A 109,508-nucleotide genomic window follows, 5' to 3' on the forward strand; every position below is an offset into this window, starting at 1 on the left:
AGCATCGCCGCCGTCTCGGAGCTGACCCTGCTCAGTCGTCCCATCGAGAGCGAGGAGCGCGGCCGAGAGGAGCCTGCGGCCTGGATTACGCTGCGCGGCGGCGAACTCATCCAGCGTGGCCATCGGGCCCGTCCGCACGGCACAACCGTCACCGTGCGCGAACTCTTCTACAATGTTCCCGCTCGTCTCAAATTCATGAGAAGCGCCCGCAGTGAGGCTGGACAGATCCTGCAGCTTCTCTACTGCTACGCCGCCGGCTATCCTGCCGTCCGCTTCAGCCTCAGCGTCGAAGAGCAAGCCCTGCTCCAGACCAGCGGCAGCGGTGACCTGGCCACAGCCCTGGCCGAACTCTACCGCCTGCCGATTACCGGGCTACTGACTCCCATCGAAGTAGAGGACGAGGAGGGCCTGCGGGTCTTCGGCTATGTAGGTAACCGTGTGCTGGCCCAGCCTAATCGCCAACATATGATGCTCTTCGTCAATGGGCGACCCGTGCAGGTGCGTGCCCTGCAAGAAGCCCTCGAAGCTGGCTATCGCCCGTTGCTTGCCAGGGGACGTCATCCCCTGCTGGTGCTGCACCTGCAGCTACCGGCCCAGGAGATCGATGTCAATGTTCACCCGGCCAAAACAGAGGTGCGGCTGAGGCGCGAGCGCGAGCTAGCGGCTCTGCTCAGCCGCAGCGTGCGGGCCGTTCTCGAACGCAGTCCAGTCCTGCCAGCCGAAAGCGCCTGGCCGGGTCCGGCCAGTGTCTATCAGCCGCGCCTACCAGGGCCACGCCGGCGGGGTCTGCGTCTGCTAGAAGCGGGCGAGCCTTACCACAGCGAAGGCAGCCGTCCGACGCCAGCCGAAGCGCTAGCGGCCCTGCGTCCCCTGGCCCAACTGCAGCAGGCCGTCATCCTTGCCGAGGCCCCCGATGGGAGCCTCTATCTCATCGATCAGCACCGTGCCCACGAGCGCGTCCTCTATGAGCACCTGCGCAGCCGTAGTGCTGGTGCCGGCAACGAAGGAACGGAGGCCCTGGCCGCACGCCTCCTGCTTGAACCGCTGGTTCTGGAGCTGAAAGGCTGGCAGGCGGAGCTGTTGGAGCAGCGCTTGCCGATCCTGGCGAGTCTGGGCCTGGACTGTGAGCACTTCGGAGGACGCAGTTTTCTAGTGCGCTCCGTCCCCGAAGGGATAGGTGACAGCGAGCAGCTTGCAGCCCATCTGCATGAGCTAGTGGAGATCGCGCTGGAAGAGGGCGAGGACTGGAAAGATCGCTTGCTCATCGGGCTGGCCTGCCGCTCAGCCCTGCGCCGGGGGCGTCTCTTAAGCCAGGGCGAACAGCAGGACCTCCTGCAGCGACTGGCTCAGACCGCGGCGCCGGCGGTCTGCCCGCACGGCAGCCCGGTACTGCTACACTACAGTCGAGCCTTCCTCTCCGACAAATTCGAGTGGTAGCCACTGACGATCGCCCCTCTGAGCGGCCTGTGAACGGCCTGCCCGTGCCGATCGACGAACGGCCATTGCAATGAAACGAGCGAGCAGGCACGACGGGCAACAATCGCCTCCACCAGAGGCCCGGGGACGATCTCTTGGGGGGCCGGGTCCTCACAGGAGCCGATTGAGAAGATCGGCCACGATAAAGATGACCAGATCGAGGGCGAGCAGGGCCAGCAAAGCGAAATCGATGTGAAGGGCCACAGAGGCAATGCCCTGCAGGAGCGCCTCGTTGAAGACGAGCACGTGGGTGTACCAGAGCGCGGCCAGCAGCAGCCCGGTCAGGACCACCAGGCCCGTCAGGAGCCAGCGGGCGCCGCGCCAGTCCTGGGAGCTTGGCCAAAGCTCTGCCGTGATAGTCAGGATCAAATAGGGAGCGAAGAGAAGCGTCCACCAGGGCCAGCCTGGCCGGATCAGCTGCAGGCGCACCTCCCAGATGTTGTAGCCCGTGGCCACCCAATAGAGGAAGATGATCGCCCCAATTCCCCCGATCAACGGGGCGATAGCGCTCAGACCATCGCCGATATGGCTGACCAGCCGTCCGGGAGGGCGCACATACTGTACCTCGCCGAGCTGGAGGGCCTGGGGCATGCCGCGCTGCAGCATGCCGTATGGCCTTTCCTGTATCAGAGGTCTGATGCGAAACAGGGTGATTTTGGTGATTCGGAATCCAAAAGGGCTGAAGAGCAGTACTACGAACGCGTGGCAAAGCTCATGTAAGATGACTCCGGGGGCGTTCATCCAGAACCAGATCAGCAGGCCCCGCTCGCCGAACAGCCGATAGCCGATACGGTCCACGCGGTGGCGCAGGGCGCGGCAGATCTGGCGAAGCAAGAAGAAGAGCACAAACACGCCGGCGATCAGCAGCCAGGGTGCGTACGGCTTGATCTGAGCAGTCAGAGCAGGATCCATCAGCCTAGCCTCAGCGACGATCAAGAGCGCGACGGCCTCTCATCTAATCACTATTGTAGAGAAGGATCTGTGCGAGCGTCAATAGGGCCACGTTTTTCGGAGATCAGCGGCTTATCTCATCGGCTTCGCTCTCAAGCTCCTCGTGCCCGTATTCCTCAACGCGTTCTTCCTGTAAGCAAGGGGCGGGGGGATAGCGGCGCTCGTAGAAGAAGCCCCAGAGGGCGAAGAGCAAGACGGCCAGTGACAACAGGTAGATCACGCGATCGATGCCGAGCAGGTCAGCCGCCGCGCCTGTCAGCAAGATCACCGGGATAGTTCCGGCGTTATAGAGCATCAGCTGCAGTGCCAGCACCCGGCCCTTAATCCACTCGGGTGTTTCCTCCTGGACGCGCGTCTGAGCGGGAATATTAATGCAATCCAGAGCGATGCCGCCCAGGAACATAATCAGGGCGGCGCAGCTCAGGAACAGCGGGTGTGTATTCCAACCCACCGGTTGCAGGCTGCGGGCAATTAAAGTCAGCAGTGGCAAAAGAAGAATGATCAAAGCGAAGCCCAGGCAACCCAGAAAAATGGAGCGCGAGATACCCAGGCGGCGCGTGATGCGTGGCATAAAGAGCGAACCCAGGACCAGGCCGATCCCGGCGGGAGCGAACACAAAAGCCAGGGTATCGGCTGGCAGCAGGAAGAGCCGTGTCACCAGGGCTGTAGCCAGCTCGGCCACCAGCGCCAGCAAGATGCCGGCGAACGAGAGCTGCACCACGGCCAGCAGCAGCGGCTTATTCTGGCGGATAAAGAGCCAGCCCTGGCGCATTTCCGTGCCGATATTGCCGAACAGGCTCAAAGACTGCGTTGCCAGGTCCTCGCCTGTCACGGCAGGGCGACGCGGGGCATGCTGCTCGAAAGCCTGGGCGGGGATCAGCAAGATCAGGCCCGCGCAGACCAGGTAGAGTAGTCCGATCAGGAAATAGAGCGTCTCCACCGGCTGCACCGTCAGCGAAAAGAGCTGGATGGTAGGAAGCAGGCTCAGCACCAGCGGGGCAAAAATAATCATTCCCAGCGCCATCGAGGTCATAAACGTAATATTGAAGAGAGCCAGCGCGGGCATCAGCTCATCTTCATCGACCAGCAAGGGGATCGTTGAACTCTCTGCCGGTGTAAAGAACTGGCCGATACTCGAGATCAGAAAGGTCAGCAAGTAGGCGGGAATCAGTTGTCTGGCATCGATCAGCAGCGAGATCACGAAGCCGAAGCTTGCGATAGCGCGCAAGCAATTGCTGCCCCACAGGATCAGCCGCTTGTCGAAGCGATCGACAAAGACGCCAGCGGGAGCACTGAAGAGCAAAGCGGGCAAGCTGAAACTGATAATAGCCACGCCCACCAGCGTCGTTGAGCCCGTGACCTCCTCGACAAGGACCATGATGGCATAGTTTGAGGCGTTGAGGATAGTCATCGAGATCAACTGAGCAAGCCAGAGGTAGACAAAGTTCTTCTTCCTGAGAAGTGTCTTGAAGCCTCCCCCTTGCTTGGACCTGGCAACAGCCATAGCATCTCTCCCAAATGTGCTAGCTTCGAAGTGAACGTGGAGCGGCGCAGAGTAGCGCGGAGCCGTGAGTGGGCGCCTGTCAGCGTTGGGCAGGGGCGCGAGCTGGCGCCCTGCACTGGCTTCTTTGCCTTCTGCCAGAGCCTCTCTTTCCGTCCCCTTGCCAGTCTGCCAGTCTGAGAGCCTGGCCCTGACAGGGCTAGAAGGCCGTGGGCCCATCTGGCTCCTCGCCTGGCGGAGCCAGAGGCGGCAGGCGCTCCTTAGTACGCCGCTCCACCTCAGAGCGGGGCAACAAAATGCGCCTTCCGCAGGTCTCACAGCGCAGGCCAATATCGGCCCCCAGCCGCACCACCTGCCAGGTCGACCCCCCGCACGGATGGGGCTTGCGCAGGCGCAAGCGATCCCCAAGCTCAAGATGCATGGGCATCCTGGACATAGCTGGGTCCCCCCTCTGCTGCTTCAGGTGGCACCGGCTCGCGATAGAGCTGGTGCTGCGCAATATACGCCTCGACACTCTCTGGGGTTTGATACTTGATTGGGCGCCCCTCTGCCACGCGCCGACGCAGGTCGCTGGCCGAGATCGAGAGATAGGGCGCGCTGACCACGCGCAGGCGATCACGGATACCTGGCAGGCGATTTTCCAGAGCTGCGATCAGCCCCTCGGGTGGTTGGTAGCCGGGCCGGCCCACCGCCACCAGGCAATCAAGCTGAGCCAGAACGCCGGCGGCATCGTACCAGCTTGTGAACTCGGCCAGGCTATCGGCTCCCAGGATGAAAGCCAGATAGGTGGCGGGTCCCCAGCGCTCACGCAGCAGGCGCAATGTCTCCACCGTATAGGAAGGACCTGGCCGCTCGATCTCGATCTCGCAGAGGGAGAAAGCGGGGTTCGAGGCGATGGCCAGCCGCAGCATGGCGAGGCGATGCTCCGCCGGAGTCACCAGGCGGCCCGGCTTATGGGGCGGCTGACCGGTAGGAATAAAGACCACCTCGGCAAGGGCCAGCGCCGCTCGCACCTCCTCGGCAATCACCAGGTGCCCGTAGTGGATCGGATCAAAGGTTCCCCCTAACAGGCCAACGCGCCTCACTGCCTGCCTCTCTTCCATAGATGCAAGAAACTCCTCTCAGCAACAATTGTAGGCGCTCCCTCCACCCCCTGAGCTGCTAAATGGCGCCGGCGGACTCCTTGACCGTGAGTTCCGCCTCTTCAAAGGCGTTACGTAGGGCGTGAAGAGCGTCGGCGATCACGCCGGCCTGACCGTGGACAATCCAGAAGCGCACCGTCAAGGTCACCGCTTCCCGCGTATAGCCACTGATGGTGGCCACCGGCTCCGGTTTAGGGATAATCTCATCGATCTCGCGCAGGATGCTCAGTATGCGGGCCGGCGTCTGCTCGCGATCGTACTGTGCCTGGGGCAGCGTCATCGTCAAGGTGACGCGACGTTCGCCATAAAAGGTATTGTTAATGACGGTCGTGCTAAAAATACGCGCATTTGGAATGGTCACTTCCTCGCCGCTAACCAGACGCACCTTGGTCGCGCGCAACTGCACGTCCTCGACGCGTCCGGTCAGAGTTCCGGCGGTCCCGCCCTCGATGCTGATCTCATCTCCAATGTGGAAAGGGCGCTCGATCAAGATATAGAAGCCCGCTACCAGATCCTTAAGGATATCCTGAATGGCAAAAGTAAAGGCCACCGTCAGGGTGCCCAGGATGGCCAGGGGCGTCTCGATCGAGAGATGCCAGAGGGCCAGAATCCAGAAGATGGCGATGCCCAGCACTACAAAGCTGAGCATGCGTCCGATCAGCGTCCGCGTGTTGATGTCAATGCGGTTCTCCGCCAGGTTGCGGATAGTGATCTTGCTGACCGTGCGTCCGACGCCAATGCCGAGCACCAAAATAAAGGCACTCAGAACGACGGTCCAGACATCGCCCATGTAGTTGGTCAGCTTCTCTATTGCCAGATTACCCGCCAGGCTCTTCCACAGCAGCTGCAAATTGCTGATGCTCCAGATGCTAATGACGATCACCACACCGAGTGCCAGCAGCAGCAAGATGACCATGACGCCCAGCGTCTCGACCAGCCAGTCGTCCAGGACGGTCCGGCGCAAACGCCTGACAAGTAAGCGGCGTAAAAAAAAGCCCGCTGCTCCCGTAATGAGGAGAGACAGGATCGAGTAGATAATCTGTGGCAGCTGGATTCCCATTGCAAACCCGCGTCCGGCTGTTGACCTTCCCTGAAAAGAGCGTGTGATGTGTATTACTTCGTCGCAAATTATATCATACTCTTCTCTGGTTGCAGCAGGCAGCGCTCTGACCAGGGACAGGGACTACCTGGCTGGACCAGCGCTGGCAGACGAAAGCCGCCGGTCTGCAGGAGCGCGCTCAGGGTACAGAGCGGGAAGCCGACCACATTGAGATAGCAGCCGGCGATCTGTTCGGGCAACTGGAAGTTCGGGTTCTGGATACCGTAGGCGCCGGCCTTGTCGAGAGGGTCGCCGCTGGCAATATAGGCTTCGATTTCCTCATCGCTGTAGGAGCGCATCAAGACTGGAGTCACACACTGGCTGCTCCTGATCAGCGCCTGATGTGAGCCATCGCTGCTGCCAGGGCCGCTGGCGGGGAAGGCGATGGCCACCCCTGTAATGACCTGGTGCCAGCGCCCACGCAGCCGGCGCAGGATGGTCCGAGCGTGGGCGGCATCGCGGGGCTTCCCCTGAGAGATCCCATCAAGAATGACCGTCGTATCGGCGGCGACGATGAGGCTGCCGGCTGCCTCGGGCAGGGTCAGAGCGGCCTCGGCCTTACGCTCGGCCAGCCAGCGTCCCAGCTCCTCGGCGGGACCTGTGTAGTGCTCCTCAAGCTGCTCCTCGTCCAGAGGAGAAACGACTGCCTTGAAGGGCAGACCAAGGGTGGCCATCAGCTGGCGCCGGCGTGGCGAAGCCGAAGCCAGCAGCAAGCCGGGCAGCGGCTGGCTCTCCTCACCAATGCTTCTATTGTTCATATCCGCCTCTCCAGGATCGCAATACATTCGATATGGCTAGTCTGAGGGAACATATCCAGCGGCTGCACCGAGAGCAGCCGATAAGTGGCCTGACGCCGGCAGAGCACCTGCAAATCGCGGGCCAGGGTTGAGGGGTCGCAGGAGACGTAGACGATCCTGGTCACGGGATGCTGCAGCAGTGCCTCCAGCACCTCTTCCTGGCAGCCGGCCCGCGGAGGATCAAGGACGAGGCCATCGAGCTGTGCGGCCAGCGTAGGCAGCAGGTGCTCCACTTTGCCTTTGAGAATCTCGACATTGCTGACGTGGCGCAGGTTCCACTGAGCGTCTTGGATAGCGCTCGGCGACTCCTCGATGGCGTAGACCCGGGCGGCATGGCGGGCCAAAAGCAGGGCGAAGGTGCCCACGCCGCAGTAGGCATCGGCCAGCACCGGTCGGCGCTCGGATCCGCTGGCTGCAGGCCACACCTGATCTGACTCGCTTGAGGAAGTCCTGATCCCGACGGGCTTTTCCTGAAGGAGGCCCGCGATGACCAGACGCGCCATCTTTTCGGCCTGGGCTGTGTTTGTTTGAAAGAACGAGCTGGGACGAATGCGGAAGGTCTCGCCGGCCAGGCGCTCCTCGATGGCCTCGCTATGGACCTCAATGCCAGCCTGGCGCAGCTCCTCGGCGACCTGCGGAGCGGGAGCCGGCTGAATAAGGACCTGGCCGGTAGCGGCCCCGCAGCGTACCAGCACCTGGGGGCGCGCGTTGACATGGCGCGCCAGGATGGCTAGCACGGTGTTGATGCGCTCGTGGGCGATGGGGCAGGAGCGAAGCGGTAGCACGCGATGGCTGCCGCGCGCCGTCAGTCCGGGCTGACCCTCACGGTTGACCGAGAAGCGCATATGATTGCGGTAGTACCAGGGAACCTCGCACGGCTCTGTGGCCTGCACGACCTCGCCTAGCTCCGGCTCCTCGAAGCCCCCAATCTCGTGCAACAAGGAAACGACAACTTCGCGCTTCCAGGCGAGCTGTGCCTCGTAGCGCATATGCTGTAGCTGGCAGCCGCCGCAGGTGCCAAAAACCGGACAGGGAGCTGTTACCCGCAAAGGAGAAGCCTCATGGATAGCGCTGATCCAGACACGCGGCGGCAGGTGCCGACGGGCGCGCCGCCGGCGAGCAGAGGGGGCCAGCTCCTCGATGGCGATGGTCACGCGCTCCCCGGGAAGCCCGGCGGGCACCTCCACCAGCCGTGGCTGACCAGCGGCCGGCCCATCTCCCTGAGCGGGAATCTCCGCCTGGGCCAGGCCGCTGCGCGTCAGCGGTCCCAAAGTCACCGTATGGTAGCTCAGCGAACGCTCTGCCTCCATCATCGCTGTTTCCTGCGCTCGTTCAAGATCTCGCGTGCGGCCTGCACACTGGGCAGACGCTGGTCGAGCCGTTCCGCTTCTTCCAGAAAGCGCTGTGCCTGGCGCAGCTCGCCCTGCTCGGCCAGTACCATAGCCAGGAGGGCGCGCAAGTGAGCCGACTGAGGGAGCTGCTTGAGGCCATCCTCCAGAATCGCGCGCGCCTCCCCAAACTGCTTCTCCTCGACGGCCAGATCTACCAGCTCGCTGTAGGCTTGCAGGTCGCTGGGGTTGTGACGCAGGGCGCGCCTCAAGCTCTCGCGCGCCTCAGCGCGCCGACCGAGGGAGCGCTGAGTATGGCTGAGGGCCAGCCAGATTCCGGGATAGTCAGGACTCAGCGAAGCGGCTCGCTCGTAATGCTGCAGCGCCTGCTGCTGGTCGCCTCGGGCGCTGGCAATCGTTCCCAGAGCTGCTTCGATGATGGTTTCCTCGGCGCGATTGGGATTGAGGGCCTGTGCCTGAGCCAGGAGCTGCTCGGCCTCCTGCAAGACCTCCGGAGGCGGCAGCGGCGTCGCCATGTGCTGCAGCTTCATCTGCGCCAGCAAGGCGTAACCGAGGGCCGTCGGACGCAACGTTAGCGATTCCTGCATGTGCTGCTCGGCCAGCTCGTCGAAGCGCCGGCTGCGCTCTCTCAAGCCCTGCTGCTCGAAAAGGGTCGCCAGACTATCCTCGGTCATGGCCAGCTCACGCAAGGCGTCGGCGCGTCGGCCTGGGAAGCGCTGAGCCAGGCGCTCCAGATAGACCATCGCCCGCTCGCCGTTGCGCAGGGTGGCGGCGTGGCTGTAGGCGTTCTCGACCACCTGCTGATCGAGCGAGAGGCGCACCATCAGGGCATCGTCATAGTGCATAGCCTGTGTCAGGCGGCGTGTAACCTCTTCCAGTAGCGCCTGAGGGTCGGGACGGTCCAATAGCGAGATACTCTTGAGCAAGGCCTCGCGCTGCTGGGCCGAAATCTCGCGGACTCGCTCCTCGTGCTCTTTAATACGTTGCTGAAGTTCGGGAATCGGCAGGCCCTGAGCGCGGGCGCCCTCATCGCTCAGCGTATGGATACGCCAGGCCTCTTCCTGGCGTTGGAGCGTATAGCTTGTCCAGAACCAATGGCGGCCCGTTTCCTTATTGACCGCCGTGCCCATCGCCATCTCTGGCAGGGTACCGCTCAGGGGCGTCTCGCTCAGTTCCAGTGACCAGCCGATCTCAACCAGCTTCCGCGGGCCGCGGCTGGAGAGCGTGCTACCTGGTAGCCAGAGGCCGCTTTGCGGCTGATCGCTTTCCGCCACAAAGCTGACCGTCAGACGGGCAGGTTGGGCCTCATCGGCCCAGGCGCGGCGGCGTGCGATCCACTCCTCACGGCTCAACCCCTCGCGCAGAGGACTCTGCGGCGTCAGCAAATCGTACGCCAGCCCAAAATCGCCAAGCGACCAGGCGCCAATAAAGGTCAGGACCAGCTCTTCGGGGTCCAGAGTCGGCTGAATAAAAGATTGAGCGTTTTCCCGGCCACTCTCGGCCTCGGGAGCCTCGAGGATCAACTGGCGGATCAGTGGCAAATGATAGCGATAACCTTCGGGCAGCTCCTGCCTGCGCCAGTGGCTCACCGCCAGGGCCTCCTCCAACAGGCGGCGTCCCTCTGCCAGGCTACACTCGCAGAAGCGGGCCTCCTCCAGGCGGCTAGTCAGCTCGCTGAGGCGTGCCTCAATGCGGCGCTTGCTGCCCCGTTCGACCAGGCAATCGTGGACCCCTTGCTGCCAGAAATCGAGCAGCAGAGCGATCAGGCGAGCCTCATCATAAGCGAAGCCCTCCTCCCAGCACAGCAAGAGCTGGACCTCGCCCCGCTCGCGGGTCTGCGAGACCAGGCCCTTCCAGAAGCGTGGAGGATGGGTCTGAAAAGCCTGTGGCTCTTCGCGCGGTGGCTGCCACTGAGGATAAACGCGAGAGCCTTCCAGGCGGATCAGAGAGCGCCTGGCCTCCTTGCGACACTCCTTCTCTGGGCTGTAATGATAAAGAGCCTGCAAGAGGTCGGCGGCGTCCTGTCCGCGCCAGCGAGGCTCTCCTGTTGATGAAGGCTGTTGGGTCTCCTGGGGCGGTGCCTCGTCCCCAGGTACCGGTGCATCCCTACCCTGCGCCAGCTCTCTCAAGAGAGCGAGCTGGACACTCAGGGGAGCGGAAGTAATCGGAGCCAGGGCAGCCTCTACCTCCTGCTGGCTCTGGCTGCTGCGGAGCTGCTCGGCCAGGCCGGAGATCTGCGTCAGCAGGCTCTGGAGGCGGCTTTGATCCTCCGCAGACACGGAGCTGGCAAGTTCTTTTTTGCGTGCCATATGAGTGGTGTTCTGCTCCTCCCCTCGCGGCGACATACCTCTGTCTCTGTTGGGAGGATTGTACCACGTCCGGGAGGGAGGCGTCGAGACCTGAGCGGCTGACGGCCAGCCAGGCCAGCCCGGCGCAGGGCCAATCTGGTCCGGGAGTGTCTTTAGCCAGGCAGCCGTGACTGGCGCTGCAAAGGCAGACCGGAGAAGGAATCGACGGGCGGCAGGCTTGACAGCAGCCCCGCCCCCACCGGCTGCAAAGCGGCCCGTCCACTCAGGGCAGGCAGCGGTCGCTGCTCGCCCAGGGCGGGAAGAGGCTCGCCGGCACCGGGACGCTCAGAGGGATGGTGCTGGCCTCCAGGCACGGCCACCTTTTGCCGCAGACGAGCCACCTGCAGCACGAAAAGCGGGAAGGCCGCGCAGTAGAAGTAAGACGAGAGGCTGCGCCAGGCAAAGAAGAGCGGTACCACAGCCAGGAAGAAAGCGGCCTCTGGCCGCGAGCGGCAGATCTGCCAGTACCAGGCCAGAGAGGCCACCATGGCCAGCAGCTCAAGAGCCAGATAGACCTTTTCTGGAAGGTAGGGGATCAGATGCGTAGCGCTCAGATTAATGATGCCCACCCCGAGAGGGAACATCGGATCATTCAGGGGAGCCAGCACGCCGGCCACAAAGGCTCCTGGGTTCCAGATGATAAAAGGGAGATTCACGGCCAGGGCCGTCGCGGCGGCGATTCCCAGACGGAGCAGCGCCTCTCGCGGCTGATAAAGGCGCCAGGCCATGATCAGATAGAAAGGCGCTGAGAACCAGGCCGGTTGCTTTGTAGCGATGGCCAGGCCCAGCAGCAGGGCCGAGAGCCAGCCGCGCTCGCGCAGCAGCCAGGCGAGCAGCAGCAGCAAGCAGCAAAAAATATCGAGGTTGGCGCCCGTCGTCGAGGCCCACATCGGGACGTTCGCCAGGCCCAGCAGCAGAACCCAGGGGCGCAGCTCCGGACGCGCCACACGCCAGCCGATGGCCACGATCAGCAAATAGCTCAGCAGATAGAGGGGCAGCACGTTCACATCGCGCAAAGGCGTATGGAGCCATACGAAGGGAACAAGTGTCAGGAAAGAGAGGGCCGGGTAGCTGACCTTCCCCTCGAACTCGGGGGCCTGACCGGTTCTGAGGGCTGCCGCGAAAGCGGCCTCCAGCTCAGCATCCGATGGATAGTCCAGACGGTTGGCGAAGCGGCCCTGGCGCAGCGGAGTGGTCCACTCGGGCTGAATCGCAAAGGTGCGTGCGATGCTCACAAAATTTGAATCGCTGTAGGGATTATGGCCCGCGAGCAGGAGCGCAGCGGCGTTGGTGTCCAGAGTAGTGCCGTCGTTGGAAAATTCGGGGGGGAGAAAGCACATCACGACGCCGCGGCCCAACTCGATCACCCCTACCAGGCTCGTCAACAGGATGAGCACGAGAGCGATGCGCTGCCAGCGGCTCGGAAAAGGGCGACTCAGCATCTGTGTCTGGGGCCGGCGCGGCAGAGGACGCAGAGCCATCGCCATAGCGGCGAAGCTTCCCAGGATCAGTCCCAGCGGAATGAACGAGCTATAGGGGAGCAGATAGGGTGTGTAGAGACGGTGATCGATCTCGTTGAGCGCCTGCAGGATCAGGGCCACACCAACCCAGACAGCACGCTCCTGCAGGGCGCGAACCAGGTAGTTGTCGGGACTTCGATCCTCGCTGAAGAAGAGCCGTAGCCAGCTGCCTTTGGCTGTGGTGGTGGCCTGCGTGGCCTGCTGCTCGCACGCCTCCAGGGACGGGGGCAGTAGGGATGGCTGCACCATAGCGTTCCACTTCCCTCCTGATACTGATGTATGGCAAGCCTGTTGTATACTCGTGCGTATGACAGGACCACTACCCAACTGGCACCGGGAACCTGTGGGAGACGGCCTGGTCTTCTCTTAACTCTCGGGCCAGGCGCGCGGCCATACAACCGGGCTGGAGCGGGCCACTGGAGCCGGGGCGGCCAGAGAGCGGGCGGGGTAGGGCTTCCTCTGATGTTTCCCCAGCCTGAGTCTTACAACGAAGAGGAAGAGCCAGGCGTCACAAATTGGCGTGAGGCTGCGGAAGCCGGACCGGCCTGCGGAGCCAGGAGTCCCTGGGAGTGGCAAAGGCGCAGGCGGGCAGGCCGCTGAGGGGTGAGGGAGGAGCTAGAGGGGGAGGCGATAATACAGCTCGCGGTGCTGCAGTTGAAAGCCCAGCGCCTCGTAGAGGCGGATCGCTGGTCTGTTCTCCTCCCAGACGTGCAGATCGAGGGCCTCCAGGTGCTCCTGCTGGCGAGCAAAATCGATAATGTATTGGAGCAGGCGACGCGCCAGGCCACGCTGCCGATATTGGGGAAGCACCACCACCCGGCGAATGTAGCCGGTACGGCTCCCTTCGCTGCCATCGGCAGGCGGCAGCATCAGTTCGGCTTTGGCTACCGCTTGCCCTTCTAGCTCGCCGAGAAAAATCAGGCCCCGCTCATGGGTAGAGGGATCAACCGAGCCAAAATACTTTTCCAGCTCACGGTGAATGTTGCGCGTGGGCGAGGTGCCGAAGCGATCCAGGTACTCGATGCTCTCAATATCCTCCGCGCAGGCCAGGCGAATCACTAGCGGGGTGGCGTGCTCCTCTCCCATAGGCTTCTGTCGATCGATCACCGGCGTCGCTCTGGCGGCCCTGCTAGCGCTGGGCCTGCCTGGCTTTTCTGCTCTGCCGCTCTCGCTCCTCATCTGTCTTTTTGCGTGGCAGCAGCAGAATAGAAACCAGAGCGTAGCCTGCGCACCCCAAGAGCATCAGGGCGTAGATGACATCTTCCGTACTTGTGCGATTCGCCAGTTGCCAGAGGCCCCACCAGAGGAAGGCTGCAAATACAAGAAACAGCAACACCGTGCTGAGAAGCGTCTTACTCATGGCCTTGAAATCCTTATGTACTGACCGGCTGAGCTGCCTGTTTGTGCCTGGGGATCTTCCTTTTCCCTGGGCTACAGCAGGAGCAGGCTAGAGCATAGAGAATGGACAGGCTGAACCAGGCCAGGGTGGGCGCTCGCGGGGTCCTCCGTCTGACACGGACTGTTTGGGAGCGAGGGCGTCCGCCGCCAGCCTGCGGTAAATGCTCGCTAGTATTGTAGCATATCCGTCTAGAGCGCCGCCAGCCGAGCGCAGAGGTCCTGAGCCTGAGCCGACGGAGGACTGGCGAGCTGGAGGGCTAGCGCCAGTGAGCCAGGAGTTGAAAAGCGCTCTCCTGTCCCACTGCCAGGGCCAGGTGCGCTCGTCCACCCCTGAAGGCATCACCGCTGAAAAAAAGGCCATAGGGGGCGCTAACAGCGTGCAGGGCTTGCAGGTCGAGCAGCGTTTCTCCCTCGGGGAGAGCCAGCGGCCAGCGTTGGACGTCGCAGAAGTCTGGGGCTGGCAGAGGCCGTCCCAGCAAGCGCGAAACGAGAGCGGTTGTCGCCTCTGCCAGGGCCTGATCATCCCACGACCAGTGTGCACGGCTGTAGTCGGGGGCGAGCTGAACGATCAGCAGAGACCAGCCGGGAGGGACGCGGGCGGGACCCTTTTCTTCCTCGCGTGCCAGCCAGGAGATGGGATGAGCCTTATCGCTGTTGACCAGTGCATAGTAGGGGGTGGGCGGCAGTACCCGCTCGGGCCAGGCCAGCGCCAGCGAGAGAAGGGGGCGGTAGCGAGAGCGGCCCAGCTCGGCCTGCAGGCGCTGCTGGAGGGTGGGCGGCAGCTCGCTCGCGGAGAGCAGAGCCGCGGCCTGGGGGGCGGGCAGGGTCAGGAGCACAGCAGGAACCTCGGCCACGACCTGACCGGCGGTGGAGAAGAGGCGCCAGCCCGGCTGTAAATAGGAGAGGCGGGCGATCTCACAGCCAGTTGCAACCGGCAGCTCGCGGGCCATCAGCTCGGCCAGCGTCTGCAGACCGTGCCGGTAGGTCCAGCGCGGAATAGCGTTCTGGCGCGGGTCGCCCTCCTGGAGGCGATCCTGACTATCGAAGGTCCAGACCGGCTTCGCAATAGCCAGCAGCTCGGGAGAGGCGAAGCGCCGCAGCAGCAGGGCATCGCTGGCGGGCGCGTTGCCATGGATATACTGCGCTCCGGGATCGAAGCAGAAACCCGCGCGCCGGCGCGTTGTGGCCCGGCCTCCCACGTTCTCCTCTCGCTCGTACAGCCTCACCTGCAGGCCATGGTCGTGCAGCACGTGGGCCGCCGCCAGGGCGGAAAGGCCCGCGCCGATCACAGCTACCTCTGCCATTGTATCCCTCTCTCCCTCCTGGACCCTCGGGCTGGTTGACTGTCCGCTTAGCGGGCCTGGGCCTGAGAAGCGTCCCGGGCCGTGCTTTGGTCTGTGAGCGAGCTAGTGGTCTGGCTCTCGACCTGGCGCAGCCAATTCTCTTTCCAGAGCTGAGAGCGGGCCAGCAACTCCTCGGCGCTTTTAAGCGAGAACTCGCTCACGTTGCCTCCCATAATATGGGCGATCTCGCGCACTCGCTGCTCGGGGCGCAGCTCATTGACGATAGTGATCGTCCGTTCGCCGAGAACCTGCTTATTGACATTGAAGTGCAAATCGGCGAAGGCGGCGATCTGGGGAAGGTGCGTCACGCAGATCACCTGGTGATTGCGGGTCAGCATCCACAGCTTCTCGGCGACCACCTGCCCGCTGCGTCCGCTAATGCCTGAGTCGATCTCATCGAAAATCAGCGTTGGGGTAGCGTCAGCTCTGGCCAGAATTGTCTTCAAGGCCAGCATCAGGCGGGAGGTCTCGCCGCCCGAAGCGATCTTGGTCAGAGGCTTAAAAGGTTCGCCTGGATTAGGGGCGATCAAAAACTGCACGCGATCGATGCCGGTAGCGTCGCAGGCGTAGAGCATCTCGGACTGTCCCTCGATCCTGGCCGGCACCCCCTCGGGGTCAGGCTCCTGAAGGATCTCCACCGAGAAGCGCGCCCGCTTCATATTCAGGTCCTCGAGCTGCTCCTCCATTGCGCTGGCCAGGCGAGCGGCGGCGGCGCGGCGGCGCTCCGACAGCTCCTGAGCAATACGTCCGATCTCGCGGCGCAGCTGTTGATCCTGTTGCTCCAGCCGACGAATGTGCTCCTCGCGATTGACGATACGATCGAGTTCCTGGCGATCCTCCTCGGCGCGCCTGAGAATCTCCTCGATCGTGGAGCCGTACTTACGTTTCAGGCGGGCGATCAGGTCGAGGCGCTCCTCGATTTCGGCCAGGCGAGCCGGGTCATCCTCGATATCGGCCGCATAGCTGCTAATGGCGGCAGCCACGTCCTCCAGGCGATAGATGGCCTCTTCCAGGTTGGCTTCCTGCTCGGCGAGGCTCTGATCGAGGCGGGCCAGCTCGTTGAGGGCACGGGAGGCGCCCCTGAGGAGGTCGAGAGCCGACTGTGTCAGGTCGCTGGCCAGCTCGGAGCCTTTAATCGCCCCATAGGCCAGTGCACACAGCTCGCGCATACGTTCCGCGTTGCTCAGGACCTTCCGCTCGCGCTCCAGCTCCTCGATCTCGCCTGGCTGCAGCTCGGCCTTCTCAATTTCCTCGATCTCGAAGCGCAGGAACTCGGCCCGTCGGCTCTCGTCGCGCTCGGTCTGCAAGAGCTGCTGTAGACTCTTGCGCACCGTGCGCCACTCGCTGACGCGGGCCGCCAACTGTTCGCGCAGCGGCAGCAGTTCAGCGTAGCGGTCGAGAAAATTGACGTGTTGTTCTGGCCGGAGCAGGCTGAGATGCTCGCTCTGCCCGTGGATATCGATCAACCAGCTAGCGACCTGTTGCAGGACGTGCTGAGAGACGGCCCGTCCATTGATGCGGGCGACCGTGCGTCCCGAACGAAAGATATCGCGAGAGAGGATCAGGGTCCCCTCCTCGGGCTGGAGGCCGTACTCCTGGAGCAGGCTGGCAAGGGCCAGGCGGGCGTCGGCGCTGGCGAGATCGGCGCGGAGGCGTTCCAGGCGCCGGCCCACCTGGCTTTCGGCCTGTTCCAGAGCCTCGTAGAGGGTATCGCCGACAGAAGCTGCTTCCTCTTCTTCGGGCCTGCGGGCCAGAGACTGGAAGCCATCGCCGCCGGGCGGCAGCAGCGTCTCCAGCGAGAAGACGCCTTCGACGCTGGCGCGCTCGCAGCCGGCGCGCACGTACTCTGCACCGATCTTTCCTCCCAGCAGGGCGCTGACGGCGTCGATGATAATCGACTTGCCAGCCCCTGTCTCGCCGGTAAAGACATTGAAGAGCCGATGGAAAGAGAGATGCAGATTATCAATGATAGCGAAATCCTTAATGTTCAGTTCGAGCAACATGGCACTGCACAGGCAACTTTCTCAACGGATGAGCAAAGCGGGAGGCAGCAGCGGGCCGGAGGATCGCACCGGCAGCCGGGCTGCCACCTGGCACCCGTTGCTGAAGGGAGCGCGGGCGAACGAGCGAGCGCGCGCCTGGCATCAGGGGATGAGCGAGCGAGTGAGCCTACGAGCGATCCTCTTACTCGTCATCTCTCAGCTTCGCATTAATGATCTGGTAAAAGTAAGTTGGTGGTCGGCGTCGCAGGAAGCGGGTCTCGTATTGGCTTTTCTGGACGGTGACCATTGCGCCGTTGCGCACCTCGCGATTCAACTGGCCGTCGGCAGAGAAGACTCCGCTTTGCGAGCCGGTCACGATTTGCAGGCGCACGCAGGCATCGGGGTGAAGAATCAGCGAACGGTCGGAAGCCAGGTGAGGGGCGATCGGCGTCAGGACCATGCTCTGGACCTGTGGGTGGAGCAAGGGGCCGCCGACGGCCAGATTATAGGCTGTTGAGCCGGTAGCCGTCGAGACGATCACCCCGTCGGCATAGGTTGTACTGTAAAAATGGTCGTCGATCCAGATCCCTACCTGCACCACGCGGGGCCAGGTGCCGCGTGCGATCACAATATCGTTTAGGGCTAGAAACGTCTCGCTTTGTCCTTCCTGATCCAGGGTGGCGGTGAGCATCGTGCGCGTATCCACCCAGACCGAATCGTCTTTCTCTAGATAGTGTACAAGCTCGTAGGGAAGATCGCGGGGTTCTAACTCTGTCAGGAAGCCGACGCGCCCGTACTTTACTCCTACGATAGGGATGCCGTCGGCGGCGCAGAGGCGCGCGGCGTGCAAAATTGTCCCGTCACCGCCCAGCACGATAACCAGCTCGCAGCCCTGCAGCAAGCCCTGGGGGGTCTCCTCCCCCTCCTCGCGGATATCGACACTACGGACCTCGTAGCCGCGGCGGCGCAGGAACGGTTCGATCTGGGCTGCAGCCTCAGCGGTGTGCTGTTTGCGGCCCTGATAGAATATGGCAATGAGCTTCACAGAAGGCTCCAGTCAGTCTGGTCGGTCGCGGTCGCTGGCGCTCAGGCGAGGCGGGCAAGTCTGACGAAAGCGCGCTACCTTCTCTGCCGTCTCCGCAGCCTTTCGACAGAAGGAACCCGCTGCAAGCCGCGAGCGCGAGGCCGCCGGCCTCTGGGAGGTTGCGTTTCCGCCCAGGGGAAGGCAGCGTTCCCGTCTCCCTCGTCCCGCTCTGCCGCCGGCTCATAGGCTGGAATACTGATTGCCTGCCGGCCGGGGGGTGGGCTGGACGAGGCTCCCCAGGATCCGTGCCGCGATTGGGGCCTCCACACCTGGCTTGCTTGTCGGCCAAGGACTTCCCTGGCCAGCAACTGACTCATAGCGCAGCTGCACGGCTTTCAGCAGAAGCCGCGCGGCTTTTGCCACAGCGGAATATCCCACGGTAATGGTACGTCATCTAGATAGGCTTGTCAACCGTCGTGCAGCCAGGCAGGAAGGGGCAGAAGCCCCTTCCCGAGCCGCTTAATGGCGAACAGACAGATTTTCTAGTCTGCCCGGCTGCTGCGCGGACGGCTGTCACCGTTGGGGAGCGCGCCCTCACTGAGAGCGGTCAGTTGGAGGGCCACGGGGCCGATCTGGGCCAGGGCCACGCGCGGAAGCTGCTTCTCTATCTCCTGAATGAAGGAAGCCTTGCAGACGCTGGCTGGCTGATCGTTGGTCGCCACGCAGATTCCGGCGGTCAGATAGTTGGCCACGCCGACGATGCTCTTGGAGATGGACGTGCTCGAATTGGTGATCTGGATGGCAATGTCCTTCTGCGAAAGGCCGCTGAGTAGCCCGGGATCAACGGTCTGGCCCTCTGACATATAGATATTGGCGATGTCTAGGAAGGGGAAACCGCCGCTGGGATTGAGGGCGTTGACCAGTTGCTGCTGTTCCTGGCTTGGCGTCTGCAGTGGTTGCTGGTCGCGATCTTCGACCTCCAGCGGCACAAAATCGATATAGGAGCTGGTGTAGCTGCTGCCGTAGAAGGTGAAAGTGGCCGTATCGGGATAGACATCGGTGCTGGAAGAGGTCGTCTCTGGTAAGGCGCTGAAGTGGCCGAAGCGGCTGAGGGCGATCACCAGCGACCAGCGTTCAGCGGCGCAGTAGGGGCAGAACTCTGCGCCCCAGTAGAAGACCTCGGGCTTTCCGTTCGGACCCACCAGACGATCGCGGTTGCTGACGGCCTTGAGGGGATTTTTCTGGCCGCCGGTTCCGATTTGGGCCAGCAGAGCGGTGTCGACGCTGGTAACCGTCTTAAGGACCTCGGGGTCGGTGGTGCCGCGCCGCGCGCCAGAACTGCTGTGCTGCTGTGAAAGGAGGATGAAGCCTCCAACGATCGCTAAGACAACAATCAAGGCCCCGGCGACGACGAGCCAGCGTGTTCGGCCACTGACGCGCCGACGTGTGTAGCGGCGTTGGGGTTGATGGACGCTGGCTGGGCCGCTCGGGCGGCTAGCCGAGTCCGAGCGAGTCGTGCTGCGCACGCTGGTCGTGCTCACGCTCTTGGAAGAAGCGCCTGGCGAACTCTGGGAAGCGCTGCCGCTCTTGGCTCCTCCCGCCGTTGTTCCACCGGCGCCTGACGGGCTGCGGCTCTGGAGCTGGGCCTGTGCCTGAATCTGGGCCCGTCGCTGGACCGCTGAGGAGCCGCCGCCGCTGTTTTTCTTGCGCTTTTTTGCCATGCTCTTCGTTTCCTGGTTTATTTAGGCATTGTTGTTTGAACGAGCGCCTTGAGGAAATGCTTGGCTGCCGGGTATCGCCAGTTATTATAACACGGGGCCCTTGAACGGAACAGGGCACGAATGCCGGGCTAGTGGGCGAGAGCGGGCGGCTGGCCAGTGGGTGGCAAGCCCGCCCGGCGGGCTGACTAGCTTCCCGGGCCCGGGGCGTGAGTTTCTTGACTGTCGGCTGTGCGGGCCTGCAGATACTCACGGGCCAGCCAGAGGGCTTCCTCTTTCGAGTGGATACGCTCCTCGGCCCGCGCCTCCGCGATCACTTCGAGCAGCTCGCCGATCAGCGGGCCAGGCTGCAGGCCCAGACGGCGTATCAGCTCATGGCCTGTCAACAGACGGGCTGGCAGAAAGCGTTCGCGCTCGTAAAGATAGCTCCGCAAGAGCAGGGCCACACAGGCGAGGTGGGCCTCCCAGGCGCCGGCGGGGCGCGAAGGGTAGCCTGGCCCATAGGTGGCCAGGTGATCGGCCAGCGAGAAGAGGGCAAGGTGCAGTCCCTGAGCGCCCAGGTCGGCAAAGTAGCGACGGAGGGCGCGCGGCGTTACCACCTCCTGTCGCGCGAGCTGGCCCGGACGCATGTGATGGAGAGCAACCAGGCGCGCCAGATGGCGATCCTGACTGCTCGCGCCCAGGCGTTTCAAGACGCTCTCGGCCAGCGGGGCGCCGGTCTGCTGGTGGCCATAAAAATGGCTCACGCCCTGCTCGTCATAGCTCAGGGTCACCGGCTTGCCGATATCGTGCAGCAGTGCGGCCAGCTTCCAGGCCGGGTTTGTCAGTTCGACGGGCAGTGGCAGGTTCTGATTTCTGGCCTCGGCTACCAGAGCGCGTAGCTGCGCCAGCGGCTCGGCCAGCTCAGGCCCCAACAGCAGCGGCTGGGACCAGGAGGAGCAGGAGAGCGTATCCAGCGGCAAGGGTTCTGCCTGCAACAGGCGGGCCACGGCTTCCAGGGCGCCGACGGTCTCTAGGGAGTGCTCGAGAACGTCCCAGTAATGGGGAGGTGGCTGCGGCATTCCCTTGGCAGGCTCCAGCTCAGGCACCAGGACGGTCAGCAGGCCATAGCGATCGAGCAGGCGCAGGCTGGTCGTCGCATCTTCCAGTTCGAGCAACCTGTAAAGCTCGCCGTGGAGGCGCTCGGGCACCTCGCTGGCCAACAGCTCAGCGTCGCGGCGGAGAAGGGCTTCTGTCGCCGGCTCGATGCGCAGAGAGTAGCGGCGGGCGAAGCGGAGCGCGCGCAGCAGGCGCACTGGTCGGCGGCGAAAGATCTCGGGATCGACCGCACGGAGCAGGCGGGCCTGGGCATCGGCCAGACCGCCGCAGGGGTCGATCCAGGGCAGAGAGGCCAGGTCAGATGGAGAAGAGAGGCTCAGGAGGGAGGCCAGGGGGAGGGCCAGAGCGTTGACCGTGAAATCGCGCTGGCGCAGATCCTCCTCGATGCTCGACCCGGTCAGTGGTCCGACATCGATCAGCCACTCGCCCCCTGGCGTGCGCACCACGACCCGGCTGGCCTTCTCGTGCATATAGGCATAGTAGCCGCCGAGGTGATTGGCCAGTTGGCGAGCCAGCCTTGGGGCCTCGCCAGCGACAACCAGGTCCCAGTCGTCCGAAGGCAGGCCGAGAAGCAGGTTGCGCAAGGCTCCCCCCACCAGGTAGACCTGGGTCGGGTGCCGCTCTGTAAAGAAGCGCGCTACCTGCTGCAGTAACTCGTAGGTTCCTTGCTCCAGGAAAGGCACTGACATCTCTCTCTGCTCACTGATTCGAGGTGGCAATGTCTGGGCGCAAAAAAAGGAGCTTCTCCCCGTCTCATCTGCAGCCACCTTTCCTACTCCTGCTAGACAAGAGGTTATACATATTTTATGCTAACATACAGTTGTGGCAGTTGCAACCATTAGCCTGCGGTACATCTACATATGAGAGTTTTCGGAAGGGGCGAGCATGGAAACCACAGCTTTAGCATCAGCAGGCAGCTTTAAAGCCGATCTTTATGCCCTGCATCTGCGTTTGCGGCCATTGCAGCCGGGAAGCCTCATGCCATTTTCGGGCGAACTGGTGCATGGGGCCTGGCTGGAATGGCTGCGGAGTGCGGCCCCCGATGTCTCGGCGCGCCTCCACGAAGGGAACAAGCGTCGCCTCTTCACCTGTTCGAGTTTACAATTTCCCCTGCCGCCGGCCCAGGTGCGAGAGGCGGAGCGTCACAACCGCCATCTTCCGCTCAGCCCAGAGAAGACCTATACGATCCGCATCACCCTGTTACTTGGTGAGCTGTTCCCTCACTTCTACCGAGCGCTTGTGCAATTCAATCATTTCACTGGAAATATGCGACACTCGCCCTTCATGCAGATCGGACGCCAGGTATTTCTCCTGGAGGAGGTGATTGCCAGCCCAGACGATCCTTCGCGCTGGACGGGCTTCACCACCTTTCGTGAGCTGGCTCAGCAGGCGGCCTCGTTGCCTCCTGGCCGTTGTGAGCGCCTGACGCTCGAATTTGACTCGCTGACAACCTTCAATTGGATCAACACGCGCAACAAGGTCTATGGCAACTATTATGCTCTCCTTCCTTTACCGCGCTATCTCTTCCCGGGGTTGGCCAAGCGCTGGCAAGAGTTAGTGGTCCAGGAGCCGGAGACGCGCGAGCTAGCGGCGCTGGTCCAGCCCGAACTGATTGAGGAGTATATTCTTGACGATGGCATTGTCATTGACGACTATGACCTGCGCCCGCATCAGGTCCATTTCTCCACCCATGTTCAGCCGGGCTTCATCGGGCGCTGCGTCTACCGCCTGCGCGGGCCTGATCCCTCCTCGGCGGCGGGGCTGAACCTGACGGTTCGCCAGCAGCTCTGGCTTCTCGCCTATCTCGCCTTCTACTGCGGCGTAGGGTACAAAACGCCTATGGGCATGGGGCGAGTGCGTCCTCTCTAGGCGGCGGAGCGCTCTACAGACTGAGACCACTGCGCCGCGTGTGGCCTGGTCCCCTGGCGGTGCCGGGCGAGAGAGTGAGCCGGCCGATTGTTCAGGTGGCTTACTCTCTCCAGGTTTTCTATGCTACCATTATATAGCAGCAAGGCGGCCTGGGCCGAGCGCGCGGCGCGTATCGTCCAGAGAGGAAAGCGCGCTCTGATCATCAAGAGAGCTAGCGCTGCAGGAACGTATGGACAATGAGCCAGAGCTATGGTGTGCTACGGGTGGTGCGTATGCCCCATCTTCAACCCCCAACGGCGCGGGGCTGGACCATACGCGCGCGCTCTCCTGTTGCCTGGTTGCCGGATGAGCAGCTCGTGCACGTGCTGACGCGTCGAGAGACCAGCATTGGGCGGGCCCTCAGCAACGACATTGTTCTGATGGATCTCTCGGTCTCGCGCGAGCATGCGCGTCTCATCTTTGATAGCGACGGCTGCTGGTATATCGTCAATCTCACGCCACACAACGTGCTCCGGGTCAACGGGCAAGCCGTTCCCGCTCACGTCCGTTTCCCCTTACGTTCGCAGGACATCATTGTTCTGGGCAGCACCATGCTCCAATTCCTGGCTCCCCATGTCGCTCTGGCCGGGCATGGCCAGGGAGGAGCGGAGCAGAGACCAGACTCCGAGAGCGAGCACGTTACCCAGCTACTACCAGGAGCCCCAGCTCGCGCGTCCTTAGCGGAGCCGGAGCCGGAGCCGGCCATTTTCCTTCCTGCCGCTCTGCCGTCCGGTGAGGCACAGGCGACGGCCTATTCCGCGTGCGAGGAGGTAGAGGGAGAAGAGGAGGAGGAAGAGAGTCTGCTCGGAGCGGGAGTGACCATGCAATTCGCCCTCTCGCCGCGGCTGGGGAGGCGCATGCGTTGGCTGATGGCCGGGGTTGGGCTTGGCATTCTGGCCGTTTGTGCCCTTGTGACCCTCATCCTCAATAGCTTCATCGGGATCAATGCCCTTACCCAAAATGGCGCCTCCAGCTTGCTGGCAGCGCTCACTATCCCACTGATCCCCGCGCTCGGCACGCTGCTGCTTGTCAACTTCATCGACCGTTTCGAGCGTGAGCCGTGGTATCTGCGTCTGGCTACCTTCCTCTGGGGCATGGTGATTGCCATTCCCACGGCCTTCTTTATTGAGCGTCTGATCGATAGCGTTCTCCTCAATCTGTTGGAGCCGGGCACGAGTACCGCTCTGCGCTCGGCCCTGCAGGGACTGAATGCTGGCTTCACCGAAGAGACCATCAAGGGGCTGGGCCTGCTGCTGCTCTTTTTGGTACTGCGCGACCAGTTCGACAACATTACCGACGGCATCGTCTACTCGGCTATGATCGGGGCAGGGTTTGCCCTGGTAGAAAACTTCAGCTATTTCGCCAGCGGTTATCGCAACTCGCTGGTCTTTCTGATTATCTATCGTGTTGTTCTGGGCTGGCTGGGGCACCCAACCTTTACCGCCTGTTTTGGGGCCATGCTGGGCTACACGCGCCATACACGCTCTCGCTGGCAGCGGGTAGTCATGCCTCTGCTGGGCTACGGCATGGCTGTCATGCTGCACAGCTTTTTTGATTTTGTCGACATTCAGGCGGGGATGGCGGTCCAGGCCAACCCTGGCAATACGCACGTCGCGCTTCTGGCCCTGGTTGCCATCATCTGTGACTATATCCCGCCCTTCCTGGTCCAGATGCTGCTCCTCTACCTCCTGATTCGCTCGCTAGCCCACGAGGCGGCCATCATTCGCGAATTTCTGGCCTCCGAGGTCAGCAGCGGGGTGGTCACGGTCGATGAATACGTGCTGCTGCAGCACTCCTTTCAGCGCACGCGTCGCGAGCGGGCGGCACTCTGGCAGTATGGGGTCAAGCACTGGTTGCGTGTCAAGGCGCTCTATCAGGCGGAGATTGGTCTGGCCTTTCGCAAGTGGCATGTGAGCATGGGCGATGGCCAAAAGAATGGCTATCTGCGGCAGCCGGAGGATGCTTATCGGGAGCGCATTCGTCGCCTGCGTCAGGAAATTCGGGCCGTTGAAGAACAGGCTCAGGCCAGGCGCTAAGGAGCCTGTGCCGTCTATTCGCGCGGTGGAGAGCTTTGTGATACACTTATGAGGGCAGACGCGTCCATCGCCACGGCCAGACACCCAGGCCAGCCTTCGCGGGTCAGTAGCCTGCCGAACGAGCGCTGTCGTCCCGGAAGAGCTGCCCTGTGTCAGGGCGGAGAGGAACAGCGTTGCTGTGGCTCTCCTCTTGGGCAGAGCTGGATGCTGGTCGCTGGAGATGCCCGTTGTCGGCCATCCAGACAGACGCTCACTCCCTCGTCAGGCAGGGATCAGGCGATCACAATGCGGAGGAGTATCCCAGAGGATCATGAACGAAGCGGAGCGGGCTGACCTGCTGTTGCAGACCTATTATTATATGCGCCTCACCCGCGCTATGGAGGATCGCACGCGCACACTCTTTCTGCAGGGGCGGATTGTTGGCGGGGTCTATACGGCGCAGGGCCACGAGGCGACGACCGTCGGGGCGGCGATGACGCTGCGCGATGGGGACTGCATTGTACCGCAGCATCGAGATCTGGGCATGCATCTGGTACGGGGAGTCTCGCCGCGCGCTGTGATGTGCCAGTGGTTGGCACGTGGCAATGCTCCGACGCTGGGACGTGACGGCCAATTGCACATTGGCGACATGCATCATGGGGTTGTCCCGATGATCAGTATGCTGGGCGAGTCGCTGCCGGTAGCCTGCGGCGTTGCCCTGGTCATGAAGATGCGCCGTCGTTCGACGGTGGTGCTGGCCTCCTGTGGCGATGGGGCAACCAGTACCGGTGCCTTTCACGAGGCTCTCAATTTTGCCGCGGTGCAAAAGCTGCCCGTGGTCTTTCTCATTGAGAACAACGGCTACGCCTATTCGACGCCGACAGCCAGGCAGTTTGCTATCGAGCAGCTTGCGCAGCGAGCCTTAGGCTACGGTATGCCTGGCGAGAGCGTTGACGGCAACGACGTGTTGGCGGTGATGGAGGTAGTTGGGCGGGCGGTGGCCCAGGCGCGCGAGGGCCGAGGGCCGGCGCTGGTCGAGTGTCGGACGTTCCGCGTCCGTGGCCACTCTGAGGCTGATAAGGCCGACTACGTGCCGCCAGCCCTCCGCGAGGAGTGGCTCGCCAGGGACCCGATCAAGCGCTTTGAGGAGTATTTGACCGCTCAGGGGCTGCTGACTACGGAGCGCCGCCGGGAGATCGAGAGCCGCGTCCGAGCTGTGGTGGATGATGCCGTGGCCTTTGCCGAGGCCAGTCCTCCGCCCGATCCGGCGACAGTAGCCGACTATGTCTTTGCTCCCGAGGGGCCGATCGCTATCGTGGGCGAGCCGGATGCGACCGATCCACGCTACGTGAATGCCCTGGATACGCGCACCGGCAGGCCCTTCTGTACGATGAGTCAGGTAGAGGAGGCTGTTACTCGGCTATGACTGCAGTAACCTATCTGGAAGCGATCAGCCAGGCGATCCGCGAGGAGATGCGGCGCGACGAGTCGGTCTTTCTCCTTGGCGAGGATGTCGGCACCTACGGCGGAGCTTTTAAGGTCAGCGCCGGCTTTCTCGAAGAGTTTGGCCCGGAGCGCGTGATCGATACCCCGATGTCTGAAACGGCTATTATTGGTTCGGCGGTGGGGGCGGCTCTGATGGGGATGCGTCCGATTGCCGAGATGCAGTACATCGATTTTATCACCTGCGGCTTCGACCAGATTGTGAATATGGCCTGCAAGATGTACTGGCGCTCCGGTATTCCCCTGCCCCTGGTGATCCGAGGGCCCGCCGGCGGGGGCACCCATGGCGGCCCATTCCATTCGGCCAGCCCAGAAGCCTGGTTCTTCCATACGCCAGGCATCAAGGTCGTGATGCCGGCCACCACCTACGACGCCAAGGGCCTGCTGAAGGCGGCTATCCGCGACAACAATCCTGTTCTCTATCTGGAGCATAAGCTGCTCTATCGCCTGCCCGAGCTGCGCGAGGAGCTGCCGAACGAGGACTACATTGTCCCGCTGGGGAAGGCCATTATCCGCCGTCGCGGCCAGCATATGACGATGCTGACCTACGGAGCGATGGTCCATCAGTGCCTGAAGGCCGCCGAGCAGCTCGCGGCTGAGGATGGGCTGGCGGTCGAAGTTGTGGATCTGCGCAGCCTGACGCCTCTCGATCGCGAGACGATTAAGGAGTCGGTCAAGCGGACCAACAAGGTCCTGATTGTCCATGAGGATACGCTGACCGGCGGCGTGGGGGCCGAGTTAGCAGCTCTGCTGGCCGAAGAGCTATTTGACTATCTCGATGGTCCAATTATGCGTGTAGCGGCGCCCGACGCGCCCTATCCCTATGCCCCAGCCCTAGAGATGGCCTACTTGCCTGGCGTCGAGCGCATCGTGGCTGTGGCGCGCCAGCTCGCCGCCTATTAGCGCCAGCGGAGGCTTGAGAGGGAGGGCGGCCTGAGATGCGTAAGATAAGAGGATGCAAAGGCAACGGGTGATCCGCTCGCCACTGATCTGAAAGGAAACCTATGGAGTAATTGTTTGCGAGGAGTGGACTATGCCAACGCCGGTGAAATTCCCCCGTCTCGGCGAGTCAGTTGCAGAAGGAACCGTCGCTGCCTGGCTCAAGCGTGAGGGCGATTATGTGGAAAAGGATGAGGCTCTGGCTGAGGTAGTGACCGACAAGGTCAATGCTGAGCTTCCTTCACCAGTAGCTGGTCGGCTGGTCAAGATCCTGGTACCTGCTGACCAAACGGTGCCAGTGGGAACGGCGATCGCCCTCATCGAGGAGGAGGGAGCCGCTGCTGGAGTAGCCGAGGAAGCGAGCGCAGGCGCGGACAAAGCTGCCGCCACGCGGGAAGCTGCGGCGGCGACGGTTGAGCCGGTAACTTCTGCTGCTGCAGTGCAGCGTGGCACCTCAGCCCTCTCCCTGGAGGCTGGGGCCGTGACGGCGGAGCCACACGATGGTCAGCAGCCGGGTGAGCGTCAGCGTATTTCGCCTTTGGCGCGTCGCCTGGCTCGTGAGCACGGCATCGATCTGAACGATATCAAAGGCACCGGCATCGGGGGACGGGTGCGCAAAGAAGATATCCTGGCTTATCTGGAGCAGCGTCAGGCTCAGACCCAGACGGTACGGGCGCCTGCTGCGACCGTTCAAGCCAGGCCCGCCGTGGCCGCTGTCGATAGCCTGGGGGCGGTCGCCGCTCAGGCCGCCAAAGGGCCGGAGCCGCTGGCCGTTGGCCCAGACGAGGAGGTCATCGTCCCCGACCGCATGCGCCTGGCCATCGCCGAGCACATGGTGCGCAGCAAGCGGACAGCGCCCCACGCTACCACCGTGGTTGAGGTCGACATGACCGCCATTGCTCGCTGGCTGGAGCGCAATAAGGAGGAGTTCAAGCGGCGCGAGGGCTACAGCATCAGTTACGTTCCCTTCGTCATGAAGGCCGTCTGCGAGGGTATTCGCAAGGTACCGCTGATCAACTCCACCTGGACCGAGGACAATCGCATTATTGTTAAAAAGCGCATCCATCTTGGGGTAGCGGTGGCCACCGACAGCGGCCTGGTCGTGCCTACCATTCACGATGCCGATCAGTATACCATTGCCGGTCTGGCGCGGCGCCTCAGCGAAGTTGCCCAGCGAGCGCGCAGCAATCGGCTGACGGTGCAGGATTTGCAGGGGAGCACCTTTGTGGTCAATAACCCGGGCACCTTTGGTACAATACTATCGGTACCGATTATCAACCAGCCCCATGCGGCTATTCTCAGCATGGATGCCGTGGTCAAGCGCCCGGTAGTGACGGAGGATGATGCCATCGCGATCCGTTACATGATGTACCTCTGTCTCTCCTTTGACCATCGCATCCTCGATGGGGCAGGGGCTGCCACCTTCCTGCAGGCCGTGCGGGCCAAGCTGCAGAGCTACGGACCCGAGATCGATGTCTACTAGCTAGTAGGAGGGAGGCTGTCGCCAGGGAAGGCTGAGGAGGGCTGGCGCTGGCGCTGGCCTCGGCCAGCCGGGTGGCCGGCGAGCCTCTTTATCAGCCGACCTGCAGCCAAGCCAAGCTAAGCTAAGCTAAGAAGCCAAGCCAAGAGAGGAAGGAAGTAGAGGAACGATCATGGCGACCATTATCCCTGAGCGCCGCCCCTCGTGGTTGCGCGTGCGCCCGCCCGAGGGGGAGAGCTACCAGGAGATCAAGCGGCTCATGCGCAGCAAGGCGCTGCATACAGTCTGTGAAGAGGCGCGCTGCCCCAACATGCGCGAGTGTTGGGGGCACGGCACAGCCACCTTCATGATTCTGGGGCGTATCTGCACGCGCAGCTGTGGCTTCTGCGCCGTCGAGACGGGGCGGCCCCTGGGAGTAGACTGGGAGGAGCCGAAGCGCGTGGCTGAGGCCGTACGGCAGATGGGGCTACGCTATGCCGTAGTGACCTCGGTCAATCGCGACGAGCTGAAGGATGGAGGGGCGTCCATCTTTGCGGCCACCATTCGCTGGATCCGGCGCCTCAATCCTGGCTGCAAGGTGGAGGTGCTCACGCCCGACTTCAAAGGGGACTATGAGGCGCTCAAGGTGGTGATGGACGCCAGGCCCGATGTCTTCAACCACAACGTTGAGACGGTGCCCCGCCTCTATCGTCGTGTGCGACCCCAGGCAGTCTACCAACGCTCGCTGCAAGTGCTCAAGTGGGCCAAGGAGCTTCATCCCGAGGCTCCAACCAAGTCCGGTTTCATGCTCGGCCTCGGCGAAACCTGGGACGAGGTGCTGGAGGTCATGCGCGATTTGCGGGCCCACGACGTTGATATCCTCACCATTGGCCAGTATCTGCGCCCCTCGTTCCAGCATTTGCCGATCCAGCGCTATGTACCTCTGGAGGAGTTCGCTGCCCTCAAAGAGGAAGGGAAGAAGATGGGCTTCCGTCACGTGGAGTCCGGTCCCTTCGTGCGCAGCTCCTATCACGCTCACGAGCAGGCGGAGGAGGCCCTGCAGTGAGCGGGCCAGCGCCCAAGGGGGTCTGGCTCGGAGAGGAAAAGGGCGCTGGCGCTGGCTCTGGCCACAGGTGCCGCCTGGTCCTGGCCTGGCGCTCACAAGACTTCAATTGGGGAGGGAAAGCCATCCATGAAAGCACGGCTCAACGGTGTCCAGATCGCCTATGACGATCATGGGGCGGGGTTGCCTGTGCTCTTCCTGCACGCTTTCCCGCTGAATCGTCGCATGTGGCAGGGCGAGATGGAGGGGCTGCTGCGGGAAGGCCGCTATCGCCTGGTGGCCCTCGATTGGCGCGGCTTTGGCGAGAGCGAAATTGACCGCGAGGTTCTGACGATGGAGACGCTGGCCGACGATGTCGCAGCGCTGATGGACTGGTTGGGGATGGATGGCGCTGTCCTCTGCGGCCTGTCGATGGGTGGCTATGTGGCCTTTGCCTTTCTGCGCAAGTATGCGCAGCGCGTCCGCGGCCTGATCCTGGCCGATACCCGGCCCGAAGCTGATAGTGAGGAAGGGAAGGCCAACCGCGAGCAGTTGGCGCGTCTGGCCGAAACCCAGGGAGTTGAAGCCGTGGCCGATCTGCAGATCCCGCGCCTGCTCGCTGAGGAGACGCGCCGTCAGCGGCCCGAGGTCGAGGCCCAGGTGCGCCGCTTGATTGCCGCGACCACACCACGGGGGATTGCGGCGGCTTCACGCGGCATGGCTCAGCGGGCCGATGCTCGTGAGCTATTGCCCACCATTGGCTGTCCGGTGCTGGTTCTTGTGGGCGAGCAGGATCAGCTTTCTCCCCCCTCGCTGGCCCAGGAATACGCCGCGCGCATCCCTCAGGCTCAGCTGCAGGTGATCCCACGAGCCGGCCATCTCTCCAATTTAGAACAGCCGCAGGCTTTTCTTGATGCCGTGAGCGCTTTCCTCCGCTCCGCCTTTGCGCCTTTCTGAGCAGCTCTCAAGGTCCGTCTGGGCAGCAGGGCCAACCCTGCTGCCGGGCAGGCAGAGGTGGTTTGTTGCTGTGTTGTTGTGCTCTAGGGTAAGGGAAATAGAAGAGGCGATGGGTGATGATTGTGATCGGGGTGAGGGACGTCACCCGATTGTGCTGGTTGTAGATGACAATCCGGCCATTCGCGATATGGTAGCCTGGGCCTTGGAGCTGGATGGCTACGAGCCAGCGGAGGCCGCTGAGGGGCAGGAGGCCCTGGCCTGGCTTGATAACGCAGTGCGCGAGGGACGCTATCCCGCTGTTATCCTGCTTGATCTTGCTATGCCAGGCATGGATGGCGAAACCTTTCTGCAGCGTCTGCGCTCCCGCTGGGAACCGGCCTATCCCTTCCCGCGGATTGTGGTCATCACCGCTGGCAGCGGACTGGACACCGCTGCCTCGGAGGTGCAGCAGGTCATTGTGAAACCCTTTCACGTCCGCGACCTGCTCGACGTGATCCGCCGCTTGACCCCCTGATGGCTGTCGCCGAGAGAGGAAGACCGCCGGCCTTCCAAGGACGACCAGGTCACCCACTGTTCGGGCCGGCTCAGGAGTGCCGAGCCTGATAGCGCGTTGTCATCCCTCAGTGGCAAGAGCCGCGGCTCTTGCCACTTCGCCTTTTGTCGGCCCCCTGCTCTTGATCTCAAGTGCCCAGTTTTTCCTCGTCAGCCTGGGGAAGGCTCGCCTGGAGCAACAGGCGATAGGACCGTGAGAAACGTCGTCTCAAAGCGGCGACCGGAGCAAGCGGCTGCAAACGTCCGGCGGTCTGCGGGGCCGGGCCGAAGCCGGCGCGGTTAGCGAGGCGATCGGCGAACCAGGTGAGGGCGAGAGGCAGGAGCCAGGCAAAAGGACCGCGCAGATAGGCCACCTTGAAGCCGGGAAGCAGGGGAACAAAGGCTCCGTGCAAGGCCCAGGCATACGAGCAGTAGAGCATCAGCATCGTCAGGCTAAGCAGACGAAAGGGCAGAGGTCGCCGCAGGGCGGCCACGCCACGCCAGCGCACAAGGGTCAAAGGCCAGCGCCTCTCTGCGCCGCTGGCTTCGAGCAGGGCATAGAGACCGAAGAAGGTAACCAGGTACCAGGGCCAGGACCAGGGAGTGCCAATAGCGCAGTAGAGCAACCAGACCAGGGCCAGCCACTGGATCAATCCTCCGACAGTCCGAATGCGCCAGGAATGGCGCAAGGCCCGCCAGCAGAGCCAGAGATAACAGAGGGCGAAGAGGCCCATACTGAGGGTATGGGTCAGGCGCTCGCCCGGCGAGCCAATGATAGGGATCGTCACCTGGAAGTGTGAGACAACTGCCGCATTGTAGAATTGGCCCAGAAACTCGGCCAGCGTATTGATGTTGCGCGAGGCCGAAGGATTGACGCGCAAGACATTCAGCACGGCCCCGCCGTCCCAGAAGGGGGCATAGAGCAGCACGATGCAGCCGACGTAGAGGGCCAGGCAGCAAGCGATCTGGCGCAAGGGCAGACCCCGCCCCCAGAGCAGCAAGAGTAGTCCCGGAAAGAGCAGCACCGTGTTGATCTTCAGACAGGCCGCCAGCGCGAGAACCACAGTGACCAGCGCGTAGAGGAGCAAGACCTGCTTACCTCGTACGAGGAGCCAGAGGGCCAGCAGAATTAAGAAGAGCAGCGTGCTATCGTTGTGGGCATTGACTGCCGCCTCGAAGAGCAGCAGCGGGTTCCAGGCGAAAGCCAGCGTAGCGAGCAGGCGGCGCTGCTCGAACTGCTCCCCCTCTCTGCTCGGCTGCAAGTAGCCGCTAATGGACCAGATCAAGAAGGCCGAGCCGAGATGGGTGGCCAGACCGAGCAGGCGCAACAGCAACAAGGGGAAGACCAGATTATTAGCCCCGGCCAACGGCAGGGCCAGCCACTGTAGAAAACAGGTGATGGCGGCCCAGGTAGGCCCGTATGCCGAAGGCTGATCGATCCAGTAAAGATAAGGATAGGTGGCGTCATATTGAATTTGGGTCGGAAGAGTAGTGAGAGGGTTCAGATGATAAATGACGCCCATCCGCGCGTAGCTCAAATACGAGAAAAGGTCGGGAGAGGTCACTACAGGGATAAGGGCGTAGATAAGGCCAAGAGCTGCTGTTGAGAGCAAGACATAACGACGGGAGATAAGGACAGGCAGTCTAGCCAGGGCGTAGAGATAGAGGAGGAAGAGGGCGGTCAGAGCGGCCAGAAAGAGGAGAATTTCCAGCCAGGCCAGGGGGAGCGAGGGAATCGCTGGATCAGTTGGGACGGGTTGCAGGGGAACGATGTTCCAGGCAGGGAAGAGGGCCTGGGTTGGCAAAAGCGACCAGGTGCCGGTGCGAGAAAGCAGCACATCGTTGAACCAAAGGCCACTCAGGGGAAGGACGGCATCCAGGAGCACAATGGCCAGGATCATCCCTCCAAAAACAGCTAGTGGGAGAAGGCGCCGACTCCCGCGTGGCCTCTCTGATGATGGCGTCAGGGTTTCTTCCTTGAACTCCTGCTGGACAGTGACGTATTCCGCGGCCTTTTTCTGCTCAAGTGACAATTCTACATTTCTCATCCCTATGCTTACTACCCATCTATCACAGCTGATGCTGGTATGGCACGAGTGGGTGACAGCCTGCCTGCACGAAGGAAGGCCCCGAGGGCAGGGCCTTCCTGGACGGCGAGAGGCACAGCTTCCAACTTTCTTGAACGATTGATAGGTATGTGCGGTGACGGACCGGGCCGGATTCCCCTAAGCGGCCATCTTCAGTAAAGCTGTAGCTCTTCTTGAGGACATCTTGAGCTTTCCCTGCTAGCATGACTGACGTGGCCTGGAGCACAGCCTATTGTCTCTTAGAGAGTACGCACGGGAGCAACCCAGCCTATGGAAGAAACAGCCTGCAATGAAGAGCCAACCTGGCCGCACCTTGCCGAAGAGCAGCAGCCTCCGCTGGCCGCGCCTTCCCCGGAAGCGCCCTCAAGGCGCCTGTCCCGGCGCCGCCTCTTTGGGCTGGCGGGAGGTGGCCTGGGCGCGGCTGGTCTGCTGGCCGGAGGCATTGCTCTGGAGCAGCTCTGGCAGCGTAGTCAAACCAGCGATCCCCAGGCGAACCAGCTCATCGGTCACCTGTTGAGAAGAGCAGGCTTCGGCGCTGGTCCCCAAGAGCTAGCCCTCTATCGCAGCCTCGGCTTCGCGGGAGCGGTCGATCGTCTACTGCACTACCAACAGGTGGCCGACGATGAGATGGAGCAGCGCCTGGCGGCCCTCAACCTCGATCTGGATCGACCGCCAGATCAGCAGCGCTGGTGGTTGCTGCGTATGGCCTGGACGCAGCGTCCGCTTTTAGAAAAAATGACGCTTTTCTGGCATGGAGTACTCACCAGCAGCTTTCGCAAAGTTGGCGGCCCGCGCTTCTATCGGCGGATGATTATCCAAAACCAGTTTTTGCGCGAGCACGCCTTCGACAGCTTTGACAACATCCTGCTGGGAATTACCAGTGACCCCGCCATGCTCTTCTACCTTGACCTCACCAAGAGCACGCGCAGCGCCCCCAATGAGAACTATGCGCGCGAGCTAATGGAACTCTTTACCATTGGCCTGGGCCATTACAGCCAGCGGGATGTCACCGAGGGGGCGGCCGCTCTCAGTGGCTGGCATGTCCGTGGCTTCTCCTCTTATTACAATCCTGCCAGCCATAGCGACCGCATCAAGCACTTTTTGGGCCACAGCGGTAACCTCGACTATCGCGACGTCATTGCGATTCTGGCCGATCATCCGGCCACTCCCTGGTTTCTCGCGCGCAAGCTTTTCAGCTTCTTTGTCTACGAGAATCCGAGCCAGGAGGATCTTCAGCCGCTTGTTACTGCTTATCAGCAAAGCAAGCATAATATCGGAGCGGTCATGCGGGCTTTGCTGCTCTCGCCGCAATTTTCCTCGGCGAGAGCTTACCGCAGCCGTCTGAAGTCGCCGGTTGAATTTGCTGTTGGGGCCTATCGAGCCTTGGGCCTGCAAGACGATGGCGGCCTGCTGCCGCAATACACCACGCTCATGGGGCAGACCGTCTTTGATCCTCCCAACGTCGCCGGCTGGCCTGGTGATAAAGTCAGCGCTTTCTGGCTCAACAGCGGCACCTGGATGACGCGCCTCAACTATGTTGACCTGCTCCTGCGGCGTGGTTTAGGGAGGAGAAGCACGCGTCCGTTCGACCTGCAGTCCCTGATTGAGAAGAATCGACTCGCCTCGCCGGAGAATTTTGTTGACTACTTTACGGCCTTCCTGCTCGATGGCCAGCTTGCTGACGAGCGGCGGGACCAGTTGGTCAGCTATCTCACCTCGCCGGCAACCGGTCCGCAGGAGAGCGTAACCTTCGCCAATGGCAAATCCTATCCGCTTAGCCGCGTGCGGGGCACGCTCTATCTGCTGCTGGCCTCGCCGGAGTACCAGCTCAACTAACAGCCAGCGGCGCCCAACGACCCGCAGACCGGCGCCGCGGCTGGCCGGGGGAGCCGATCACGCCTGGAGGAAGAAAGGGAGAAAAAGCGATGATACTTTCTCGACGCGCGCTTGTCAAAGATGGCATGCTCGTTGTGAGCGCCGGCATGATGATGCCCTCGATTTTCAGCCGGGCCCTGCTCTCGGCGCGTGCCCAGGCCCGTGAAGGGGGACGTCTGGCCCAGGCCGCCAGCCAGCGTACCCTGATCGTCGTCCAGCTAGCCGGCGGCAACGATGGGCTGAACACTGTCATTCCCTATACGGACAGCCACTATTACCAGAGGCGTCCGACGCTGGCCATTAAAGAGGGGCAGGTCTTGCCGCTTGACCAGCGGCTGGGTTTGCATCCTGAGATGACAGGGCTTAAAAAGCTCTGGGATGGTGGACATCTGGCGGTGGTCGAGGGAGTCGGCTATCCCAATCAGAGTCTCTCGCACTTTCAGGCGATGGACATCTGGCAGACCCTCGACCTCAGCGGCAACGGACGTCAAGGCTGGCTAGGCAAGCTCGTAGCGGGCCTCGTTGATCAGGACGGTCACCCCTTTAAGGCACTGGAGATTGGCAGCCAGACGGCGCTGGCCCTTTCCTCGCTGACCACCCAGGTCCCAACGCTAAGCAGCCTGAGTGCCTACCGCATCAACGCTGACCCTGCCGATCACGATGGGGGCGTCTCGCGGCTGCAGGCGCTGCTCAAGCTCTACAACTCCTATCCTCGTAGCGCGCCCTATGCGGCGCTCTTGGAGGCCACGGCTCTCGATGCCCAGGAGGGCACACGTCGCCTGCATCAGGTGGCCAACGCCTACAAACCTGCAGTCGACTATCCCCAGGGACCTTTTGCCGAGGGACTCAAGATTCTGGCGGAGGTCATCGCGAACGATCTGGGCCTGCGCGTCGGCTACATTACCCTGGGTGGTTTCGACACGCACGCCAACCAGCAAGAGACCCATGCTCAGCTTGTCAAAACCCTTTCCGAGGGCCTCTATGCCTTCTACACCGACCTGGCCTTGCACGGCAAAGCGGATCAGGTCGTGATCATGACCTGGTCCGAGTTCGGGCGCCGGGTCGAAGAAAACGGTAGCCTGGGGACCGACCACGGAACAGCAGCCCCGATGTTCATCGTTGGCAGCGCTGTCAATCGGGGCATTTTCGGTGAGCCGCCCTCGCTCACCAATCTTGACGAGAACGGCAACCTCAAATACACGGTTGACTTCCGCTCTGTCTATGCCACCGTTCTGGAGCGCTGGATGGGTGCCTCGGCTCGCGATGTGCTGGGGGGGTCCTTTGCCGTTCAAAATTTCCTCCTCAGCTCCTAGCCTGGCCCTGCTGCCCGCATGTCTTGCTCTGCCATCGCCATCCAACAGAACAGCGAAGCCGTCGACGCAAGTTGCCCGCCGCTGCCGATCGCCTGGTGAAGCCTCGGCTGATCGGTAGCGGCGAGCTATTTGGGCGGACCGTGGCGGCCTCCGGCGAGGTTACTGACATGCCCTCTGGGATCTTTGCTATAATATGAACCGGTTGATCTAACTCTCGCAGTCAGGAGTACCATCGTCAAGATGTCTGATGATTTCAAGGAAGAGGGGTATCCGCAGCGACGTGAGCTGTGGATCACGCTGGGCATTGTGGTGCTTGTGATGCTGGTTGTCCTGGTTGGTCTCATGGCCTACAGCCACCTGCCACGGGCTGGCGGCAATAGCAACGATACGCTAACGGCGCTCACCCCCACGCCGGCGCAGAACAATCCGGTGGCCTCCATCGAGCTGAATCGCACCTTCTCCTTTAGCGGAGTCAACTTGACCGTAACCCGGGTTGGCGAAGCGGGCAGCTACTCTGATGATCAAAAGCACCAGAGCAAGTATGTCATCCGGGTCTATCTCGAGGTACAGAATCCTGGCGAATCGCCGGTAGGGATAGAGTACCAGGCCCTGGCGCGCCTGGCCTTGCCCGACGGTACGCAGATCGCCCCCCAGCTAATCACCATCCCGCCCGTGGTTCTGCCGGGCCAGAAGCAAACGGGCTACCTTGACTTCCCTGTCAATCAGCAACTCGACCTTTCCTCCCTTTCGCTGCATCTCGGCAAGAAAGCGCAGGTGCTCTTCTCCTGATGGCTTTTCCTGACGACTACCAGGAACAGGAAGAACAGGAACAGGGGTCGGAGGAGCGAGGGAGCGACGAGCTTCTCGCCTCAGAGGAACTACGCCTGCCAGAGGGGGCCAGCTTCCTCGTGCGACTGCATGCAGTTCGTGCCTGGCTGACACGGCGGCAGGAGGAGGCCAGACTGGCTGCGGGCCGGGCTGCCCTGCGCTTGCAGGAGCTGGCTCTCTCTGAGGAAGGGCCGACGCGCCTGCGTCGCCGCGAGCTGGAGCAGCAGGCCAGGCGGCAGCAAGAGGCTCGCCAGGACCTGGAGAACGCCAATCTCCGCCTCCAGACCTATGCTGAAGCGGCGGCCCTCTTAGAAGAGACAGTCGACCACGTTGGCGGCCAGCGGGTGCTCGTCGAGTACTATCTTGCCCTCAGCCAGCTCCTGGAGCGCGAGACGGAGCGCGTCGGCTCTCTGCCCGAGAGCGGCGAGACTATTGCCCGCTCGCCTCGCCTCCAGACCTTGCAAGAAGTGCTGCGGCGCATCGAGCAAGTGAGTGTGCCAGCCGAAGACGATTGAGGACTGGCCTGGCTCAGGCGCGCCTAAGCGGGAGAAACCGAGGAAGATGGCCCTGGTTTGGACGGGGGCAGGCCGGTCTGGCCTGGCCTGGAGACAGACCGGTTCGGCTGTCCCAGAGATCTCATAGGGCGCAGTCAAACAAGGCACCCGAGCAAGAGCAAGAGAGACAAGCACGCTCTCCCAAAGAGAGGGAAAGCGGCTTGTCTCTCTTTGCTTCTTCCCAACAGCTCCAGCGGTTAGAACCTACAGCTCTGGCGCTGGGCCAGGCTCCTCAGCCAGTCAGCCCGCCAGTCAGTCAGTCAGCGGCCAGTGGGCGTCGAGGAGAGAGCGAGCGCAAAGGCAGGCGCTCAGGCCAGCTCCTCCATCAGGGGTTCCTTGGGGAGAGCGGCCAACCCCTCCTCCTCATAATCGACAGGCTGCGTATTGTCCTTGCCCGAAGGGACGCCCAAGGCCCGGAAGATCGGGGTCAGGATCACCGTCAACACCAGGTTGACCAGCAGCGAGTAGACGGCGATATAGGCGGCGATCTTCACATTGCCAAGGGAGATCGTGAAGACCGAGGAAGAGAAGTTATTGGCCACGGCCATCCAGGTACCGGTGACCATACCCCCGACCCAGCCGACGATCATCGCCCAGCGGTGCATCCAGTTGGTGTAGAGGCCCAGGAAGACCGGCGGCAGCGTCTGAATAATCCAGACCCCGCCCAAGAGCTGGAAATTGATAATATCGGTGGCCGGGACCAGCAGGATGAAAAGCAGTGCGCCGAACTTCACTACCAGCGAGACCACCTTAGCCACCGTCGACTCCTCGCGGTCCGAGCAGTTAGGGCGGAAGTACTCCTTGTAGATATTGCGCGTAAAGAGGTTAGCGGCGGCGATCGACATGACTGCCGCAGGTACCAGGGCCCCGATCGAGATAGCGGCGAAAGCGAAGCCGGCGAACCAGTCGGGGAAGGCCCAGCTCATGAGCGAAGGCACCGCGCCGTTGGCTTTATAGCTCTGGAAGGCCGGCTGGCTGGTGACTCCGGTACCGGCGGCGATCGCCATATAGCCAAGCAGAGCCAGCAAGCCCAACATCAGCGAATAGAGAGGCAGGAGCGCAGCGTTGCGCTTCACCACCTGGCGGCTGCTGCTGCTGAGCACGCCTGTCATGGCATGGGGATAGAGGAAGAGGGCCAGGGCTGAGCCAAGGGCCAGAGTTGCATAGGCCATCTGGGCCTGCGGCGTCGTCAGCAGATCGCGGAAGGTTGTTCCCTGAGCCAGCGCGTTGAGATGCTTCGTATGGGCGGCGGCAAAAATGTGGCCGAAGCCGCCCAGCTTGATCGGAATCACGATGATCGCGGCGATCATCACTGTAAAGATCATCAGATCCTTAACCAGAGCAATCATCGCCGGGGCGCGCAGGCCGCTCGTGTAGGTATAGGCGGCCAGAATAAGGAAAGCGATAATCAGGGCTGCCTCGACCGGGATGCCCATCTGAGCGATGGAGACCTCGATGCCGAACATCTGAAGAGCGATATAGGGCATCGTGGCCAGGATACCGGTGAAGGCCACCACCAGGGCGAGGGTGCTGCTCCCAAAGCGATCGCGGACAAAGTCCGAAGCCGTGATATAGCCATGCTTTCTGGCGACGCTCCAGAAGCGCGGCATCAACAGATAGACCAGCGGATAGGCCACGATCGTGTAAGGAACGGCGAAGAAGCCAGTCGCTCCGCTGTTAAACATCAGGCCCGGCACGGCGACGAAGGTGTAGGCCGTATAGAGATCACCACCCAGCAAGAACCAGGTGATCACCGTGCCGAAGCGCCGACCTGCCAGCCCCCACTCATTAAGCAGGCTCAGATCGCCACGGCGCCAACGGGCGGCCAGGAAGCCCAACACGGTGACGAGAATGAAAAATACGATGAAGACGCTCAAGGCGACAACATTGACCATTGCAGTCTTTCCTTTCTCGGCAGGCATTGCATTGCGGTGCAATGCGGCAATCCGTTGCGCTGCTGCTCGAACAACGCTGTTCTCAAGGCCGCTTGCGTTGCTGGCTCAGGCTTTCAACCAGTAAACAACGGCGGTGACCAGCGCGCCGAGAATGGTCCAGAGCAACTGGTACCAGTAGAAGAAAGGAATGCCGATGAACTCCGGCTGATAGAAGTTGTAGAGAAAAGGTAGCAGGGTAGCGACGAAGGGGATGATGAGCAGGAGAAGAGGCCAGCGTCTCTTCTCGGTACGGGTAACCATAAGCCGTCACTCCTTTGAAACAGGTGGTACGATCCCCGCAGCGCGTTGGGAGACGGTTGGATGGAAGACCTGACGACTGGCATGATTGGGACGGCCCGCCTCCTCCGATAGCAAGAGCCAGCCCACAAGCATGAGGCAGTGGATGAAAAGCACGCACCTCAGCGGCTGGCTCGCTTGCTCACTGTTGAGCTGGCCGCGACCGTCCTCGCGTGCACCCTTGCACGCGCCTGGCCCGACCAGGTCGGACTGGCGTGTCTCTCTGTCTGTACTGTTGCTGGACTGGGCAACCGACACGCACAGTGCTGACTGGCATGTTATAATCGTACGCAATAAAGGTCGAAAAGTCAACCCGCCCTTGAAGCCAGTCTTATCGAGAAATCGGACAAGCGTATCTTATACCCCTTGCCACCCTTCCCTCATCGAGAAAGCGGACTGGGCTGATTGGAGGGATCTCAGGCGCTACACGCTTACGGAAAGTATAATGATATAAAGGTAGCACTGCTACCTATCAGTCTGGTGAGTTAAGCTCTTCCTGGATATCCGTCATATACAGTAAAAAGGATATAATTAGAAGAAAGGTAGATACTCTGCTCATGAATGAAGCGCAGACGAAAGGGAGCGCGTGGGATGTGGAGGAGCGGGAGTTGCGCGGAGCGGCGCTGCCGGAAGGCTCGATCATCCTCGGCGGGCGCTATCGTCTGATCCGCCTGCTGCATGAGCGTCCGCGTGTTCATCTCTACCTTGCCAGGCGACTGACTGGGAGGCGGGAGCGCATCCAATATAGCGAGGAGCCGGAGCCGCTAGTGGCGGTGCGCGAGCTGCTGCTAGGAGGACTTGGCCCGCGTGAGCGCATGCAGATTGAGCGGGCGGCCTACGAAGAATTTGCCTCCTTTACGTTATTGGCCTCGCCGCGCCTGCCCGAGGCGGGCGATCGCCTGCGAGTCGAGGGAGAGCGACACTATCTTGTCCAGCAGCTCGTTGGTCTGCGGCAGGCGCGCGAGCTAGAGGTCATGACGCTGGCCGATCTGCTCCTTGCCGATGGTCGCTGGCCGGCCTGGCTCGACCTGGAGCTTGCCCTCTCGTGGAGCATCCAGCTCGCCCGTCTGGTGGCGCGTCTGCATCGCCTGGGCTGTGTCCTGGGAGACCTTGATCCGGCCACCGTTCTGATCGATGCGGAAGGGCGGGCCCCCTGGTCGCCGACGCTCCTCGTCTCCTGGCCGCCGCCGCCGGTCTTCTGGCAAGCGACCGTTGGGACACCGCAGCTTGCCGTTGAGCAGTATCGCCAGCTCTTTCCCCCGCCTTCTCCTTCAGCGGCCAATCCGTTCGTGGCTCCCGAGGTCTTCTCGGGTCAGTGTGACGAGCGCTCCGACGTTTATTCTCTGGGGGCGCTACTCTATCTGCTTTGCACCCACTACGCTCCTATCACCGCCACTCATCGCCAGTTGGCCGAGATCCTCGAATGTGAAGAGATGGGGGCCGAGGTCCCTGATCCTCTGGAGCCATTGCCCGTGCCCGAGGGCCTGGCGCTGGTACCGCCGCATTTGCTGAATGTTCATCTCCCGCTGGCCATTGAAGATATTCTCCTGCGGGCTTTAGCGCTTGATCCTGAGCTGCGCTATCCTTCGGCGTTCGCCCTGGTAGAAGAGCTGGAGGCTCTGGATCTGCGTCGTCTGGGGTCCTTGCGCTATCGGCCAGGTCCTCTGGTAGGTTGCCTGGGCAGGCTCTCCGCCTTCCTGCGGCGCTGGACGGGCGCTGCTTGCCTTGTCTGACCAAAGTCTGCTTCTCTCTGTCCCCCCTATCACCCTGCCTGGTTGCCCGTGGGTCAGTCAGGGCGGCCTGGGCCCGACTGCTCCTCGGGTCTGGTGCGCTATCTGTCCGGTCGACCGCTGCTCTCGCTCCCCTTCCCTCCTCGCGCTGTGCTCTTTCGTCGGGCGCTGGCCTCTCGATGCTCTCTGTGCTCCGCCTGGGAAGGCTTGCCCGAGAGAGGCCGCTTGTGGTCCGGACCAGTGCGGTCATACAGGTCCATCTGGTTGAGAATAGGGGATGGTATGATAGAGAGGTGATTGGAGAAGCTCCTGTCTTGCCCCAGTTGGACCGGCTGCTTTCTCGACAGCAGGTGACAAAGGAGAGGATAGAGCCATCATGAGCACGGTGCGCCTCAGACGCAGCGAACTATCGACCCCCGCCAGCAATGCACGTATGCTGCAAAAGGCAGCGGCCAGCCAGGCCGATCTGGTCATGTTAGATCTCGAAGACTCGGTCTCCCCAGCCGAAAAAGACCAGGCGCGAGCCCGGGCTATCGAGGCCCTGCGCTCGCTTGACTGGGGGAACAAGACCCGTGCAGTGCGCATCAACGATCTTGAAAGTGAGCACGCCTATCGCGACATTACAGCGTTGGTCGAAGAGGCCGGCCAGCAACTTGACCTGCTGATCGTGCCGAAAGTCAGACGGGCCCGCGATGTCTGGTGGGTTGATCGCTTGCTGACTCAGATCGAGAAGCGCTGCAGGCTAACGCGACCTATTGGGCTGGAAGTCCTGATCGAGGAGACAGAGGCTTTGATCAATGTCGAGAAGATCGCTCGGGCCAGCGCACGTCTGGAGGCCCTGATCTTTGGTCCTGCCGACTACGCGGCCTCCCAGGGTATCGATCTCAAGTACATTGGCAACGACCTGGAGACCTACCCTGGTGATCTCTGGCACTATGCGCGCAACAAGATAGTCATTGCGGCTCGGGCAGCGGGCATCGAAGCCGTCGATGGTCCCTACATCGACATTCGTAATCCCGATGGCTATCGGCGCGAGTGCCTTCGGGCGAGCGTCCTGGGCTTCAGCGGCAAATGGGCCATTCATCCCGATCAGATCCCCATCGCCAACGAGATCTTCTCGCCCACGCCCGAGCAGGTGGCTCAGGCCCGTCGGCTGGTGGCCCTCTATGAGGAGGCCCAGCGCAAAGGCCAGGGAGCCATCGAAGTCGAAGGCCGCATGATCGACGTGGCCGTCGTACGCAATGCGCGCCAGCTTCTTGCCCGCGCCGAGCTACTGGGCCTCTAGCCTGCCAACGATCAACCGGCAGGGCAGGCAGCGGCCCAGAGCCAGCCCTCCAGGCGCCGTGGGCCGTGCCTGCCCTGCCTGCCTGCAGCTTGCTGCTTCCAGAGGGAGGCAGGTCTGCTTGTTCCCTCCACTCAGGAGTCAGGAGAGAGGAACTTTTATCTAGAGACTGGTGCCGTCGCGTCCTCGCTCGATCTTCTCACGGATCTGGCGCTGCAGCTCCTCATCTAAAGCCCGTGTAGGTACCAGCACGCGCCTCCGGTAGGAAAGCACCTTTTCCCCACGCTGGTTGTAGGCAAGCGTCTCAACGGTCACGATGCCCCGATCCGGCTTACTGGTTGAAAGCCGTTTCTCCAGCACGCGCGACTCCGCATAAATGGTGTCACCATGAAAGGTCGGGGCCAGATGCTTCACTTCCTCAAACTCAAGATTGGCGATCGCCTTCCCGCTCACATCGGGCACGGACATGCCGAGCACGATGCTGAAGACCAGAGCGCCCACGACCAGGCGCTGCTTATGCTGGGTGTGTGCGGCATAGTTGGCGTCGATGTGCAGGGGATTATGGTTCATGGTCAGCATGCAAAAGAGCATGTCATCGTACTCGGTAATCGTCCGCCCTGGCCAATGCTTATAGACATCCCCGACCTCGAAATCCTCGTAGCAACGACCGAATTGCATAGTACAGCTCTCCTTCCGTGCACTCTCTAACCTGGCCTGGTCTGGTCAGGACTGCGGTCCGTCGAGCGGATAGCGCTGCAGGAGCTGGCGGGCGATGATCAGGCGTTGGATCTCGCTTGTCCCCTCGCCGATCAGCATAAAGGGGGCATCGCGATAATAGCGTTCAACGTTGAACTCCTTAACGTAGCCGAAACCGCCATGGATGCGCAGGGCCTCAAGGGTCACGCGCTGACACATCTCGGTGGCGAACAGCTTTGCCATCCCTGTTTCGAGATCGCAGCGTCCGCCAGCATCCTTCTTGCGAGCCGCCTCGTGGAGCAGCAGCCGGGCGGCTGTGATCTCCGTATACATATCGGCGAGCTTGAGCTGGATAGCCTGATGTTCTGCGATAGGGCGACCGAAGGTACGGCGCTGCTGGGCGTAGCGAATCGCCTCCTCGAAGGCAGCGCGCGCCAGACCCACAGCTCGAGCAGCGACATTGAGGCGTCCGATCTCGAGGCCACTCATAGCCTGTTTGAAGCCCTGGCCCTCGACGCCGCCGAGCAGGTTGGCCGCTGGTACACGCACCCCCTCAAAGACCAGCTCGGCGGTATCCACCCCCTTATAGCCCAGCTTGTCAAAGGTGCGACCCACCTGCAGGCCCGGCCTCTCCCTCTCGACCAGAAAGAGGCTCATCCCGCGATAAGGCGGCTGAGCCTGAGGATCGGTGCGCGCCAGGACTGCCAAGATGCCGGCGTGGACCCCATTCGTCACCCACAGCTTGGCCCCAGTGAGCACGTAGTCGTCACCCTCGCGCAGCGCCGTCATGCGAATGGCCTGGACATCGCTGCCGGCCTCCGCCTCCGAGAGACAGAGGGCGCCCCGGCGCCTGCCCTCCGCCAGCGCTGGCAGAAAGCGCTGGCGCTGCTCTTCAGTGCCATACTGAGCGATCATGGCGGCGACCAGGATGTGCGTATTAACCACCCCAGCCAGGCTCATCCAGCCGCGGGCCAGCTCCTCGATGAGCTGGACGTAGGTCAGCAGGTCCAGTCCCAGGCCGCCATAGCTCTCAGGAATCGTCGCGGCGAACAGGCCGAGGCGGCGCAGCTCTTCAATCAGCTCGCTGGGATAGCGATCCTCATGTTCTAGCTGCCGAGCAACCGGTAGCACCGCGCGCTCCACAAAGCGCCTGACCTCGGCAACCAGCAAACGCCGCTCCTCATCGCCGCGTAATGGCGTCTCCATCGCTGGGTCTCCTTTACTTGCTTGCTTGCACTCGATTGCAACACGAGAATTGCTCCTGTGCCAGGCCAGGCGGACGCCCGTCCACTCCGACAGGCTGAGAGTGGTCGGCACTAGGAGCGAGGAGGTTCCTGCTTGCGTAGCCGCTTATCGGCGTGCTGCAAAAGGAAGAGCTTAAAGGCGCGCGCCGTGGCGGACAGATTCTTATCCTTCAGGTGGACGATGCGCCACTGGCGAATAATCGGGAAGCCCTCAACATCGAGGATGACCAGGCGGCCCGTCTCCAGCTCCATATCGATGGCGACCCGCGAGATGAGAGCGATTCCCAGGCCGGCGGCCACGCCCTGCTTGATAGCGCTATTATTGCCGACCTGCATGGCTACCTTCAGAGGAACGCCGGCCTCCTGAAACAGGCCCTCCAGGGCTGCGCGCGTCCCCGAGCCAGCCTCGCGCAGCAAAAAGGTCTCGCGCGTCACCTCCTCGAAGGGCACCTTGCTGCGCCCGGCGAGGCGATGGGTTGGAGCGGCCACTAAGACCAACTCGTTAAAGGCAAAAGGCTCGATCACTACCGGAATGTCATCGGGAACGCGCCCGACTACGGCGATGTCGATCCGATTGTTAGCCAGGGCCTCCACGACCGCAGCGCGATTCAGCACGTTTAACGTGATCTCTACCTCGGGATACATCTGATGAAACTTCCCGAGCAGACGTGGAATGACGTAGGAGCCAACGGTGGTGTCCCCGGCTACACTGAGCCGCCCATAGTGAGGGCTGCGCAGCGACTCGATAACCTCTAGCGCCTCATCGATGACCGAGAAGATCTTCTGACTGTAGAGATAGAGTTCCTCGCCCGCTTGTGTCAAATGAGTTTTTCGTCCGATCTGATCGAAAAGCTTGACACCCAGGCTCTCCTCGAGCTGGCGAATCTGAGCAGAGACAGCAGGCTGACTGAAGTGCAGCTCCTCGGCAGCGCGAACAAAGCTACAATGCTTGGCGACCACCTGAAAGGTTGCGAGCTGATGCAGGTTGAGCGTGCGCATGGGTCTCCTGGCAAAGGAATAGAAATTCTACAGAGTATGTGTAAGATGTAGGAAGCACAGATGCACAGATGCTTGCGCTTTGCTGTTTATTTACTATCTTAGAAGAAAAGAGCCGGCCTCGGCAAGCGAGCACAGCGAGGGACAGGCTGGTGGAGATCGGCCCTGCGGGCCGGCTGTCCTGGACAAAGCCAGCTTCTACCCGGCGGCCTCCTGTGGGCGGATAGCGAGTGGAGGAAACGCCGTGTGGGGCGGAGTGCTTGCAGCTATCGCTCTTCTCGGTATACCATGAAGAGCAAGAAGAGAGGTGGCAGAGAAACGCAGGCGCGCCACGCTCGCGCTGGTACTCTCTGCCCACCGGCAGATGTCTGCTCAGGAGAGGAGCAGCGGTCAGTGAGTCGGAGCGGCCAGGGAGCCGAGGAGCCAGAACATGAGCGGTGAAAACGAGGAGTCGCTCGGCATACGAGCGGCGGAAGAAGAAAGCAAGCGCTCTGCGGGTGCGGCCGAGAAAGGTGGTGCCACACGTCTTCTGGAGGAACGGGCCTGGAGCGCGGAACTGCCATCGGGGATACCGCCACAGGGAACGGTGGTAATTACCATTACCCGTCAGCTTGGTAGCGGAGGCAGCGAGGTGGGGCGTCTGGTGGCCCGTCGGACAGGGCTGCGCTATCTAGATCGTCAGATTATTACCGAGGTAGCCCGTCGACTGGGCGTGGACATGCGCGAGGCCAGGCGTCTCGATGAGTATACAGCCGGCGTTGCTGCCCAGATCCTGGAGGCCGTGCGCGCCAGCCAACCGTTCACCCTCAACTATGCCGGTTTACTTGGCCAGACCGGTCGTTCCTTGCAGCAACGCGACGAGGTCGCCTATCTCCATCTGACCCAAAAGGTCATTTTGGAGATGGCCACGCAAGGGAACGTCGTCATTGTCGGACGCGGCTCACAATTTCTGCTGCAGCACGCCCCGCGTACCCTTCACGTGGCCATCTTTGCTCCCCTGGCGCAGCGCCTGGAGCGCGTCATGAACGCCTTACGGGTTGACCAGCGTCGGGCGCGCGAGCTGATCGAGCAGCGTGACTATGACTATGGCGCCTATCTGCGCCGCTACTATGGCAGCGACGGCCAACAGCCGGGCCTCTACCACTTGCTTATCAATACCGGCCTCTTCTCCTTCGAGCAGGCTGCAGACCTCGTCTGTCAGGCCCTTACCGCCCTGCACAGCGGAGCGGGAGCCAATGACCTGGCCTCCCCCCAGCGATGACTCATTAGACAGCCCGCATCGTCCTATGGTATACTGTAGCGAAGGCAGGAGGAGGGTCAATTGCCCTTTTCTTCTGTGCCGGAAAGCATTCTGCCCGCGGGGAGCGATGCCGTGCCAGGGTGGGCGAGATGGAGCTGGCGGGCAGGCAAACGGGCGTCCGTGTTCAGAAACCGAACAGCAGGCAAGCTATGACTGCTGATACAGTAGATCGGTCAGCCATCATGAGATGAAAGGGGGTTAGAGACCATGCCACGCAAAGGTGAGCTGTCCAAGACGGCGCGCGCCTCGTTGGCGAATCGTGAAGAGATCAACCATCTGACCAGCCGCATTTGTGCCAAGTGCGGTGAGCCGATCATGCTCAAGGAGCTGCAGCCGGTGAAGGTGATCGGCAAGGGAATGGTGTACTACCACAAGAGTCACTACACCATTCAGCAGTAGGAGTACTGGCGGCGGGGAGCGCACGCACTCAGAGCGAACAGCTCGTCTGGCCCTCAGCTTGGGCCGGCATGGGGCAGGCTGAGCGGAGTGGGTTGGGCCTGCTCGGTTCAAGCGGGGATCTGCTCGCCGGCGGGTGGTTTTCCTCTCTGCTGACTCTGCCGGGTGCGGCTCGCTGGCGCTCCCGTCCGCCCCTGCTCAGCTCAGGCGAGCAGTTCTGGCCTTTCCCCTCCGAGGTGGCGGAGCAAGGTAGCGGCGGCTGTGAGTGCGCCTCTTCGCCTGAGAAGGTGTTGAGCCAATGACATGGAAACGAGCACGAGTACTATTCATCCGAGCCTTATTGCTGCGCTGTCCCGTTTGTGGTGAGGGCAAGCTCTACTGCGGATTCTTCAAGACCTACGAGCGTTGTCCTGCCTGCAATTTCGAGTACGAGCGGGAGCCGGGCTACTATACCGGGGCTATGGCCGTCAACCTGGTGCTGAGCGAGCTACTCATTACGGCGATCACCATCCCGCTGGCGGTTAACACCAGCGTCCCCTTTGTCCCACTCCTCATCTGGGGCATGACCATGCCTGTCATCTTCCCTCTGCTCTTCTACCGGCACACCAAAAGCTTCTGGATGGCCTTTGACCATCTTATTCATCCGGTCACCAACGAGCGCGTCTTTTTCCCTGAATAGAGCAGCGTCAGGACCAGGACAGGGGCGAGGGAGAAGGGAGGGAGGCCGTGGCCGCCTGGCAGAGAAGCTCCCGCGCTGCTCTGGACAGAAGAGAGCCTGTCCGAGTGAGGGAGCAAGCTGTTCTCTTGTCTCCTGGGACTTGCTGGCCGAGGCTGGCCAGTTCGGCAGCAAGCTTTCCTCTTGACAGTCGAAACGGGACTTGGGACAATCAAGACCAACTATCGATGTGAGGAGCAGATATCGTTAAATGGTACAATCGCTAGGGCATCAGCAGGACCGTTCACCATTGGAGGAGCCAGCCCCTCCGCCGGCAGCAGGGGCGATTGTGGAAGAAGGTCAGCAAAGATCGGTGGAGGCCGGCGGCAGAGAGGGAGCTGTTCGTGTGGCTTTTCAGGGGGAGCGCGGCGCCTTTGGAGATGAAGCCGTTCGGGCTTACTTTGGCCCGGCCAGCGAGCCACAGCCCTACCGCAGCTTCGCGGACGTCTTTCACGCCGTGGCCTCGGGGGCCGTCGACTATGGTCTGGTTCCCGTAGAAAATTCGCAGGCTGGCAGCATCAATGAAGTCTATGATCTCCTGCGCCAGCATGACCTCTTCGTTATTGGAGAGATCAGCCTGCCGGTCAACCACTGCCTGCTCTGTCTGCCTGGCCAGCAGCTCAGCGATATCAGGCGCGTGATCTCTCATCCCCAGGCCCTGGCCCAAAGCGAGGCTTTTCTACGCGAGCTGGGGGTGGAAGTCGTTGCCAGCTACGATACTGCCGGCAGCGCCAAGATGATCCGCGAGCAGAATCTGCAAGGAGTGGCGGCTGTTGCCGGGGCCGCGGCCGCCGAGCTGTATGGTCTGCAGATTCTGGCCGAAGGGATTCAAACCATCAAGGACAACCACACGCGCTTCATCGCTCTTGGGCGCGATCCGGTGCCGCGGCGAGAGGGGCCTGCCAAGACCATGATCGTCATGGCGACGCCGCACCAGCCGGGAGCGCTTTATCGCTGCCTGGGAGTCCTTGCCGAGCGGGGTATCAACCTTCTCAAGCTCGAGTCGCGTCCCTCGCGTCAGCGTGTCTGGGAGTACGTCTTCTATCTAGACTTCGAGGGACATCGCGATGATCCGCCTGTGCGCAGCGCCCTGGCGGACCTGGCCCAGCACACGACCTTTTGCAAGGTCCTCGGTTCCTTCCCACGTCGCATTTAGGACCCCTCCCTGGCTGCGCTGCGCTGCTGCCCTGGGCTGCGCAGCCGGAGAGCCTCGGCTTAGCCCGGTGTGGCAAGAGAACCAGCTCAGCTCAGAAGAAAGGGGACTGTCAGGCAGGCTCTTCTGGTGAGGGAGCACAGCCTCTGGCATCCTTGCCTGCTGAGCTTGCCGCTCCTGCGCCCGCTGGGCCCGGCTGTCTCCCCTCCTTGTCCCCTGCTCCCCTGACTGGAGACTGCGGGCCCAGCGGAAGCGTCACAGGCGTGGAGCAGAGGAGGCCTGGCTCACCAACTGATCGCCGGAAGGCGATCGGCAGGCGCGCAACAAGTAAAGCTGCTAGCTGCTGAGCAGGGCCTGGCTTAGCGCTTGATCTTGAGCGTATTCAAGAAGTTCTCGGCCAGCAGTTGATAGGCCGACGACTCATACTCTTCAATGCGACCTGCGTCGCAGAGGGCGGCGACCTGGGGATCGATCGGCAGTTGTGCCAGCAGCGGCGCGCCGGTGATGGCGACCAGCTCGGCGCCCTGGCTGGGACCGAAGATCTCGTAGCGTTCACCCGAGGGCGTCTCAAAGTAGGCCATATTCTCGACCACGCCGATGATCGTGCCCTTCAGGTGCCGAACCATGTTAATGCACTTTTTGACCACCATCGTGGCCAGCAACTGAGGCGAAGAGACGATAACTACCCCATCGGGGACCACGGCCTGCATGACTGTCAAGGGAGCATCCGAGGTGCCGGGCGGCAGGTCTACCAGCAGGAAGTCAAGCACATCCCAGTCGACGTCGCTATAAAATTGCTGGATCGCCTTGGCTACCATTGGCCCGCGCCAGATGACCGGATCGCTCTCCTCCCCCAGGAACATGTTCATTGAAATGACCTTGATGCCGCCACGGCTCTCAACAGGACGAATGCGGTTGTCGGCCAGCATCGTTGGCTTGGCGCTCAAGCCGAACATACGCGCCATGCTAGGCCCGGTGATGTCGGCATCAAGCACACCAACGCGATGGCCCTGACGCCGCAAAGATACCGCCAACAGCCCAGTCACCAGCGATTTCCCAACACCCCCTTTGCCGCTCATGACGGCGATCACATGCTTGATCTTGCGCCCCGGACCAGAAGCCATTGTCAGAGGAATGCCCCGGCCAACGGGCGCCTTTTTGGGAGCGACCGAGATCGGTTCGCCCTTGATGGCCGCATTGAGGTCCTTGAGCAATAAGTCCAGCTTCTCTGGTGGCAGACGGTGGGTGCGCGCCCCCCCAGCGATGCTCTCACGGGACCCGACCGCGCAGGCCGTACAGGGCAACCCGTACCCGTGGAAGACCTTCACGGTCTCCGGGTGCCTGGTTACCACATCATGAATAACCATATCGGCAGTAATAAGCTCCGCCATATCAGCTGATACCCCGTCCTCTCGCCGACCTGCCCACTCCAGGTGGACAGAGGCAGGCCAGCGTTGGTCTTTCTCTCTGATGCCCATGTCGGTTTCGGAAAGTGGCTCTCGCACTTAATTCCGACTTGTGCACTAAGTATTATAGCACAGGGAAGCTGGCTCTGGCTATGTTCTGCCCTGAGCCAGGGAAGGGGCGCCTGGCTGGCCGGGTCTGAGAGGGAGATAGGTGAGAGGAAGCCCTGCGAGCGAGGGGCGCTGAGGAAGGGGGGCCATATTCTAACATTGCGTGGCAAAAGACAGTATGTTATCATGGCCGCGAGGAATCCAGCCGAGCTTGCCTCGTTGACCTGTCTGTCTGTCTGCCTGTCCGGCCGGCTGGCTGGTGCACCGGTCGCCTGGTTGGAGGGAAAGGGGGGCAGCTCCTGTACCGGTGCTGGGAGGGCAGAGCTGGCTGGCTGGCTGACTCACTCGCTCTTGACGCGCGCGACTACTTGCTTGCTCATTTGAGGATGGCCGTTGCCTGTTCCGCCCGCTGCCTGCGGCCAGGAGGGGACTAGTCTATGTCGACAGATGAAATGCTTTATTTAAAGCAAGTATCGAGCTTTGCTGAACTCCCCGACGAGGACCTCCGTGAATTAATGGCGGTCGCCAAAAAGCGGACCTTTCGCCCTGGCGAAGTCATCTTTCACCGTGATGATCCGGGCCAGGTACTCTACATCATCAAGGAAGGGAAAGTCAAGATAGTCATCAACAGTCCAGATGGCCAGGAGATTGCCCTGGTGATCTTTGGCAAAGGCGAGTATTTTGGGGAGTTCGCCTTGCTTGATGGCCTGCCGCGCTCAGCGGATGCTGTAGCGATGGAGCGTGTTGAGTGCTATACGCTGCTGCGCGATGACTTTCACCGTGTTCTGCTCAAGAATCCGCGGATCGCCATTCATATGCTGGAAGCCCTCTCGCGGAGGCTGCGCAACACCGACAAGATGATCGAGGACCTCATCTTCCTTGACGTCTATGGGCGAGTGGCCAAGAAACTGTTGGAGCTGGCCGAGCTGCATGGGGTGCCCACGGAGGACGGGATACGGATTGACATCCGGCTGACCCAGCAGGATCTGGCCTCGATGGTGGGAGCCTCCCGTGAGAGCGTCAACAAGGTGCTAGGCTTTTTCTCCGGCAAGGGCTACATCTCGACCGACCATCATCGAATCACGCTCCGACGCCCAGCGGAGCTGAAGGAGCGCATTTATTAGCTAGCAGAGCGCAGCGCGCTGGCCGCCTGGCCTGGCAAGTTGCCGGTCATCCGATGTCCGCTTTGGTCTGAGACCGCTCCTTTCGTCGGCAGTCATGGCTGACATTGACTCGCCCTGCCTGCAGGAGCTAATGGGGGAGAGCCTTTTTGTGGGCCGGGTGCTGATCGGGAGACGGGCGCAGGACGGGGCCGAGGTCGAAGCCGGACTTCCGGCCAGATCTGTTACTCCCTTTCCTCGCTGCTCGTCTTCACACAAAGGTCAGGGTAGTCGCCCTGCAAGACTCTTGCTTGTTGAAGGATTGTGCAGTTTGAAGGCAGCGAAGGGAGCGTTTGACCATTGAACGAAGCGTTGACCGATCAAAAGGAGCAATCGCAGCCGGTCGAGCAAAGCATGACTTTGGTCAGCGGCGAAGTGGGGAGGAAGGTAGCGGCGATGGGAGGGACCATGACCTTCAAAGCCCGCCTTGGGGCAATGTTCCAGGCCCTGCGTCCGCGCCAATGGACCAAGAATCTGGCTGTCTTTGTTGGCATTCTCTTTGCCAAACGTCTCTTGGAAGTTGCCCCGCTGATCCACACTTTACTAGCTTTTATAGCATTCTGCCTTGTTTCTAGTTTTATCTATTTGTTGAACGATCTGCTTGATCTGGAGAACGACCGGCGTCATCCCCGCAAACGTAATCGACCTCTGGCCTCGGGCCGTTTGCCGATCTCATGGGCTGTGGTGGCAATGGGCTGTCTCCTGGGCGGGGCGGCGCTGCTCACCCTGGCTATTTTCGCTATTCCGCTGGGTGGTCAGCATCTGCCTTACAGCTCCTTGGGTGGGGGCGATCTGCTCTTTGCTCTTGTACTAGCGACCTATGTAGTCCTGATGGTTCTCTACAGTGTGCGGCTTAAGCACGTCGTTCTATTAGACGTTTTCATTATCGCCAGCGGTTTCCTATTGCGTATTTTGGCGGGAGCTGTTGTAATCTCGGTGGTGATTTCCCCCTGGCTCTACCTTGTCACTATTTTGCTCTCGCTCTTTCTGGCTCTCAACAAACGGCGGCACGAGCTGGTGTTACTGCAAGGCGAGGCCAGTACTCATCGACAGATCCTGAAGGAGTACAATCTTCCCCTGTTGGACCAGATGATCACGATTACCGCTGCAGCGACGGTCATGGCCTACAGTCTTTATACCTTTCAGGGGCCGACGGGGGACCATCATCTCATGGTGACCATTCCTCTAGTGCTTTATGGGCTTTTCCGTTATTTGTACCTGGTCTATATGCGCATGGAAGGGGGCAGCCCCGAGGAAGTACTGTTGCGTGACCGTCACACTCTGGCGACGGTTGTTCTCTGTGCTGCCGTGATCTTTGTGGTGCTCTATGTGCTCCCGTCTTAGTAATCGCTTGAGGAGGATCATCGGCCTATGATGACTGCGAGCCGGTTTCGGACTGTGCGCACGGGCATAGCGTTTTCGCTGGCGCTGGCCTTTGTTGTCCTCGTGGCTATTGGTCTCTATGCAGACTTTCCACGCATGCTGGTGGCGCTTGCGAGTTTCCGCTGGTCCTTCCTGCCTTTGATTCTCTCACTGACGCTCTTTAATTATTGCTTCCGCTTTTTCAAGTGGCAATATTACCTCCAACGTTTGCAAATTCGTCTGCCGCGTCTGACTAGTTTTCTCATCTTCCTCTCGGGCTTGTCGATGGCTATTACGCCGGGGAAGGTGGGGGAGCTACTGAAATCATATCTCCTCAAGCGTTCGACGGGAGAACCGATCAGCCGGACGGCTCCGATCATTATGGCCGAGCGCCTCTCAGATGGGCTGGCGATGCTCTTGTTGGCAGCTACGGGGCTGGTTTTCTACCGCTTTGGCTGGGAAATCTTACTCATCCTTCTTGTGGTGGGCTTAGCCGTTATTTTGCTGATCCAGCACCGCTCGCTTTCATTAAGGGTACTTGCTGCCGGCGAGCGGCTTCCTGTGCTCTCGCGTCTGGCGCAGCCCCTGCGTGCTTTCTATGAGAGTGCCTATACGTTGTTGCGCTGGCGCCCTCTCCTGCTGGCGATCGCTATCGGCTTTCTCTCCTGGTCAGGGGAGTGCCTGGCGCTCTATTTTGTCTTTCTCGGCCTGGGGGTGCTAGCCTCGCCTGACCTCTTGCTCAAGGCCACCTTTATTTTGGCGGTCTCTTCACTGGTGGGGTCGGCCTCTGGTCTACCAGGAGGACTAGGTACTGCCGATGGTAGCTTGCTCGGGCTGATTCGCCTATTAGTCTCCCCTTCCGCTGTAATTGGTGGTGCCGCAACACTCTTGATTCGTTTCTGTACACTGTGGTTTGGCCTGGCGCTCGGTGTTATCGCATTTCTTTTCTTGCGTCTTACTCAATATAAAAAACTTTTTGCGCCTGAGCCTTATGAGGAAGGAAAGATGTATTTCTCAACAATTGTGGATTCGGGGACAGAGCAGTCTGAAGCCGATGGAAGCTACAGACTATCCCGAGCATCGGCACCTCTAAGCAACGGAGAGTGAGCGACCCATGATGAAAACCCTGATCATCATTCCTACCTACAACGAAAAAGAGAACCTGCGCCCCCTTCTCAGGGAGATCTTTCGCTATGCGCCGACGACAGACGTGCTCATTGTGGATGATCATTCGCCAGATGGCACGGGAGAGCTAGCCGAGGAGCTGGCCAGAGAGGATGCGCGGGTGCATGTCATGCATCGTCCAGGGAAACTTGGCCTGGGCACTGCCTACATCGCTGGCTTCAAGTATGCCCTGGAGCAGGGTTACGATGCCGCTTTCGAGATGGACGCGGATTTTTCACATGATCCGCGCTATTTGCCTGATTTTCTGCGCCTGATCGAAGAGGCCGATCTCGTCATAGGCTCTCGCTACATCAAGGGGGGGGCTACGCCTAATTGGCCCTTCTTGCGGCGCTTGATCAGCGGTGGTGGCAATATTTTCGCCCGTACCCTGCTAGCTCTGCCGGTACACGACTGTACTGCCGGCTATCGCTGTTACCGGCGGGAGGTTCTCGAAAGCATCGATCTCGACTCGATTCGCTCGCGGGGCTATGCCTTCCAGGTTGAGCTAGTCTATCGGGTCTGGCGTCAGGGTTTTCGCATCGTTGAGACGCCGATTGTCTTTGAAGATCGGCGTGTAGGCCAATCAAAGATGTCGAAAGCCATTATCCTGGAGGGCTTTCTCTTTGTGCTGCGCACCCGTTTTGGTCGCAAGCCGCAACTGCCGCCACCGGTGCGGCGCGAAGCGACTCTAGTGGGAAAAGCTGCAAAAAACGAGGCATGTGAGCGTGTCCCTGAGACGTCGCGTTAGTCCAGCAAGCGAGCCGTGGTATCATGACCTGCTAGAAGTACGGTCTGACCTTGGCTTGTCTGCCGCAGAGGTGAGCTGACAGAGCAGCCAGTCAGTCAGCTAACCGGATTGTGGCGGTTGCCGTGCTGGGAAAGCTTGGCCGGGGTAGAATGGACCCTGGTGCTACTGAAGCAGCCGGGCTGTCTCGCCATTGAGGCCGACAAGGCAGACAGGAGACTGCTTCAGTAGCGTTTTCTTTTTTTCTGCGCGCCTCGTCGCCGGCGATGCTGAGATAGATGCTGTTTGGAAAGAGCGGGCGCGTCCTCGTAGTCTTCTAGCTTGAAGGCGGGATCAAGTCCATAAAGGGCGCGCATACGTATCTGATGAGCGAAGCGCTGGGCCAGTTGGCGTGGAGGGGCATTCAAGGTTGCAGCCAGACCTTGTGTGGAAGTGGCCAGGCCACCCTGCCGAGTGACTGACTGACGCACTTCGCTATCGTCGCTGAAAAGCTGGACTTCATGTCCGGAGGCGCGAGCCTCGCGGGCCAAGCGAGCAATGACTTGGTCAGCCTTTTCGCCATGCCGCGAGTAAATGATATGGATGCGGCGCTCATAGAGGTGTTGCTCATACTTGCCTGTGCCATCAAAGACGACTGTAACGTGGTAGGGGGTATGACGATAGCGATGGACAAGTTGAGTAATGAGCTGCTCGCGGGCGCTTTCTAGGCTCCGGCTCAAAGCGGCGCGAAACTGAGGATTGCGTCGGATCACGTTGTAACCATCGACGAGGATGCACTGTCCCATTTGCTCATGGTCCTCTCGTACACATATATCTATATATAACAACAATAGCGCACCTTGGTAAGAAACCGACCAGCGAGGTGAGAGGAAGAAAGAGAGATTGGGCTTGCGCTCTCCCTCTTTGGCTGGTGCTGGCGGTTTCCCGTTTAATGAAACCATTGTACCCACTGGAGGAAGAGATTAATAGCCTCACGGATATCTATGTGGATTGCTCTCAGCAGCAGGGCATTAAAAGATGGTGAGAGTTCGGCGAAAAGGATTGCTGCCAGTGCGAGGGTGAGGAGAGTTAGCAAGGGCAGAGAGAGCCAGAGAGGGATAGCTCTCGTGCCTGGTTGGTGGGCTTCTTTGGCAGCCGCGGCAGGGCCGGACGGGGTTTGGTCGGGACTCTGCTTGGCCTGAGAGGCAGCTTGTGACGGTGAGGAGGCGCTAGAAGCGGCTGCTAGTTGCTGGATGGTTGGGGGAGCTGGTGAAGGCGAAGCGGGTAAGAGGGGGGGGGCGGCGCTGGGGGAGGGCGCTCCGCTATTTGCTGGGGTGATAGCGGGAGAAGGATGCGTTGCAGGCGTGCTTGGGCTTGAACTTGGTGGAAGGAGCACGCTCTGCATTTCGACCGTTTCAATAGCTGCGATGAACGAAGAAGGGGAGCTGAGAGCGCGAAAGCGACCGGCCTGGACGCAGGTGAGCAGCGGATTGGGAGATGGGTCCAAGTTACTGACTTGGCAGGTGCACGCGGAGGGTGATGTGGAGATGGAGGTAGAAGCAGGTGCTGACGGGGTGGGAGCGAAGAGGGCACCTTCCAGAGGAGGCACCTCACGGCGGAAAGGCAGGCCAAGCTCAGAGACGCAAGCTCCGCAAATACGGTGCACATAGTCCCAGCATTCCGGGCAGGCAGCGCGGCGGCAGCGGAAACAGAAGTGAGACATGCTCATCAGGGCCGCCTCAAGCACGGCTGGGCTGGCCAGGCGTAGCTCTGGGTGCAAGTGCGAGGGTGCAAAGATGGCTCCGCAGGTGCTGCAGGTCACCGTCTTATTTTCGATCGCCGGTGGACGGTAAATACGTCGGACGCTGCGATAGTGATGATCTTGTGGTTGAGGATACTGGCCTGATTCTGATGTGCCTTCGTTCATGTGAGCTGCCCTCTCCATTCAGGTTGGTGTGCAGCGCTGCTGAGACAGTCGCCGCCTGTCGACTCCACCAGGCCGGCAAGGCAGGCGGTCGCTAACACTAGAATAGGAAGCAAGTTCGACCTCTCTTTAAAGAGTATACCCTACAGGCAGGAAAGGATGGGCATGCTAACATCACATTGTGTATGAGTGTGCAAGTTGAGTCGGCGAGAGAGACCGGATTCTTTGAATGCAATGCTCTCCTTGCTCGTATGATCTTGAGATCAAAAGGATCGTCAAAAGCCTAGTGACTCGTGGACAAGCGACGCTGGCGCGCATGATCACGTAGTCGTTGAAGGTTGAGAATTTCTGCTACTTCATAGTCGGTGGCTCCGTGATGGCGGGGGCGCAGACGAATGATTGAGGGAAAGTGACCCATCCGCCCGTGAAGTTCAGCTAGAAGGGCTGCAGCCACTGGGGAATAGCCCGGAGGATTGATCAGGATAGGGAGCGTCTGCCACTCTTCTGAAGTCAGATTGGCTCGGTCTGCGATCGAAACTATCTGAGGGGCAAGCTCCTTTGTCTCGTCAATGCGGACGGGAATAAAACGGATCTCGTTGATCGGCTCAATAAGATGCTCTGCGATCTGACGCTGCTGCTCTTCTGTCAGCGGGTGAGCAAAGTTTAAAATAATCACGATGGTCACTCCTCCATCAAGGGCTTGTGTCGTCCCATCTCTATCGAGATAGAAGAGTACAATAGGGAGTAAATGCTACCCCAGCCTCAGCGTAGCACTTGAGCAATATCGCTGAGGAATTTCTGACGATCTTCTGTAGCCAACTGTCCATCCTTGTAGGACTCTAGTATAATCGTCCGAATCTTGAGGCGCTCAACTAGTTCTCGCTGCTCCTTTGGCAAAGGGACAGTCAGGATGTAGAAGCGCTGTACATAGCTACCGAGCTGCTTGGTACTGGTGACGAGCTGCTTGATCGCTTCGATATTATGAGGTGTAGAGCGTTTGCATTTTGCTTCGATTGCACCGTAGCGGTTCTGAAAGCGCACTACGATATCAATTTCCTCCTGCCCGTCGGAAGAGCGAACGTTTTGGAGGATTTCGTAGCCGTCGGCTCTCAAGAGATCAGCCAGTGTCTGCTCAAAACGGGCCCCTGCGTCACTGCGTTTTTTTGTATTTTGATACCAGGCGCCTGTCCCAAGGTGTAAATCTAATATATCTTTTAATGTGAGATGCTCTGAATAAATTTCTTGCTGATCTATCTGCTGAGGCTCGTTATCCTTCCACTGATAGAGCATAATCGTGGCTTGCTTCTGTTCGCTCTGGAGGTAAAGCATAGGAGCCTTCCATTCCTGGGCCACCTGGTAGGCGGCCAGCGACATAATTTTGGTTCCCCCCGTTAGGTTAAAGATAAGATCTTGACTGACCAGTTTTTGTTGATACAGCTCTCTTTTGAGGTTATCTATGATATTGACCATATTATATGGATCTACATCGATACCTCTGATGGAGACAGACAGGTGCTGATGATTTTGGACAGTGCTTTGGAGTCTATCAAAATGCCCCTTCGTTATCTTTGAGTACAAGCAGAGGACTTGATTAGGCTGATAATGTAGAATCGCCAGAAAATTAGGTAATGGCTGTTCACCGATCAGGGAGATCATGGTAACCATCGATCTGCTCCTTTCTTCTCTTCTTTGCAATCGTCGATTAGACCACCCCTAGCCTCGGGTAACGGGAGTTCCTTCGTTTATTTCTGTCCATGAGTATGGCTATGTCGGAGGTAGAGTGTGGTGACAGAAGACAGCTGCTTCTTTGATACATATATCAGGAACATACTCAGAAGTACAAGCAGTTCAGCCTGTTGTATTTTATCTTTTCGAGCAAATACCTGGAGTATGAGTAATCTCAGCTGCTGCCCTCACTATATATTTCCCCAAAGCAAAAGCAAAGGAGTGGTTATAAACGGTCATTGCTCTCAGCAGGGATCTCTCGGACTAAGCTCTCATCTCCCGAGGTCACTCTCCCTTTGTTGCTGCTGAAAAAGCAAAAACTCTGATTTTTATGGAGGTCAGCCTCATTTATATACCATAAAAAATACTCCGGGGCGTTTTCTCACTGAAGAGACTGGAAACAACAGGGCGCTGTTGTTTGCATGAACGATACCCGGAAGGCCCGGTCCTCTTGTCATGAGGATCGTCAAGATGCCGACCTGAGTGCTTGAGCTTGAGCGGAAAGGAGTAATGCATATCGAACGAGTCTATTACTGCGTTCTCCTCTGCTATGCTTTTATTTATATGTCTGCTAGGACTGCTGGCATCCGTCTTTACTGTACTGAAATCCTAGCCTGAATTCTTCCGTGACTACTCTCTTACTAACTAACCGACGAGAGCCGACCGGTCCGACTGCCCCTTTGAGGCGAGATTTTTCATCTGGCCAATCCGTCTGACCTTACTCTGCGTTGGCCCGCCTTCGTAACCTACGGCCCCTTGGCCGACAAATCAGGATCTGCTTCACCTTGGCGGTTGCTTTCCCTGCTCCCCCTCGCACTGGATCTGCGCTATAATAAAAAGCCAGGCACTCTCAGCTCTCTCTCAGCTTATTCTCAGGATTCATTCATTGGAGACTGGCATACTGAGTCTGGGGAAAGAGGCAGAAGGGTGCGCTCACTGTCAGCTCGTTGGGTTCTCCCTCTCTCCCTCTCGATAACTCAGTAGATCCTGGTAAGGCGCTGGCTTGGTACAGTGACTGGTTAGTCGACCAGCCATTGCGAGCCAGGGCGGCACACCAGTCACTCGGAGAGAGGTTTATGAAGGCGCATATTCTGGTTGTTGACGATGATCCACGTATTACCAATCTCCTGCGCAGGATTCTAGCCTACGAAGGCTACAGCGTGGCCATAGCTGCTACTGGCGATGAGGCCCTCATGCGTAGCCTGGAGCACCCACCTGATCTGATGATCCTCGATATTATGCTCCCCGGTATCGATGGGCTAGAAGTAGTCCGTCGCCTGCGCGCGGCCGGTGATACCATGCCTGTATTAATGCTGACCGCTCGAGATGCCGTTCCTGATCGGGTGAAGGGCTTTGAGATGGGGGCGGATGATTATCTAGTCAAGCCCTTTGCTCCCGAAGAGCTATTGGCACGTGTGATGGCTCTCTTACGTCGTAGTCAGATCGAGCGTAGTGAAGTGCTGCGCTATGCCGACCTGACCCTCGATACGGGCACCCGGCTCGCCTACCGCGGGCAACGCGAGATCGAGCTGTCTCCCACTGAATATGAGCTACTGGCACTCTTCCTACGCCGTCCCCGGCAAGTGCTCACCCGCGACCTCATCATGGAACGGGTCTGGGGGCTCGATTTTGAAGGTTCTTCAAACGTGCTGGAAGTCTATATCGGCTACCTACGCTCGAAATTGGAGGCTGGCGGCGAACCGCGACTGATCCACACGGTGCGTGGCATCGGCTATGTACTCAAGGAGTAAGTGTCTCTGGCTCACGGCTTGCCTCCCCTGGCGGGAGCAGCGGATAGAGAAGCAGGCTCTGACTCAGCAGCAACTCTGGTTAGGGCTTGCAGCTGTGAGGCGCCCTCACCTGCATAGGGGAAGAGAAGCGATGGCCCGAATCTCCGCCGCAGCCATTGGACTACGAGGAAATGGAAAAGATGTATGGGTGAAATTGGTGCTGCTCGGGCGACTGCCCGCTTGCGGGCAATGCCTCACACGCTGCGCCTGCGCCTGGTCTTCTGGTATGGCCTACTGCTAACGATCACGCTCGTGGCCTTTGGCACCTTGATTTTCCTCCTGGCAAGTAATGCACTCAACCAGAGCGTGATCACTAATACCCGCGTCGTTGGCCACGCCGCCTTGCTCGACGTCGAGCGACAGCTCCAGCCCAACCCGCCCTATTTGCCTCTTAATCCTGATCTGCATGATATTGATCTCTATCGTACCCCGATTGTATTTGCCCTCTTGACCCCTGATGGTCAGGTAGTGTACTCCTCGAATGGCAGCCAGCTCAGTATGTTACCGCGGAATGGTGCGGCTTGGAATGCCGCTCTGCGTCGCCAGGAGGCCTGGTATACCACTGAAGTCAATGGCGACCGCCTCTACGTCGGTGTACTCCCGATCTGCCAGCCCAAAACAGCAAACACACTGCCGGCTGAGGTCAGCGCCACAGCAGTTCCCGCCTGTCAGGGTCCGCTCGTCGGTCTGCTGCTGGTGGCGAAATCCTTTAACGACGTCGACAATATTCTGCTCCTGCTCAAGACACTGCTTGTGGTTGCCAGTGCTGTTATTCTCATCGGGGCCCTGGCAGGTGGCTGGTTCATTGTCAGTCACATCCTGCGCCCGCTAGAAGACGTCGTAGCAACAGCGCGCGCTATCAAAGAAGCCACAGCCCGCGGTACCCGCATTGGTGATCTGAGCCTGCGCGTTCCACGCCCGCGTCGTCACGACGAAATCGGGCTGGTGATCGATTCTTTCAACGCTATGCTCAGCGACCTGGAACACGCTGTTCGTGCTCAGCGCCGCTTCATCGCTGATGCCTCACACGAGCTGCGCGCCCCGCTCACCACCATTCAGGGCAACCTGGCCTTTCTCCAGCGCCATATCGATGAGTTGCCGCCCGAGGAACGACGAACGATGCTCTGCGATGCCCATAGTGAAACTCTGCGCCTTGCTCGTCTGGTCGATGACCTCCTGCTACTGGCACGGGCCGATGCAAGTTTCGCTCGCCGGAATGCCGAGGAGGAGATCGCCGCAGGCAGCAATGGCCGACGCGCTCTTCCGCCAGTCGTTGAGCTAGATCGAGTGGTCCTGCATCTCATCCGTCAGCTACGTCTTCGTCTCCAAGCCGAGGATTCACCTCTTAAACTTGAGATCGGACATATTGAGCCAGTACGTGTACGTGGTGAGGAAGAGCAATTAAGACGTCTGATGCTCATTTTGCTTGATAATGCCCTGAAATATACCCCGGCTGAAAGTGAACAGCAGCCAGGACGGGTAGTCGTTTCTCTGGAGCGCATTGGCAATGAAGCCCTGCTACGCGTCAGTGATACGGGGATCGGCATCGATCCCGCTGACCTCCCTCACATTTTCGAACGCTTCTATCGAGCCGACCGGGCTCGCCAGCGCCCAGGCACAGGCCTTGGCCTGGCTATCGCCCAGACGCTGGTTGAGCAGTTCGGCGGACGCATCGGGGCCGAGAGTGTGCCTGGCGAAGGAAGCACCTTTAGCGTGTGGCTACCTGTCGCCACACCCGGCAGCCAGTGAGGGTTGGCGGCGCTTGGCAGTTGAAGACAAGCACACAACCCTGTTGAGGCGAGCGGCCAGCCTGCTTCTGCCCTCTCCATCCCGTAGGCAAGCGCGATGCCGCATTTCTACGCTGCTCAGGTGCTACTCAGACTTTTCTCCCTCGGTGTTGGGCAAGGATTGGTCGCCGGATGATGAGGCCAAGTCTTCAGGATACGTCAGATCAAAGAAAGGTGAAGGCTCTTCTGTACGAATGTTGGGAGCATATGGTCCACGCCGGTCAGGCCCTGAGTGGGCGTCATAGGCCCCATAGCCTTGCAGCAGCTCCGCCGCCTTCTGGGCGCTAGCTGGAGGCAGACCGGCGACGCGCACTGTAACAAGGGCGTGTCCTGCCCGAAATTCTTGTTCATAAAAGTGGGCCTCTTCCTCGGGCACGCCAGCCTCCGTGAGATAGGCCAGGTCCAGGCGAGGTCGGCGCATCTCCTGCGGATTGGCCAAACCTAGATAGTCAGCTCCAAAGCCTGCTGCGCGCAGGGTCTCATAGGCCTGCCTCGCCTGGCGGGGATCTTCAAAAACGCCGACAATCACATTGCTCTCTGCCATATCTGCTTTCTCTTCCTCCCTTGCTCTTGTGCTCTTGCCTATTAGGGACGCCTCAAAGGCTCTGCTCTGACTCTCTTCTTTCGTCTGCTGAGCCGGTGGCCTCTCTGGCAATGCTCGCTAGTTACTATACTGGCTTGCCACTGTCACGAAGATTCCACGTGTCAGTGGGAGCCGTCGTGACTCTACCATAGCCTGTTATCACCGGCTATGCGGAAGGAAACTGCGACAAGGGGAGATGGAGCAAGAGGACCGCCTGCCTCGTGTTTTTCTATGAGCACGCGTCTGGCGTGGCTGGTTAGCCAAAACAGGAGTCGTCAATCAACCGCTCAGGCGGAGGAGGAACCGAAGATGCAGCTTGCCAACAAGGTCGCTCTGATCACCGGGGGTGACAGCGGGATCGGACGAGCTATGGCCCTGCGCTTCGCCAGCGAAGGGGCGCGAGTGACCATTAGCTATGCTCATGCTGCGGAGAAGGCGAGGGAGGTGCAGCAGCTTATTGAACAAGGAGAAGGACAGGTCCTTGTGCTGCAGGCTGATATAGCCCAGTACCAGCAGGCCATAGCGCTTGTAGAGCGAACAGTCGAGCATTACGGTCGCCTTGATATCCTGGTCAACAACGCCGGTATGGAGATCCATCATCCGTTTGTCGAGGTGACTGAGGAAGAGTTCGATCACGTGCTGGCGGTGGATCTCAAAGGCCCCTTTTTTTGCGCCCAGGCAGCGGCTCGCCAGATGATCAAGCAAGGAACAGCGGGGCGCATTATCAATGTTTCCTCTGTTCACGAGGATCTACCTATGCCTCTCAATGTACCCTATTGCTGTGCTAAAGGTGGCCTGCGCATGTTGATGCGTACCATCTGTCTAGAGCTGGCCCCCTATCAGATTACAGTTAACAACATTGCCCCTGGTGCTATCGATACGCCGATCGACGCTGATGTCAAAGCCGATCCTCAGAAATACCAAGCGCTGCTAGAGGAGATCCCGCTGCATCGCATGGGCCAGCCTGAGGAGGTCGCCGCTCTGGCTGTTTACCTGGCCTCCGATGCGGCTGCCTATGTCACAGGCTCGACCTTTGTCATCGACGGTGGCCTCATGCGCAATACAGGCTCACTCTAGCGAAGCGGCAAGGGCAGAAATGCTGACCCGATCTCTCCGCCGTCTTGCATAGCTGCTCGCCCAGTCCCTTGCTCCAACCAGGCCAGTGTAGCTGTGGCTGGATCATAAGCCTTGCGCGACAGGGCGCTATGATCCAGCCACAAAAGGAGCCATCTCGTTGATGACGCCTGGCCTGGGGTGGCGTTATTCGTACACTTTTTGTGTAAACCGAGCGGGGCTTTTGGGTTCAGCGACGTGTCTGCTGACCCTCACCGTGCTCGCTATCAGGTGCAGAGAGATGCTCGTCGCGCAGACGCAGAGCCTGTAAGCGGGCCCCGAGAGGGAAGAGAAGGCGAATGCGCAGAACGCGCTCGCGACTTCGCTCCTCGATCAAGGTACGCACGCGCGCCTTAAGGAGATCGCTCAGCGAGACCAGTCCAACCAGGCGTCCGGTCGCAGGCTCCACCACCGGCAGACGCGTCAGCCCGGTCTCAGCCATGCGATAGACCACGGAGCGAAGCGGCTCATCGGGATAGCAAACCACTGGCTGGCGGCGGATCGACTCAACAAGCAAACGCCCATTCTGTTGCTCGGCGCTCTCCTTGTGCTCGCGGGAAAGCAGCTCCAGATCGCGGCGCGTCAACACTCCAACGAGGCGCTCTTGCTCGTCGATCAAAGGATAAAGGCGCTGACCGTGCTGATGGGAGACGCGCCGCAGCGATTGCAGCAGCTCCTTTTGCGGCAGCGAAGCGGGCAGTGCCACGATGCTGGTGCGCATCACCTCGCGGATAAAGATGATCTCCAATGGATCAATAGAGTACTCGCGAGTCAGATGGTAGCCGCGCCGGCTGACCTTCTCCGTCAAGATCGAGCGCCGCATCACCAGAACCGTGAAGGCGTGAGCTGAGGTCACGGCGATCAAAAGGGGGAGCAAAGCGTTGACATCGTGGGTCAATTCCAGCATAAAAACAATGCCGGTGAATGGAGAGCGCATTGTTCCGCCGAGAATAGCCCCCATGCTTACCAGAGGCCAAAACCCGCGTCCCTCAGCAGGAAGCAAAGGGGTCAACAGTCCGCCTAGAGCGCCGCCCATCAGAAGAAGGGGAGCCAGCACGCCGCCTGAGGTACCGGAGCCGAGCGAGATCGCCCAGATGGTAGACTTAACCAACAAGACGCCCACAATGATCGTGAGGGGAACATTGCCCTGCAAAAGAGCGCTGATGGTAGCGTAGCCTACCCCCAGAGCCTGGGGAAAGATCAGCCCGCCCAGGCCGATGGCCAGACCTCCGATGGCCGGCCACCACATCCAATGGATGGGCAACGCACGGAAGGCATCTTCTGAGGCATAGACTGCGCTTGTTAACAAGGCCGAGAGGATACCAGCAAGCAGACCAACAGCCAGGCAGCAGAGCATCGCTCGGGGACCAATGAACGCTGGGTGGGGAGGCACCGGAAAGAGCGGTCCCATACCGATCAGGTAGCGTCGCAGCACGGCGGCTGTCGCGCTGGCCAACGCGACGGGGATCATGCTACGCGGCTTCCACTCGAAGAGGAGCAGCTCTACGGCAAGCAGCACCGCCGCCACAGGTGAGGCGAACGTGGCCGACATGCCTGCTGCCGCCCCAGCAACGAGCAGCGTCTTGCGTTCAGCGCTGCTCAGATGGAAGAATTGAGCGATCATCGAGCCAAACGCTCCTCCGGTCATAATAATCGGACCCTCTGCCCCAAAGGGACCGCCAGAGCCGATCGAGATGGCCGAGGAGAGCGGCTTGAGAAAAGCAACGCGCGGTTGCACGCGGCTACCATTGATCAGAATCGCCTCAATAGCTTCAGGGATGCCGTGTCCACGGATACGCTCCGAACCGTAGCGCGCCATCAGGCCGATGATCAAAGCTCCAATGATCGGCACCAGCACCTCAAAAGGGCCGAGATGGTTCCCTGCCGGCGAAACCAGGGAGGTATCGAAGCGCTGATAAAAGAAGAGATTGGTAAACAAGCCAATGAGGCGCAATAAGACGAGGGCGACAACTGCCCCAAGGGCACCGATGGCGATGGCCAGCAAGGAGATGGGGATGACCCGCACTGTGGTCGTAAAGTCGCCAAGACGTTCGCCCTTCTGATCTTCATCCTCTCCCCTCAGCGCCTGTAGCAGAGTCCTCCATAGTCGGCTGCCCTTTTGCATCCGCAGAGCCTGCTGTTGAGAACTGTTTTGCCCTTTTTGATATTTTTGTAAAGCAAAAATATTCATATCTCATTATTCCCTTGATCCACTTGATCCTTATGTTCTGGGTGAGGCTCGGCCTGCTGTGTTTGGGGCACAGCGGCTTGCTGTGTGTCTTGGAGAATAGCCTGCAACGCGGCAACCAAAGCCGGCCCAACAATCTGTAGCTCGGCTCGGTGATAGGCGGCCAGGGTGTGTAGTACCTGCTCTCCGTGAGGAGTGAGCGAGATGATCACCTGACGCTGATCGAGCGTGTCGCGTTGTTTCCGCACAAGGTCACGCTCAGCCAGTCGGTTGAGCAGCTCAACAGCGCTATGGTGCTGAATCTGCAGGCGCTCCGCCAGCTCGGTAATGGTGGCCTTGCGTCCCTCAGGTAGACCCTTCAGCGCTAGCAGAAGCTGGTAATGCTGCGGCTCCAGACCAGCTTCGCGCGCGACCTGCTCGCTGAAGCGCAGGAAGCGCCGAATCTGGTAGCGGAATTCTGCTAGAGCGCGGTAGTCGATGGGCTGATCCTGATGGTTGGCTGCTGATGGCATGCGTGGTCCCGTTCTTACTCTCAATTCTATCGGATTACGATAGAATTGTAGGCCTCAAAGCCCCTCCCTGTCAAGGGATGGCTATTCAAGCCGTTCATATAGATTCTTATGGAAGAATACATCTCTATCTATACCTAGTTTTCTAACAATTTTTATATTTTACAGACCTTTATAATCTAATTGTAGATAAAGAACAGAATATCATCATGTAACTGAAAAATATCCATACATGAAAGGAGGAAGCAAAAAGATGCGCGTCCTTAAGCCAAGAGCTGTGTCCTGGGCTGGGGCACTAGCAGGGCTGGTCCTGCTCAGCCTATTAGCGGCCTGTGGGGCGGCGACCCCTTCCAGCGGAGCGGCGCCCAACAAGACGGCTGTGGCAGCCAGCTTTGCCAGCGTTGTGCTCAAGCATATGCCGATAGGCACAGCGCAACTCACCTGGACGCCACAAGATCACACCCTGACCGTCAAAGTCAGTATGCAAGGGCTGGTGCCGGGGACAAGCCATCCGGCCCATATTCACAAAGGAAGTTGCCAACATGCGGGGCCGGTCGTCTATCCCCTACCGATGTTACGGGCTGACGAGCATGGTCAGGCCAGCATCACCGCCATCTTCAAAGGTGAGACCCAGGGCATCCCTGTATCGGGCTGGTACATCAATGTCCACAATGGGCCGACCGCCATTACAGCGGACCAGATGCAGTCTATCTCCTGTGGCGACATCAGCAATCCGGCGGGGGCCTCTGCCAAAAGCCGACAGCAAGTGAGTGTTGTCCTGGGGGAGGATGTGGCCCCGAATCAGGCTGTCAAGGGGCAGGCTCAGCTCCGGCTGGCGGAGCGCACCCTAACCATTCATGTCTCCGTAAGTGGCCTGGCTCCCGATTCGAGCCATGATTTCCAGCTCCATGCTGGTAGCTGCAGCAACATGGGGCAATTGCTCTACCATCTGCCGCCCCTCAAGGCCAACGCGCGTGGCGAAGCCGACGCCAGCGTGACTGTCAAGGGGATCAGGTCTATCCCATCAAGCGGCTGGTATCTGGTCCTTTATCAGACGAGCGGCGCCTCACCCGAGGCCAATAGCGATATCATCGCCTGTGGTGATGTGGTTCCCGCCGTCTAAGGCTGAGAAGGACAGCAGGCTGCTCTCCTTCTGCTGACTGAATGATAGACGCGGAGTGAGCCAGCAGCGAGCATAGCCGGCCAGGGCAGTCGGCTGTGTCGCTGGCTGGCTCCCCTTCTCTGTGGGGGCTTTGGCCCGCAAGCCGTTATTCAGGCCAGGGCGCTTTTCGCTGGCAGGCTCATCTGAAGGCGACCGCTCAGAATAAGCCAGCCTGCCAGACAGCTCAGCAAGAGAATGGAAAGCACTCCGTGATAGGCGACCACGAAGAAGCGTGGATCACCAGCGAAGAGCATGGCGCTCAGATCCCCGCCAATGACATTGGTCGCTGCGTGGGCCAGGCTACTCGCCCAGATGCTACCGCTCCTGAGACGCAACCAGCCGAAGATAATCGAGAGCCCAATCGTAAAAAGGATGAAGAGCATCGACCCCCACCAGGGATTTGGGTAGCCTTCGTAGCCCATGAAGATCAGGGGCAGGTGCCAGCAGCCCCAGATCACGCCAGTGACGATTGCTGCCAGCAACGGGCGCCTCGCACATAGCCGTAGCTGCAGATAGCTGCGCCAGCCGAATTCTTCGCCCCAGAGGATCGGTGTCACTAACACGGCGAAGATGAGCAGTTGCAAAAGCACGACGGGCCAGAGCGCCAGAGGCAGAGACCCGCTGTGAACCGTGGGCACTGAAAGCTTGAGGAAATGCTGGAGCGTGAGATCCGGTCTGGCTATGCCAAAAAGCAGGCTAACGCTGATAATCAGGCCCATGTTGATGAGAGGCAGCAGAAGCGCAAACAGATAGTAGCGCCACTTTCCTCCTCGTAGCGAGAGCGACAGGCCAGCATCGCTCAGCCCTTCGCGCGTGATCCAGAGTCGGACGATCAGGGCCGCGATGGCTGGCATGAAGCCACTTAACAAGGTCACCCCTTGAAAGAGCGGGCTCCCGACCGCTATGCCTGCAAGCTGGCTCAAACCCCAACAAAGCCAGGCCCCCGCAAATGTGATCAGCAGGTACGCGATGATTCCTATGCGCTGGCTTTTTTCCATGACGGAGCTGTTTCTCCTTTCCTTGCCCCCTTGCTATCGGGGAACTTGCTTCTTTGTGCTATCTGTTATATAATAACTATAACAAATAGTCAAGGCGGGCTGTCCATGCTGATCTTTATCGAACCGGAAAGTGAGAAGCCCATCTATCAGCAGATTCGCGATCAGATCGTCGAAGGCATTGCCCGCGGCGAGTTGCTGCCGGGAACGGGGCTGCCATCGATTCGGCAACTGGCTGCCGATTTCGGCATCAACCTGCATACGGTCAACAAGGCCTACGAGCTGCTGGAGCGTGAAGGCTTCCTTCAGGTACGGCGCAAGACGGGGGCGGTAGTTCAGCCGACAGGGAAACTGGCTGAGGACTGGGAAGCCCGTCTACGCACACTGCTCGCTGAGGCGCTTGCCCAGGGGTTGCCCGCTGAGGAGATTCTGACGCGCTGCCAGCGCGTGTTGTCTACTCTGACTGATCCTGGTCGGACTCGTCAATAGCACAACGAGAAAGAGGGACAGGCATGCCATGCAAGCTCTCTATACCTGTTTCAATGTCATCATGCTCGTTGGAATCGAAATACTCTGTTGGCTCTGGCCGAACCTGGCTTCTCCAACACTGGCCTTCGGCGTGCGCATCCCGCCGACGCGTCTGGGCGAGCCGGTGATTGCGCAGCTTCGGCGGCGCTATCGTGTCGCGCTGCTATTGGCGGGGCTGATTGAGTTGCTGGCCTTGCTACTAGTGGCCTGGCTGCTACCTCTGGAGTGGCAGCTCTGGCTGATGCCCCTCGTAGTGATAGCAGCGGTAGTCATTGCTGGTTGCCTCTATGCTCTCATGCATCGCACGCTCCGGCGCGTGAAGGAGCGTGAAGGCTGGTATAGCGGTCTGCGCCAGGCCATCGCGGTTGAGGTGGGTCTACCCGAGCGGCAGGCACGACCCTCTCCTGTGTGGCTGGGACTGGATCTGCTGCTCTTGGGGCTGCTCTGGGGGCTGACTGTCGTGCGCTATCCGGCGCTACCGGAGCGCATTCCGCTCCATTTTGGTCCTAATGGTCAAGTTGATCGCTGGGGTGGAAAAGAGGAACTGCTCTTATTCTCCCTGTTCGCCTTGGTGATCAATGTACTGCTTCTCGGACTGGCGCTCACGCTGCCTGTAAGGAGCCGGCGGCTCGATCCAGCAGATCCAGAGCAGGCCCGCCTTGATCGGCAGCGTCAGCAGCAAGCTTTGCGCAATTTGCTGGCTGCGGTGCTAGGAGCTGTCAATCTGAGCTTTTTCCTGATCCTCTTACTGCTGACGCAAGTCATTCCGCCAACAGCATTCGGCATCGTGTTTGTGGGGGTGCTGCTCCTTCCTTTGGCTATCCTGGGCCTGATGATCTTCTACCTTGCTCAGGCCCGACCTGCGCATACCTATGTCGTACGCACGAGCTATGTAGAACGCGACGACGATCGTTACTGGAAGGCGGGGATCTTCTACGTCAATCGCGATGATCCGGCTCTGTTTGTAGAAAGGCGCATGGGAGTGGGTTGGACCGTTAATATGGGCCAACCATTGGGTGTCGGGCTGGTAATAGGCCTGCTGCTCGCAGTGGTTGCTATTCTGCTGGTGCTGCTGCTCCTGGGGCAGCACTGAGCTGGTGCGGAGGGAGACCGGGGCAGGTGATATGCTACAATCAGGAACAGCAGGGCGATCCAAAGCAGGATCGTCCATTCGATCCACTTGCTACCAGTCACTCTTGCTTGTTCTTGTGTCAGGAGCAGAAGTATGAGCATGAGCGCGAAACGGCGCAAATTCTGGGGCTGGGGCTATGAAGGCGATATCCTCGGTGAGGAGGAACTCACCTGGCTCGAAGGGACCTGGGCGGCCTTCTTCGGGGTGGATCAATTTGAGGTGACGCCGCCGCCGGTAGTGGAGGAGATTGACCTGCGGCCTCCGCGCTTAACTGTCCCCTCTGCGCTGGCGGCCATTTGTACGACGGAACCCTATGAGCGCCTGCGCCATGCCTATGGCGCTTCTTTCCCCGACTCGGCCCGTGCCTTTGCGCGTGACTTCTCTCATCCGCCCGATGTGGTGGCCTATCCGCGTGCGATCCAGGACATCACAGCTCTGCTCGACTGGAGCTATGCCAACGACATTGTGGTGATTCCCTTTGGTGGGGGGACCAGCGTCGTGGGAGGCGTCGAGCCGCCGGCGGCAGCGGAACGGGTACTGACCATTGATTTAACACGCATGCAGCGCGTGCTAGAGATCGACGAGCGGTCACAGGTGGCGCTGATCGAGGCTGGGGCTGCCGGCCCGGTGCTGGAGGAGCAGCTAAGACCAGGAGGCTGGACGCTGCGTTTCTTTCCGCAGTCCTTTGAGTTTTCAACTCTCGGAGGCTGGATCGCCACACGCGCCGGTGGCCACTTTGCGACCCTGGCCACGCATATCGATGATCTGGTCGAGGGCATCGAGCTGGTCACGCCGCGTGGTGTGATTGTCTCACCGCGTTTTCCGGCCTCGGGAGCTGGGCCTGATCCACAGCGTCTGTGGCTTGGCTCGGAGGGTACCCTGGGCTTGATCACGCGGGCCTGGGTACGCATTGGACGTCGCCCGCGCTTCCGCGCTTCAGCTAGTGTGTGCTTTGAGGATTTCGCTAAGGCTGTGGAGGCTGTACGCACCATCGCTCAGGCTGGCCTCTATCCTGCCAATTGCCGTCTCCTTGATCCGCTGGAGAGCCTGGGCAGTGGGCTGGGCAATGGGACGCAGGCGTTTTTGATTCTGACCTTTGAGTCGGCAGACCATGCGCTTGATCCCTGGCTGCGGCGTGCACTCGAATTGTGCGCTGATTATGGCGGGGTCGTGGAGTCGCAAGCGAGCGAAAGCGGTGAGGGAGAGGGCCATCGCCAGGGAGCTGCGGGGCGCTGGCGCCAGCGTTTCTTGCGCATGCCCTGGTATCGTGAGGCTTTGACGGCGCGCGGTATCATCTCTGACACCTTCGAGACGGCTGTGACCTGGGAGCGCTTTTCACACCTGTACGAACAGGTGCGGCTCGCGACGGCCCAGGCCATACACGAGGTCACGGGCAAGGCTGGCTGGGTCAGTTGCCGTCTGACGCATGTTTATCCTGATGGGGCGGCAGCCTATTTTACCTTCTGCGCGCTCGGCAGAAAGACATCCCTCGTGGAACAGTTCTGGGAGATCAAGCGTGTGGCTCTAAGTGCTGTGACGGAACAGGGCGGCACGATTACCCACCATCATGCCGTTGGGCGCGATCATCGCCCCTGGTACGATCGTGAGCGACCTGCCCTCTTTGCTGAGGTGCTGCGTGCTGCTAAGGAGACGCTTGACCCTCGCTGGCTGCTCAATCCAGGTGTGCTGCTTGACCCGCCTGTCAGCCTGGGCGTGATATAGTAATAGTGCAGCGGACGCGAAGCCTTGGTACAGCGTCGACGCGCCTGATCAGCCCCTGCTCGCAGCTATTGGACGAGCAAAGCAAGCAAAGACGCTCCAGAGGCCAGTGCAGAGAGAGTGAATCAGGGGCGAGAAAGAAGAAAGGTGCGGTAAACGAGAAGCGGCTGGCTCAGCGTCCTGAATTCAAAAGCGAAGACAAGGGAGTATCAACGTGGAACTCAGCGGCAAAAGTGTCATGGTGACAGGAGGCGCCTCCGGCCTGGGGGCGGCCTGTGTGCGACTCTTCAGTCAAAGCGGCGCGCGTGTGCTCATTGCTGACATCAACAGTGAAGGTGGTCAAAAGCTGGCCCAGGAGATCGGACCTGCGGCGCGCTTTGTGCCAACGAATGTTGTTGAGGAAGCCTCGGTTCTGGCGGCACTCAAGGAGGCCCAAGAAGCCTTTGGCGGTCTGCATATCCTTGTAAACTGTGCCGGCATTGGTCTGGCTGAGCGCACCCTTGGCAAGCAGGGGCCTCACAGTCTTGAAACCTTCACGCGTGTCATTCAGGTCAATCTGATCGGCACCTTCAACGCTCTGCGTCTGGCGGCGCAGGTCATGAGTAATAACGAGCCGAACGCTGAGGGAGAGCGTGGGGTCATTATCAATACGGCCTCGGTGGCAGCTTTCGACGGCCAGATTGGCCAGGCTGCTTATTCGGCCTCTAAAGGTGGTATTGTTGGCATGACGCTCCCTGTGGCCCGCGATCTGGCACGCAACGGTATTCGAGTGGTCACCATTGCTCCTGGCATCTTTGACACGCCGCTGATGGCGGCTCTTCCCGAACCGGCGCGCGTCTCTCTGCTGCAACAGGCGCCCTTCCCGCCACGGCTGGGTAGACCGGAGGAATATGCTTTATTGGCGCGCCATATTGTTGAGAATCCGATGCTCAACGGTGAAGTCATCCGCCTGGATGGAGCGATTCGTCTGCCTTATCTGATCCGTTGAAGTTGTGAGCTGTAGTATATGCAGGGGCCGCCTGGGAAAGCATTGCAGCGCTCCTTTTTTCTTTCGATCAGTCGGGACACTGCTCAAGCCCGCTGAGCGATTAGAGTGAATGAACGAAAGAAGGAAAAATGAGTGCCTTGGAACCGGGCGGCCCCTATTTTGCTGTCGCCTCTCTGGAGGTGATCAGTGTGGTGGCCTGATCCGCAAGGGAGATCAGGGCGGCGGCAAAGAAAGGGCGAACATGGGCTGATCGCTGCTGCCATGAGGCTTCCCTTCCCTGTTAAGTCCCCCTGGAGCTACTGGCGAGGGACAGGTAGCGCGCGCATGTGAACCTATGAGCATTAGCCTGGCCAGTCCTGCAAGTAGTCTTCGAAGGGGGTATCGCGTGGGCCATCGCCGCCGATCTCGCAAATCCACTCATCGGCAAGGTGCCGTTCATAGTGCCAGCTTCCTTCGAGCACGACGAATAAGTCATGATCGGTGTGATCAGCAAGCATCTTCCAGAGGGCGCGGCTGAGCTGGTGCTGTTTGTGGTTAGGCTGGGAGGGGTCTTTCCCGTGCAGGAAGAAGAGGAGCTGCTTTTGCTCAGGGGGAAAGACCTGGCCCAGGAAAAGCATCTTATAGCACAAGGGGCAGAAGAGATGTGCGTAGCGGCTTGGGAGGAGGGCCTCTTGAGGAAAGGAAGTGGTTTCCGGGGGGGTGAGGATAGGGCCTTCATAGAGCGGGGCGTAGGTCTCGTGCAGGATACGGAGGGAGAGACGATGGTAGCGGTCGAGGGAGGCAGGCCGGCGGCGCTGCAGGAAGCGGGGGAGCCAGATGGAGACAGGGATAGGGTCGGGCACAAGAAGGGTGATGAGACCTTGCTGTTGAGAGGAGAGCTGGAGGGCGGCGCGCTGCAAAGTGTGTTCGAAGGCGAAGAAGGAAGAATAGGGCAGGCGAACGATCTCGTGGCTGGGGGAGGACGGCCAGGGAGTGGTAGAGGAGGCAAGGGGTTGTAAGCCCGGCCAGTCGCGGAGGTATGCCTCGAAGGAGAGAGCGCAAGGGCCAGAGCCGCCAATCTTCCGGCTGGCTGGGTCGTTGAGAAGGTTCTTATAGCTTGTGTCATCGCCCGTGAGGACATTCAAGCAGTGGCCCGCATGATCAGCGAGCATCTTCCAAAGGACGGTGTTGTAGATGCTCTGGCTGTGGGGCAGGTCACCCTCTTGGCCACTGTGGAAGTAGGCCACCAGATTAAAGATGCCCATGCTGCGATAGAAAGCTTTACCTAGAGAGAAGTAGACTTTACAGTCCATGCAGGCGAAGATGGCGTCAGCACTGTGACTCATCCCTGTCTAGCCTCCTTTCAGAAGAGTGCTATGGGTCAAGGAAAGCTGCTTCGCTTGCAAGCAGTCTGGCATGGGCTGCCGCCTGAGTGCGCTGGCTGGCGCACGGGCGAGCAGCTGTGTTGATCTGCTTGCTACGCAGGTTCGTCCAGGCAGCGGCGAAAGGGGCCAAGGTGCGCCTGGGTTAGTTCTTGGTCTTTAATCGGTTGCTGCTTACCCTCTCCGGCTCCTGGATGAGGAGAGGCCTGGCGGCCCGGAGATGGGTGGCGCCCGCCTGTATATAGATCTCAGCCTGGCCAGTTGTGCAAGTAGTCCTCGAAGGAGAGATCGGAGGGGCCATCGCTGCCGATCTCACAGGTACCGGCTTCGGCGAGCGTATGGGCATAGCGGGGGTCGTCCGAGACGAGGACGGACAGTTCATGCTCGGCGTGGTCGGCGAGCAGCTTCCAAAGAGCGCGGCTGAGGAGCTGCTGATGGTGGTTGGGCAGGGGAGGGTTGTTGCCGCGGAGGAAGAAGAGAGGGCGGCCTGCGTCGTCGAGGGAGGCGGAGCCGAGGAAGAGCATGACATGGCAGTTGTGACAGAAGAGGTGAGCGTAGGAGCTGGGCGTAGGAGGGAGCCAGGGTGCGGGAGAGGAGGAGGAAGGAGAGGGGGAGGCAAGAGGTCCCTCGTAGAGGGGGAGGTGGGCCTCGTGGAGGATGCGGAGGGAGAGGTGGCGGTAGCGGTCGAGGGAGGCAGGCCGGCGGCGCTGCAGGAAGCGGGAGAGCCAGGAGGAGGCGGGGAGAGGGCAGGGGACGAGGAGGGTGATGAGGCCCTGGGGCTGGGAGGAGAGCTGGAGGGAGGCACGCAGCAGGGTGCGTTCGAAGGCCAGGAAGGAGGGATGGGGGAGGCGAAGGAGTTCGTGGGAGGAAGAGGGGAGAGGAGCAGAGGAGGGAGGAAGCAGGCCAGGCCAGTCTTGCAGGTAGTCTTCGAAAGGAATATCGTGGCTGGAATCGCCTCCGATCCTGCGGGTCTCTGGGTCGGCGATGAGGAGATCATAGTCCGTGCTGTCCTCAACGAGAGCGCGGAGGCGGTGGCCAGCATGGTCGGCGAGCAGCTTCCAGAGAGCGGCGTTATCAATGGATTGGGTATTGATTGGCTGGTTTTGACCGCCGAGGTGGAAATAGAGAATCCGATTCTCTGGGACCCTTGGAGTCCTGTAGATAGCTTTACCGAGAGAGAGATGTATTTTGCAATCTATACAAGCGAACCGACCGTAGATACTCATCCTTGCGGGACTCCTTTGTTTGCTGAGGTGAGAGAGTGCCTGTCTATACTGTACCGCAACGGGTCGCGATAAGCAGCCGAGCTTGCTGCTGGCTGGTCATCTCCTCACCTCCAAGGGGTGAGCCAGTGCTTGAGCTATGATAGCTGCGGGATTGCGACTGAACGTGATGCGCTGTGCCAACCTTTTTGTCCAAGCAGCCCTCGAAGGAGAGATCGGAGGGGCCATCGCTGCCGATCTCACAGGTACCGGCTTCGGCAAGCGTATGGGCGTAACGCGGGTCGCCGGAGACGAAGACGGACAGAGCGTACCCGGCGTGGTCTGCGAGCAGCTTCCAGCGAGCAGCATTGTCGATCACAATCCTATAAGTGGAGGCAGCGCGACCCATATGGAAGCAGATAACCTTGTCACGAGATGCATAACGGATGACTTTGCCCTGTGCGAGTTCCAATTTGCAGTCCATGTAAGCTCAGATGCCATGCATGGCCCGTACTAAACTAACTTTCTCCCTTCTTGAGCCAGGGAGAGGCAGCGCTCTACCTCTTGCAGCCAGTAGAGATCAAATCAAGCATCGCTGGAAGCGAGAGAGACATAGTCTTCCTCTTCCTTTTCCTTTCCTTGACGCTTTCGCCGGACAGGGCTGGCAATTGCCTCCAGCCCTGCTTCCTGCCCCTGCCGTGCAGCGTGCTCCAGAGAGACGTAGCAACCCTCCAAGCTCCGGCTTTCAGGAACGCAGCGCCGCTCTCAGGCTGCCCCTTCCGTTCTACCTGCTTCCTCTGCATGCTCGCTCACTCCCTCCGGTGGCGCGACCAGCGGCAGAGCAAACCAGAAAGTCGAGCCTGCCCCTTCTCGGCTCTCGACACCCACCTCACCACCCTGCTGTTGGATGAGCCGCCGACTGATATAGAGGCCCAGGCCAAGACTGGCCCCGGCGTTCTGGTAGGGTCGAATACCGGGCACCTGATAGAAGCGCTCCCAGATATGCTCACGAGCCTCTTCAGGCAGTCCTGGGCCGGCGTCGCGTACCCAACAACGCACAACGGGATCGTTACGTTCCACCCCCACCTCAATCGGTTCCTCGGGAGGCGAGTACTTTAGTGCATTAGTGAGATAATTATGGACAACCTGCTCAATGCGATCTCGATCGATATAGACAAACAGAGGCTCCTTCTCAGGTAGATTGAGCTGGATAGTGCGCTGAGGAAAAGCCAGTTGCAGATCCTGCACCGTCTCGCGCACAATCTCCACCAGATTCCAGTGAGCCTGGCGTAACTCTAGAGTCTCGTCATGATTGCGAGCCATCTCCAAAAGATCGTTAATCAAACGGTTCTGACGACGCAAATGCTGCTCGCCACGCTCTAAAAGCCCCTGCGCCTGCTCGAAGAGCTGCTGGCGCGTCTCCTCATCCAGCTCCGTCGGGCTTGCCAGACGGCGCAGCAAGCGACGGGCGAGCTGGAGATTACCAAGCAGAGCCGTCAGCGGCGTCTTTAATTCATGGGTGGCCAGGCTGATGAACGCATCGCGTTGACGCTCAAGTGCTGTTTGCTTGCTAATATCGAGCATAGTGCCGATGTAGCCAGCGAACTGAAGGCGCGCATCGCTGTAAGGGGTAGTACGAACCAGCATATCGTGATACTCACCATCGGCGCCCAGCAGGCGAAAGTGAGCCTCAAAGGGCTGCTGCTCTGTGAAGGCCATACGCCAGTGTTCCAGCACCCGCCGGCGATCAGATGGATGGATCACGGTGGTCCACTGCCAGCCCTGAGACTTCTCCAGTGAAAGCCCGGTAAAGCGCTGCCAGGTCGTATTGAAATAAACAGCGGCTCCTGTCGTATCAGTCTGCCAAATAATAATAGGGGCATGCTCGGCCAGACTGCGGAAGCGTTCCTCATTGGCCTTTAGCGCCGCCTCGGCCTGTTTACGCTCAGTAATATCGCGCGAAATAGCAAGCAAGTAAGCAATGCGGCCCTCATGATCGAAGAAAGGAGTGATGGTCACCTGCCACCAACGAGGAGACCCTTTCATCGTTGGGCAAAAGCCTTCAAAATGTCCCACCCGTCCAGAGCGGGCCTCAGCCAGGGCCTGCTCTGCCAGAAGGCGGCCCTCGCCTGACCAGAAAGTCACCCACTCGCTATTGAGGCAACTGGCAACATCCTCGATCTCCAAAGCCCGCAGACCGCCGCGATTAAGCCAGAGCAAGTGCCCCTCATGATCAAGCAGCTTAATGCAATCGGGACTATTGTCAATGATCTCGCGAGTATGGCTTTCCTGCAGTAGTTGCTCGATAGAAGGTCCTCTAGCAGAAGGCCCCTGCTCTGGAAATGTTCCTGCCATTGCGGCTACTCCTCTTTTCCTGATCGAATGAAATCCGAGTCACAACGCTCTTAATTATGCCACTATTTTCGCTCTTTGGGGATTCTCTTCTGCGGCTTACTTCTGCTCAATATCTCACCGCTCACTCACTGGCCTCATCCGCGTCAGATGGAGACGGGGGCGGAGTCTCCGCTGTTGAGGGCGAAGAAGGCCCGCCCACACGAGGGCCTGTAACCTCGGCGGAGCTGGGAGCGGACCCGGCTGGCCCGCCCATAATAATCTGGCGCAAAAAGACCGTATTAGGGATTGAAAGCAAGCGCGTCTGGCCTCTTTCGTCGGTGATCTCCACTGTCGTGTACATGCCCGACGTGGCCTGGAAGCGTCCCTCATACTCGCCAAAGCGCAACTCCTGGGCGGGCGAGAAATGGCGACGGATATAATAGCCCGCAATAATGTTGCGCGCCGCCTCCTGTGAACCGAAGCCGAAGCTTAAAGCGATGGCCAGCCCCAAAGCCGCCAGCAAGATCGTAAAGCTCGTCGTGAGGACCGTCGTATCAATGCCCAGCAGTGAAATAGCGATGATCACCAGAAAGGCCAGCAGAACGTACTCCACCAGCGCAGCCAACAGGCGGCTGTAGGCAATATTGACACTGCGTGCCAGGGCCGCCACAGTCGCAGCCAGAAAGCGTGCCCCTAGGCCACCAAGCAAGACCAGCAAGGCAGCGCTGATGGCTCGCGGCAAAAAGTGCAGAATAGCATCTAAAAAGTCAACTAAGCTTATAAACTCAAGTAAGCGAGCGGCAGATGTAAAGAAACTCAGCAGCAAGAAGAAGAAAACCGCGTTTGCCAGGAAACGTGGCACCGAAGGAGAAAGACCTAGTCGGCGTAAAAAAGCCGCAAAGCCAAGGCGCTCACCGAGCTGCTGCACCCCCAAATGATCCAGGAAGAAGCGCAGTCCCCAGCGCACCAGCAGACTAATCACATAGCCGATGGCCAGCAGCAACAAGCTATTGATCAAGCGAGGGACAAACGAAGCGATCTCCAGCAGCGTCTTGCTCAAGCTATCAATAACTGGTTGGATACTCATGGCCTTCCTCATCTTCCTTAGCAGACTGCAGCAACCACCGTGCTCACTCACAGTGATACTTTATGCTGAGTTGGCACCCATCCACCCGTCGGGCTCCCCATCGAGCATTTGCCCGCTCTGTTCTGCCCGCCATGCCTCGCCCCAGCGCCGGACGGGCTGCCAGAGCAACCAACTGACCCGATCAGGACAGAGTGGGGGAACCGCACTCACATGGCGGACGAACAGAGGACAAGGCAGCCTGAGAAGCAAAGCAGTCCGAAAAAGGCTGGGTAACCACCTCAGGAAGGCCTGGCGTCAACCTGCACAGCGGCGCCCTCCTCGTTAGTCTCCCAGTTCGGAACCAGAAGAGTGCCCAGCATCTGGAGCAACTCTCTCAGCCAGGTTGTCAAAGCTAAGGCTGAGAGGTCGAGCAACTCCAGGCTACAGCGCTCTTGATGAAGACGGGTCAGGATACGGCGCTCCAGATCGCCTGACACCGAAGGGACCGCGCCTTCGCGCTGCCGCAGGGCCTGAAAAAAAACATGGACCTGGCGCGCAATCTCGAATTCACGGCGGCAGTCTGGACAGGCCGCAAGCGCAGCCCGAGCCTCAGCGTGCTGGGCTGGGGATAAACTGCCGTCAACCAACTCTGGAAGAAGGGATCGCAGTTCGTCACAATTCATGACTGCTCCTCTGCTGTCCTCCGCTGCCGCAGAACCTGCTGAGCCTGCTGAGGTGAACGCTGGCGCTCTGCACGCTCTGACCGAGAGCGGGGGCGTACAACCCGCGCATAATGGCCACAGAGCTTGAGAAAGAGACGCTGGAAAGCCAACCGAGCCCGATGCAGACGCATCTTGATGGCTCCCAGGCTCAAGTCAAGTGCGCGCGCCATATCATCATAGCTCAGCTCTTCCAGCTCTCGCATCACAAGAATCTGAGCCTGATCTCGCTCTAAAGTACAGAGAACTGTATTAATACAATCTCTCAGCTCATTACGCAGTAGTTGTTCCTCTGGGTGGGCCAGAGCGACTGCTGCCGTCGAAGAAGGCTGAGACTGCTCTGGCACCTGCTCAATAGAGGAAGCCCACGCATGGCGCCGACGCCGCTCCAGCGAGTCCAGAGCGGCATTGGTAGCCATACGATACAGCCAGGTTGAAAACTGGGCGGGTTGCTTAAGCTGGGGCAGCGAGTAGTAGGCCTTAAGCAAGACATCCTGAGTGATATCCTCAGCTTCCTCCCGGTTGGCGACGATCCGATAGACCAAGGTATAGATGCGCTGGGTATAGCGCCGGACCAGCTCCTCAAAGCTGCGCGTAACCGCGGGCAGCTCACGCTGGCAGCGCATCACCAGAACAGCATCACTAAGCATGCTCTCGTCCAAGGACGTATTCCACCTGCGAAAGAGCAGGCATGACCGCCCACGCAAGAAGGAACTGTCTGCCCTACCCATCAGCTAACCCGCAGTGGCCTTTCCCAGGGCTGGATCACAAGGCTACGGCGGTCTGTCCAACTTTGCTCTCCTGCCTGGCTCTCTTGAGGCAGGCTCGGCAGCTACACCAGACAGGAGAAGGCTCTGAGCGACCATAGAAACTAGAGGCAGCACAGTCCCTGGCGGTCATGCCAGGGCAGAGTCAGGAACGGGGCGAGAGAGCGAGCGAATGAGCGACTTCACTCGCCTCAGACCAAATCGCGCCGGCGTCCCTGCAAATCCTCCCAAAGGGTCACCACATTAATACGGCCCTCGGCGATCCCGCCGATCAGCCAACCGAGAAAGGCCAATACAGCAACCAGGAGCGCGGCCCCAAAGCCAAAGGCTACCCAGACTACCCCAAGGGCAAAGCCTAGCACCAGGCCCAAGGTACGAGCGGTCATCTTCTCACTTCCTCCTTTCATCTCAGTGCATTGCGCAATGCCACGCTCACCTGCGACTGTGACCAGCTACGGCAGCGCAGCCAGCCAACCTGGTCGAGCGGAGCATTGCTCTTCCTTCCCTAGCGGACTCGCCTACCGCGTCCTGGAGAGGCAACCTGCGTTGCAATCTCTACCCGCGCCACTGGCAGGCCAAGATGGTGCTGAAGAGTCTGCTGTAGCTTCTCCTGAAGCGTTTTGCCCACCTCCGGGGCCGCCGCATCTGGAGAAATCGCCGCTTGAACGCGCACACGCAGGCCCTGTTGCTCCTGGCGCACGGCGCCGCGTGTCTCCACAATGCCCGGCACCGTCCCAGCAACATAACGCACTAGCTCATTGACGCTACTACGCGTTACAGCGACCATACCGCGGCTATCGTGTTGGATAACGAACTGGGCTGGTGGACGCTTGCCCGGCAGCAGCTCCACGATGAGCAGGATCAGACCGACCAGCGCCAGACCTATCCCCACAAAAGTCGCGGTAGTAGCATCGGCCTGGTTAAGATGGCTCAAAAACTCCCACTGCCGTTGCAAGAAACCGCCAGGACTGACCTGGGCTGCGGTGACCAGCCCCGCCTCTAACAGAATGAGCACAACTCCCGCGACCAGGGCCGCCAGGCTTAAGAGCAGGATCAACAGACGATTGAATATATTTCTCATAGCACTTCCTCAGAAAAGCAGAGAGAAACGGCGTTCCCACTCACTAGCTTGCGAGACATCAAGAGGGAGTGGGAGCGCACGTTACAAAGACAGCCCCTAACGCACATCATCGAAGAAGACATGAATCATGCGTGCAGGCTGTTGCCCAGCTTGTGCAAGCGCACGCTGGACCGCAGTGCGGATCTGCTCGCTCAACTCCAGAAGAGAGAGCGCATTGCTCGCGCTGCTACTGCTAGCGCTAGACGGAGGTGGACGCCTCTGAGGCCGAGAGCCAACGCTACCACCGGTGCCGACAGAGCCACCGCTACGAGTGGAATAGCCATCGCGCTGCACTGGCGAACTGCGTAGAGCCTGCTCGGCCAACACCACCCGGACATCAACCTCCAGCGAGTCTGGCGTGGGGCGTTTCAAAACGACCCCACGCACAAACTCGCCAGGACCATAGGTACCTTCACGGGCGAAGCGACCCGCGCTTAGCTCCAGCACCGCTGGAAGTTGACAAACTGCCTCTGCCACCGCCCGCGCCAACGAGAGATCGTCAAGGCTCCTCGGGGCCGCTTGCTGCTCAGTCATACCCCTGGCCATCCTCTCTGCTATTGCACGCGTGGCTGATTCTGACGCGCCTGCTCTTCAGGGAAGTAGAGGTCAGTCACCGCGATATTGACCTCTTTGACCGTGAGACCTGTCATAGCCCCGACGCGATTGATGATATTCTGACGCACTGCTGCCGCGACCTGGGGAATGCTCACGCCGTAGTCGACCACCATATTCAGATCGATGGCCGCCTCCTGCTGACCAACCTCAACGTTGACGCCAAGCGAGCGTGTATCTCCACCAGTAACGCGGCTGGCCAGACCAGCAATGGCTGCCCCTGCCCCGGTAGGAACCAGATCATGTACCCCTTCAATCTCACGGGCGGCAATGCCGGCAATCTTGGCCACGACATTATCGGCGATCGAGGTCTTCCCTTGTGGGGTCACTGCCTCCAGCCCACGCCCCGTCGTCGCGGGGGCAACTCCGCGAATCGGGCCATGCTGGGTGGCCGTAGCTGTTGCGGTCGTCTGTTCATCAGGACGATCTGCCATTTTAACAACCTCCTTTGATCGTAGCAAAGAGTAGCTATCGGTATTGCTTCTTTTCTTGCGTTGCCTCTGTCGTATGCTTCGGGCCGCTCAGGCCCTAGACAAAAGGAAGATGGCTACCGAAAAGAGCCTATCAGGCTGCTCTCATCTTTATGATAGAGAGGATGCGAATGTCCACCACCGAAAGAGAGAGACGGCAGAACTTTCAAAAAGTCACGCCTCACTTTTCGTTAGTGGCGACCAGCGGGCGCCATCTTTCCCCTACAAGAAGGACTCCACAAACAAACACGGCCTGTCCCGGTCCGGCGTTTCTGCCTGGAGCAAAACAGCGAGCAACTAACAAGAAGCCGGGTGCCGTTGAGCTTAACAAAGTTCACACAATTTTCCAATCGGATTCTCATAAAGAGCTGTTATGCTGGAAAGGGCGGACTCTGAGAAGCGACCAGGGAGTCAAGCGCCTTCTCCTCTCTGGCTGTTGGAACCCAGTTAGTAGCATGCAGAAGGCCTCTCAGAGGACAGGGCGGAGAGCAAGGAAAGAAAGCACAACCGTCCGAGGTAGTCAACCGCTGCCTGCCGTACCGGCAAATGTGAGCATTCGGGGGAGGAAGGCATGCATATTCTTGTCGTTGAGGATGAGAAGCGTCTAGCCTATCTCTTGCGCCGTGTGCTGCAAGAGGAGCGGCACACTGTAGATCTCGCTCACGATGGCCAGAGCGGCCTTGATCTGGCGCTCTCGGACACCTATGACATTGTGATTCTTGATCTGATGTTGCCTGGCATCGATGGATTAGAGATTTGTCGGCAGATGCGCGCCGAGCACATTACCACACCCGTTCTCATGCTGACGGCGCGCGGTGCTATCGAAGACCGCGTCACTGGCCTGAACGTGGGGGCGGATGATTATCTAACCAAGCCCTTTGCTATGGCTGAGCTGCTAGCGCGCATCAATGCCTTGCTACGGAGACGCGACCGCCGCTTTGATGATAACCTCCAGTTGACTGTTGGCGACCTGACCCTTGATCTGGTGCGTCACGAGGCGCGCCGCGCAGGACGAGTCATTGAACTGACAGCGAAAGAGTTCGCGCTGCTAGAGTATCTCATGCGCCATCCTGGCCAAGTCCTCAGCCGCACGCAGATTATCAATGCTGTCTGGCGCTATGACATCGATGCCCTCTCCAATGTCGTCGATATCTACATTCACTACTTGCGTGACAAGATCGATCAAGGTTTCGCTTATCCATTGATAAAAACTGTACGTGGCGTGGGCTATAAAATTGAAGGGCGGGAGAACGGCAAGTAAACCGGGGATAGTACTATGTTCCAAGGCCACAAATGGCACTGGCCTAGACGACGGCTGCTAACTCAAGAAGCGGGAGCGAGCCTCTTCCGTGGTCTGCGCACGCGCCTGACACTCTGGTACTGTGGTGTTCTGGGAGCGGCGCTCATCCTCTTTGGGGTAGCGCTCTACTTTGGCGCCCACTACTTTCTCTTGCAGCCACTGCAGGACACGGCTAAGCAACATGCGCATATGCACGTCGAGCAATGGCTTGCGGGACATCTTGACCGTGCCTGTGCCTCTCCTCTGCCGGGCAACCCTTTCCCGGCACCCAGCAAAGAAGGCCCAGCGATGGAATGGGTGCTCTGCTTTGATGCGCAGGGTCATCTCCTGGTTGACAACCTTGATCAGCTTCCACCGGGCCTGCTCAGCGGTAACCTTGTACAACAGGCTGCTCAACAAGGCAGTGCCAGCGACATTGTTGACGGAGGGCGCTCCTTCGGAGCTATCTATCGCTATGCTGTGGCTGTGCCTGGCACTAACAGCTTTGGCGCCAGAGGGGTCGTGATGGTGGGCGAATCAATCCAGGCCCAGGAAAATGCCCTCTCGTTACTGCTGATCCTCTTGCTCTGCCTGGGAGCTTTAAGCCTGCTTGGAGCGGGCATCGGTGGTCTCTTTCTGGCAAACCGGGCCCTGGCCCCGGCACGTCTGGCCTGGGCCAATCAACAGCGTTTTATCGCCGATGCCTCGCATGAGCTACGCACGCCTCTCACCCTACTGCGGGCCGATGCTGAGGTCTTACTGCGCAGTCGTGAGCGCTTGCAGGGGGAGGATGCCGCCCTTTTAGAAGATATCGTTACCGAAACCAACCACCTGGCAGCGATCGCTAACAACCTGCTTACCCTGGCGCGCCTTGACAGCGGCCAGATGCATCGCGAGCATGAGGTTGTCGATCTAGCGGCCCTGGCCCATAATGGGGCGCGGCGCATTCGGGCGCTCGCAGCCCAGAAAGCTATTCAAGTACAAGAGGAGCCTCTAAGGAGACCCTATGTGATCGGTGATCCCCTGCTACTCGAACAGGCCATTCTTGTCCTGCTGGATAATGCCCTCAAATACAACCGGCAAGGCGGCAAGGTCCTTATTCGCACCCTGGAACGCGACGGACGGGCCTGTCTGGAGGTTCACGATACAGGTATTGGCATCCCACCGGAGCATCTGCCACACCTTGGAGAGCGCTTCTATCGCGTCGATAAGGCGCGCTCGCGTGAGGCCGGTGGCACCGGCCTGGGCCTCTCGATTGCGCGCAGTATCGCCAGGCTCCATCGTGGCCAATTGACGCTGACCAGCGTGCCTGGTCAAGGCACCATTGCCACGCTCAGCCTGCCCTTAGCGCAGAGCCAGCGCTCGGAGAGACTACAGCCGCGGCCTGCGCCCCTCGGGGCAGGCCCCGGACAGCAAGCAAACGTATACTAGACGGGCCTCAATTGCTACGGAGGAGTTTTTTTCTCTACAGGGGGATTCTCTCCCAATCCCGTAAACGGCGCAACAGCTCAGCGTAAAAGATAAAAGAGTGGGTCAATTGGAGTGACGGCATAGTGCTTTTACAGGGAGGAACTATGAAAAGGAAGAGCATCATCGTTGCGGTTGTCGTTGTAGTGGTCATCGTCGCTGCCCTCATCGGCGGCTTCCTGGTCTATGCCCAACACTTTGCCAGCAGCGTCAATCAGCCGCATCAGGCGGCAGGCCCGATCAGTGTTACCGGGACGCCGACCACGATTGCGGGATTACGCACTTTCCAGATTGTGCCAGACCAGACCACAGTCAGCTATAGCGTCTACGAAAACCTTATCATTGAGAATAAGCCGCATAACAAGGTCGTTGGTACGACCCATGCGGTTCAGGGCAGCTTTGGAGTGCGTACTGATCCCTCGCCTCTGATCGCCAACATGAAGATCACCGTTGATCTACGCACTTTGCAGACCGATTCGCCGCGACGCGACAACTATGTGCAGCGCAATGCTCTCCAGACCGATCAATATCCCTACGCGACCTTTGTCTCCGTACTCACCGAAGGGTTGCCTGCCAGCTACAGCGATGGGCAGAACGTCCATTTCAAGCTGATCGGCAACTTGACCATGCATGGCAAGACCAACCGTGCTGAATTCGATGTTCAGGGGAAGCTCAGTGGCGATACCATCACTGGCACAGCGACCACGACGATCTATATGACCGACTTCGACATTCAGCCGCCGAATCTCGCCAACATTGCCATTTCTGAGAATCAGGTGACGCTCAGTGTCACCTTCACTGCTCGCGCGACCGGAAGCTGAGCGGCTGCCGACTCCTCGCAGACAACGACGAGGCGGCCACTAGGATGGAGGCTCCCTCAGGGCCTCTCTCAATGACAAGAGGCCATAGACGAGCCTGGCGAGTCTTCGCCGGCCCGTCTATGGCCTCGCCATTTCATGGAGGGAAGCAAGCCGTAGCCTGCACAGGTGGTAGAAGAGGAGTGGGCTTCTCCCTGAGCGAGGGAGCGGCCGCTTAACGTACTCTACCGTAACCCTCGCCTGAGACGGCCTGGCGACCAATTGGCAGGAAGCCAACCAGGGCAGCAGCGGCGCCGACAATCAGATGCAGCAGATTATCGGCCAGGTTAATGTGAACAAGGCCGAGCAGCATCCCGTCGGGAGCCAGGCCTGGAATGAATCCCAGAATCCCTACCAGCAGGTAAACAATCCCTAGGGCCTGAGCATACAGGCGGGACCATCCCGTGAAGGCCGCTGCGATGCCGAGAACCCCCACCAGCAGATGAATCAGATTGTGCTCGATGTTGACAGCGAAGATGCCTAAGAGGGCCCCATCGGTCGGATTGAGGATAAAGCCCAGAATACCCACGAGCAAGAAAACGATTCCCACCACGAGAGCAAAACTACGAGCAAGGTCAAACTGTCTCATAAGGCCAAACCTCCTTTCTGCAAAGGGGGTACGTGATTGTGGGCTTGGCGGATTACTCCATACCTTCTTGCCTGGCCTGGCCGGCCACGATGCGACTGAGTGACTTCCAACTGCCCTTTGGCTTGCTGCCGCGGTCGGCAAGCCAGAGATCCAAAGGGCCATCTTTTGCGTATCCATCCCTAGAGAGAGCCTGTGATAGCAAGCGTGAGCGTGGCTGGTGACGCGGCTTCACTTGGTGTCAGGCCTATAATGGCCACTGTAGTGGCCTCTGTCTGGATCTTTTTGCTTGCGACGAGGACCGTGGAGTGCAATGAGTGCATCGGGGAAGAAGGAGGGGCAAGGCTCGGGGGGAAAAGCTTCCAGCTCTGGACACAGGGCGGCGCCCCCGCACATCCCTATTGAAGAGTTGAGCGACGAAACGCTCGTGCGGGCGATTTCGCTCGGTGTTGTCTGGGCGCTGGAAATGCTCTATGAGCGTTACCATCGCCTGCTCTATTCTGTAACCTATCGCATGGTCAAGGATCATCAGATTGCCGAGGACTTGTTGCAAGAGGCCTTTCTCGCTGTCTGGCAAAACGCCGGCAGCTATTCCTCGCGCATGGGCTCGGTCCAGAACTGGCTGATCTCGATCATGCGCCATCGGGCAATCGATTACCTGCGTCGCCTGCGCACTCATGCCGAGCTGCGCGGGATGCCTCTAGAAGACGCTGCCACCAGCGAAGAGATGGTATCTGCCGATGCCTGGGATGCGGTCTGGCGCTCTGTCCAGGGAGCACAGTTACGCAGAGCGCTGATGTTGCTCTCCAGCGAGCAGCGCTTGGTCATCGAGCTAGCCTATTTCCAGGGCTGGACCCACTCCGAGATTGCCCGCGCCTATGGCCTTCCCTTGGGAACTGTCAAAGCCCGGATGCGCCTGGGTCTGATGCGTCTGCGCAGCATCCTCGAACGACTCGGTAGCGTCGAAAGCTAAGGCGCTGCCCCCAGGATGGAGCTTGTCAGATCTCATCTGCTCGATGGCCTGACTGATGGGCGCAGTTCGACGGCGGGCACTCGCTCTACTCAGTGCTTAGCTGCTGGTAGACCAACGCTGTCTGCTGCTTTCCTGCCTGTCTTGATGAGGAAGGAGAGAGCAAGGCGATCATCCAGTGTCGGATCTTTATCATGTAGAAAAAGCAAAAAAGGTAGAGCGTACAGGAGCCAGCTCGCCCCGGCTTGGCACGCTGACAGGGAGCGTTACAATAAATGAAGCGGGTCGCCCTGGGAAGAGAGAGCAATGGAGACGGAGCCCCTTATGAATTGCCAGGAATTCGAAGAGCTTTCCGGTGCCTATGCCCTTGATGCATTAACAGAAGAGGAACGACGTGCCGCCGATGAGCATCTTGCTCAGTGCCCGAAATGTGCCCGGGCAGTGCAGCAGCTACGTAGCGTCGTCGAATTGTTCCCTCTTACCGTTCCCCCGGTTGAACCCTCACCACGTGTGAAGGAACGGATTCTCGCGCGCATTGAGGAGCAAACCCAACAGCTGCGCTCAAGTCAGCTACAGACAGCCCTGCCTTCCAAGCCAACGGATCGCTCTCAACGGGCCATCAGTTGGCGCTGGCGCTGGGCTGCTTTGGCCACGGCTGCCATCTTGCTGTTTGCCCTCCTGGGCGCGAGTGTTGCCTGGAATGTCTCTCTGCAGCAGCAGCTTAGCCATCTACAGCAACAGGTTGCCCAGCTAAGCAGCCCGGAGGCTCCTATTGTCTCCTCGCTCTATGGCACTGCTCTGGCCAGCTCGGCCCACGGCGAGATCATGTACTTTCCTCGTCAACAAGTTACTGTGGTCGTCGTCTATGGTCTCCCTCGCTTAGAGGGTACCCATGTTTATCAGGGCTGGCTCCTGCGTCACCAGCAACCGACAAGTATTGGTTTACTGACGCTTGAAAATGGCGTGGCCACCCTCAACTTTCAAGGCTCCCTGGCTGGCTACGATAGCCTTGCCATCAGTCTCGAAAACGGCCCTCAACCCAGCCTGGACGCTCCCAAAGGTCCGATCGTTGCCCTGGGTACGCTGACCAGTTCTCGGACAAGTTATCATAACTAGTGGAATATCCTCTCTTCAGAGGATAATCCATATATTCATGATAATAGTATCCTGGAAAGCAGTAATCCAGAGGTCAGGATTCAGCGTATTCGGGATTCGAGGAGAAGAAGGGAGACAGATCGCAGGCGACCCTCACCTGCTCCCAGTCAGCGGCGTGCTATGCGGCTTAGCCTGCCTCAGCCAAAGGCCAATGGCCTATTGCTCGCTCGCTAGCATTCGGCCCGCCTTTCCTGAAAGCCTCCTCTCTCTGACTGGGAACCAGTGGGTAGGGGGAGCCAGAACACGCGCCTGTTCTCGCTTTTTCTCCCCGCCAACCGTATAGCCTGCTATTAGCAGCAGAACAGGTGAGAACGATAAAGGAGCATCGGGATATGGAAGAGATAAAAGAGAGAGCAGTGCCTGAACTGAACGGCGAGACCAGGCAACCGGAACCAGGCCGGCGCACCCTCTTGAGGGGAGTGGCTTGGGGAGCACTGGCGGGGGCAGGTCTAAGCACAGCGCTTTCAGCGGCGGTCACGGGTGTCGTGCGAGAGCAAGTGGCCCATGCTGCGCCTACAGCCAGCAATAGCTGTGTGACACCTATCAAAGATATTTTCACCATTGCGCGCACCGCCGAGCGTTTAGCCGTGACCTTTTATAGCAACGGCTTGCAGCATGCCTACCGTCTCGGCTTGACCTGGCGTGAGATTGCCGCGCTGGAAGCGGCCCTTGTCGAAGAGCAGATTCATGAAAACTTCTTTGCCCAGGCTGGCGGTGAAGTCCTGGCCAGTGAATTCAGCTTTCCTCATGGCCGAGAGACCTTCGAGAATCTGCACCTCTTTATTGAGACCCAGCAGCAGCTAGAAGGGGTCTTTGACTCAGCCTTCCTCTCGGCGGTTCGTGAGCTGGCCCAGCAGAATCGCCCAGATCTTGCCCAGATCGCTGCGCAGATTGCCACTGTCGAGGCTGAGCATCGTGCTCTTGGGCGCTTCATTGGACGCCTTGACCCTGCCGATAACTGGGCCTTCTCGCCCGTGCTGGTTGCCAAAGTTGGCGACGCGCCTGCTCTCATCCAGAAGGCTGGCTACCTCAATCCTCGCCCTGGCAACCGTTTCCCCTATCATCCTGTCAGCACAGCCGACCGAGGTGTCAGCTATCGCACACCCTATGCTGTGGCCTGCTCCTAGGTAATGCTGATTGCCAGGTTCACCGCTCGTTTGCCAGTGAGGGACGACCAGGGAGGAATGCCTATGGCGGGCGAAGCCCTCAAGTCGCCTCCTCACTGGCGTTGCACTTATCTTCCCTCCACCCTCACGGCTGCAGCGCGATGCACAGAATGCCGAAGAAGATAAGCAGGGAGCCAATCAGCTTCTGCCGTCCAAAGGACTCGTGCAAGAGCACAGTGCCCATCACCGCGGCGAAGACAACCGAAAGCTCGCGTGCTGAAGCGATATAACTGACCTCTGTCTGTCTCAGGGCCAAGAGCACAAGTAAGTAGGAGAGCAGAGCCAGAATAGCGGCCAGTATGATACGTGGTGCGTGGGCCTGCCACTCAGCGCGGACCGCTGCCTGCCGGGCCAGAAGCATATAGGGCAACAGATAGAGTGCTGAAAGCACAAAGACGCAATAAATATACGGAAGAGGGGCAGTAGAGAGCAGGCCCACCTTATCGACCGTCGAGTAACCAGCGATGCTTAAACCGCAGAGCACGGCCAGGAGTGCTGCCGGTTCGCGCAGCCGGCGCAGCGGGGCGGTGAGTTCCTGCCAGGCGAAGGCTCGCAGATGGATCACATAGATGCCGGCGACAATCAAAAGAATCCCCAGGCCTCCCACGAGCGACAGGCGCTCACCCAGCACCGTAAGCGCGATGATGGTCACAAACAGCGGGGCGCTACCACGTGCCAGCGGATAGACCAGCGAGAGATCCCCGTAGCGATAAGCCGCCCCCAGCAGCAGATAGTAGGCGGCCTCCAGCGCAGCCGAGAGAGCAATCAGGGGCCAGACATGCAATGGCACAGGCTGATAAAATAGCAGAAACGGAAAGAAGAAGATGAGGCAAGCGGAGCAGATAGCTAACCAGATGAACACCTGCCGGTCCTTGCCCTCTTTCGACAGCAGGTTCCAGCTACTGTGCATGAGGCCAGCACAGACCAGGAGCGCGAGGACCTGGACACTCATGGCTCAGAAAGGCTCCTAGCGGGGCGAAAGATCAGTCTGCTCTGCTTGGCGTGGAGCAGGCATCTAATGGATGCCACTACCAGCGTGAGGGTTGCCCGCAGTCTGCCCTCCGCGCCTCCTGGGGGCTGACCCGCTGTTGCTCCCTCTCGCTATATAGCGATTCGCCCGAATTGGCCAGCACGGCGATCGATAGCTCTCTCTTCCCAAGATCAGAGCCAGGACGGTATCACCAGTATATCCGGTGGGTGCTGTTAAGTCCAGCCTACCAGCGAGCCGGCTGCAAACAGGTTGCAGTGAGTGCCACACCTCTTCTTGACCATTGCTTTTCTATGCTATGCTGTTAACATGCCCTGAAGAGCGATGCCACTCTCCCAATGAGCAGGGTGCCACATCGTCCGTCATCGCATCTCATTTATCTCTCTTGTTTGCTAGCTGATTGCGATTCTGTGGCTTTGAGGAGAAGAAAGTGCCTATGTCGTCGTTGCATTCACAGCATCAACAGCAAGCCCGAATGCTTGAATTCACACGCTCGCATGAGGAGATCAATGCTCTGCTAGGCTATCTGCAGGAGATCTCTGACCTGGCAGCGCTCGGGGCGCTGGCGGCTTGGGACCAGAATACAGCTTTGCCAGAAGAGGCCGGGGATGTGCGTGGCGCCCAGTTGGCAACCTTGCAGGGTGTGCTCCATGAGCGCTGGACCTCGCCCGAGCTGGGGCGCCTGGTGGCCAGGCTGGAGAGTGTCGTTGAGAAAGAGCCATTCACCGATGCCGATCGTGCTCTGGTGCGCGAGGCAAAACGCGAACATGAGAAAGCCACACGCCTGCCTCGCTCACTGGTCGAAGAAATGGCCCGCGTGGAAGCAGCCAGCTTTGAAGCCTGGCGCCGGGCTCGCGAGCAGAATGACTTTGCCAGTTTCGCACCCTGGCTGAGCCGCACGGTGGCCTTGCAGCGCGAGATCGCCGAGCGCTATGGCTATCGCGAGACACGCTACGATGCCTTGCTCGACCTCTTCGAACCCGGACTGACAGTACGCAAGCTCGATGCCCTCTTTGCTCCAGTACGCGAGGTCAGCCTCTCTCTGCTTAAGCGCATTCAAAACAGTGGACATACTATCGATGCCTCGTGTCTCTATGGCCACTTCCCTGTGGCCCAGCAAGACGCGCTTTGTAAGCGCCTGCTAGAGGCCTTGGGCTATGACTTTCAGCGCGGCGGCCTGGCCCATTCGCCACATCCTTTCACTACTAGCTTTGGCAGCCCGCTGGATGTGCGCCTGACCATCCATCCCCAGGAGAACTTTCTCGCCTCGGCAGTCATGGCGGCCATCCATGAGGGAGGCCACGCTCTCTATGAGCAAGGCTGTGCGCCCACCCTCCTACGAACGCCTCTGGCTGGTGGGGCCTCAATGGGGGTGCACGAGTCGCAGTCACGCCTGTGGGAGAATTACATTGGCAGATCCGAGCCGTTCTGGAAAGGCCAGTTTCATCTGCTGCGCGCCGCCTTCCCTGAGCATTTTACAACCATTGATGCTGCAACCTTCTCGCGCGCCCTCAATAAGGTCGAGCCGAGCCTGATCCGTATCGAAGCTGATGAGGTGACCTACAACCTTCACATTATCATCCGCTACGAGTTGGAGCGCGAGCTGATTAACGGCGAGTTGGCTGTCGAATCGCTCCCACGCCTCTGGAATGCCCGTTACCGCGAGTACTTGGGCATCACCCCAGATAGCGATCGCAATGGCGTCTTGCAAGATGTCCATTGGACCAGTGGTTTTGGCTACTTTCCTAGCTATACGCTGGGCAATCTCTATGCAGCGCAAATCTACTACACTCTACTCAAAATCTTTCCAGATTTCAACAATCGGCTTGAGCAAGGAGAAACATCTTTTATCCTGGAATGGCTGCGTCAGCACATGTACGTTTATGGCATGATCTATCTGCCCGAGGATCTCATCAAGCGTGTCACTGGTGAGGCGCCCAACGCTGACTACTTTGCTCACTATCTCAAGGAGAAATTTGGTCGTCTTTATGGGCTGACTGATTGAGCCAGACTCGGGCAATTTGGCGAGTGACAGAGTATGCAGCAGGAAGGGTAAAGCTCGAAGAAAGAGCACAATAGCGGCGCAAGACTCGATGGGCAGGCAGACGGCAGAAGAGAGAAACAAGAAGAATAACCACCCCATGCTCGAGTCCTGCCTGCCCTCGCTGCCGCTCTAATTCGTGAAATCCTCGGTCACCCAGACGTAGCCCCGGCTATCAAGGTAGATCCCGATACCAATGCGGTGAAAGGCACTACTGAGCAGGTTACGCCGATGCCCATCATTAGGAGGCTGCTCGTTTAGCATGCTGCTCTCAATGAGCTGCACGCCGCTCCAGGCATCAGGTGAGGCCGAGGCATAGCCCACATTCTCGCCGCATACACTCCAGGTGATCCCCTCTGCACTCACGCGATCGCAAGGGGCAGCTTCGCCGGGGCAGGCGTGACTGAGACCACAGTGAGCCATGTTCCAGCTATGCAAGCGCGCGCCGGCTGAGAGGGTCCCATCCAGCGTATAAGCAGGCAGACCCTGACTGGCCCGATCGCGGTTGATGAGGGCCAAGAGCTGCTGCCGTAGCTGACTTTCCTGACTTGTCTCTGCGGGAGGAGCTCCATAGGGGCCGCTGCCCCCAGGCGCCAGCGTCGGAACAGGGGTAGCTGCTGGAGAGCCAGAACGCCCTGCGGTGGGACTGGGAGCTGGCGTCGAACGAGAGCGCCCGGTTACGCTCGGGGTCGCCGTCCCCTCGCCGTGACCCGTGATGCTAATAGGGGTAGCTGCTCCCATAGCCCCGGAAGCTGTTGCCGTTGCCCGTGGCCCACCTGCAGGAGAGGATCTACTGCTCCCCGGCGTGGCTGATCCTTCCCCTGACGCCGGACCCATGGCCGGCAAACTTCCACAACCGGCCAGCCAGGTCAATGCTAGAGCGAGGAGCAGCAGCCACGCCAGCCGCCTCTTGCTCATCACGGCCTCCTCCCTTCTCCAGGCTTTCGGTATCTACTCTGAGGCGAAGTCACTCTCTTCAGCGCTTGAAGATCAGTCTGGCAGCAATTGTAACATAAGCGGCCCAGCACGTAGCGAGCAAGCAGAGAAAGCGGAGGATGACTAGTACTGAAGTCCTGGAGAAAGAGAAGGTGGAAGGCTCAACCGTCTACCTTGCACAATACGATTGTTCATCCTCTGGCAGGCATGGCTGGGCGCGTTGACAATGCCGCATACGAAGCAGTACAATTCGGGCAGGCATCTCTTCTTGTAGGACAAATGTGGCTTGTGGTAACAGATGGGAAGGAAACCGAGGCATGTCTGAAGATACCCAAGATCAAACAGATCATGCTTTTGAGCGTGCCATTACCACCCTGTGCAACTGTCGGAGTCTGATCCGTCATCATCCTGAGCTGCCAGCATTCCAGCGCGAACAACTGCTTAGCGATATCGAAAAGACCCTGGAACTCTTGCAGACCTGGGCCGCCAAAGCAGCCCAAGAAGCCCTGTTGTCCGCCGGGCCAGCGTCCCAACGGCCTTCACATGAGCAATCGACCTTACGCGCCCTCTATCAGCTCTATCAGGAGCACGTCAACTCACCGCAAGCCAGCACCCAGGTACTCAGTGCCCGCTTCAACGAAACCCTTACAACCCTGAAGGAACTTCAGGACCTCATTCAGGAATGCAGCGATCTCGATCTAGAGAGTGATCAGCACCAACTCAGCACTGCCCTGCAACGGGTCGGAGCCTTCACGGCGGACCTCTACTGTCTCTTTATGGAATTCCGTCGCTCGTTGGCGGCGATTCTTGACGAGCAAAGCAGCTACATCCATACCGAAGAATTGACCAGCCTGCAGCGCCTGCGCCTGCCAGAGGAAGCAAAGCCAGCGCCCCCCGTGCTACGCTCCCTGCACCTGCGTGAAGACCATCGCCGACTCGACGAGCAGAGACAGGCCCTGACCAGCCGGCTCGGCGACGCCACAGCCTTTCTCGTTCTGCTAGAGGAAGGTCTCCGCAGCGACCTTAAGCGGCGCAATGAAATTATCAGCCACCTCCATAGTATCGGGCAGCTACTGCGCGACATGGCTGGTTTGCTCGCTGGCTACGAAGAAACGCTGAGGGCCATCCTCTAGAATCAGAACAGCGGAGGGTCAGGCCCGTCAGCGCTTCTTCCTCGCTAGCCCGCTTTGCGCGGCCAGGGACTGTCTGGCTCGTAAAGAGGACAGACAAGCGAAGATAGGGGAACAAGCCAGCAGAGCAATGCCAGGTGCATATGCTGCACAGCCCGGGGGGCGTAGAGAGCAAGCAGACAAGCGCTGTCTGGCCTAAAGCGCCGCCAGAGCCGCCTGTGCCACCTCCATGTCCTGAGTATAGTGTCCGCCGCTCACCCCGATGCCGCCAATAATCCCCTCGGCAGTCTTAATAGCGAAGCCGCCACCGAAAACGATCAAGCGATCCGTCTTAATGATCCCATGCAACAAAGGAGGATCGTTCTTAATAAACTCAAACCACTCGTGGGTTGCCATGCCCCCGAAACTCACCGCTGTATAAGCCTTATCCTGAGCGATCTGAACGCTCAAGAGCGGCGCCCCATCCATGCGGCTGAATGCCTTTAAAGTACCATCTGGATCGCAGATTGCAATACACATTGGTACACCAATTTCGCGAGCTTTAGCCTCAGCAGCAGCGATGAGGCGATGGGCAGCTTCAATCGAAATGCTCGGCTTCTGAAAGCTATTCTCGGCCATCGTCGGCTCCTTTCATTGATCTCCAACAAGAGCAAGATCCAGTCGACCAGCACAAGCAAAGACAGGCGTCGCTTCTTGAACGGCATCAGAAAGACACTCAGCCCAAGCCAGCGCGTCCACAGCGTAGCCCAGCCGCTAGAAGGCAGTCTAGCCAGCAGCCTCTAGCTAAGCGATCGGCCCTGGCAGGCCTAACCCTCAGCCCTGTTGAGGAGGTGAAGCGGCCTCCTGGCGTCCACCATACACACCATAACGAGCCTCTAGCTCCTGGATAAAAGGCAAGCCGACCAGCTCGGTAAACTGCTGGAAGCTCACTGACTGTTCAGAGAAAGCCAGAGGTGTCTCTCCTCGCTTCAGTCCTTCCAACAAACGCAGCATGGCATGGGTGGCGGTAAAGAGCAGGGCGACGGGGAAAAGTACCAACTTAAAACCCAACTCCCGAATCTCGCTCAACGAGAGCGGAGGAGTCTTCCCGCTCTGCGCCCAATTGAAGAGCAGAGGCACATCGGGGAAAGCCTGGACAATAGCGCGCAGCTCCTCCAACGTACGGGGGGCCTCAATAAAAATCACATCGGCTCCTGCCTCGCGATAGGCGCGACCGCGGCGTAGGGCCTCCTCAAAGCCGAGCACCGCTGCGGCATCGGTGCGCGCAATGATCACAAAATCAGGGTCCTGGCGAGCTTCCACTGCTGCGCGCACCTTCTGGACCATCTCCTCCATTGGAATCACCTGCTTCCCCTCCATATGCCCACACTTCTTGGGCCAGACCTGATCTTCAAGATGCAGTCCGGCCACACCGGCCCGCTCATACTCGCGCACCGTGCGGCGCACATTCAGTGGATTCCCATAGCCCGTATCAGCATCAGCAATCAGGGGCACCTCGCCGGTCACCGCCGCCAGCGCTGCCGCACGGCTCACCATCTCACTCATAGTTAGCAAACCAACATCAGGCATTCCGAGCACGCTGGCCGACGTGCCAAAGCCTGTCATATAGACCACAGAGAAACCAGCCTGAGCAATCAGGCGCGCGCTCAAGGCATCGTAGGCTCCCGGGGCCACCACTAAATCAGGGCCGGCCAGTAACTGGCGCAAGCGCGTTGTCACTCGCATCCTAATTCCCTTTCCTTCTCTTCTCCTCCCGCACACGGGAGATACTCGTGGCTGGGCTGGTGGGCATCTCCCAACCAAAGCAGAACCAGCTATTCTGCTACTGGCAAGTGTAGCCTATGTACTGCCTTGCTGCAAGCAACCTACAAGGCAAGCCTCTGCCAGTCAGCAAATCACCAAGAGAAGGCCGCGTTCTGGACCGGGATTTGCCGCCGGGCGGAGGCAGGTGTTATCATAGAAGAGGCAACCTCTTAGTGTAGCGATGACAATAAAAGCTCAAGGGCAGCGGCGAACGAAGAGCGCGGCCGCTGCCGTAGATTGTCCCGCGTGGGAATAAAACCGGCCCGCAGGCTCTTTCCACTAAAGAGAGGGGTAGAACAAAAGAACGGCATGATGCCTTGACCAGAGGAGAAGAGCATGGCAAATCCCTTGTTACAACTGAAGGACTACGGACAGAGTGTTTGGTACGACAATATTGACCGCGCGCAGCTAGAATCCGGGGAGTTCAAACGTCTCCTGGAGGAGGATGGCATTACTGGGGTCACAGCCAACCCTACCATCTTCGACAAGGCCATTAGCAGTGGGCACGCCTACGATGCCCAAATTGAGGAGCTAATTCGCCAGGGGAAGGGAGTTGAGGAGATCTATGACGCCCTGGTCGTACGCGATGTCCAGACCGTAGCCGATCTGCTGCGTCCCATCTACGAGCGCAGCGCTGGGGTGGACGGCTATGTCAGCCTGGAAGTCTCACCGGACCTCGCTCACGATACAGAGGGGACATTGGCGGCGGTGCGCCACTACTGGCAGCTCGTCAATTGCCCAAACCTGATGATCAAGATTCCTGCCACCCCTGAAGGGCTGCCTGCCATTCAACAGGCCTTAACCGAAGGCTACAATATCAACATTACCCTCATTTTCTCCATTCAGACCTATCGTGAAGTAGCCGAGGCCTACCTGACAGCCCTGGAGAACCGCAACGCCGAGGGGCAGGACATCGGTAACATCGCCTCGGTGGCCAGCTTCTTTGTCAGCCGCGTTGACACCCTGGTTGACAAGCTGCTTGACGAGAAAATCAAAGCTACTGGTGATCCTGCCGAGCAGGCTCGGCTCCGCTCGCTGCAAGGCAAAGCGGCTATTGCTAATGCACGCCTGGTCTATCAGGAATTCAAACGCATCTTTAGCTCACCGCGCTTTGCTGCCCTGCGCCAGCTTGGTGCCCACGTACAGCGTCCGCTGTGGGCCAGCACCAGCACCAAGAACCCAGCCTACCGTGACGTTCTCTACGCGGAGGAGCTGATCGGCCCCGATACGGTCGATACCATGCCCTACGAAACGATCGAGAAGTTCCGCGATCACGGACGGGTTCGCTACAGCATCGAAGACGACCTTGATGGCGCACGGGCCCTGTTCAAGGAGCTGGAGCAACTCGGCATCTCCTACGAGGCGGTCACGCAGCAGCTCCTCGAGGAAGGCGTACAGAAATTCGCCGACTCCTATCATCAGTTGCTCAACACCATTCGCGCCCGTCAGCAGGCGCTCAAAGAGAGGCAGGTTTCGCGGTGACAGCACAACAGGAGCCAGAGCCACAATTTGAAGCCGAAAGTGCTCTTCAAGCGCAGGTGCAAGCGGCGTGGCAGCGTCTGGATAACGAACAGGTCGCGCGGCGGATCTGGGAGCGCGATGCCAGTCTCTGGAAGAGCGACCCGGCGGTCCAGCAAGAGATCCGCGAGCGCCTCGGCTGGCTAACCGTTGCCGGCACCATGCAGGAGCGCCTAACGGAGATCGAGAGCCTCGTAGAAGCGGTACGGCGAGACGGCTATCAGTACGCTGTACTGCTGGGGATGGGAGGGAGCAGCCTCTGTCCCGAGGTACTGCGTCTGACCTTCGGCGTCACGCCCGGCTACCTGGACCTGTTCGTACTCGATACCACTGATCCTGACACCATCCGCGCCGTTGAAGAGCGCATCGACCTCAATAAAACGCTCTTCATCGTCGCTTCCAAGTCGGGCGAGACCATTGAGACGCTCTCGCACTTTCGCTACTTCTGGCAACGGGTCAGCGAGTTGGGCGGCGAGAGTGGGGCCCACTTCATTGCGATCACCGATCCGGGTACCTCCCTGGAGCGGCTCGCCCGTGACCATCACTTCCGCCACGTCTTTGCCAACCCGCCCGACATTGGAGGACGCTACTCGGCGCTCTCTTTCTTCGGCCTGGTCCCTGGTGCTCTAATTGGTCTCGACCTCAAGCGACTGCTAGAGCGTGCTCAAGCGGCCATGACTCGCTGTAGTGCCGTACGCGCTGCCGCTGACAATCCCGGCTTGCGCCTCGGGGCGATTCTAGGAGCTCTCGGTACCCACGGGCGTGACAAGATCACCTTTGTGCTCTCCCCAGCCATTGCCAGCTATGGCTATTGGGTTGAGCAGCTCATTGCCGAAAGCACTGGTAAAGAGGGGCGTGGTCTCTTGCCTGTCGAAGGGGAGGCCTTGGGCGTTCCCGACGTCTATGGCGATGACCGCCTCTTCGTCTACCTACGGCTAGAAGGCGACGACAACGCCGCCCTTGATGAGGGTCTGCAGCGCCTGCGCGCCGCAGGTCAACCGCTAGTACGTTTCCAGTTGCCTGACCGTTATGAGCTGGGAGCCCAGTTCTTCATCTGGGAGCTGGCCACAGCGGTCGCTGGCATCTTCCTACAGATCAACGCTTTCGATCAACCCAACGTCCAAGAGAGCAAGGATAACACAGCCCGGCTCCTGGAACGCTTCCGTCGGGAAGGGAAGCTCCCCGAGCTGGAACCAGTCGTCAGCGAAGGAGCGCTGCGCATCTACGGCAGAAAGTTGAGCGAGGGAGAAGAGGGTCTAGACAACTACCTGCGTGCCTTCCTCGGCCAGGTACGTCCAGGCGACTACATTGCCCTCATGGCCTATGTTCAGCGCAGCGAAGTCAATGAGAGCGCCCTGCAGGCGCTACGTCTGCGCCTGCGTGATCGCTACCGCGTTGCGACAACGCTCGGCTATGGTCCGCGCTTTCTACACTCGACCGGCCAGTTGCACAAAGGTGGGCCCAACAACGGCGTCTTTCTCCAGATCACCGGTGATATGCAGCAGGACATCGCCATTCCGGGCGAGTCCTATACCTTTGGCATCCTGAAAGAAGCGCAGGCGCTGGGCGATCTCTTCGCCCTCTCCGCGCATCAGCGACGCAACATCCGCATTGCTATCGGAGGTGATCTGGCTGCCGGCCTGCAGGCCCTTGCACAACGGCTGGCCCCCGTAGAGACGCAAGGCGACGGACAGCCCTCGCGCTGAGGAGACACTAGCAAGCGCACAGAGGTGCGTGGAAGAGCCGTGCCGTCTTGAACCCTGGAAGGAAAGCGACACTACCGGGCAGGAGGAGCAAGGCATCTGCCAAAGGGCAGACCTGGCAGGCTCCTCCTTCAGCAAAGTGCTGCCTAGCCGGGGGCGGCCTCCGGCTCAGTCGGCTTGCCAGCCTGCCTGGCCCGAGCATATGGGAAGATCTTCAGAAGATTTTAAATCTGCACAAGTATTGCACTACAATGAATATAGCCGATGACAGGCGATGAGAGGTCCTGGTTACAGACCCGGTAACGGACGAGCAACCTGGAACTCAGTCGAGAGCGTCTATTGTCTGTCAAGAACAAGTGATGACCAGGAGAATATCATCGATGCCTCAACGCAGCGCGGTCGAGGCGCCCAATCCCCTACGCGAAGGGCTGCGCATCAAGCACAGTCCTGAGCCCTGCGCGATGGTGATTTTTGGGGCGACTGGCGATCTCACCCATCGGAAACTCTTGCCTGCTCTCTACAATCTAGCCTTAGAACACCCGCTGCCAGCGGGCTTTTCCGTCATAGGCTTTGCGCGCCGGCCTTACACCGATGAGCAGTTCCGAGAGCAGGCTTTTGAGGCTATCAACGAATATTCGCGCCAGAAGCCCATCAATCAGCAGGTCTGGGAGAGTTTTGCGTCCGGCATCTTCTACCTGCAGTCTGACTTTCACAACCAGGCGGGCTACGAAAAGCTCAATGCCCTGCTCAATCGGCTGGATCGGGAGCGTGGCACGGGCGGCAACCGCATCTTCTACCTGTCGACACCGCCGAGCCAGTACCCTGAGATCATCCAGCGCCTGGGAGCAGCCGGCCTGAACAAGAGCCGCAAGGGCTGGACACGCATCATCATCGAAAAGCCTTTTGGCCATGACCTGGCCTCAGCCCGAGAACTGAACCGCCAGGTGCTGCGCGTTTTCAAGGAAGAGCAGGTCTATCGTATCGATCACTATCTGGGCAAAGAGACCGTTCAGAACATACTGGTCTTCCGCCTGGCTAACGGCATCTTCGAGCCAGTCTGGAATCGCCGCTACGTGGACCATGTCCAGATCACCGTAGCGGAGAACATCGGCCTTGAAGGGCGAGCGGCCTACTATGAAGAAGCGGGCGCGATTCGCGACATGGTGCAGAACCATATGATGCAGTTGCTGACCCTGGTCGCGATGGAGCCGCCGATCGCCTTTGACGCCACAGCGGTACGCGACGAAAAGGTCAAGGTGCTGCATGCCCTGCAGCCGCTGCAGGGGCAAAATGCCCTGCTCAACACCGTTCGTGGTCAGTATACCGCTGGCTGGATGAATGGACGGCTGGTGCCTGGCTATACGGAAGAGCCTGGCGTCCGGCCTGATTCCACCACAGAGACCTACGTGGCCCTTAAGGTCTTCGTTGACAACTGGCGCTGGGCAGACGTGCCCTTCTACCTGCGCACTGGCAAGCGCCTGCCCAAGCGCGTGACCGAGATCGCTATTCAGTTCAAGCAACCGCCTTCGATGTTCTGGCAGCGCAGCAACATCCAGGGGCAGATCGAACCCAACGTGATTGTGCTGCGCATCCAGCCAGACGAAGGCATCTCCTTGCGCTTCGGCGCCAAAGTCCCGGGCACCGAGATGCAGATCCGCTCGGTCAACATGGACTTCTTCTATGGCTCATCCTTCATGCGTCCGCAGCCGGAGGCCTATGAGCGGCTGCTGCTAGACTGCATGCTAGGTGACTCCACGCTCTTCACACGCCGGGATGAGGTAGAAGCGGCCTGGGAGTTCATTCAGGGAATTATGGATGCCTGGGCCGAAGCGCCGCGCGAGACCATCCATCCCTATGAGGCTGGGACCTGGGGCCCCCAGGCCGCCGACGAGTTCATTTGGCGCGACGGGCGCCGCTGGCGACGGCCCTGATTCCTCGTGTCCGCGCCAATAGCGCGGACACAGCCACGGGGGCAAGTGGCAGACTTGTGTACAGAGCACAAGCCAGATAAGGATCAGCGGCCAGGCAGCCACGGTCGATCGTCTGAACCTGGCTGCCTATGTGTCCTTGTCCGCCAATCTCGCACCTGGAGTGTGCCAGCCAGACATGGGGGACTGGCTGACACACGCACTGCGCCTGTCTGTCGGTCCTGCTGCGCTGCTGATCCTCCCCAGACTCGCCTAGCAGGAACAGATAGTCGGCAGGGCAGTAACATAGCATAGCAAACAAAGTACTGGCGGGCGCCAGCCGAAGCGCCTAGTGCTCGCTGGCCACTGCCACCAGGCTACGCGAGGAGCTGTTTGCCTCGCGGTACCTTGCCCCCTATGTCCTAACAGTCAAGTAAGCAAGAAACTGCAGTAGCTGACGCACGCTATCCAGGCAGGACGGCCTCCGCCCGTCCGTCAGGTGCCTGGAACGATGCCGTTCTCTAATCAGGGGAGATCTGGAATGACTGTGGACCTCGACCTATCCCCGGGGACACGCTCGCTGTGGGCCGGTAAGGCCATTCCCTGGGAGCATCTGGAGGAAGAAGTGGCTTTGCTCTGGAAAATGGCCGCCGATAACATGCGCATCGGCCAGAATATGAGCGTGCGCACCAGCGTGCTCAATCTGGTAATCTGCGCACCCTCCACCGCGCGCGCTCGCTATGTTAGCAATCTGCTGCGTGATCTGCTCAGTACACATATCGCGCGTGTTGTCATTCTGATCCTTGAAGACGATCGCGACGCGCCGGCCTCGATCGCGACCTGGGTGACCCTGCGCAGCTTCCCAGTCATTTCAGACCTCACTCGTCACCATTTTGAGCAGATCACAGCCCTGCTCAGTGGGCCGGTGGTTGAGCATAGTGCTGCTCTTTTGCAGAAGCTCGTCAGACCTGACCTGCCGATCTATCTCTGGTGGCTTGATGAGCCTCCGGCCGGCGGCGACCCCCTTGACTCGCTGGCCGCCATCAGCCAGCGGCTTATCGTCGATTCGGCCAGCTTCCAGACACCAGGGCCGACCTTGCGCTTGTTGGCCTCGCTGTTAGAAACGCATCCAAGCTGTGCCATCAGTGACCTGAATTGGGGACGGCTCACACCGCTGCGCCAGTTGGTCGCCCAGTTTTTTGACGGTTTGGAGTATCGTCCCTACTTCGAAGGCATTCAGCGCATCGAGATCGAGCATGCCGTGCTCGAGGCGCCGGGTGGTAGTGACCGCCGTCTCCAGGGGGCCGCCGCCACTCTGCATCAGCGGCTACAGGAGCCTGCCCGTGCCCTATTGATGGGAGGCTGGCTCAAAGAGCGTCTCACCTGGCGCCGAGTCGCCTGTAGCGCTTCCTGCCCCGGCAGCGTCGAGAGCCTGCCGCCAGGAGCCTATCACTGGTGTCTGGAGAATGGGGCTGGGCAGCCAACGCGCATCGATATTCGTCCGCGTGCCGAAGGAGAGGTCCCGCCGGGAACGATTTGCCTTCTGCGTCTCACCAGCCGGCTCGAGGATCAACAAGCACTGTTCAGCATCAGCCGCCTGCCTGGCGACAGCGATCATGTCCTGACCTCCATCGAACTTGAGCAGGAACAGCCCCGGCAGCGTACCCTAAACCTCAATGAGCAGCGCCAGGAGAGCCAGCTCTTAGTTGATGAGCTAGAGATCACTGGGCATGATGACCAATTTGAGAGGATTTTGCAGGAGCTAGCTGCTCTGCTTGCCTGACCTAGGCCAGCCATCCTGAAGGCAGCGCCTTCGGGAGCCTCCTCGGGGAATGAGCGGGAGCATCGGCTCTTAGCTGCTTACTCGCAAGTTATGCATCTTTATCAGATCTCAGAGAGGATAGAACTAAGGAGATGCAGCAACAGATCGCCATCTATCCTGACGCCGAGAGCCTCAGCCAGGAAGCGGCGCGTCTTGTAACGCGTCTCGCCCAGGAAGCCATTGTCACCCGTGGGCGCTTCACCCTTGCCCTTGCTGGAGGCTCAACGCCACGCAAGCTCTACAGCCTTCTAGCCAGTGAACCCTATCGCAGTCAGATCGACTGGACGCGCGTTGAGATCTTCTGGTCTGACGAACGCTGCGTCCCACCTGATCATCCAGAAAGCAACTACCGCATGGCTCACGAAGTCATGCTCAGCAAACTGCCCATTCCTGCCGCCAACATTCACCGCATGCCGGCAGAGCAGACCGACCATCAAGCTGCTGCCGAGAGTTATAGCGCCGAGCTGCGCCGTGTCTTCAGCACCACGGGAGTGCCCGTCTTCGACCTCATTCAGCTCGGCATGGGTCCTGAAGGGCACACAGCTTCACTTTTTCCTCACCAGCAGGCCCTTCACGAGCGCGAGCGTCTTGTCCTGCCCGTCAGTGTTCCCAAGCCGCCGCCTGAGCGTCTCACCTTCACCCCGCCTGTCATCAATGCTGCGCGTCACATCCTCTTTCTTGTCACCGGCAGCGACAAAGCCGAGGCCATCCGAGCGGTGCTTGAAGAAGAAGGCGCGCCCGATGACTATCCCGCGCGCCTGGTCCATGCCGCCGCAGGTGAAGTCACCTGGCTCCTGGACACAGCCGCTGCGGCAGCCCTCCAGAGGAGGCCCTCAGCATGACGACCGAGCAGCCGACAGCCCGAGCAGCCCAAGCGCCACAGCCGCCGGCGCCCATTGGTCTTGTTCCCTCTATTCTCAGCGCTGACTTCAGCCGTCTTGGACAGCAGGTGCGCGAAGCCGAAGAAGCGGGTGTTCAGCGTATCCAGATTGACGTCATGGACGGGCACTTTGTTCCCAATATTACAATGGGGCCGCTTATTGTCGAAGCCGTGCGGCGCAGCACCAGCCTTCCGTTAGAAGCACATCTCATGATCACCAACCCTGAGCACTACATTGAAGCCTTCGCGCGGGCCGGGGCTGACGTCATCATTGTCCACCAGGAGACCTGTCCTCATCTACACCGTATCGTGCAGCAAATCAAAGAAGCTGGCAAACAAGCGGGGGTAGCGCTCAACCCCTCGACGCCCGTGTGGCTGCTAGAAGACATCCTCTCCCTGCTTGACCTAGTGCTCATCATGACCGTCAATCCCGGGTTTGGGGGCCAGGAATTCATTCCTGAGACGCTGCCCAAAATCGCGCGCGCCAGGCAGCTCCTCAACGAACGTCAACTCCAATGTGACCTTGAAGTTGACGGAGGCATCAACGAGCACACCGCGCCGCTGGTCGTCCAGGCGGGGGCCAACCTGCTCGTAGCCGGCAGTGCCATCTACAACGAGCGTGAGAGCGTTGCCGCAGCCGTTGAGCGCCTGCGGCGGGCCCTTGCTCTTAGCTGATTCCCACCAGTTGATTCCCTTCCTCAACTATCCAAGGGGCACGTGGCACCAACCAGGAGATCGGCAGAGGCGTGCTGACCCGTTCCAGAGACAGACTGACCCTGAGCGCCTGGCACCTGGCAGATCTGGCACGAGCGGCAGCCTTGCCGGGCGCGTCCATACTCGTCGAATCGAAGCCATAGCGATCAGGTGATACAGGCCAGGTCAGGGGCAGTGACGAGCGCGCATGTGGCCTAGCACAAGCGACCATATGTCCAGCTTGCTCTTTTGACCTGACCAGGCTCAGACGTTCAGACGAGCCGCAGCGACCAACCACACCGCAGCATGCATGACAGCTCTCTACAGCTCTCTCAGGAGGCACAGGACATGTACAATGACATCACCGATGTTCCAGGTATTCGCGTTGGGCACGATACCAACCTAGAAGCTGGCACCGGCTGCACAGTGATCCTCTGTGATCCCCCCGCGGTTGGCGGTGTAGATGTCCGTGGTGGAGCCCCAGCCACGCGTGAAACTGATCTTCTACACCCGCTCTGTCTTGTCGAGCGCGTCAATGCCATCTTACTGACTGGAGGCAGCGCCTTTGGACTAGAGGCGGCCGCTGGTGTCATGCGCTATCTCGAAGAGCGTGGTCAAGGCTTTCAAGCCGGTAACGTGCGCGTCCCTATCGTCCCAGCAGCCGCCATCTTTGATCTTGGCCTCGGCTCGGCCCACATACGACCCGATGCTGCCGCTGGCTACCGGGCCTGTGAACGGGCGAGCGCAGGCCCGATCGAGCAAGGCAGCGTAGGAGCTGGGACTGGAGCTACCGTAGCCAAGCTTGGCGGTGGTCACAAAGCGGTTAAGGGCGGGCTTGGCTCAGCCAGCACCCAACTAGCTGATGGAACACTTGTCGGAGCCTTAGTAGTTGTCAACGCCGCGGGCAACATTGTTGATCCGCACAGTGGAGCCACGATTGCAGGGGGGTCAGGGGCCGCAGAAAGCCCTGAGCAAGGTCGCCATCCCTTCAGCAACACCACCCTGGCCGTGGTTGCCACCAGTGCCACTCTCAGTAAAGCCAGCGTCAACAAAATAGCGCAAATGGCTCACAACGGCCTGGCGCAAGTCATTCAACCGGCGCACACCATGTTTGATGGCGACATAGTTTTCGCCCTGGCCCTAGGAACAGAAACAACACCTCCCCCTGATCCTGCGATCACCGCAGCGCAGGTCAGCCTCATAGGGGCCGCGGCAGCCGCCACCCTGGCAAGGGCCATTATTCAAGCTGTTCGCCGCGCCACCGGGCTCCACGGCATTCCGGCACTCGCCGACCAGCCGGGTCAGCCTGAAAAGTAAGACAGGCACTCGACCCGCTCAAGCGAGGGCATAGCAAAACGATCCCCATTGCTATGCCCCCTGAGAAGCGAGCGAGAGACGCATCATCCTTGGCCGGCAAAAGGCGCACAGTCGATCGATCCAGGCCAACGCGGACCCTGACTGAAGCGAGGGAGCGAGGCAAAAGCGCAAACTAGTCGCTGACCTGGCTGCCGGCGGGCAGAGCGGGCCAGAGCTTCAGTCAAAGCTAGGCGAGGGCCGGCCGATACTGGGCCGTCATCGAACCGGCGCTTACACAAGTAGCGAGCGAGAGCAGGCGAAGCACATCACGGTTCCAGAATCAGTAACAGCAGCAGCCCTCCACTTAGCAGCGTAACCAAAACGCAACACAATACCAGGAGACGAAAGAGAGGAAGACGGGCCGCTGGAAGCGAAGCGGGCGCCGCCGTAGGCGCTTGCCATTCAGCGCGCAGGGGCAGATCGCGCCGCGTAGCCAGCGTTTTCAGGCCTCCGGCTGTCGACTCCCGTGCAGGAGAAAGGCCGTGCGAGCTGCGTATTCCCAATGCCGAGTGCGGCTGCTCCGAGGGGGGGAAGACAGGAGGGGGAGTCACAGGCAAAGCGAGGGGGGGGTATGCAGCAGAAGAGGGGGACGAAGCAGGCGAGTGGGGGAGCATCGCCTGATCCGCCTGAACAGGTCGGAGCTGCGCAGAGTGGGCATCGGAAGTTGGCAGTCTCACAGCAATCTCCACCAGCGGCAACTGAGAGCCAGACCCACAACTCACACAACGAACAACGGAACCTACAAGAAACGCGCTATAGAACAGCGCTACCAATGCAGTAGCTAGTGTTTATTGTAGCCGGGTGAGGGGAAGAATCAAGGAGACCATGACTAATGGGCTGTTGATTCCTCCAGCAGAGAGAGTAATTGGTGTAAAATACGAGCAGTAGCTCCCCAAATGCGATATGGGCCATATTCATAGAAATAGACAGTGCGACGCCAACCGGCAGTATCCCAGACCTCACTATGGAAGATGCGGGGATCAGCCAGAGCGGGAAGGGGAGCGCAGATCACCTCGGAGACCTCAGCGGCCTGAGGAGTAAGTGGGCCGGGGCCGGAAGGTAAGAAAGCCACCACAGGGATGATCCAAAAATTAGTGACCAAAGTAAAAGAAGGGGGAAGCAGGCCGAGGACCTCAGCGCGCTCGGGCGCAAGGCCGATCTCCTCCTGAGCCTCGCGCAAAGCTGTCATTACCGGATCGCGATCCTGGGGATCGACCGAACCGCCGGGAAAAGCGATCTCGCCGCTATGAGTGCGCAGCGTTGCGGCGCGGCGGATCAACAGCAAGCAAGGCTGGCTGTTTGCCTCAAAGAGCGGCAAAAGCACGGCAGCGCGCCGGAGCGGACGAGAAGCGATCTCAGGAGGTGGAGCGAGCATCGGAGCCTGGTCGGGAGGAGCCAGGCGAGAGCGCAGAGTGGTCACCACCTCGCTAATGCTGGACATATTCATGTGCCTATTCTACCACATTCACGCCGCAAAAAGGGGTTGGTTGAACTTGCGTGGGTATGATACAATGTGGTAAACAAAAAAACAGCGGGGAGGTCCGCCGAAAAGCTAGCTTTTGCCTTGCATTCACAGGCGGCTTTTGGTATAATTAGAGCATCGAGTGGGGGTATGCTTATACAAGGCTTTCATTGTGCCCATATATACCTTATGACCTGTCTGCGGGCATCGTTTCGTAGAACTACTCTCTAGCACGAATGGGTGTACTATGGAGAATCGTCGTCTCATAGTAGGAAGTACAACGACAAGCAGCAGCCATCGCAGCCTGAGCAGCCTCCTCCGATAGCCAGTTGTCCGAGACGCATCCCCCCGATCTCAAGATGACGTTCCTGTCGTTACCCCTGGCAGAAGCGAAGACGGACTAAGGAAACGGGCGATCTACGTACGACATACGTTAGACAGGATCAGAGGGCGCTCGAGGGGCAAGGCAAAAAAACCGTGGATCGAAGGGGGTATTTTACCCATGCAAGCACAACAGCACGGCGACCTTTCGACACCGCCAGCGGCAAAATCTCAAAGCGGGCAGGTACAG

General features: G+C 59.8%; 90 protein-coding genes and 3 pseudogenes (1 of these 93 only partly in view). 48 read left to right on the forward strand and 45 right to left on the reverse strand.

Annotated features, from left to right (window positions below; translation table 11 throughout):
- A protein-coding gene (gene mutL / locus ACFMO7_RS07855; RefSeq protein WP_376794973.1) for a DNA mismatch repair endonuclease MutL crosses the window boundary here: on the forward strand, positions 1-1,437 show its 3' portion. It extends 378 nt beyond the left edge of the window; only the last 1,437 of its 1,815 coding nucleotides appear in the window; its start codon lies off the left edge, out of view; it ends in the stop codon at positions 1,435-1,437.
- 150 nt (positions 1,438-1,587) lie between these two features.
- Here mutL and ACFMO7_RS07860 read toward each other — a convergent pair whose 3' ends face one another.
- From ACFMO7_RS07860 to ACFMO7_RS07935, 16 genes are all read right to left on the reverse strand, one after another.
- Complete coding sequence (locus tag ACFMO7_RS07860; RefSeq protein WP_376794974.1) at positions 1,588-2,388, reverse strand: hypothetical protein; 801 nt, start codon at positions 2,386-2,388, stop codon at positions 1,588-1,590.
- Between the two features lie 103 nt (positions 2,389-2,491).
- Complete coding sequence (locus tag ACFMO7_RS07865; RefSeq protein WP_376794975.1) at positions 2,492-3,931, reverse strand: MFS transporter; 1,440 nt, start codon at positions 3,929-3,931, stop codon at positions 2,492-2,494.
- 196 nt (positions 3,932-4,127) lie between these two features.
- A complete protein-coding gene (locus ACFMO7_RS07870) occupies positions 4,128-4,355 on the reverse strand; it encodes a DUF951 domain-containing protein (RefSeq protein ID WP_376795024.1) in 228 nt (75 codons plus the stop codon).
- Complete coding sequence (gene nadD / locus ACFMO7_RS07875; protein WP_376794976.1) at positions 4,339-5,031, reverse strand: nicotinate-nucleotide adenylyltransferase; 693 nt, start codon at positions 5,029-5,031, stop codon at positions 4,339-4,341. Before nadD ends, ACFMO7_RS07870 begins: the two co-directional genes overlap by 17 nt.
- Before the next feature lie 58 nt (positions 5,032-5,089).
- Positions 5,090-6,130, reverse strand: coding sequence for a mechanosensitive ion channel family protein (locus tag ACFMO7_RS07880; RefSeq protein WP_376794977.1), 1,041 nt, complete (start codon positions 6,128-6,130; stop codon positions 5,090-5,092).
- 68 nt (positions 6,131-6,198) lie between these two features.
- Entirely contained in the window at positions 6,199-6,927 is a 729-nt protein-coding gene (locus tag ACFMO7_RS07885; RefSeq protein ID WP_376794978.1) for a Maf family protein, read from the reverse strand.
- Positions 6,924-8,279: a class I SAM-dependent RNA methyltransferase gene (locus ACFMO7_RS07890; protein ID WP_376794979.1), complete on the reverse strand. Its 1,356-nt coding sequence runs from the start codon at positions 8,277-8,279 to the stop codon at positions 6,924-6,926. Before ACFMO7_RS07890 ends, ACFMO7_RS07885 begins: the two co-directional genes overlap by 4 nt.
- Positions 8,276-10,624 carry a tetratricopeptide repeat protein gene (locus ACFMO7_RS07895; protein WP_376794980.1) on the reverse strand — a complete coding sequence of 783 codons (2,349 nt, stop codon included), beginning with the start codon at positions 10,622-10,624 and terminating at the stop codon, positions 8,276-8,278. Before ACFMO7_RS07895 ends, ACFMO7_RS07890 begins: the two co-directional genes overlap by 4 nt.
- 152 nt (positions 10,625-10,776) lie before the next feature.
- Complete coding sequence (locus ACFMO7_RS07900) at positions 10,777-12,432, reverse strand: hypothetical protein (protein ID WP_376794981.1); 1,656 nt, start codon at positions 12,430-12,432, stop codon at positions 10,777-10,779.
- Positions 12,433-12,798: 366 nt separating this feature from the next.
- Positions 12,799-13,269 (reverse strand): GNAT family N-acetyltransferase, encoded by a 471-nt coding sequence (locus ACFMO7_RS07905; RefSeq protein WP_376794982.1) that lies wholly within the window; start codon positions 13,267-13,269, stop codon positions 12,799-12,801.
- Between the two features lie 43 nt (positions 13,270-13,312).
- On the reverse strand, positions 13,313-13,543 hold the full coding sequence (locus tag ACFMO7_RS07910; RefSeq protein WP_376794983.1) for a hypothetical protein: 231 nt from the start codon (positions 13,541-13,543) through the stop codon (positions 13,313-13,315).
- A gap of 295 nt (positions 13,544-13,838) precedes the next feature.
- The gene (locus ACFMO7_RS07915) at positions 13,839-14,885 is read right to left on the reverse strand and encodes an NAD(P)/FAD-dependent oxidoreductase (protein WP_376794984.1); all 1,047 of its coding nucleotides are present in this window, start codon (positions 14,883-14,885) and stop codon (positions 13,839-13,841) included.
- Positions 14,886-14,932: 47 nt separating this feature from the next.
- The gene (gene recN, locus ACFMO7_RS07920; RefSeq protein ID WP_376794985.1) at positions 14,933-16,927 is read right to left on the reverse strand and encodes a DNA repair protein RecN; all 1,995 of its coding nucleotides are present in this window, start codon (positions 16,925-16,927) and stop codon (positions 14,933-14,935) included.
- Positions 16,928-17,108: 181 nt separating this feature from the next.
- A complete protein-coding gene (locus ACFMO7_RS07925) occupies positions 17,109-17,951 on the reverse strand; it encodes an NAD(+)/NADH kinase (RefSeq protein WP_376794986.1) in 843 nt (280 codons plus the stop codon).
- 521 nt (positions 17,952-18,472) lie between these two features.
- Positions 18,473-19,651: a DUF929 family protein gene (locus ACFMO7_RS07930; protein WP_376794987.1), complete on the reverse strand. Its 1,179-nt coding sequence runs from the start codon at positions 19,649-19,651 to the stop codon at positions 18,473-18,475.
- Between the two features lie 185 nt (positions 19,652-19,836).
- Positions 19,837-21,435, reverse strand: a complete 1,599-nt coding sequence (locus ACFMO7_RS07935; protein WP_376794988.1) for an HD domain-containing protein — start codon at positions 21,433-21,435, stop codon at positions 19,837-19,839.
- Between the two features lie 196 nt (positions 21,436-21,631).
- Here ACFMO7_RS07935 and cas6 point away from each other — a divergent pair, with 196 nt between their 5' ends.
- The 8 genes from cas6 (at position 21,632) to ACFMO7_RS07975 (ending at position 31,083) form a co-directional block, all read left to right on the forward strand.
- Entirely contained in the window at positions 21,632-22,615 is a 984-nt protein-coding gene (gene cas6, locus ACFMO7_RS07940) for a CRISPR system precrRNA processing endoribonuclease RAMP protein Cas6 (RefSeq protein WP_376794989.1), read from the forward strand.
- Positions 22,616-22,851: 236 nt separating this feature from the next.
- Complete coding sequence (locus ACFMO7_RS07945) at positions 22,852-24,690, forward strand: PrsW family glutamic-type intramembrane protease (protein WP_376794990.1); 1,839 nt, start codon at positions 22,852-22,854, stop codon at positions 24,688-24,690.
- Positions 24,691-25,000: 310 nt separating this feature from the next.
- Positions 25,001-26,095: a thiamine pyrophosphate-dependent dehydrogenase E1 component subunit alpha gene (locus ACFMO7_RS07950; protein WP_376794991.1), complete on the forward strand. Its 1,095-nt coding sequence runs from the start codon at positions 25,001-25,003 to the stop codon at positions 26,093-26,095.
- Positions 26,092-27,075 carry an alpha-ketoacid dehydrogenase subunit beta gene (locus ACFMO7_RS07955; protein ID WP_376794992.1) on the forward strand — a complete coding sequence of 328 codons (984 nt, stop codon included), beginning with the start codon at positions 26,092-26,094 and terminating at the stop codon, positions 27,073-27,075. Before ACFMO7_RS07950 ends, ACFMO7_RS07955 begins: the two co-directional genes overlap by 4 nt.
- A gap of 130 nt (positions 27,076-27,205) precedes the next feature.
- The gene (locus ACFMO7_RS07960; protein ID WP_376794993.1) at positions 27,206-28,594 is read left to right on the forward strand and encodes a dihydrolipoamide acetyltransferase family protein; all 1,389 of its coding nucleotides are present in this window, start codon (positions 27,206-27,208) and stop codon (positions 28,592-28,594) included.
- Positions 28,595-28,763: 169 nt separating this feature from the next.
- Positions 28,764-29,636 (forward strand): lipoyl synthase, encoded by an 873-nt coding sequence (lipA, locus tag ACFMO7_RS07965; protein ID WP_376794994.1) that lies wholly within the window; start codon positions 28,764-28,766, stop codon positions 29,634-29,636.
- A 126-nt stretch (positions 29,637-29,762) separates the two neighbouring features.
- Entirely contained in the window at positions 29,763-30,569 is an 807-nt protein-coding gene (locus ACFMO7_RS07970) for an alpha/beta fold hydrolase (RefSeq protein WP_376794995.1), read from the forward strand.
- Positions 30,570-30,678: 109 nt separating this feature from the next.
- On the forward strand, positions 30,679-31,083 hold the full coding sequence (locus tag ACFMO7_RS07975; RefSeq protein ID WP_376794996.1) for a response regulator: 405 nt from the start codon (positions 30,679-30,681) through the stop codon (positions 31,081-31,083).
- 166 nt (positions 31,084-31,249) lie between these two features.
- Here the strand turns inward: ACFMO7_RS07975 and ACFMO7_RS07980 are convergent, their stop codons facing one another.
- Positions 31,250-33,133: a hypothetical protein gene (locus ACFMO7_RS07980; protein ID WP_376794997.1), complete on the reverse strand. Its 1,884-nt coding sequence runs from the start codon at positions 33,131-33,133 to the stop codon at positions 31,250-31,252.
- Between the two features lie 324 nt (positions 33,134-33,457).
- Between ACFMO7_RS07980 and ACFMO7_RS07985 the strand changes: the two genes are divergently transcribed.
- The 4 genes from ACFMO7_RS07985 to ACFMO7_RS08000 all read left to right on the forward strand — a co-directional run bounded on the left by ACFMO7_RS07985 (position 33,458) and on the right by ACFMO7_RS08000 (position 37,718).
- Positions 33,458-35,023, forward strand: coding sequence for a DUF1800 family protein (locus ACFMO7_RS07985; RefSeq protein WP_376794998.1), 1,566 nt, complete (start codon positions 33,458-33,460; stop codon positions 35,021-35,023).
- Between the two features lie 89 nt (positions 35,024-35,112).
- Positions 35,113-36,375: a DUF1501 domain-containing protein gene (locus tag ACFMO7_RS07990; RefSeq protein WP_376794999.1), complete on the forward strand. Its 1,263-nt coding sequence runs from the start codon at positions 35,113-35,115 to the stop codon at positions 36,373-36,375.
- A 240-nt stretch (positions 36,376-36,615) separates the two neighbouring features.
- Positions 36,616-37,164 carry a hypothetical protein gene (locus tag ACFMO7_RS07995; protein ID WP_376795000.1) on the forward strand — a complete coding sequence of 183 codons (549 nt, stop codon included), beginning with the start codon at positions 36,616-36,618 and terminating at the stop codon, positions 37,162-37,164.
- A complete protein-coding gene (locus ACFMO7_RS08000) occupies positions 37,164-37,718 on the forward strand; it encodes a hypothetical protein (RefSeq protein WP_376795001.1) in 555 nt (184 codons plus the stop codon). The genes ACFMO7_RS07995 and ACFMO7_RS08000 overlap by 1 nt, the downstream gene beginning before the upstream one ends.
- A 347-nt stretch (positions 37,719-38,065) precedes the next feature.
- Here the strand turns inward: ACFMO7_RS08000 and mctP are convergent, their stop codons facing one another.
- Positions 38,066-39,652: a monocarboxylate uptake permease MctP gene (gene mctP, locus ACFMO7_RS08005; protein WP_376795002.1), complete on the reverse strand. Its 1,587-nt coding sequence runs from the start codon at positions 39,650-39,652 to the stop codon at positions 38,066-38,068.
- Between the two features lie 105 nt (positions 39,653-39,757).
- Positions 39,758-39,952, reverse strand: a complete 195-nt coding sequence (locus ACFMO7_RS08010) for a DUF3311 domain-containing protein (RefSeq protein WP_376795003.1) — start codon at positions 39,950-39,952, stop codon at positions 39,758-39,760.
- 593 nt (positions 39,953-40,545) lie between these two features.
- Here ACFMO7_RS08010 and ACFMO7_RS08015 point away from each other — a divergent pair.
- Entirely contained in the window at positions 40,546-41,721 is a 1,176-nt protein-coding gene (locus ACFMO7_RS08015; RefSeq protein ID WP_376795004.1) for a hypothetical protein, read from the forward strand.
- Between the two features lie 328 nt (positions 41,722-42,049).
- Positions 42,050-43,003 (forward strand): annotated as a pseudogene (locus ACFMO7_RS08020) (HpcH/HpaI aldolase/citrate lyase family protein); the annotation flags it as partial.
- A 159-nt stretch (positions 43,004-43,162) separates the two neighbouring features.
- On the opposite strand, the pseudogene ACFMO7_RS08025 reads toward ACFMO7_RS08020, so the two are convergent.
- From ACFMO7_RS08025 to ACFMO7_RS08035, 3 genes and pseudogenes are all read right to left on the reverse strand, one after another.
- Positions 43,163-43,684 (reverse strand): annotated as a pseudogene (locus tag ACFMO7_RS08025) (MaoC family dehydratase); the annotation flags it as partial.
- A gap of 39 nt (positions 43,685-43,723) precedes the next feature.
- Positions 43,724-44,902 (reverse strand): acyl-CoA dehydrogenase family protein, encoded by a 1,179-nt coding sequence (locus tag ACFMO7_RS08030; protein ID WP_376795005.1) that lies wholly within the window; start codon positions 44,900-44,902, stop codon positions 43,724-43,726.
- Positions 44,903-45,012: 110 nt separating this feature from the next.
- The gene (locus ACFMO7_RS08035; RefSeq protein ID WP_376795006.1) at positions 45,013-45,939 is read right to left on the reverse strand and encodes a LysR substrate-binding domain-containing protein; all 927 of its coding nucleotides are present in this window, start codon (positions 45,937-45,939) and stop codon (positions 45,013-45,015) included.
- 427 nt (positions 45,940-46,366) lie between these two features.
- Between ACFMO7_RS08035 and ACFMO7_RS08040 the strand changes: the two genes are divergently transcribed.
- From ACFMO7_RS08040 to pheA, 4 genes are all read left to right on the forward strand, one after another.
- Positions 46,367-47,197, forward strand: a complete 831-nt coding sequence (locus ACFMO7_RS08040) for an AAA family ATPase (protein ID WP_376795007.1) — start codon at positions 46,367-46,369, stop codon at positions 47,195-47,197.
- Between the two features lie 246 nt (positions 47,198-47,443).
- Complete coding sequence (locus ACFMO7_RS08045) at positions 47,444-47,635, forward strand: hypothetical protein (protein ID WP_376795008.1); 192 nt, start codon at positions 47,444-47,446, stop codon at positions 47,633-47,635.
- Positions 47,636-47,930: 295 nt separating this feature from the next.
- Positions 47,931-48,311 (forward strand): DUF983 domain-containing protein, encoded by a 381-nt coding sequence (locus ACFMO7_RS08050; RefSeq protein WP_376795009.1) that lies wholly within the window; start codon positions 47,931-47,933, stop codon positions 48,309-48,311.
- 247 nt (positions 48,312-48,558) lie between these two features.
- On the forward strand, positions 48,559-49,503 hold the full coding sequence (gene pheA / locus ACFMO7_RS08055; RefSeq protein WP_376795010.1) for a prephenate dehydratase: 945 nt from the start codon (positions 48,559-48,561) through the stop codon (positions 49,501-49,503).
- A gap of 356 nt (positions 49,504-49,859) precedes the next feature.
- Here pheA and ACFMO7_RS08060 read toward each other — a convergent pair whose 3' ends face one another.
- Positions 49,860-50,891: a P-loop NTPase gene (locus ACFMO7_RS08060; protein WP_376795011.1), complete on the reverse strand. Its 1,032-nt coding sequence runs from the start codon at positions 50,889-50,891 to the stop codon at positions 49,860-49,862.
- Positions 50,892-51,451: 560 nt separating this feature from the next.
- Here ACFMO7_RS08060 and ACFMO7_RS08065 point away from each other — a divergent pair.
- The 4 genes from ACFMO7_RS08065 to ACFMO7_RS08080 all read left to right on the forward strand — a co-directional run bounded on the left by ACFMO7_RS08065 (position 51,452) and on the right by ACFMO7_RS08080 (position 55,448).
- Positions 51,452-52,138 (forward strand): Crp/Fnr family transcriptional regulator, encoded by a 687-nt coding sequence (locus ACFMO7_RS08065; RefSeq protein WP_376795012.1) that lies wholly within the window; start codon positions 51,452-51,454, stop codon positions 52,136-52,138.
- Positions 52,139-52,474: 336 nt separating this feature from the next.
- Entirely contained in the window at positions 52,475-53,518 is a 1,044-nt protein-coding gene (locus ACFMO7_RS08070) for a decaprenyl-phosphate phosphoribosyltransferase (protein WP_297165416.1), read from the forward strand.
- A gap of 27 nt (positions 53,519-53,545) precedes the next feature.
- A complete protein-coding gene (locus ACFMO7_RS08075) occupies positions 53,546-54,643 on the forward strand; it encodes a lysylphosphatidylglycerol synthase transmembrane domain-containing protein (RefSeq protein ID WP_297165414.1) in 1,098 nt (365 codons plus the stop codon).
- A 7-nt stretch (positions 54,644-54,650) separates the two neighbouring features.
- Entirely contained in the window at positions 54,651-55,448 is a 798-nt protein-coding gene (locus ACFMO7_RS08080) for a polyprenol monophosphomannose synthase (protein ID WP_297165411.1), read from the forward strand.
- A gap of 221 nt (positions 55,449-55,669) precedes the next feature.
- On the opposite strand, the gene ACFMO7_RS08085 is transcribed toward ACFMO7_RS08080, so the two are convergent.
- The 3 genes from ACFMO7_RS08085 to ACFMO7_RS08095 form a co-directional block, all read right to left on the reverse strand.
- Positions 55,670-56,230 (reverse strand): NYN domain-containing protein, encoded by a 561-nt coding sequence (locus ACFMO7_RS08085; protein ID WP_297165409.1) that lies wholly within the window; start codon positions 56,228-56,230, stop codon positions 55,670-55,672.
- Positions 56,231-57,631: 1,401 nt separating this feature from the next.
- The gene (csx15, locus tag ACFMO7_RS08090; RefSeq protein WP_376795013.1) at positions 57,632-58,024 is read right to left on the reverse strand and encodes a CRISPR-associated protein Csx15; all 393 of its coding nucleotides are present in this window, start codon (positions 58,022-58,024) and stop codon (positions 57,632-57,634) included.
- An 86-nt stretch (positions 58,025-58,110) separates the two neighbouring features.
- Complete coding sequence (locus tag ACFMO7_RS08095; protein ID WP_376795014.1) at positions 58,111-59,013, reverse strand: restriction endonuclease; 903 nt, start codon at positions 59,011-59,013, stop codon at positions 58,111-58,113.
- A 1,136-nt stretch (positions 59,014-60,149) separates the two neighbouring features.
- On the opposite strand from ACFMO7_RS08095, the gene ACFMO7_RS08100 reads away from it, so the two are divergent.
- Together ACFMO7_RS08100 and ACFMO7_RS08105 are read left to right on the forward strand one after the other, a co-directional pair.
- Positions 60,150-60,824, forward strand: coding sequence for a response regulator transcription factor (locus tag ACFMO7_RS08100; protein WP_297165575.1), 675 nt, complete (start codon positions 60,150-60,152; stop codon positions 60,822-60,824).
- 183 nt (positions 60,825-61,007) lie between these two features.
- Entirely contained in the window at positions 61,008-62,612 is a 1,605-nt protein-coding gene (locus tag ACFMO7_RS08105) for a cell wall metabolism sensor histidine kinase WalK (RefSeq protein ID WP_297165577.1), read from the forward strand.
- A gap of 123 nt (positions 62,613-62,735) precedes the next feature.
- On the opposite strand, the gene ACFMO7_RS08110 is transcribed toward ACFMO7_RS08105, so the two are convergent.
- Positions 62,736-63,194 carry a hypothetical protein gene (locus tag ACFMO7_RS08110; protein ID WP_297165579.1) on the reverse strand — a complete coding sequence of 153 codons (459 nt, stop codon included), beginning with the start codon at positions 63,192-63,194 and terminating at the stop codon, positions 62,736-62,738.
- Positions 63,195-63,542: 348 nt separating this feature from the next.
- On the opposite strand from ACFMO7_RS08110, the gene ACFMO7_RS08115 reads away from it, so the two are divergent.
- Positions 63,543-64,310, forward strand: coding sequence for an SDR family oxidoreductase (locus tag ACFMO7_RS08115; protein ID WP_297165581.1), 768 nt, complete (start codon positions 63,543-63,545; stop codon positions 64,308-64,310).
- A 226-nt stretch (positions 64,311-64,536) separates the two neighbouring features.
- Here ACFMO7_RS08115 and ACFMO7_RS08120 read toward each other — a convergent pair whose 3' ends face one another.
- Together ACFMO7_RS08120 and ACFMO7_RS08125 are read right to left on the reverse strand one after the other, a co-directional pair.
- Positions 64,537-66,537 (reverse strand): chloride channel protein, encoded by a 2,001-nt coding sequence (locus ACFMO7_RS08120; protein ID WP_376795015.1) that lies wholly within the window; start codon positions 66,535-66,537, stop codon positions 64,537-64,539.
- Positions 66,534-67,046, reverse strand: a complete 513-nt coding sequence (locus ACFMO7_RS08125; protein WP_322480614.1) for a MarR family winged helix-turn-helix transcriptional regulator — start codon at positions 67,044-67,046, stop codon at positions 66,534-66,536. Before ACFMO7_RS08125 ends, ACFMO7_RS08120 begins: the two co-directional genes overlap by 4 nt.
- A gap of 250 nt (positions 67,047-67,296) precedes the next feature.
- Between ACFMO7_RS08125 and ACFMO7_RS08130 the strand changes: the two genes are divergently transcribed.
- Positions 67,297-68,166 carry a CHRD domain-containing protein gene (locus tag ACFMO7_RS08130; RefSeq protein WP_322480615.1) on the forward strand — a complete coding sequence of 290 codons (870 nt, stop codon included), beginning with the start codon at positions 67,297-67,299 and terminating at the stop codon, positions 68,164-68,166.
- Positions 68,167-68,315: 149 nt separating this feature from the next.
- Here the strand turns inward: ACFMO7_RS08130 and ACFMO7_RS08135 are convergent, their stop codons facing one another.
- Complete coding sequence (locus ACFMO7_RS08135) at positions 68,316-69,203, reverse strand: type II CAAX endopeptidase family protein (RefSeq protein WP_322480616.1); 888 nt, start codon at positions 69,201-69,203, stop codon at positions 68,316-68,318.
- A gap of 105 nt (positions 69,204-69,308) precedes the next feature.
- On the opposite strand from ACFMO7_RS08135, the gene ACFMO7_RS08140 reads away from it, so the two are divergent.
- From ACFMO7_RS08140 to ACFMO7_RS08155, 4 genes are all read left to right on the forward strand, one after another.
- Positions 69,309-69,689, forward strand: a complete 381-nt coding sequence (locus ACFMO7_RS08140) for a GntR family transcriptional regulator (RefSeq protein ID WP_297167560.1) — start codon at positions 69,309-69,311, stop codon at positions 69,687-69,689.
- Between the two features lie 28 nt (positions 69,690-69,717).
- A complete protein-coding gene (locus tag ACFMO7_RS08145; RefSeq protein WP_376795016.1) occupies positions 69,718-70,821 on the forward strand; it encodes a DUF1648 domain-containing protein in 1,104 nt (367 codons plus the stop codon).
- A 138-nt stretch (positions 70,822-70,959) separates the two neighbouring features.
- On the forward strand, positions 70,960-72,582 hold the full coding sequence (locus ACFMO7_RS08150; protein WP_376795025.1) for an FAD-binding oxidoreductase: 1,623 nt from the start codon (positions 70,960-70,962) through the stop codon (positions 72,580-72,582).
- Positions 72,583-72,793: 211 nt separating this feature from the next.
- On the forward strand, positions 72,794-73,567 hold the full coding sequence (locus tag ACFMO7_RS08155; RefSeq protein ID WP_297167800.1) for a 3-hydroxyacyl-CoA dehydrogenase: 774 nt from the start codon (positions 72,794-72,796) through the stop codon (positions 73,565-73,567).
- Between the two features lie 341 nt (positions 73,568-73,908).
- Here ACFMO7_RS08155 and ACFMO7_RS08160 read toward each other — a convergent pair whose 3' ends face one another.
- Entirely contained in the window at positions 73,909-74,892 is a 984-nt protein-coding gene (locus tag ACFMO7_RS08160; protein ID WP_322481012.1) for a hypothetical protein, read from the reverse strand.
- A gap of 299 nt (positions 74,893-75,191) precedes the next feature.
- Between ACFMO7_RS08160 and ACFMO7_RS08165 the strand changes: the two genes are divergently transcribed.
- Complete coding sequence (locus ACFMO7_RS08165) at positions 75,192-76,226, forward strand: hypothetical protein (RefSeq protein ID WP_376795017.1); 1,035 nt, start codon at positions 75,192-75,194, stop codon at positions 76,224-76,226.
- Positions 76,227-76,290: 64 nt separating this feature from the next.
- Positions 76,291-76,647, forward strand: a complete 357-nt coding sequence (locus tag ACFMO7_RS08170; protein ID WP_376795018.1) for a hypothetical protein — start codon at positions 76,291-76,293, stop codon at positions 76,645-76,647.
- Positions 76,648-76,895: 248 nt separating this feature from the next.
- Here ACFMO7_RS08170 and ACFMO7_RS08175 read toward each other — a convergent pair whose 3' ends face one another.
- From ACFMO7_RS08175 to ACFMO7_RS08210, 8 genes are all read right to left on the reverse strand, one after another.
- Positions 76,896-78,485, reverse strand: coding sequence for a PAS domain S-box protein (locus ACFMO7_RS08175; protein WP_297167404.1), 1,590 nt, complete (start codon positions 78,483-78,485; stop codon positions 76,896-76,898).
- A gap of 121 nt (positions 78,486-78,606) precedes the next feature.
- A complete protein-coding gene (locus tag ACFMO7_RS08180; RefSeq protein WP_376795019.1) occupies positions 78,607-79,551 on the reverse strand; it encodes a hypothetical protein in 945 nt (314 codons plus the stop codon).
- Positions 79,552-79,829: 278 nt separating this feature from the next.
- Positions 79,830-80,213 (reverse strand): anti-sigma factor, encoded by a 384-nt coding sequence (locus tag ACFMO7_RS08185; RefSeq protein ID WP_297165565.1) that lies wholly within the window; start codon positions 80,211-80,213, stop codon positions 79,830-79,832.
- Positions 80,210-80,899 (reverse strand): sigma-70 family RNA polymerase sigma factor, encoded by a 690-nt coding sequence (locus tag ACFMO7_RS08190; RefSeq protein WP_297165563.1) that lies wholly within the window; start codon positions 80,897-80,899, stop codon positions 80,210-80,212. Before ACFMO7_RS08190 ends, ACFMO7_RS08185 begins: the two co-directional genes overlap by 4 nt.
- Before the next feature lie 308 nt (positions 80,900-81,207).
- Positions 81,208-81,402 (reverse strand): DUF2273 domain-containing protein, encoded by a 195-nt coding sequence (locus ACFMO7_RS08195; protein ID WP_297165561.1) that lies wholly within the window; start codon positions 81,400-81,402, stop codon positions 81,208-81,210.
- Positions 81,403-81,521: 119 nt separating this feature from the next.
- Positions 81,522-82,097 (reverse strand): alkaline shock response membrane anchor protein AmaP, encoded by a 576-nt coding sequence (amaP, locus tag ACFMO7_RS08200; RefSeq protein WP_376795020.1) that lies wholly within the window; start codon positions 82,095-82,097, stop codon positions 81,522-81,524.
- Between the two features lie 96 nt (positions 82,098-82,193).
- Positions 82,194-82,670, reverse strand: a complete 477-nt coding sequence (locus ACFMO7_RS08205) for a hypothetical protein (protein ID WP_376795021.1) — start codon at positions 82,668-82,670, stop codon at positions 82,194-82,196.
- A 20-nt stretch (positions 82,671-82,690) separates the two neighbouring features.
- On the reverse strand, positions 82,691-83,182 hold the full coding sequence (locus ACFMO7_RS08210; protein ID WP_297165555.1) for an Asp23/Gls24 family envelope stress response protein: 492 nt from the start codon (positions 83,180-83,182) through the stop codon (positions 82,691-82,693).
- A 607-nt stretch (positions 83,183-83,789) separates the two neighbouring features.
- On the opposite strand from ACFMO7_RS08210, the gene ACFMO7_RS08215 reads away from it, so the two are divergent.
- The 3 genes and pseudogenes from ACFMO7_RS08215 to ACFMO7_RS08225 form a co-directional block, all read left to right on the forward strand.
- A complete protein-coding gene (locus tag ACFMO7_RS08215) occupies positions 83,790-84,479 on the forward strand; it encodes a response regulator transcription factor (protein WP_297165553.1) in 690 nt (229 codons plus the stop codon).
- Between the two features lie 15 nt (positions 84,480-84,494).
- Positions 84,495-85,928, forward strand: coding sequence for a cell wall metabolism sensor histidine kinase WalK (locus ACFMO7_RS08220; RefSeq protein WP_297165551.1), 1,434 nt, complete (start codon positions 84,495-84,497; stop codon positions 85,926-85,928).
- A 143-nt stretch (positions 85,929-86,071) separates the two neighbouring features.
- A pseudogene (locus tag ACFMO7_RS08225) lies at positions 86,072-86,704 on the forward strand (YceI family protein); the annotation flags it as partial.
- Between the two features lie 292 nt (positions 86,705-86,996).
- On the opposite strand, the gene ACFMO7_RS08230 reads toward ACFMO7_RS08225, so the two are convergent.
- Positions 86,997-87,410: a DUF4383 domain-containing protein gene (locus ACFMO7_RS08230; protein ID WP_297167450.1), complete on the reverse strand. Its 414-nt coding sequence runs from the start codon at positions 87,408-87,410 to the stop codon at positions 86,997-86,999.
- Positions 87,411-87,720: 310 nt separating this feature from the next.
- Here ACFMO7_RS08230 and ACFMO7_RS08235 point away from each other — a divergent pair, with 310 nt between their 5' ends.
- From ACFMO7_RS08235 to ACFMO7_RS08245, 3 genes are all read left to right on the forward strand, one after another.
- Entirely contained in the window at positions 87,721-88,380 is a 660-nt protein-coding gene (locus ACFMO7_RS08235) for an RNA polymerase sigma factor (protein WP_297167446.1), read from the forward strand.
- A gap of 321 nt (positions 88,381-88,701) precedes the next feature.
- Positions 88,702-89,493: an anti-sigma factor gene (locus ACFMO7_RS08240; RefSeq protein WP_297167443.1), complete on the forward strand. Its 792-nt coding sequence runs from the start codon at positions 88,702-88,704 to the stop codon at positions 89,491-89,493.
- Positions 89,494-89,864: 371 nt separating this feature from the next.
- The gene (locus ACFMO7_RS08245) at positions 89,865-90,659 is read left to right on the forward strand and encodes a ferritin-like domain-containing protein (protein WP_322481157.1); all 795 of its coding nucleotides are present in this window, start codon (positions 89,865-89,867) and stop codon (positions 90,657-90,659) included.
- A 124-nt stretch (positions 90,660-90,783) separates the two neighbouring features.
- On the opposite strand, the gene ACFMO7_RS08250 is transcribed toward ACFMO7_RS08245, so the two are convergent.
- Entirely contained in the window at positions 90,784-91,650 is an 867-nt protein-coding gene (locus ACFMO7_RS08250) for an EamA family transporter (protein ID WP_297167816.1), read from the reverse strand.
- Positions 91,651-92,122: 472 nt separating this feature from the next.
- Between ACFMO7_RS08250 and ACFMO7_RS08255 the strand changes: the two genes are divergently transcribed.
- Entirely contained in the window at positions 92,123-93,691 is a 1,569-nt protein-coding gene (locus tag ACFMO7_RS08255) for a carboxypeptidase M32 (RefSeq protein WP_322481158.1), read from the forward strand.
- A 168-nt stretch (positions 93,692-93,859) separates the two neighbouring features.
- Here the strand turns inward: ACFMO7_RS08255 and ACFMO7_RS08260 are convergent, their stop codons facing one another.
- Positions 93,860-94,468, reverse strand: a complete 609-nt coding sequence (locus ACFMO7_RS08260) for a CAP domain-containing protein (protein ID WP_376795022.1) — start codon at positions 94,466-94,468, stop codon at positions 93,860-93,862.
- Between the two features lie 512 nt (positions 94,469-94,980).
- Here ACFMO7_RS08260 and ACFMO7_RS08265 point away from each other — a divergent pair.
- A complete protein-coding gene (locus ACFMO7_RS08265; protein WP_297162419.1) occupies positions 94,981-95,796 on the forward strand; it encodes a hypothetical protein in 816 nt (271 codons plus the stop codon).
- Positions 95,797-95,988: 192 nt separating this feature from the next.
- On the opposite strand, the gene ACFMO7_RS08270 is transcribed toward ACFMO7_RS08265, so the two are convergent.
- Positions 95,989-96,411 (reverse strand): heme-binding protein, encoded by a 423-nt coding sequence (locus ACFMO7_RS08270; protein ID WP_297162416.1) that lies wholly within the window; start codon positions 96,409-96,411, stop codon positions 95,989-95,991.
- Between the two features lie 195 nt (positions 96,412-96,606).
- Positions 96,607-97,518 carry an oxaloacetate decarboxylase gene (locus ACFMO7_RS08275; protein ID WP_297162414.1) on the reverse strand — a complete coding sequence of 304 codons (912 nt, stop codon included), beginning with the start codon at positions 97,516-97,518 and terminating at the stop codon, positions 96,607-96,609.
- A gap of 414 nt (positions 97,519-97,932) precedes the next feature.
- Here ACFMO7_RS08275 and tal point away from each other — a divergent pair, with 414 nt between their 5' ends.
- The 7 genes from tal (at position 97,933) to ACFMO7_RS08310 (ending at position 107,436) form a co-directional block, all read left to right on the forward strand.
- Positions 97,933-99,078 (forward strand): transaldolase, encoded by a 1,146-nt coding sequence (gene tal / locus ACFMO7_RS08280; RefSeq protein ID WP_297162412.1) that lies wholly within the window; start codon positions 97,933-97,935, stop codon positions 99,076-99,078.
- Entirely contained in the window at positions 99,075-100,820 is a 1,746-nt protein-coding gene (locus tag ACFMO7_RS08285) for a bifunctional transaldolase/phosoglucose isomerase (protein ID WP_297162410.1), read from the forward strand. The genes tal and ACFMO7_RS08285 overlap by 4 nt, the downstream gene beginning before the upstream one ends.
- A 377-nt stretch (positions 100,821-101,197) precedes the next feature.
- On the forward strand, positions 101,198-102,748 hold the full coding sequence (gene zwf, locus ACFMO7_RS08290) for a glucose-6-phosphate dehydrogenase (protein WP_297162407.1): 1,551 nt from the start codon (positions 101,198-101,200) through the stop codon (positions 102,746-102,748).
- 517 nt (positions 102,749-103,265) lie between these two features.
- Positions 103,266-104,507, forward strand: coding sequence for a glucose-6-phosphate dehydrogenase assembly protein OpcA (locus ACFMO7_RS08295; RefSeq protein ID WP_297162404.1), 1,242 nt, complete (start codon positions 103,266-103,268; stop codon positions 104,505-104,507).
- A 131-nt stretch (positions 104,508-104,638) separates the two neighbouring features.
- Positions 104,639-105,388 (forward strand): 6-phosphogluconolactonase, encoded by a 750-nt coding sequence (gene pgl / locus ACFMO7_RS08300; protein WP_297162401.1) that lies wholly within the window; start codon positions 104,639-104,641, stop codon positions 105,386-105,388.
- Positions 105,385-106,101 carry a ribulose-phosphate 3-epimerase gene (gene rpe / locus ACFMO7_RS08305; RefSeq protein ID WP_297162398.1) on the forward strand — a complete coding sequence of 239 codons (717 nt, stop codon included), beginning with the start codon at positions 105,385-105,387 and terminating at the stop codon, positions 106,099-106,101. Before pgl ends, rpe begins: the two co-directional genes overlap by 4 nt.
- A gap of 366 nt (positions 106,102-106,467) precedes the next feature.
- On the forward strand, positions 106,468-107,436 hold the full coding sequence (locus ACFMO7_RS08310; RefSeq protein WP_297162393.1) for a P1 family peptidase: 969 nt from the start codon (positions 106,468-106,470) through the stop codon (positions 107,434-107,436).
- Between the two features lie 868 nt (positions 107,437-108,304).
- Here the strand turns inward: ACFMO7_RS08310 and ACFMO7_RS08315 are convergent.
- Positions 108,305-108,922, reverse strand: a complete 618-nt coding sequence (locus tag ACFMO7_RS08315) for an NUDIX hydrolase (RefSeq protein WP_376795023.1) — start codon at positions 108,920-108,922, stop codon at positions 108,305-108,307.
- Between the last annotated feature and the right edge of the window lie 586 nt (positions 108,923-109,508).

It is taken from the genome of Thermogemmatispora sp. (assembly GCF_042408735.1).
Taxonomy (GTDB): Bacteria; Chloroflexota; Ktedonobacteria; order Ktedonobacterales; family Ktedonobacteraceae; genus Thermogemmatispora.

Bases quoted from the DNA above. Each gene is read 5' to 3' on its own strand.
- ACFMO7_RS07860 (WP_376794974.1), bottom strand. From the start codon at position 2,388: ATGGATCCTGCTCTGACTGCTCAGATCAAGCCGTACGCACCCTGGCTG.
- ACFMO7_RS07865 (WP_376794975.1), bottom strand. From the start codon at position 3,931: ATGGCTGTTGCCAGGTCCAAGCAAGGGGGAGGCTTCAAGACACTTCTC.
- ACFMO7_RS07870 (WP_376795024.1), bottom strand. From the start codon at position 4,355: ATGCCCATGCATCTTGAGCTTGGGGATCGCTTGCGCCTGCGCAAGCCC.
- nadD (WP_376794976.1), bottom strand. From the start codon at position 5,031: ATGGAAGAGAGGCAGGCAGTGAGGCGCGTTGGCCTGTTAGGGGGAACC.
- ACFMO7_RS07880 (WP_376794977.1), bottom strand. From the start codon at position 6,130: ATGGGAATCCAGCTGCCACAGATTATCTACTCGATCCTGTCTCTCCTC.
- ACFMO7_RS07885 (WP_376794978.1), bottom strand. From the start codon at position 6,927: ATGAACAATAGAAGCATTGGTGAGGAGAGCCAGCCGCTGCCCGGCTTG.
- ACFMO7_RS07890 (WP_376794979.1), bottom strand. From the start codon at position 8,279: ATGATGGAGGCAGAGCGTTCGCTGAGCTACCATACGGTGACTTTGGGA.
- ACFMO7_RS07895 (WP_376794980.1), bottom strand. From the start codon at position 10,624: ATGGCACGCAAAAAAGAACTTGCCAGCTCCGTGTCTGCGGAGGATCAA.
- ACFMO7_RS07900 (WP_376794981.1), bottom strand. From the start codon at position 12,432: ATGGTGCAGCCATCCCTACTGCCCCCGTCCCTGGAGGCGTGCGAGCAG.
- ACFMO7_RS07905 (WP_376794982.1), bottom strand. From the start codon at position 13,269: ATGGGAGAGGAGCACGCCACCCCGCTAGTGATTCGCCTGGCCTGCGCG.
- ACFMO7_RS07910 (WP_376794983.1), bottom strand. From the start codon at position 13,543: ATGAGTAAGACGCTTCTCAGCACGGTGTTGCTGTTTCTTGTATTTGCA.
- ACFMO7_RS07915 (WP_376794984.1), bottom strand. From the start codon at position 14,885: ATGGCAGAGGTAGCTGTGATCGGCGCGGGCCTTTCCGCCCTGGCGGCG.
- recN (WP_376794985.1), bottom strand. From the start codon at position 16,927: ATGTTGCTCGAACTGAACATTAAGGATTTCGCTATCATTGATAATCTG.
- ACFMO7_RS07930 (WP_376794987.1), bottom strand. From the start codon at position 19,651: ATGGCAAAAAAGCGCAAGAAAAACAGCGGCGGCGGCTCCTCAGCGGTC.
- ACFMO7_RS07935 (WP_376794988.1), bottom strand. From the start codon at position 21,435: ATGTCAGTGCCTTTCCTGGAGCAAGGAACCTACGAGTTACTGCAGCAG.
- cas6 (WP_376794989.1), top strand. From the start codon at position 21,632: ATGGAAACCACAGCTTTAGCATCAGCAGGCAGCTTTAAAGCCGATCTT.
- ACFMO7_RS07945 (WP_376794990.1), top strand. From the start codon at position 22,852: ATGAGCCAGAGCTATGGTGTGCTACGGGTGGTGCGTATGCCCCATCTT.
- ACFMO7_RS07950 (WP_376794991.1), top strand. From the start codon at position 25,001: ATGAACGAAGCGGAGCGGGCTGACCTGCTGTTGCAGACCTATTATTAT.
- ACFMO7_RS07955 (WP_376794992.1), top strand. From the start codon at position 26,092: ATGACTGCAGTAACCTATCTGGAAGCGATCAGCCAGGCGATCCGCGAG.
- ACFMO7_RS07960 (WP_376794993.1), top strand. From the start codon at position 27,206: ATGCCAACGCCGGTGAAATTCCCCCGTCTCGGCGAGTCAGTTGCAGAA.
- lipA (WP_376794994.1), top strand. From the start codon at position 28,764: ATGGCGACCATTATCCCTGAGCGCCGCCCCTCGTGGTTGCGCGTGCGC.
- ACFMO7_RS07970 (WP_376794995.1), top strand. From the start codon at position 29,763: ATGAAAGCACGGCTCAACGGTGTCCAGATCGCCTATGACGATCATGGG.
- ACFMO7_RS07975 (WP_376794996.1), top strand. From the start codon at position 30,679: ATGGGTGATGATTGTGATCGGGGTGAGGGACGTCACCCGATTGTGCTG.
- ACFMO7_RS07985 (WP_376794998.1), top strand. From the start codon at position 33,458: ATGGAAGAAACAGCCTGCAATGAAGAGCCAACCTGGCCGCACCTTGCC.
- ACFMO7_RS07990 (WP_376794999.1), top strand. From the start codon at position 35,113: ATGATACTTTCTCGACGCGCGCTTGTCAAAGATGGCATGCTCGTTGTG.
- ACFMO7_RS07995 (WP_376795000.1), top strand. From the start codon at position 36,616: ATGTCTGATGATTTCAAGGAAGAGGGGTATCCGCAGCGACGTGAGCTG.
- ACFMO7_RS08000 (WP_376795001.1), top strand. From the start codon at position 37,164: ATGGCTTTTCCTGACGACTACCAGGAACAGGAAGAACAGGAACAGGGG.
- mctP (WP_376795002.1), bottom strand. From the start codon at position 39,652: ATGGTCAATGTTGTCGCCTTGAGCGTCTTCATCGTATTTTTCATTCTC.
- ACFMO7_RS08010 (WP_376795003.1), bottom strand. From the start codon at position 39,952: ATGGTTACCCGTACCGAGAAGAGACGCTGGCCTCTTCTCCTGCTCATC.
- ACFMO7_RS08015 (WP_376795004.1), top strand. From the start codon at position 40,546: ATGAATGAAGCGCAGACGAAAGGGAGCGCGTGGGATGTGGAGGAGCGG.
- ACFMO7_RS08030 (WP_376795005.1), bottom strand. From the start codon at position 44,902: ATGGAGACGCCATTACGCGGCGATGAGGAGCGGCGTTTGCTGGTTGCC.
- ACFMO7_RS08035 (WP_376795006.1), bottom strand. From the start codon at position 45,939: ATGCGCACGCTCAACCTGCATCAGCTCGCAACCTTTCAGGTGGTCGCC.
- ACFMO7_RS08040 (WP_376795007.1), top strand. From the start codon at position 46,367: ATGAGCGGTGAAAACGAGGAGTCGCTCGGCATACGAGCGGCGGAAGAA.
- ACFMO7_RS08045 (WP_376795008.1), top strand. From the start codon at position 47,444: ATGCCACGCAAAGGTGAGCTGTCCAAGACGGCGCGCGCCTCGTTGGCG.
- ACFMO7_RS08050 (WP_376795009.1), top strand. From the start codon at position 47,931: ATGACATGGAAACGAGCACGAGTACTATTCATCCGAGCCTTATTGCTG.
- pheA (WP_376795010.1), top strand. From the start codon at position 48,559: ATGGTACAATCGCTAGGGCATCAGCAGGACCGTTCACCATTGGAGGAG.
- ACFMO7_RS08060 (WP_376795011.1), bottom strand. From the start codon at position 50,891: ATGGCGGAGCTTATTACTGCCGATATGGTTATTCATGATGTGGTAACC.
- ACFMO7_RS08065 (WP_376795012.1), top strand. From the start codon at position 51,452: ATGTCGACAGATGAAATGCTTTATTTAAAGCAAGTATCGAGCTTTGCT.
- ACFMO7_RS08075 (WP_297165414.1), top strand. From the start codon at position 53,546: ATGATGACTGCGAGCCGGTTTCGGACTGTGCGCACGGGCATAGCGTTT.
- ACFMO7_RS08080 (WP_297165411.1), top strand. From the start codon at position 54,651: ATGATGAAAACCCTGATCATCATTCCTACCTACAACGAAAAAGAGAAC.
- ACFMO7_RS08085 (WP_297165409.1), bottom strand. From the start codon at position 56,230: ATGGGACAGTGCATCCTCGTCGATGGTTACAACGTGATCCGACGCAAT.
- ACFMO7_RS08095 (WP_376795014.1), bottom strand. From the start codon at position 59,013: ATGGTTACCATGATCTCCCTGATCGGTGAACAGCCATTACCTAATTTT.
- ACFMO7_RS08100 (WP_297165575.1), top strand. From the start codon at position 60,150: ATGAAGGCGCATATTCTGGTTGTTGACGATGATCCACGTATTACCAAT.
- ACFMO7_RS08105 (WP_297165577.1), top strand. From the start codon at position 61,008: ATGGGTGAAATTGGTGCTGCTCGGGCGACTGCCCGCTTGCGGGCAATG.
- ACFMO7_RS08110 (WP_297165579.1), bottom strand. From the start codon at position 63,194: ATGGCAGAGAGCAATGTGATTGTCGGCGTTTTTGAAGATCCCCGCCAG.
- ACFMO7_RS08115 (WP_297165581.1), top strand. From the start codon at position 63,543: ATGCAGCTTGCCAACAAGGTCGCTCTGATCACCGGGGGTGACAGCGGG.
- ACFMO7_RS08120 (WP_376795015.1), bottom strand. From the start codon at position 66,537: ATGAATATTTTTGCTTTACAAAAATATCAAAAAGGGCAAAACAGTTCT.
- ACFMO7_RS08125 (WP_322480614.1), bottom strand. From the start codon at position 67,046: ATGCCATCAGCAGCCAACCATCAGGATCAGCCCATCGACTACCGCGCT.
- ACFMO7_RS08130 (WP_322480615.1), top strand. From the start codon at position 67,297: ATGCGCGTCCTTAAGCCAAGAGCTGTGTCCTGGGCTGGGGCACTAGCA.
- ACFMO7_RS08135 (WP_322480616.1), bottom strand. From the start codon at position 69,203: ATGGAAAAAAGCCAGCGCATAGGAATCATCGCGTACCTGCTGATCACA.
- ACFMO7_RS08140 (WP_297167560.1), top strand. From the start codon at position 69,309: ATGCTGATCTTTATCGAACCGGAAAGTGAGAAGCCCATCTATCAGCAG.
- ACFMO7_RS08145 (WP_376795016.1), top strand. From the start codon at position 69,718: ATGCAAGCTCTCTATACCTGTTTCAATGTCATCATGCTCGTTGGAATC.
- ACFMO7_RS08150 (WP_376795025.1), top strand. From the start codon at position 70,960: ATGAGCGCGAAACGGCGCAAATTCTGGGGCTGGGGCTATGAAGGCGAT.
- ACFMO7_RS08160 (WP_322481012.1), bottom strand. From the start codon at position 74,892: ATGAGTCACAGTGCTGACGCCATCTTCGCCTGCATGGACTGTAAAGTC.
- ACFMO7_RS08170 (WP_376795018.1), top strand. From the start codon at position 76,291: ATGATAGCTGCGGGATTGCGACTGAACGTGATGCGCTGTGCCAACCTT.
- ACFMO7_RS08175 (WP_297167404.1), bottom strand. From the start codon at position 78,485: ATGGCAGGAACATTTCCAGAGCAGGGGCCTTCTGCTAGAGGACCTTCT.
- ACFMO7_RS08180 (WP_376795019.1), bottom strand. From the start codon at position 79,551: ATGAGTATCCAACCAGTTATTGATAGCTTGAGCAAGACGCTGCTGGAG.
- ACFMO7_RS08185 (WP_297165565.1), bottom strand. From the start codon at position 80,213: ATGAATTGTGACGAACTGCGATCCCTTCTTCCAGAGTTGGTTGACGGC.
- ACFMO7_RS08190 (WP_297165563.1), bottom strand. From the start codon at position 80,899: ATGCTTAGTGATGCTGTTCTGGTGATGCGCTGCCAGCGTGAGCTGCCC.
- ACFMO7_RS08195 (WP_297165561.1), bottom strand. From the start codon at position 81,402: ATGACCGCTCGTACCTTGGGCCTGGTGCTAGGCTTTGCCCTTGGGGTA.
- amaP (WP_376795020.1), bottom strand. From the start codon at position 82,097: ATGAGAAATATATTCAATCGTCTGTTGATCCTGCTCTTAAGCCTGGCG.
- ACFMO7_RS08205 (WP_376795021.1), bottom strand. From the start codon at position 82,670: ATGACTGAGCAGCAAGCGGCCCCGAGGAGCCTTGACGATCTCTCGTTG.
- ACFMO7_RS08210 (WP_297165555.1), bottom strand. From the start codon at position 83,182: ATGGCAGATCGTCCTGATGAACAGACGACCGCAACAGCTACGGCCACC.
- ACFMO7_RS08215 (WP_297165553.1), top strand. From the start codon at position 83,790: ATGCATATTCTTGTCGTTGAGGATGAGAAGCGTCTAGCCTATCTCTTG.
- ACFMO7_RS08220 (WP_297165551.1), top strand. From the start codon at position 84,495: ATGTTCCAAGGCCACAAATGGCACTGGCCTAGACGACGGCTGCTAACT.
- ACFMO7_RS08230 (WP_297167450.1), bottom strand. From the start codon at position 87,410: ATGAGACAGTTTGACCTTGCTCGTAGTTTTGCTCTCGTGGTGGGAATC.
- ACFMO7_RS08235 (WP_297167446.1), top strand. From the start codon at position 87,721: ATGAGTGCATCGGGGAAGAAGGAGGGGCAAGGCTCGGGGGGAAAAGCT.
- ACFMO7_RS08240 (WP_297167443.1), top strand. From the start codon at position 88,702: ATGAATTGCCAGGAATTCGAAGAGCTTTCCGGTGCCTATGCCCTTGAT.
- ACFMO7_RS08245 (WP_322481157.1), top strand. From the start codon at position 89,865: ATGGAAGAGATAAAAGAGAGAGCAGTGCCTGAACTGAACGGCGAGACC.
- ACFMO7_RS08250 (WP_297167816.1), bottom strand. From the start codon at position 91,650: ATGAGTGTCCAGGTCCTCGCGCTCCTGGTCTGTGCTGGCCTCATGCAC.
- ACFMO7_RS08255 (WP_322481158.1), top strand. From the start codon at position 92,123: ATGTCGTCGTTGCATTCACAGCATCAACAGCAAGCCCGAATGCTTGAA.
- ACFMO7_RS08260 (WP_376795022.1), bottom strand. From the start codon at position 94,468: ATGGGAGCAGCTACCCCTATTAGCATCACGGGTCACGGCGAGGGGACG.
- ACFMO7_RS08265 (WP_297162419.1), top strand. From the start codon at position 94,981: ATGTCTGAAGATACCCAAGATCAAACAGATCATGCTTTTGAGCGTGCC.
- ACFMO7_RS08270 (WP_297162416.1), bottom strand. From the start codon at position 96,411: ATGGCCGAGAATAGCTTTCAGAAGCCGAGCATTTCGATTGAAGCTGCC.
- ACFMO7_RS08275 (WP_297162414.1), bottom strand. From the start codon at position 97,518: ATGCGAGTGACAACGCGCTTGCGCCAGTTACTGGCCGGCCCTGATTTA.
- tal (WP_297162412.1), top strand. From the start codon at position 97,933: ATGGCAAATCCCTTGTTACAACTGAAGGACTACGGACAGAGTGTTTGG.
- zwf (WP_297162407.1), top strand. From the start codon at position 101,198: ATGCCTCAACGCAGCGCGGTCGAGGCGCCCAATCCCCTACGCGAAGGG.
- ACFMO7_RS08295 (WP_297162404.1), top strand. From the start codon at position 103,266: ATGACTGTGGACCTCGACCTATCCCCGGGGACACGCTCGCTGTGGGCC.
- pgl (WP_297162401.1), top strand. From the start codon at position 104,639: ATGCAGCAACAGATCGCCATCTATCCTGACGCCGAGAGCCTCAGCCAG.
- rpe (WP_297162398.1), top strand. From the start codon at position 105,385: ATGACGACCGAGCAGCCGACAGCCCGAGCAGCCCAAGCGCCACAGCCG.
- ACFMO7_RS08310 (WP_297162393.1), top strand. From the start codon at position 106,468: ATGTACAATGACATCACCGATGTTCCAGGTATTCGCGTTGGGCACGAT.
- ACFMO7_RS08315 (WP_376795023.1), bottom strand. From the start codon at position 108,922: ATGAATATGTCCAGCATTAGCGAGGTGGTGACCACTCTGCGCTCTCGC.